Genomic DNA, 115,343 nt, shown 5'->3' with positions numbered 1-115,343 from the left:
AACGGTGTATATGACTTGGGCGAAGCATACGTTGGTTATCATGGTAAACATAAGGGTAAACATAAGGGCAAGAAGAATCTTTTTCATGGCAGCATTCCTCCTTACATTACCGGTTCTCTAAATAATCGTCGAATCCTCCGAAAAAAAAGTAATTCTTTTTATTTGTCGGTATCCTCTTCGTTATTGAATGGTTTCAAAGCGGGTTGTAAACTTAATGACCTGGAGGAGTGTGTTGCCTCAGACCGAACAAAAATACCTTCTTGCCATATCTGATAAGCGTATATTATAACGCCTAGTGCGGTGGTCATAAAAACGTCCAGCATGGCACTAACATTTTGAAATTGAATTACGCCTCTGCTGCCTAGAAAATAATATTCAAATCCTAGGGTATAGAGCAAATTTAATAAAAAATCGACACCTATATACAACCAAAATCTCCCATGAGTAAATTTGAAAAGCCACATGGTGGCTACTGGTATGGGACCATATAGATAGGGGACGCTCTGGAGAGGATAAAGCTTTACTGAATATACCCACCAGCCAAACGTGATACCTGTTTCGAAATCATTGCGCTCGTAACTGTGGCAAATAGACCAACAGGGAAGAACCGCTTGATATCCTCTTTTTTCATAAAAAGAAGCGAGAGCCATGAAAGGATGAATATGGATGACAAAATTGTTTGATTGCTCACGGAAAATCCCCCATTAATTAACTTTTTTATCGTACTGCTTGTGGTTAGTATATACTTTTACCCAGATTTTATTGAGGAGCAGAAGAAGTGGCTTTAACCACGAGAAGCGTAGTAAAAAAGCTAACGAAACTGGAGTGTAAAGGCAAATAGCAAATACCTCGTATGCTGGGCTAAACTTTTTTGGTATTTTAACGATATTATATATAGAAAGATATCCGCAGAATAACAAGATTATTTGGCGGTGACGAGGAGTACCGCCATTATGAGGAGGCGGTACTATGGTATATATCAAAAACTGGGTATACAAAGAGATGATTCGAATTGACCTGGGAGAGCTATGGCCGCTTTACAAGGTACTGCTTGTTATGATTGTATTGCTGGGAATTATCGTTGATTGTGTAGATTTTATTCCATAATTATGGGTTAAGGTACGGCAGCCACTTAGTATTAGGTGGCTGCCGTTTTTCTTTAGCATCGGTAGTAAATACTATTTCCAGATGCTAGAATAATAGTACAGGCTTACCTTAGCCGTAGAATTCCATTGATGTAGGATGTGAATCGAATGAACTGGGACAATATGCCGCTGGTCGTTATTCTTGTGTTAGCCGTTATTGGCAATAACCAATCGGTATCCTTGGCGGTTGCGGTGCTTCTGGTAATGAAATTTTTGGGGTTGACAACCTGGATTTCCAGTATTGAAAACCATGGACTGGATATTGGAATCACGATTTTAACCATGGTGGTGCTAACGCCTTTAGCGCTGGGCCGGGTATCCATAGTTGATATGATGGTTGCTTTCAAAACCCAAGCCGGTCTGGTTGCCATTATTGTGGGGATGATTGTATCTTGGGTAGCAACGCAAGGCCTGTATTTTTTGAAAGCATCGCCCGAGGCTACGACCGCTCTGATTATTGGTACCATCGGCGGTGTTTGCTTTTTGAACGGGCTGGCGATTGGGCCGCTGATTGCTGGTGGTGTAGCCGCCATGATCATTAATCTTTTGAACTCATTGAAACAGTAATAGAATAGACTGCTGGAACTGCGTGTTTCTATCAAACGTTTTTTTCCGTGAAATAATATAACAAGGCAATAACCGGCATACTTAATCCAAGAATGGAGGCCAACATCCAGCCGCCGGAAGCGTAGGCCCAGCCTCCCAGTGCCGACCCGATCGCGCCGCCGATAAAGAAGACGGCCATGAATACTCCGTTTACGCGTCCTCGTATTTCATTTCCCAGCGAATAAATCGCACGCTGACCGAGTACAAGATTGCCGGATACCGCCATATCCAGGGCAATGGCGGCAACAACCAGTAGAGCTAAAGACAGTGCGGAAGCATCTGTAGCCAGATGGGTAATCAAAAACGATAGAGCGGCAATGACAATGACCAAACCTGTTAACCGTTTGGTCCAGCCCCTGTCGGCCAAGCGGCCGGCAATGGGGGCGGCTATTGCGCCGGCCACGCCGGCGAGAGCGAATAGGGCAATTCCCTGCTGCGAAAAATGAAAGTGATGAGCGAGCCAGAGAGGACTTACCGTCCAAAACAGACTGAAAGCACCGAACAGGCAAGCCTGATAGAAAGCGCGGCGGCGTAAGATCGCCTTGGTGGTAAACAGCAACCACAGGGAACGGATCAATTCGCCATAATTCATAGTAGGCGAGGGTTTGCGTTCGGGAAGTGCGAAAGCGAGCAACCCGGCCATTATGGCCGTAATAGCCGCAGAGAGAATAAAGACGGCCTGCCAACCCCACAGGTCAGTTACAAAGCTGGCGAGCGGACGGGCCAGCATGATACCAAGCAATAACCCGCTCATTACGTTGCCGACTACCTGGCCCTGGCGTCCTTCAGCTGCCAGATGGGCGGCATAGGGCACCAGTATTTGCGCTGCCACTGAACCTAGTCCGGTAAATATCGCCGTTATAAGAAAAAAGTTTGCGCTATGCGTCAAGGAGGCGACAACCAAGGAGCAGATAACTACTGCTAATGTGGCTACAATTAACCGACGGTTCTCGATGAGATCACTAAGGGGAACAATAAACAATAGACCAGCCACATAGCCGATTTGGGTTAAGGTGACAATCAAGCCTGCCGATGCTAACGGCAGATGGGTATCGGCACTGATAGGGCCAATTAAAGGCTGTGCATAATAAAGATTGGCAACAATTACGCCGCAGGCTACGGCTAACAGAGTGATTATCCAATTTGGAGTTTGCCTGGTTTTTACTTGTAAGTTGTTCATACGAAATCCCTTCCTTATCTGTTTTTGCGTTGGAGTATTTTTTTTGGCCAAATAAATACTGAACGTACAGTTTAGTTTATGTTTTAATTATAAACTGAACGTTTAGTATTTGTAAAGAGATAATTTCATTTTCTTATAAAAAAATATTTAGTATAATGTACGTATAGTTTTAGTAGGGAAAAAGCAACAGGAGGTATTCCATTGGAAAAGAAGAAAGGGCGTCCCCGTAATGTCGCAACAGAACAGGCCATTCTGGCCGCTTCCTATGATTTATTGCTGGAAATTGGCTTCGGAGCCGTAACGGTGGACAAGATTGCTGAACGGGCCAAAGTTAGCAAAGCCACCATTTATAAATGGTGGCCAAACAAAGCAGCGGTTGTGATGGATGGCTTTCTCTCCGCGGCTATGTCCAGGCTTCCCGTACCGGATACCGGTTCGGTGCTCAAAGACATCGTTATTCAGGTAACCAATTTAGCCCGGTTTTTAACCAGCAGAGAAGGTAAAGTGATTAACGAATTCATTGCGGAAGGCCAATTTGATGCCAAATTGGCGGAAGAATACCGAACCAGATATTTTAATCCCCGGCGGCTTGATGCCCGGCGCATTCTGGAGCGGGGCGTACAGAGAGGCGAGTTAAAGAAGGAATTAGACCTGGAAATAGGTATTGATTTGATTTTTGGTCCGCTGTTTTATCGCTTACTGGTAACCGGGGAGCCAATCGATGAAGCCTTTATTGAGACATTGGTAAACTATGCGTTTAAAGGGATTGAGTAAAGGCAAAAAACTGCCGCCTTGTGGGAAGGCGGCAGTTTTTTGCACTACGGGTTTCTATTCGGCGGATAAGGGCAAACCACATCGATGATCAGCAACTAGTAGCATACAATTATGCTGGTTAGGGTGCAATGCATAATATTATAGCGTCTTTGGTAAATAATAAAAGACAAGAGTGGCTCGAATCATCGTTAGTATCATGAATAAATCGAGCTGAAAAGACAAGTAAGGGGCGAGTAGTATGAAGGCGAAGCATCATGGTAAGACTAAGTGGCATTTTAAGAAGATTGCCGCCGCTATCGGCAGTGCTGTCGTTATTGCTGCCGCAACGATTCCGGGTGTGGCGTCAGTTGTCACAGTTCCTGATACCAATAAACCACCAGCCACACCAACGGCGGCTGCGCCGGAAACGCCTCCTCCGCCCACTGAGCAGACGGCACAAAATGTTCCGCCGGAAGAAGCGAGGGCAGAAAAGGTTTTGAATATTACAGCCACAGCCTATGCACCTGGACCGCATGACAATGATCAATGGGGTAATAAGACTCGTTTGGGAACACAAATCCGGCCAGGGGTAATCGCGGTGGATCCTAGAGTAATTCCCCTTGGATCACAGGTTATGATAAAGTATCCTGATGGAACGAAAGAGTATGCAGTTGCCGAAGATACAGGCGGAGCCATCAAGGGCCACCGTATCGATGTGGCAAAGTGGACGGTCAAGGAAGCCTATGGATTTGGCATTAAGCCGGTCAAGGTGTATGTATTACATACACCTGAGAAGACAAACGAGGCCAGGGCATAGTGAACTCTATAGGTGTGCTGCAATAGCAATAACCGGGTTACCGCCAACGATACGTTGGTGGTAACCCGGTTTACTATTTAGGCGTGGCCCCAGTCACCTGGCGCTATTTGCATAGATGTTTTTTGCGGCCGTTCAATTCGGCGAGTTTGGCAGAGTTAAAGCGGTCTACCGTGCTCAGATAGCCGGTGATCCGGCGTACCCGGCGCACCGTATTGGTGTTGCAGCTAGGACAATTGTCTTCTGGGATAACGCCGGTATAGCCGCAATGAGCGCAATAATCCAGTGGGAAATTGATGCCGACGTACCCCATATCCGCATCAGCCATGGCTTTTATCAGGCTTTCGGTTACAGCAACATTCTGGCTCGGGGGAGAGGGTAATTCCACATAACTGATATGGCCGGCATTGCAATATTTATGGAACAGGCCTTCTGTCTGGATTTTATCGAAGGCGGAGATATCGGCGTAGACAGGAACGTGGAAAGAGTTGGTGTAGTATTCTTTATCGGTGATGCCGGGAATGCTGCCGTATTTTTTTTGATCGATGGCGGTGAAACGGCCGGAAAGTCCTTCGGCCGGAGTTGCCAGCAGCGTATAGTTCAGATTGTAGGTTTCCGCTGCTTCATCGATGAGTTGTCGCATTCTCTTAATAATCTTTTCTCCCAGAGCCAGCACTGCCGGGTCTTCTCCGTGGTGTTTTCCGGTCAGGGCCACCAGGGTTTCCGCCAAACCGATAAAGCCTACCGACAAACTTCCGTGGACGATAGCCGGTTCAATACGGTCGCCGGGCTGCAGCTGTTCCGAATCCAGATACAGGCCCTGGCCCATTAGGAAGGGCATATCATTGACCTTAAGGTTGGCCTGAACCTGGTAGCGCTCATATAATTGTTCCACAGTCAGCGTGACCAGGGTTTCCAGGTTGGACCAGAACTTGTCCAGGTTATTGCCTGCTTCCAAGGCCGCGCGGGGCAAGTTTATGGTGGTAAAGCTCAGATTGCCCCGGCCATCGGTTACCTCCGGCCCCCGACAATTAGCCATGACTCTGGTACGGCAACCCATATAGGCCACTTCTTCTTTATAGTCTTTATTAAAACTGGAATCCATGAAACTAAAGGTCGGGAAAAGTCTGACACTGGCAACTTCCAAGGCCAGCCGGAACAGGTCATAGTTAGGGTCCCCCGGGTTACGATTGATACCGTTTTTTATTTTGAAGATAATATTGGGGAATATGGGAGCTTCGCCGTGTCCTAATCCCTTGCGGTACGCCAGCAGTAAGTTTTTGGTCACCTTGCGGCCGCCGGCGCTGGTATCTGTGCCAATGTTTATACTGGAAAAGGGAACTTGTGCTCCCGCCCGCGAGTGCATGCTGTTCAGGTTATAAATGACTGCTTCCATCGATTGATAAGCTTCTTCTTCGCTGGCAGTTTCAAAATAAGGAGCCAGGTCCCGGTCAAAGAAGGCATAAGACTGACCGCCGTGCATGTCATTTTGATTGCTCTGCAGGATGATGCAGGCCAAAGCGGCTGCGGAGGAGGCGCGGCGTGGCGGACGGATAAACCCGTGACCCGAGTTGAAGCCGTTTTGCAGTAACTTGCCCAGTGGTATTTGCAGGCAAGTAAGAGTTTTGCTATAGAAGTCCAGGTCATGGATATGAATGGCGCCGGATTTATGGGCTTGGGCGAATTTTTCCGAAATCACTTTGCTAAGATAATAGGATTTGCTGGCGGCACTGCCGATTTGCAGCATTTTGGCGGAAGGAGAATTGCCGACATTGGCATTTTCCCGGTGCGTTTCTTTTAGGATTTCCGCGACTGCGTCATCCAGTGTATTTTTAGCTTCCCGGATGGCAGTCCGGTTGGCGCGATATTGTATGTAGGCTTTGGCGGTTTTCTTAAAGCCGCTGTCGAAGATGGCATCTTCGACATAGTTCTGCACATCCTCCACGCTATAGCCGTCTTTCTTTTGGTCCATAGCCAGCCGGTTGATCACCATTTTTGTGATGCTGAGAGCCAGGTTTTTCGACCAGGTTTCGGCGGTATGGTGTTCAGGCGTACGAAATTCTTTTACCGCTATCAGGGATCTATAAACGGCAGTAGCAATTTTTACCGGTTGAAAAGGGACCGTCTCACCGGTACGCTTTATTATGCTAGTTAAATTTCCTTGGAGTAATTTTTCAATCCATTGATGAATTTGCTGTTTTTCAGTTTCTGTAAAGGTTTCTACGAATAAATCCTTCGACATCATATTCCTCCCCCGTATTGCACTAGGTTTTTCAGGTAGCAGCGTAGCAACTACCGTTGCATTTTGGTTCCCATACTTTTCCTTACCATCATACTTTATGCATATTGTGTTGTCAATCCGTAAAATAGATATTTAAACACAATATGTTGTGTTTGCGATAGTAGGGAAGTGCGTTAAACTGGTGATATCTCACTGTAACAAGTCCTATGGTAATTTGACGTAATATTTTTGTAGATATTTTCCATTAATTGGTGTATTATTTGAAGGGGGAAGGAGGGGCGACTGGTGGCTACTGCACATGACAAGCTGAGAAATTCCTTAAATTTGAATATCATCAAACATATTTTTAATACGTTGGATGAAGGAATATTGGTCGTTGACAGTAACTGTAAGGTACTGTTTTATAATCAGACTCTTTCCAAGTATGAAGGACTGGAACCGCAGAATGTGGTAGGAAAGCTGCTGTTTGATGTTTTTCCATCTCTTACTCCTGAAGAAAGCACCCTTTATCAAGTGGTTATGACTGGCGAACCTATTACCGGGCGATTTCAGCGGTATATCAATTACAACGGCAGACAACTGCAAACGGTGAATACAACTATACCGATTATAGAGGAGGGCGAAATCGTAGGCGCTCTGGAAGTTTCCCGTGATATGTCAGTGATAATCGACCTGACGGATAAGGTAGCCGAACTACAGCAGCAAAAGGCGGCTAGGCCAAAGTTCCCAGGCAGTAATGGATTCAGATTCTCTTTTGCCGATATTATCGGGAGTAACAGAAAAATCCGGGAAATCATTGAGGGACTGAAAAAAGTTGCCCGGACGTCATCGAGTGTTTTACTCTACGGTGAAACTGGCACCGGTAAAGAGTTGTTTGCTCAAAGCATACATTACGAAAGTCCGAGGAAGAACCACGCGTTTATTGCCCAAAATTGTGCAGCGTTACCGGAGAGCTTGCTGGAAAGCCTGCTTTTTGGTACCACCAGGGGAAGCTTTACGGGGGCGCTGGACAAGCCGGGTCTATTTGAGCAAGCCCACGGCGGGACAATCCTCCTTGACGAAATTAATAGCATGGGATTTTTTCTACAGGCCAAAATCCTCCGGGTGCTCCAGGAGGGATTGGTCAGGAGGCTGGGGGGCGCAGAGGATATCCCGGTAAATGTCAGAATCATTGCTACTACTAACGAAAAGCCCAGTGTGTTGTTAAAAGCAGGCAAGCTGAGGAAAGATTTATTTTACCGGTTGAGTGTGATCTATGTAGAAATCCCGGCTTTGCGCGAGCGAATCGAAGATGTCGAGGAGCTTGCTCGTTACTTTGTCGCAAAGTACAATAGTAAGTTCAACAAAAGCATTACACACATCGATGACCGGCTATTGAAAAGATTGCAGGATTATCGCTGGCCTGGGAATGTTCGGGAGCTTGAACATGTTATCGAAGCGATGATGAATTTTGCCGACGACGGACGGCTAACTATGCAGTACCTGGATTATCTGGGATGCAGCGCTTTTAAAGATTATCTGGAAAGTGAGTATTGCGTTAGGAACGGCATCAGAGATGACATCGGTTTGGTTGAGAAAAACATGATTATAAACATGCTTGACGAATATGACGGGAATATATCCCATGCGGCTAAAGCCATGGGCCTAAAGCGGCAGGCGCTACAATACAGGCTAAAAAAATATAATATTTTTCTAAAGGATCAAAAAGCGTAAACCCCCTTGGGAAAACTCACAAATCAAAAGTGAACTTTCCCAAGGGGGTTTAGTTCGCCTGAATAAAAGCAACAGCCCGCTTCCGCTAAGGCCCGGCGCAAGCTATGTGTTCTTTATGTGCGAAAGGTAACAACCGATTAGCTGCTAGCCGAGTTATTGGTGTTTTGATTCAGCTTACTGCTTTGCATACCGTAGCACAAGTAGATAACGATGCCGAGGCCAGTCCAGACCACAAAACGGATCCAGGTGATGGCCGGCAGTTGCAGGGAGAGATACCCGCACATCAGAATTGCCAAAGGAGCGATAATATAAACCGCCGGGCATTTAAACGGGCGGTGCAGATTCGGATTGGTGCGGCGCAGAACAAGAACTCCGCAAGAGGTGGTGATAAAGGCAAAGAAGGTTCCGATATTGGCCATTTCCGCGACTTCATCGATAGGAAAGAGACTGCCTGTGGCGGCGACCAGGACGCCTGTTATCCAGGTTATTATGTAGGGAGTGCCGTAACGGGAGTGGATTTTGCAAACCTTGTTGGGAATTAAGCCATCCCGGGACATGGCGAAAAAGATTCGGGACTGGCCATACAAGGTGGTCAGCAGTACGGAAGTAATGCCGGTAATGGCTCCGACGGCGACAAGGGCGGAACCGATTTTATATCCCAGGGCCTTTAGGGCATACGCCACAGGTTCGGCGGTTCTCAGATCGGTATAAGGGATAGCACCGGTCAAAACGGCTGATACCAGGATGTAGAGCAGCGTGCAGCCCAAAAGGGAACCGATCAGGCCAATGGGCAAGTCTCTTTGCGGATTTTTGCATTCCTCGGCCGAGGTTGAAACGGCGTCAAAGCCTAAATAAGCAAAGAATACCAGGGCTGCGGCCGCCGTGACTCCCGAAAAACCCATAGGCATGAAAGGTGTCCAGTTAGCGGTATTGACATGGGGGAGAGCAAGTAGCAAAAAGAGAATTACCGCACCCACCTTGATGTACACGAGAATATTATTCAATTTGGCGCTTTCTTTAATACCACGGACAAGCAAATAGGTCAAAAGGAGGACTATCAGGGCTGCAGGCACATCTATAATCCCGCCTAAAGCGGGGCAGGCGGTGAAAGCTTTAGGGAGCTCGATACCGAAAGCAGTATTCAGTAAGCCAACGGCATAGGCCGACCAACCGGCGGCAACGCTCGCAACGCTGACGGCGTATTCAAGAATGAGATTCCAGCCGACCAACCAGGCCAAACCTTCACCCAGTGTGGCATAGGAATAGGTATACGCACTGCCCGCAATGGGTACAGTGGATGCCAGTTCTGCATAGGTGAGACCGGCAAAAATGCAGGCTACACCTGATAATATGAAAGAAAGAACTATCCCTGGACCGGCGTGTTCCGCGGCCGCTATGCCGGTTAATACAAATATGCCTGTTCCAATAGTAGCCCCTAAGCCTAACAATACAAGATCCCAAGCGCTAAGCGTTTTGCGCAGGCCGGTGGTTTGGTCCGCTTCCTGCAAAATGCGACCAATGTCTTTTGTCCGAATGAATTTTTCAAACAACTAAAACCCTCCTCCTCATTACATGGCATTACGGTTGGCGTATACCGCCTATTGCCGCAGAAAAACAGTCTTGACTAAAAGAGAGGAGAGGGGAAGTGCTTTTTAAAACATGAGCACTTCCGCCTGCAAAGAGCGGGAGGTACACACTAGCCGTTGTTCGGTATCCTTACGGGATTTCTGAATGATTTAAATAAACTTTGCGAGTACATCTTTTACGGTCGGTTTGCCGATCTCTTGGAGATCATAATTCACACGTACGACCGGTTTGTCAATAGTAAGTACCCGGGTCAAGTCGATGGGGGTCCCTGAGACTATGGCATCACAGTCGGCGCGTCGGATGGTTTCTTCCATGTCCTTGATTTGTTGTTCTCCGTAGCCCATGGCTGGCAAAATAACGGAAAGATGGGTGTATTTATCGTAAGTCTCTTTGATGGTACCGACGGCAAATGGCTTGGCTTCCACGATTTCCCCGGCGCCGAATTTTTTAGCAGCCACTATTCCGGCACCAAACGTCATATAGCCATGGGTGAGGGTGGGACCATCCTCGATAACGAGGACACGCTTGCCGCGGATTTTTTCTGGTTCGGTGACAGAAACCGGCGACGCAGCCTCGATGATTACTGCAGCAGGATTGAGTTTTTCAATATTACTGCGGATGATATTTACGTTTTCGGGATCGGCTGTGTCCATTTTATTGATGACGATAACGTCGGCCATTCGAAGATTGGTCTCACCAGGATGGAAAGCTATTTCATGACCGGGGCGATGAGGATCGACTACGACTATATGGAGGTCGCTGTTGTAGAACGAAAAATCGTTGTTGCCACCATCCCATAGGACTACATCAGCCTCACTTTCTGCTTGGCGGATGATGGTTTCATAATCAACGCCGGCGTAAACGATAATGCCGTTATCGATATGCGGTTCATACTCTTCACGCTCTTCGATAGTACACTTATGCAGGTCCAGATCGGCGTAGCTGGCGAAACGCTGGCATATTTGCTCCGATAAGTCTCCATAAGGCATCGGATGCCGAATGACTACGACTTTCTTCCCCATTTCCTGGAGGGCTTTGCCTACGGCTCTTGTAGTTTGGCTCTTGCCGCACCCGGTTCTTACCGCGCAAACGGATATCAGGGGTTTGGCACACTTGATCATCGAGTTATTAGGGCCTATTAGTCGATAGTCGGCGCCTGCGGCAAGCACGCTGGATGCCTTATGCATAACATCCTCATGGGAAATATCGCTATAAGCCAGGACGACTTGATTAACATTATGTTTTTGAATCAGGTCTACGAGGTGGTCTTCGCTTTCGATAGGAATTCCTTGTGGATAGAGATCGCCTGCAAGGGTAGCTGGATATTTACGGCCATCGATATCAGGAATTTGCGTTGCAGTAAATGCTACAACTTCATAATTAGGATTGTTGCGGAAGTAGGTGTTGAATACATGAAAGTCACGGCCTGCTGCTCCCATAATCATTACTCTTGATTTGTTCATTTTGGATGAAGCCTCCTTTGATTGTTTGATTATTGAATATTGCAAAAAGTATGCCAACCCTGAAACCGGCGAAAAATGCACCTGAGTGCAAAGGATGTTTGCAGCTAGGTGCAAAAGTGCAAGGAAATGGTTGGAGCTCTGACAGGTTAACTGGTGAATGGAGTAATAATAAGAGAAAAATCCTGCCGAATTGTATTAATGGCAGGATTTCAACATAGCTCCATTACAATATATAGTAGACATAACATTTTTAAAAATATAACTTGACGGCTTTACACTGTATCACTATAATATAACTATCGCATTGAGAATAGAATATACTGGATGATAAGAAGATAAGCTGATCAGAAAACTGAAGGCCGATTTCTCAAATAAAAGAGAAATTGGTCTTTTTATTTTGTCCAACTATTCGCTTAAAAAAATTCTTTAGGTAAAGGGGAAAAATGTATGACAGTTATTAGTGTAAAAAAATACCGGAGTTTATTGTTATCAGTTTTATTAATTATGGGATTAGCGATTAGTGCGGGCTGTGGCTTGAGCGAGAGCACAACAAAGGACGTAAAACAAGGCGCAAAAGATAGTAAAGTTTATCAGGTAGCAACGCGTGGTACGTTTAAACCGTTTACTTATATGGATGAGAAGGACCATTTAACTGGCTACGACATTGAAATTCTACGTGAAATTGAAAAAAGAAATCCTACTATAAAATTTGAATTTAAAACAATGAGTGTAGATGCCGGTTTTTTAGCTTTGGAATCTGGTCAAATTGATCTTATTGCCAATCAAATTGTCAAAAATCCGCAAAGAGAAGATAAGAGTATTTTCACAAAAGAAGTTAACAATTATACGAGTCGTAAATTAGCGGTAAAAGGGGATAGAGAAGATATACATGGTATTGATGATTTGCGCGGCAAAAAAGTTGCTGTTACCAGTAGTAGTGAAGTAACTCGGCAACTTCAAAAATACAATGAAACAGCAGAACCTAAAATTGAACTGGTATATACCGACAAGGGAACAACGGAAACTTTGAATTTAGTAGCTACCGGACGTGTTGATGCAACCCCGGTTTATGATGTGGCGATTGCAGAAGCGAAAAAGACGCTGGGCATTAATGTAAAGGCGGTTGGCCCTACCATTGCCAGTGATGCTACCTGCTATGCCTTACGTAAAGATGAAAAATCTCAGCAGTTGGCCGACCTAATCGATGCTACGATAAAAGAAATGAGAGCAGAGGGCACACTGAAAAAACTATCTGAGCAATTTTTAGGTAAAGATTATACTGTTCCACAAATGTAAGGACACGCGTGGCATTGTTACAAGATAATAACGCTGGAAAGAAGGTGGTATCTTGGGAAGTTATTTCAGTATTGACTATATGGTAAAATCATTTCCAATTTTATTATCCTATGTTGATGTTACTATAGTCGTCACGATAGTTGCTGAGGTAGTTGGCATTTTGCTTGGCTCTATAGTCGCTTTAATCCGGATTAATAAAATAAAAGCGCTAAATCAGCTATGTCTTTTATATATTTCCTTTATCAGAGGTACTCCCTTCCTGGTACAGCTATATTTAGTCTGTTTTGGGTTACCTCAATTGTTACAGAGTTTTGGTTACCAAGATATTCGCTCCCTACCTGGGTTACTATTTGTATTTTTTATCATGGCAGTCCATACGGGTGCTTATGTTGCGGAAATTATGCGCAGTAGTATTTTAGCAGTAGATAAAGGGCAGCTGGAAGCGGCTCATTCGATCGGTATGAATAGTTATCAGGCTTATATTCGAATTATTTTTCCCCAAGCCTTCAGTATGGCCATTCCCGCTTTGGGTAATAATGTCATTTCAACATTAAAGGGGACATCCTTAATCTTTAATGTCGGTGTTGTCGATATGCTGAGAAAAGCTGATTTGATGGGATCGTATAGTTATCGGCATTTAGAGTTATATGTGGATATTGCGATTATCTATGTTCTCTTATGTTTTGCCATACAGGCAGTGACTCGATTCCTGGAGCGCCGTACAACGTTAGGCAAGGAGTTAGCTTCGTAATTTATGGATTAAGAAGGAAAGTAGATAACTATGAATAATATTATCGATCCTAATTTTTTGGTGGAAATCTTTTTTAAATTAGTCGGGTATATCCCCATGACATTGGGGTTGGCAATCACTAGCATGATTCTAGCCAGTATGTTGGGGATTTTCGTTACCATTATTCGCATAAATAAAATTCCTGTTTTGAGTCGTTTGGCTGATTTATATGTATTATTAGGCAGAGCTTTACCCACGATGATCGTGCTGTATATTGTGTTTTTCGCCTTGCCCATCCTTTTTATGCTTTTTGCTGATACAACAGGTAAGAAGATAGACTTTAATCAAATTCCGGCTATGGGGTTTGCTATTATTGGTCTGACGATTACCACCGGCGCATATTTAGCGGAAATATTCCGGGCTGCCGTGCAGTCAGTGGAAAAAGGGCAAATGGAGGCGGCCTTGTCCATTGGGATGACCTGGTGGCAAGGGTTTTATCGTATTATTCTTAGGCAAGCTGCCGTATTTGCCATGCCTTTGATGGCCAATCAATTTCTTAATTTGATAAAAAATACTTCCATCGCTTTTATGATCACCGTGCTGGAGCTATTTGGCGCTGCCACTGTTATTAGTGCTAATAATAACCGCTATTTAGAAGTGTATATAGTCGTAGCGCTGATGTACTGGGGAATGAGCATTCTTTTTGAAAAAATATTTTTGGCAGTGGAAGATAAACTTGCTTTTTTCAAGAAAGGAAGTACCCAATGATTACATTTAAAAACATCCATAAAGCCTTCGGTGACAATGAAGTATTAAAGGGAATTAATTGCACAATACCCACCGGTTCTGTAACCGTTATTTTAGGGCCCAGCGGTTCAGGCAAAACAACGCTGTTGCGCTCAATAAACTTTCTGGAAAGAGCGGATCGTGGAGAAATTATCTTAGATGATCTCCATATTGATGTGGAAACGGCATCAAAAGCGGATATTCATAACATCCGTCAACATACGGCGATGGTGTTTCAGATGTACAATTTGTTTAAAAACAAAACCGCGTTAGAGAATGTTACGGAAGGCTTGACTGTTGTAAAAAAGATACCTAAAGCCGAGGCGAAAGACAAAGCCTTATATTTTTTAAATAAGGTTGGATTGGCTCATAAAGCGGATGCCTATCCGCATGAATTATCCGGTGGTCAGCAGCAACGAATTGGGATCGCGCGTGCCCTGGCCCTTAATCCTGACGTTATCTTATTTGATGAACCAACATCGGCGCTTGACCCGGAATTAGTGGGTGAAGTACTGGAAGTAATGAAAAAGGTAGCCCAGGAAGTGAACGCAACGCTGGTAGTGGTTACCCATGAAATTAATTTTGCCCGTGAAGTCGCCGATAATATTATTTTCATGGATCAAGGTGTTATCATTGAACAAGGGCCACCACAAGAACTATTAAGTAATCCGAAAGAAATGCGTACAAAACAGTTTTTGTCACGTTATATTTCATTTACGGAATATAACATCTAAAATAGAAGTATAGAATGAAGTATAGAGGGAGGAATTATCAGTATGAGCGATAAAAAAAATACAGAAAGCCTAAGTTGTACAAATTGCAGTATTTATAATTGCAGAACAAAAAGTACGCAGTTCCCGGCTTTTTGTCTGACAACCAAAGATAATGACGGGCATCCGATTGCGGAAGATATCGAGGAAATTAAGCAACTGCTGCAAGGCGACAATCAAGACGCGATGATTGCCAGGGCATCGGCGCAGGTGGAAGGGCTGTTTTATGGGAAACTGACCCGGGTAGGAGAGATTATTGAATTTGCCACGCGGATTGGCGCTAAGAAAATAGGGATTGCCACCTGTGCCGGCTTGATTGAAGAGGCGAAAATTTTTGCCGATATTCTAGCGGCCCAGGGATTCGAGTATTATAGTGCTATTTGCAAAGTGGGAGCAGTCGACAAAACGGAAATCGGGATATTGGAAGAAGAAAAAATCCGGCCGGGAAATCATGAATCTATGTGTAACCCAATTCTGCAGGCCCGGGTGTTGAATTACCACAAAACAGATTTAAATGTCGTCATTGGTTTGTGCGTAGGACATGATTCGCTATTTATTAAATACTCAAAAGCGCCTGTTACGACCCTTGTTACAAAAGACAGAGTCACTGGCCACAATCCGGTAGCGGCTTTGTATACAGCCCATTCCTATTACAAAAAGTTATTGCAAAAAAAAGAGTAAACTTTGTAGGTTGATTTTTCGACCAGAGTGAATTTAGGTAAGCGAGGAGAGTTAATTATGGGAAACAGCAGTACGGAGTTGGATTTTGACAAAATTATTACTCGTCAGGGAACAGGCAGCCGCAAATGGGATGATATCGGCAGCGTATTTGGTAGTGAAGAGGTGTTGCCGTTGTGGATCGCCGATATGGATTTTGCCTCTCCCGGGGCGGTAGCGGCGAAGATTGCTGCGCGGGCTGAACATCCTCTTTATGCGTATAACGCTCAGAATGAGACGTTTAACCAGGCTATTGTCGACTGGGTACGGCGCCGGCATCATTGGAATATTGAAAAAGATTGGATTGTCCAGGCACCGGGTGTTGTACCATCCATCATTCTATCTATTATAGCGCTATCGGAACCGGGCGACGGCATTATCATTCAACCGCCGGTTTATCCACCGTTTTTTGCTTCGATAAAAGATAATAACCGGATTATCGTTGAGAATCCACTGCTATCGAAAAACGGCTATTATGAAATTGATTTTGAGGATTTGGAGCAAAAACTTGCTGACACCAAAAATAAACTGCTCTTGTTGTGTAACCCGCATAATCCGGTAGGCCGTGTGTGGAGCCGGGAAGAACTGACAAAGGTGTATACTCTTTGTCAGAAATATAAGGTAGATGTCTTATCTGACGAAATTCACAGTGACTTAGTGTATCGCGGGCATAAGCATACCGTGTTTGCTTCACTGGGGACACCGGTGTGCAAACAGAGCGTAACATTCATGGCAGCCAGTAAAACCTTTAATATCGCTGGATTAAATACGTCCTTTATGATTATACCCTGCCAGCGCAGGCGCGGCTTGATTGAGACAGAAGTGAACCGTTTGCACCTTAGACGGAATAATCTTTTTGGTGTACTGGCGACCGAAACGGCTTATCAGGAAGGCGAGGCGTGGCTGGATAATCTGCTGGTCTATTTGGAAAAAAATGCGGATGTACTTGTGCAGTTTGTGGAAACGAAATTACCTGGCGTTAAAGTAGTTAAGCCGGAAGGAACATTTCTGGCCTGGTTAGATTTTCGTGCCTACTTTAAAGAGGCCGAAAAACTGGATAGGTTTTTGGTGGAAGAGGCAAAAGTTGGTTTGAACTCCGGTAAATCTTTCGGCAGCCAGGGCGAAGGGTTTGCGCGTATTAATTTTGCGACGCAACGGAGTGTTTTGGTAGAAGCCTTAACGAGGATCGAGCGAGCACTTAAGAAGATAACAGGATAAAGTTCTACTAAAAATGTAGCTGCCCTTTTGTGGCGATAAAACACCGTTCGTGCGAAATGAACCATAAAAAACGACAATGACAAAGTGCCCCCATTTGTAGGAAATAAAACTACAAATGGGGGCATTACTTATGAAACGGCGGGACTATACACCAAGAGACTATCCCACCATAAATGATGAATTTTGTCATAAGAGCGGAATTTTTGATTGACAAATTTTTACATATTCTGTTACGCTATAACAAACCTCATATATGCTGATTCAGGTGCCCTACGGGGCTTAATAGGGAAGACCGGTGCAAAGCCGGCGCGGTCCCGCCACTGTAACGGGGAGCAAACCCAAAATTATACCACTGGAATACATATTCTGGGAAGGTTTGGGCAAGTGAAGATCCGGAGCCAGGAGAACTGCCTGTTTGACAATCACCGCTTTAACCTACGAGCGATAGGGAGGGGATTATTATGCTCATTTTTCCTTCCCGGCTATTTCGATAGCCGGGATTTTTTGTCCTGAAAGTATAACTTTCGCCTGGATAAGGGTAACATCGGCTTCCGCTTTCGCCAAAGGCTAGGCGCAAGCCGTGTTTTCTTATGACCGGAAATTATGATTGTGTTCCTTAGAGGTTTAGGCATTAGTGGAAGGTATAGCACTATGGGGCTGACCGGGCAAATATGTTAGATGAGAAGCAGGGCAGGGGCCGGTGGCCTTTTCCCTGTTTTTTTCATGTATATGGACGGTTGGGACGAATTAGCCTGAGGATATCCGGAATTGGAAGTTGCTGAAAAAATGTTAACTTATTTTCGAAAATATTGAAACATTTAGTATCCCAACTTGTACGTATAAGAATAGGGGGGATAGTATGAATCATTACTACAAAGCGGAACAAGCGAGAAGTGATGAGTATACGATTGAGCAAATCACAAGCATCATCAAGCATTATGACGAGTTATACAGCGTTGTGCAAGTTACTGCTGTCAGTTACGATAAAGTCCGCGCGGTTTCCACTAATCATACCAAAGAAGATATATTATGCTCATTGATTGATGTAGAGCAAAGTATTGCAATATTATCACCGCTGCAACAAAAAATTTTCAATAAATTAAAAGCAGGTCATACCTATTCAGAAATTTCTTTTGATCTGCAACTGAGTACAAGCAGCCTAAGATACAATTTGAAACAGGCATTGGCAGCTATAACTGACTATCTTAATTCAAATAAGGCAGTTTAAGTAAGAAAAACCGGGAGGTAATATGATGAGATATTACACACTGTCTGTAATTGAAGACGCCTTCCGCCGCCAAGATCCAGAATTAACAGAAACAGAAATCAAAGAAAAAGCGAAAAAGATCCACTCGCAGTTAAATACCCTTGATATTAGCTGGCGGCGAAGCAATAAGAAATTTTATCGAATGAACGAATTCCGTAATATTGGTTCCTAGACTTTCCCATATGACACAAGTATGGTGACAGTTTTTTTATAATCGATAGTGTTAAGCGGAACTGATTGTCATAGGCAACTGCAGTATGTGAGGTTTGAATTGAAAAATTCAGTATTAAATAAAAAATACGTACAATGCAGAAGTTTTTTTATCTTAAATGACCTCGAATTGTACGGATAAAGAATAGGGGGAGATAGTATGAAATAAAACAGTCTAGAAAGTTCTCTAAATGACCAAAGTAACTAAAGTTAGAGCCTACGGGCTCTTTTTTTATGGAGGTAGGGTAATTGGGCGATATAGCAGACAACGTATGCAAAGCGGCGAAAGGAGCTGCCCACTCACTGATGGATGTAGCACTGGCCAAGATTTCTTTGGCCGGTACCCTGTCTTTTTTCTTCGGCAACCACGGTACGGCCCTGTTGGCCTTTATCGTGCTGATCCTGATCGATTTATTTACCAAATGGCTGGCGTTAGCCTATAAGTACCTGCTGGACCAGGGGATATGCCGGGAACAGGCCGGCCTGTGGCAATGTGTCCGTAGTATGAAGAAGGCATTTGCCAACAGATATATTACGTCGGAAATGATGAAAACAAAGTTTGCCGGAAAAATCATTTTATATATGGTTTTGGTGGCAGCCGTTGTCCAGGTTGATCATATGGCCGGAGGCGAAGGCGTGTTTTTAAGAACAGCGTGGTATTATCTGGCAGCCACCGAAGCGCTCAGCATTGTGGAGAACCTGCGCGATGCCGGTGTGCAGAGCCTTACTCCCCTGTTGACCTTTATCCGAGCAAAAATGGGAGGGATCAAGTAATGACGCCGGAGAAATTTATTGACTGGCTTGCCCCGGTTGCCCAGCGTATTTGCCCGAGGTACAAGCTCTATACCAGTGTGTGCATTGCCCAGGCCGCTATGGAAAGCGGCTGGGGCCGGCATACGATCGGTGACTACAATATTTTTGGCCGCAAAGCTGCGGCTGGCGATTTATTTACCGAAGTAAGAACCCAGGAGTATTACGACGGCGAATTGGTCAGTGTTGTCGATAAATTCAAGTTGTACGGCTCGCTGGAAGAAGCCGTTGAAGACTGGTGCCTGTTATTGACCCAGGAGCCGGTATATGTGGAGCATGTGGACAACACCTCCCTGGAAACTTTCGTACAAACCATGGCCTCAATCTATGCCACTAATCCGGACTATGCCTATGATATCCTGGCAACCATTGCCGCCAGTCAATTGACTCAATATGATGAGTAACCGGCAGGGGTTTATTATCCGCTTATGCTACAAGGTTATATATAGGGCAGTTGAAGAAAAGATACAATTTTGTATAGTATCATCACTTTTTTACCAATTGTGGACGGATAAAGGATAGGAGGTGAGAGAATGTATTGTCCTTTACTTTGTATTAAACCTGAGAATAGTAAAGTTTCCTTTTGTCAATGTATGGAGGAGGCCTGCGCCTGGTGGATTGTTACCGGTACCACAGGTAAATGTGCAATTTACCAAATGGGAGTATCTGCTGCAAAAACTGAAAAAACGGCATAACCACAAGTGAAGAAAGGGGGTAATCATATGATTCCCACACTGAAATTAAGTGACATAATCAACAAATGGCGAGATGCCTTGCAAGCCAGCCAGCCGATAAAAGATTTCTGCACAACCCATTATAAAAAAGTCCCAAACATCTTCGTCGGCATTAACGGCAAAACGCCGCCAACAACAGAGAACTGCCCACTGATTATTCTTTATCCGGGTGCTAAATCTGAAGGCTTGGAATTACAAGAATATGAGTACAAACTTACGGTGGGCTGGACGATAGTGCAGAATGCAGTGACTGTAACCAATAATGTGACAGAGTATAATGGCATAGCGGAATGTGACAGCCTTGGACAGCTAATCTACCTGGAACTTGCACAACTAAGCACTGACAATCCAATTAGTGTATCAAATTACAACATCGAGCCGGTTGCCTACTTCCCACGGTTTCCTGGACGTATGGAAATTACGGTAAAAATTACACCTGTTAATGGTTATAGTATTAACTTCTAGGAGGTTTTAAGATGGCAAGAGCAAAAGGAGTTAATTCTCAGCTTGCACTGGCTTATGAGAAGGCGTATGGACTGACACCGGCGGCTCCCCAAGGCTATAATATGCCTTTTAATCAGTCGAAACTGGTAATTAATCAAAATCTGATAAATTCCGCAACCATCCGCGACTGTCGTGATCAAATCCAGCCGGCAATCGGCAATACTGATGTATTTGGCAGTATTGTCGTACCCATTGATCAGGTCGGTATCGGATTTTGGCTGCAGGCCATGCTTGGCACCCCGACGACTACCGGCTCCTGGGCTCCTTACACCCACGTATTCAAAGGCCCTAAGCGTCAGCTATCAATGGTACTGGAGCAGCAGTATCCGGATATTCCGGCCTATGAAATGTTTAACGGCTGCAAAGTAAACAATTTTGCCTTCTACTATGGCGGTGATAATGAATTAACGGCTAATATTTACATTGCCGGTGCAAAACGTACCGTTGGCGCTAGGCCCTTTGCATCCTCCCTGAGCCCACTTCCATTTCTGAAATTCAGCAACTTTCAAGGGGCGGTGGAAGAAGGCGGGGCGCAACTGGCTATTGTAATCGAAGCCAGCCTGAATGTTTATTTTGGCCTGGATGGCAATACCTATACCATTGACGGCAACGGCTGCCGCACTGACTTGCCTGAAGGCATTCTCCAGGTGTCTGGCAGTATCAAGGCGTTTTTTGCTGATACAATACTACTGCATAAGGCGGTTAATAACACGAAATCCTCGTTAACATTCAAGTTTACCAGTGGCACTCATAGCCTGCAATTTTTTATGGAAGAAGTCATTTTTCAACAAACATCACCCGGCATTGAGAGTGACAAAGGTATCTATATCAACTTGCCATTTAAAGCATTTTATGAAAGCGGCAGCGTCGGCAGCGCCATAGTAGCCACTTTGGTCAATGGGCATGCCTCCTATGCTGCAGTATAGGAAGTATTCCCCTAAAGCTTAAAGGTTTATGAATACCAATCCCCATCAAAGTCCTGTAAATTGGTTTAGCGGAACCGTATTTACAGGACTTTGGTTACCAGGAGGCTTGTGTCGGAAGGAGTTGAAGTTATGAGTGATAAAGTTAGTACAAATCAGAAGTTTAACGCTCAATTACTACCCGAGTTTACCTTGCCAGCGGTAGTAGTCACAGCGCCCAGATTAAGATGGTATGATTGGTATGGTATATGGAAAAACATATTTGCGGCAATAGATCCACAGAGTCCTGTATTTATTAACCCAACACTTAGTCATCAAAACATTCTAGATGGTTATCGGTTAAGAGAAAATCCACTTAAAATTGGACTATCATGGAGGGTAACCGCTTCCGGCAGGGTGCATCCTGATGATGTAAAACAATATATTAAACAGGAAAAAACCCTTTATTCGCATATGTTGCCTGCTGTCGAGGATGCAGCAACCAAGCTGAGTCAGGAGTCGAGTAATGCTGAGTCGAAAAATACTGAATTCAATTCTGATGCGATTTATTGGTCATATGATCTAAGTCCGATTCCACCATCTGAGGTTGGTGGCAAAATGGAGATGAGCAAGAGTACTGTAGATGGTCTAAAGGCCGCAGGTTCAGTAGCTTTAGATGCTTCAGGGGAATTTGCACTCGATAGAGGGAGTAAAGGGGGGACAATCATCCTACCTAACGGCAAGGTGATTACTTCTGAGACCTTAAAAACTTTTGGCGAAGCAACTAAGGGTATAGGCGTATTGCTGGACGCTAAGGACGTCAAGGAATATGGGGAGCAAGTTTTTCAGGAAGCTAAAAACCGAGGCTTTTCTGATGAAGATGCGGATGGTATAGCCCACAGGGCCGCCTATAATTATTTGGGATGGTTCAAGCTGCCGGAACGAGGGGGACAGGCTCTTTTAGCGTCACGCGTTTCAGGTGGTGGTTATGCGGGTACAGTTTTAGGAGAATTCTTAGAGTCGAATTTTCAGGATGATCTCAAGGATTATTTTATGAACAGGGTAATTAAGGAATATATGGCAGATAAAGAAAACTGGCAAAACTTTAAAGCCCCAGATCCGAGCGCCTATTATAACAGAACCCGCTAGCGCTATAGCAAGTGATAAATAGTAGAGTCCATTCTTTCTATAGTAAAATACAAATAAAGGGAAAAGAGGGATTATGAAGAAATAAATCTAAAAAGCAAACTCCAACGGAGGCATTATGAGAAGATCACCATTTCGAGGGTCGTTCACCCGGACATCGCCATGGCTGATTGGTACTATCTTAGCACTTCCGATCAAACTTTTCGACAAAGCTACGCTGCGTTATTTTAACATACCACCCGAACTATTTTGGGGCTTTGTTCTAATAGTTGGCCTGATAATTTGGGATCGGCTTGATGAAAAGATTGGGAAGGCTGATGCGGTAACTGTTGCCAATAACGGACTCGTGCAGGATGATGCCGAAGTGGACTTCACGGATATTAGCAAAATTATACATAAATTGGACTATTCCTACAAATGCAACAGGCTATGGTGCTACGTCTGCCATCCAAGTGATGAGTTTGAAGATGAGCGGGATGGAGTATATATTGACGTAGCGGATGTCGTCAGGCGGCTCACCCGTTCGCCATTGAATCAATGGTGCATTTCCCGCTTGAATGTCACTATGTCACAGGGAATGAGCGGCAAAGGCTTGAATATTTCCTATAGACCACTGGGGAAATATTCCTGGTGGGAAAACACTTTTTTTAGATTTTGCTTATTCTTCTTTCTGGAATTGCTGATCATGGGATTTTGGAAGCCTCTTCTTGGCCTTATCGGGTTGGTTGCCTTGCTAATCATAGTGTTACATATCTATGAACAGGTCAAGGTAACGCTTACTAACGAAGGCGTTACCTTGGTGGAGAGGGTAAATCCAATATGGCTTTGTCTTTGGTCTAAGATGGATCCGAAAGAACACTTCGTGAAGTATAGCGATATTGCCAAGGTAGAGAAAGGAATATTTCGTACTAAGTTAACAACAAAAAATGGTGAAATAATATATTTCCCACAGGCTTGCTTCTTGCTGCCGGAACTGATAACAGAGTTTTCTGATCTAGGAAATGCTAATGTCGCTTACGATCCAGGTAGACAAACGGAACGGCTTGAAAAAAATTGAACACACTGAAAAACTCTGACCAAGCTCACTGTATAACGGTAAAAAAAGGCTGCTACTACTCTGAATGCATATTCCTCGTGATATTTCGGCACATATAGGACAACGAAACTGATCGCAGAACTCAAATTCTGCAGTCAGTTACCCTTGGCGAATCGTCAGTGCCGTCCAGAGCGCAGTGTCACATCTGTCGTTTCTCTAGGACAACAACACAAAAGATCAACATGGTGGCAGCATCTTTCACGGATGCTGCCATTACTGTTCAATCGCCTTATTTGGGGCAAATCCCCAGTAAAATAGGTAAGGGAGGTAAAAAAGTAATGGCACAGTTTCCTACTATTCAACAACCGGTATACCCTTTTACAACCAAAATCAAAGACCCTTCATTGCAGTCTGAAATGGAAAACGGACTGGTGGTTTCCCGGGTCAAATTTACCCGCATGCCGCTGACCTTTATTCTGAAATGGACGGCGCTGCCTGCCGCCGATTATGCGGCTTTACGCGATTTTTACCGCAAGACAGTTTATGGCGGCAGTTTGGTCTTTGACTGGTATTATCCAACCGTCCCCAATGATCCATATTCCGGGAAACTATTTTCTGTCCGGTTCACCGGCGGGGATATTAGTTTCAACTTGTCGGCGCCGGGATACTATTCCGGCGCCTTGGCAATCCAGGAGGTGTAACATGCTTAACCTTTCAGTTGCCGGCATGCTTGAAAAAAGCTTGCTTGCCAGTGACGGCGTGTGGCTGTTGCTGGTGGAAGTCGCTATTCCCGATTCCGGGGAACCCTTGCGGCTGGTACGCAATAGTGAAGACATCGTATGGAATGGCTGTAGCTGGACCGCCTTTAACTTTAAGCTTGGCGAAGTCATAGAAGACATTGAAGGCAAACCAGAGGCTGTTCCGCTGCAGATTTCCAACATTACGCAAATTGTGCAGGCCTATGTGGAAAAACACAACGGACTGACCGGTACTACCGTAACGCTCAGAGTGGTACATTCCCAGCATCTTGACAATACGTTGCCCGAGTTGGAGGAAATCTTTACCGTGCAATCAACCACCTGTGACAGCAAGTGGGTAACTTTTTACCTTGGCTCCGATATATCCACCCAGCTCCGGTTTCCTTTTCGGCGGGTGCTGAAAAACTTCTGCGCCTGGCGCGATCAGTATAAGGGGCTTGAGTGTGGGTATGCCGGGGCATTGCCTGCGTGTGACGGCACTTTGCAGTCCTGCCGCGCCCGGGGCAACGCGATGCGATACGGCGGCGAGCCAAGCATTCCGGAAGGCGGGCTGTATGCATAATCGCCGAACTGTATGGACAAGGGAGAATGAAAGTCTCATAAGCAAAATCGCCGCTGGGCGATTTTTTATTTGGGGGGAGTATGAATAAACAACTTGATGATCTAATTGGCCTGCCTTTTATTGACGGCGGACGTAATCCGGCGGTCGGACTCGACTGTTGGGGACTATCCACGGAAGTATTCAGTCGATATGGGATTACACTGCCTGACTACAAAATATCTTGTGAAGATGCCAGCCGCATTCACAGTGAAGTAAATGAGCAGCGGCCCTGCTGGCGCAGGTGTGAGGGAGACATCCCCGTGCCTGCACTTGTTGTTATCCGGTTTACCGTTTACTGTGACCACACGGGGGTATATATCGGCCAGGGCCGGTTTATACATACCCGCAAGGGTATTGGCGTAAACATTGACCGCGTCGACAGTCCCGCCTGGGAAAAACGTATCGAAGGCTTCTATGTACCGGAGGTGATACAATGATCACAATAACTGTGCTAAAAAACCCGTTTGACCAGACTGATAAGGAAATTCATACTTGCCGGCATATTCCCGGTAAAACGGCCTATGAATATGTTCAGCCCTACATTATGGGTCTTGAGGAATACATTGTCAGCATTGGCGGGAATGTTGCTGAGAATGCCAAAGAACAGCTTGTCAATCAAGATGACTGGTTAGCCGTCTGCCCGGTTGTCGGCAAAAGCGGCAAGGACTGGTTCAGAGCCATTGGTATGATTGCATTGGGATTCTACGCGAATAAGTGGGCGGGAGGTTGGTTTCCGGCAAACAATGGGAATAATTTCTGGGCCCACATGGCTGCCGGGGCTGTTACCGCAATTGGTGGCACGCTCATCAATCACTGGTTCCCGCCGGCGAAGGCTGACAGGAAAACCTATGAAACAAATCCGTCCTACAACTGGAACAATTCGCCACCATTGACCGACCAGGGCAACGCCCTGGCCGTAACGTATGGCACCATGCGGACGGCCGGGCAGGTACTGGCCCAGCACGTGTCAAGCGACGGTGACAACCAATACCTGAATATCCTGCTGTGCGGCGGTGAAGGGCCGATTGACAGTATCAGCGACATACGGATAAATGACAATCCGATATCTTACTACAAAGGCGTTGGTGCCGAAACCCGGTTAGGAACAAATGACCAAACGGTAGTTTTCAATTTTAACGACAGCTATGTCGATCAGGCTTTAGCTTATGAATTAAACCTCGACAATACCTGGACCACGCAGCAAACCGAAGGGAGTGCAGTGGAAGGCCTGGAAATAACACTGGAGCTCCCCTATGGCTTGTATTATGCCCAGGATGACGGTGGTTTGGGCAATGCTTCAGTCACGCTTAAAGCCCAGTACCATAAGGTTGGGGACCCCAATTGGAGTAACTTTACCTACGGAACAGATACTAACTTGGTTATTTCGGCAGCCAAAAACACTACTTTCTTCCGCACCTACCGCGTAGATCATCTTCCTGCCGCCAAGTATGAGGTGCGCGTTCAATGTGTAGCCAAAAGCGGTACAAGCAACCGGTATTCCACCCGCGTCTTCTGGACGCAATTATCGAGCATTATGTATGACGATTTTGCCCGTCCCGGCAAAGTGCTTGTCGGCATCAAAGCGCTAGCAACCAGTCAGTTGAGCGGGGGGATGCCAAGCATAACCTGGTTGCAGACCAAAAATAGGGTTTGGGTATGGAATGCCGATACCGGTCAGTATGAGCAAAAACCGGCTACCAATCCGGCTTGGGCTGCCTATGATATGATTCATCGCTGCCGGCAAATTAAAAACATCCATACCGGCAAGCTTGAGTTCGTTATCCAGGGCACTCCGGCCGCGCGGGCGGTGTATCGGGATTTCGCCGGTTGGGCGGCATTTTGCGATAGCCGTAACCTAACATTCAATTATATCTTCAATACGGCAACCGACCTTTGGACTGCGCTGCAGAAACCGGAAGGTGTCGGCCGGGGCAAGGTCATAATGCGGGGCACCCGGTACGGGTGTGTCTGTGATGCACCCGGACAGCCGGTGCAGCTATTTACAGTCGGCAATATTCTTACCGACAAATTCCAAGAAACCTTTGTCGGCCTGAAAGACCGGGCCAATGCAATAGAAATCACCTTTGCCAACAAGGACAAAGCGTATCAGAAGGAAATTATCACGGTTTACGCCGACAATTATGACCGGATGACTGAGCCAAATATCACTCAGATTACCTTAGATGGTATTACCACTGTAGACCAGGCTTACCGGGAAGGAAAATACCGGCTGCGACTCAATCAATATCTGCAGCGGACAGTAGAGCACAGCGCAGACATTGATGCGATTGCCTGTCAGATTAACGATGTGGTCCTGTTGGCGCATGATGTGCCGCAGTGGGGATATTCCGGCCGGCTGCTGGCCGCAACCGCTACCACGCTGCAGCTTGATCGCGAGGTAACATTAGAACCGGGCAAATCCTATGCGGTCGCGGTGCAGATTACCAATCCGGCGGCAACGACCGCCCAGGACGTTCAAAGCATTGTCACCGTCAGCGTGCAGAGTGTATCGGAGGAAATTAGTACCGATACTGTGACGCTCACCAGTTCACTTTCCCATATACCGCAGAAATGGGACCTATACAGTTTTGGTGAAACCAACAAAGTTGTTAAGCCCTTTAGAGTGCTCAGCATCAGCCGGGATCAGGATTTACGGCGCAAAATCGCCTGTATTGAATATATTGAAGCAGTCTATATGGAAGCGACCAATATACCCAAAATCAACTATAGCGAACTGGAGACAACCACTGAAGTCAGCAAGCTGAGCGTAGCGGAAGAAACCTACCGGCAAAAAGACGGTACAATGGTTTCAAATCTGAATGTAGCCTGGAGTATTCCACGGGACAAGCTGGTCAGCAGCTATAAAGTTTTGTACAGCAGCGACAATGGGCAGACCTGGAGCGAATGGGCGACCGGCATCACCGCGCTCAGTACTACAATTATCGGCGTCAAAACCCAGACGACCTACTTAGTCAAGGTCTGCACTATTAATTATGCCGGCGTGGCCTCAACCGGGGTTGTATCTTTTGCGGTAGAAGTTACCGGCAAAGACGTTTCACCCTCCGATGTTGCCAGTCTGGCAGCATCGCTTGATGGCACAGATTTAACAAAAGTTAAGCTGTCGTGGCCGGCGGTAAACGATGTAGATTTAGCGGGGTACCGAATCCGGGAAGGAGCGACGACCATTGAAAATCTGGCCCAAATTACCACCTATACCTATAGCGCAACTGCAAGCCGAATGCACTCCTTCCGGGTTACGGCTGTCGACAATTCCGGCAACGAGTCAACAAACCCGGCAACGGTCAATATCACTCCAAGCGTGTATCCGGCTAGCCCAACCGGATTTATGGCGGTACAAAATGGTGATTACGCGTATCTTTACTGGAATAAAAACAACGCGACAGATGTAACGGGATACGAAATCCGGCAGGGCACAAATTTCAATAATGGTGCGCTTATCCAAACAGGCATAACCGGCACCGAGCTATCTGTCCCGGTCAGCACGGAAATGACATATCGTTACCATATTAAGGCGATAAACAACGCCGGTAATTACAGCGAGGATGCGGCAACCGCCGAGGTAGCCATTTATGGTTTAACGCCGAAAAATGTGATTTTACGTTTCGACGAATTGACATTGAAAAGCGGGACTCACACTAATACGGAATTTGGATCATCGCATTATACCTGCCTCACGTTTCCGGGGCGGTGCAACGAGTATCCATCAACACAATGCAGCCAGGTTGGCGGTTCAGTGGTTTTAAAACTACAGGACGGCCAAACAGCAGGCGAATATTTGGCGGCAAGAAAAAACCTTGGGAAATTAAGCAAGGTCAATCTGGCTGCCGATTTTATTTCAACAGCTTTGCTTAGTGCCGGAAATTCGGCAGCATTATGGTTCCGCCAAAGCCGGGATGGAACAAACTTCGATGATTGGAAGATCTTTACCCCGATTACGTTGACGACGCAATATATCGATTTTAAGGCGGTTCTGACTTCGGCTGACCAGAAAAATTTCCCCATAGAGGTGGGCACATTTACTGTATCCGCTGATGTAGACGATGTAGAAAAGACCGGGAGTGCAACCATTGCGGTCGGAGGTACAACGGTAAGCTTCGGCTGCACCTTCTTAGGCGGATCGGGTCCGAACAACACGCCGATATTTACGCCGACAGCGATCGGCGCAGGACTACGGGCCGAGGTACTATCTGTGGGATTGTCGAGCGCTGTTGTTAAAGTGGTCAACGCGGTTACCGGCGCAGACATAGGCGGGACAATAACTTATCGAGTAAAAGGATATGGAGGTTGAAAAATTATGGCATATACAACAACACCGGCAGACAATGAGGTAATTGCTAATTTACCAGGCGATATTCGGGCGGTAACTACATCTTTAACATCCCATACCGGCGCAGCCAGTGCGGCACACGCAGCCAGTGCGGTTAGTTATGGCACCGGAACCGTAAAGACAGCCCTGGACACAGCGGCAGGGCATCAAGCCAACCAAAATAATCCCCATGGCGTAACGGCGGCACAAGTTGGAGCGGTAGCACTTGCCGATGCGGTGGCGACAGTAACCGCGGGAAAAGTTGTCCAACGCGATGCTAACGGAAAAATAGCTGGTGATATAACCGGCAATGCAGCGACGGCGACCCGTGCAACTTCTGCTGACTCTGCAACGACAGCAACTACGGCTACTTTAGCTACTACAGCCACAACCGCCAATAACATCCCAATAGGTGATGTTGGAGGGAATATTTGGATAGCGTAAGAATGTAAAAAACTTTGCGGGACAGGTATTGTGCCAGACCAGAAGCCACAGTACCTGTCCTTTGCTTTGTCGTTTAAAATAACTACATGGAGTGATGAAAAAATGGCTCTATATAGCAAGAAGCTACATATCCGGAAAGCGGGAGTTGTTGCAGATATCTATCTATACACGACTACTACTGAAGTGGGCTCACCATGCCTAACTCTGAAAGATGGAACTACTTCTGTGTATGCTAAATTGGGAATTACTACAGATGGTAATGCAAGCTCATTAAAAGTAAGAAAAAATGGAACGACGTATGCTGTATTAAAACAATCTGTTTCAACAGGAAGTTTTAGTGGTAAAAGCCCATCATCAAATGGTATATATCCAATAAAATATATAAATTTTACTGTTCCACAGAATGTAACTAAGGTATCTATAACAGGAGAATTATATAGTTTTGATTGTGGCGATGAAATGGATGACATATATGGTCGTGTATTTGTAGGTGACGTATGTTGGTCATCAAAATATTATGATTATAGAGGTGGGCTTCAAGATAATAATGCAAATAATGTAATAAGTGTCACTTCTGGAAAAACATATATACTTGAAGTGGAAAATTATGAATTTACAATTAGTTGGTCAGCAGAAATTGAAAAAATGACACCAACGGTTATTTGTTTATAATGAAAATAATTGTGTTAAAAAAGTGCATTAAGTATGACATGGGGACGGTCCTATTTGTCAACTTGCCCGAGAGCCAGTCTATGTGAATCCTTTGAAAGGACAGAACACAACAGGACGGTTCATGAAGGGTTCAATCGGAAGTTTTGCGCGCAAACAGGCTCAACTAGCAGCTGCTAACTGCAAGTTGAGCCACAAAACTATCTACGCGCAAAATTTTTGGTTGCCAACGAAGAAGGAAATCGCGGGCTGGTGGACTGGCTATGGGTTTTCAATCCCCCGTCTTCGCAGTTTTTTTATCTTTTCTGGAGAAAGTTGCTCGTTTAGGCTGCTGTTTGGGTATTGTCAGGGGGACGGGGTTGTCGACATAAAAGTGTTTTAGTATGGTTGCCGAAGGGTGGTATGCAAAAAAATACGAAATGTCAGTAACCCCGTCCCGTGGACCCCTGCGAAATTCTGGGGTGTAGCGGGTAATAGGGTACATGTATTTGATTCGTTGCCAACAGGCAATGCAAGTCCTGTTAAAACTTTTGATACTGGGATTATTAGGTCTTTTGTGCAAATTATTTGAAACGAAAGAAGCGGTTAGCCGAATTTTATAAAATGCAAAGACTATGACGAATACCAAGGGGGGAATCTACCATGCTGGGTATTATCAACCAAGGTCATGCACCGAAGGGAAATCCTGATCCCGGAGCGATAAATCCAATTATCGGTCTGCGCGAAAGTGACATTACTTATCTGCTTGGTGAGGAAATGGCCGGGTTTTTAAGAGCGGCCGGTCATGAGATTATTGTCATTCAAAGTGATTCATTAACAGAGATTGTAGCTGCCGCGAACGATAACGAGGCCGATTATTTTATTTCCATCCATTGCAATAGTGCAGAAGATCCAGCGGCAGAGGGGGTTGAAGTATACACTACACTCGGTCAAACCGCAGCCGATCCGCTTGCCACGGCGATCATCAATCAGACCAAAGCTGCTTTTCCCGAGACCAAATTCAGAGAGGATTGGGGAGACTGCGACCCGGACAAAGAAGCTAACTACTATGTGCTTAGAAACACCGTCTGCCCGGCAGTGCTGATTGAATGCGGATTTAGCTCCAATAGGAAAGAGCAAACAAATATGCAAGATCCGGTGTGGCGGGCAAAAATGACAGCGGCCTGGGCGCGTGGGGTGACTGACTGGCAGGTGGCATTATGAGGATTGATGAAGTTACATACCATAGAGTAAAACCTATATTTCAAGTGATTGATTCTGTTACGCAAACTGCCTTGGGGGTAATACTCCAAGGCAGTTTGTTTTCTATACCTAGTGTGGCACCATTCAAAACAAAAATATAATGGAGTGATGGAAAAAGTGACTCTACATAGCAAGAAGTTACACATACGGAAAACGGGAGTGGTAACCGATATTAATCTTTACACTACTATTGGCGAAGCAGGAAATTCGGCATTGGCGGTCAAAGACGGGAGAACAACTGTGTATGCGAAATTGGGATTACCGACCGACTCGCTGGCTTCTCCTTTGCGAGTGCGCAAAAGTGGAAATACATACGCAGTGCTGACTGCCACCGCAGAGCCTGTAAGTACCCCTTTATTTGCTTACACACTATCAAATGAGTACCTCAACCATGGAGTGGTGGGCGCCATCTATGGGGATAGGTATGCGTCACCAACAACTTTTACAGTTCAGGCTAATAAAATAATTTATTTAAATGGAGAGGCGGCTGTTTTTGGTTTTTTACAGGGAACAAACAGCCGCTTGGTGCTAAGCCAGTATACGGGCAGCAGTATTAATTTGCGGCCTAATAAGATAATCGATCCCTTTGCCGCCAATTGGAGTCCTCCGCTTACGGAACAGACCTGGAATGATGTAGCCAATCTACATGCGATAACTGCCAAGGACCCATGGTTATGCGCTACTAGTTATGACCTAAGCAGAATTGCGGTTGTGAATATGAACAATAATTACCAGGAAGTAAGAAGCTATCAATTTCCCACCGCATGGCCTGCTATCTCCCTGCCAGCAACCGCCAGGAGCCATGGGGAAAGATTGACTATTGTTGGTAACTATCTGTATGCACTGTTCACTGTGAATACGGAAGGACAAACTACTCCTTACTCTAATAGTTTTGTAGTCAAACTTTTGTTTGATAGAGCTGCTGGCATGTTAATGTATATGAAGCATTTAGAAGTAGGGAAAAATGCCCTTACATTGGAACATTTCAATAATAAGTTATATATCTGCTGTATTGGCGGTAGTCAGAAAGAAGGCAACTCTAATCCGGAAACTTGTTTAGATATTATCGATCTGGCAACCTTCACTAAAACGACAGTTTTGAAATCGGCCGGTATGAACGGCAATATTAGCAGCATTACGATTGCCGATAAAGAGCATGCCTATATTTTTATGGGAAACTATGATGCAGACTATACCAATATGATAGGAGGTGTATATCACACTACAATCGCTAACATTATTGAGCCTGTTTTTTGGTCAAAAGTGCTGGATGTTAATAATTCCGGACGTTTTTGGGGTGTTTATAATGATTCTAATCATCTTTGGTTTGCAAGAGGCAAATCAATTGAAATTTTCCCATCCTTGCCTGTTGGTCCCGCCAGCTCTGTTAAATCTTTTAATTTGACTAACTTGGGTATGTCCGAAGGAGATATCAAATCGGTTAGCCGAATTTTATAAAGTGCAATAATCTATGACGGAGGCAAGGGGGGAATCTAACATGCTAGGTATTATCAACCAAGGTCATGCCCCGAAGGGAAATCCTGATCCAGGAGCAATAAATCCAATTACCGGTTTGCGCGAAAGTGACATTACTTATCTGCTTGGTGAGGAAATGGCCGGTTTTTTACGAGCGGCCGGTCATGAGATTATTGTCATTCAAAGTGATTCATTAACAGAGATTGTAGCTGCCGCGAACGATAACGATGCCGATTATTTTATTTCCATCCATTGCAATAGTGCAGAAGATCCAGCGGCAGAGGGATTTGAAGTATATACCACACCCGGTCAAACCGCAGCCGATCCGCTTGCCACGGCGATCATCAATCAGACCAAAGCTGCTTTTCCCGAGACCAAATTCAGAGAGGACTGGGGAGACAACGACCCGGACAAAGAAGCCAACTACTATGTGCTTAGAAACACCGTCTGCCCGGCAGTTCTGATTGAATGCGGATTTATCTCCAATAGGAAAGAGCAAACAAATATGCAAGATCCGGCGTGGCGGACAAAAATGACGGCTGCCTGGGCACGGGGGGTGACTGACTGGCAGGTGGCATTATGAGGATTGATGCAGTTAAGCAACGTGTCATTCTATTCCTGAAAGCCAACTGGAAATATTTAATAGGGCTAGCCGCAGTGCTGGCCCTATTGTTTTGGGGAACACAAGAATACCAGCAGTGGAAGCAGCACCTACTTAATCAGGCACAAAAAGCTAGGATTCCAGAAGCCCAGATCATCACGCTGCCGCCGCAAGTCATTCATACGAATAGAGAGACAGTCCGGGAGGTAACCGTTCAGGTTCCTAGCAATCAGGGTGCGGTGCTGCAATTTGTAGAGCGACAGGGAAAGATAATTGCGATTGTTAACGGGCAGGAAACCGAAGTTCCCAACCTTACCGGCAAGCCGGAAGTTAAATTAGGTGAAAATGGCGAGCTTAGATTTTCCACAACGTCTACTACTAAAATTGACGTTACCGACATGGTTAACGCCCAGGCGCGATTAATTGTTAATCAGGAATTGGAAAAACAGGCCAAGTTACATAAGCAAGAACTGGACAAAGAAAAATCCGCTCGCAAGAAAGAGCGGCTGGGTTGGATTATTGGTACTGTTGCCGGTGGATATTTATTGTCACGGTAATTTTTTTTGCAATCCTCGGCAGGCATCAATTTAAGGAGGGGGATTTTCGTTATAGGTACCATCCAGTAAAACTTCACTAATTTCATGCGCAATCCGCGTTAGAGAAGACACTAACATGTTTATTTTGTCCTCATCAATACGGGTACTGGGCACGATAGCAGACGTAGCGGCGATCAGCCTATTGTTTCCGTCAAATATCGGTGCTCCTATGGCAGTTACCATATCGTCAAATTCATTGCTTTCAATGGAGTATCCTTGTTGGCGGATGGTCTGTAATTCGAGCAGCAATTTTTCTAGTACAGAAACGGAAATTTGTTTCAGGCTGTTGCTGCGCAGCAAATCCATAGCTTCTTTTTCCTCCATGTATGCCAAGAAAATCTTGCCTGCAGCAGTGGCGTTTAAGGGGATACGCCGGCCGATTTGCAAAAAAGCTTTTAAGGTTTGGGGGGATTCTACCCCGGCAATGCAAATAGCCTCATTGCCTTGGCGGATAAAAATGTTTGTTGTTTCACCTGTTAGGGCGACGTTTTTATCCAAAAGCGGCAAGGCACGGTGAAAGAATTTTTCTGGTTGGTTCGCTGTTAAATAGGAAAACAGTAGCTCCGGCCCGGGAGCATATTTCTTGGAGACTCGGTTTTGGCTGACAAAGCCCTCCAGTATAAGCGTTTTTAGTATATGATGAATGGTGCTTGCATTGTAACCCAGCTTTTTCTCTAACTCCAGCAAACTTACTTCGTCCGGTGAATTTAGAATATGACGCAGTATAATAACACTTTTCTGGACCGAGCGGATAATACCGGTGTTTGATGTTTTTTCCACGTAGTTCCTCCTATGGACACTAGGCGCGATTTCAACTTTTTCATATCAGGGAATAGGGTGCCCATGATTATTGTAATGAATTTATTTGACAGGCACAACACTTTAGGAAAATGGTGCGAAAATTTTGTCATTAACTTTTAAGACTGGCAGGAGTTTTGCAAAAAACGACGTATTGATTCAATATAGTGAAATATTAATTTCATAATACGAAAGGAGAAAACAAATGGATCTAATAATACGTAATGCAAAACTCCGGGGAAGCGACAGGCTTATGGCGATCGGGATGGAAGGCGAAAAAATCCAGACAATAAGTCATGATCTTCCCGTCACAGGGATTCAGGAAATTGATGCCCAAGGCCAGCTTTGTGTTCCTGCCTTCGTAGATCCGCATATTCACCTGGACAAAGTCAATATTGTTGATGTCGTACGGCCCAATGTCTCGGGGACTTTAAAAGAAGCTATCGAGATTATTTGGGAGAAAAAGCCCCAGTATACTATTGATGATGTTGTGGCGCGAGCCGGTGAGGTCATCCGGATGGCCGTTGTCAACGGAACAACTGTGCTGCGTTCCCATGTTGATATTGATACTATCGGGGGATTAAAGCCTTTGGAAGGGGTACTGGCGGCCAAGGAAAAGTTTGCTCATTTAGCTGATTTGCAAATCGTCGCTTTTCCGCAGGAAGGGATATTGAAGAATCCGGGCTGTAAGGAGTTGATGTGGGAGGCCATGCGGCAGGGAGCCAATGTTGTTGGCGGTATGCCGGCCAATGAAGCGACTCCTGACGATAGTAGAGAACATATTAATATTGCATTTGATATTGCCGAGCATTTTAATGCGCCAATTGATATGCATGTGGATGAAACGGATGATCCATTCTATCGAACCCTGGAAATGCTGGCCGACGAGACTGTCCGCAGGGGATATCAGGGACGTGTGACCGCCGGACATACTTGCGCGTTAGCTGCTTATGACGACCACTATGCCAGCTATGTTATGGAAAAGGTCAAGAAGGCCGGTATTCATATGATTACCAACCCGGTTACCAACCTTCTCTTGCAGGGCCGCAATGACCAGCAGCCTGTACGCAGGGGCATTACCCGTGTAAAAGAGCTCCTGGCTTTGGGGGTAAATGTAAGCTGTGGACAAGATTGTATCAAGGATACATTCTATCCGTTCGGCAGTGCCGATATGCTGCAGGTGGCAATGATTACGGCTCATGCGGCTCATTTGAGTCTGCCCCATGAGCGGGAGCAGGTTTTTGATATGATTACAGGTAATGCCGCCAAAATACTGGGACTGGAAGATTACGGCCTGGCCGAAGGGAAGAGGGCCGATCTGGTAATTATTGAAGCCGGTAATGTGACAGATGCCATCCGTCTTCAGCCGTCCCGGCGCTTTGTGATCCGGAAAGGGCGGATTATTGCCAAAACCGAATGCAAAAAAGAACTTCTGGGATAAAGATATAGTGGAATTGATGTTAGTATTATCTGTAAATTTTATGTCTTTTTTCAGTGGTTCGAATCGTCCAATTGACTCTCAGACAGTTTGATAGAGTATTTTTAAGAAAGAAGGAATGTCTCAACAGGCTCCTGTTCAAGTAGATAGTGATTTAGTCAAAATGATTAATAACGCAATAAATAATTGTAATAATGAAATGGAGAAGATGAATTTCGGAATATACTTACATAGAAGCAGCCTTGAACTTAAGCCGGATTGCCGGGTAGTGAGTTCAAGGCTGCTTTTGTTCTTTTTTTAGAAAAATGTACTCAGTGTAGAACGGACCAATTTATGGTAAAATATAAGCACAAGGAGAAAATCATGAGCCGCAATGAGATAAACAATGATAGAATTTATATAAAATTAAAAAATGAAATTACCGATTGCCAGAGTACGTATATTCTGGTGGAAAAGTTTCTTGCTGCTGCGGAAGACGTTAATTGCGATATGCCCGTTTTTTTGCAAAGCCCGGCAGGACAGGCTGCTTTTCGTAATGTTGTCGAGAAGCTTGTCTTCGAGCAATTAATAGCGCCCGTAGGCAATAAACCTAATACTATTAGTGGGTTATATCAAAAATACCGTGTAAACAAAAAGCTAAAGCAGAAAAATAGCGAACTTGTCGCGCAAATCATCAAAAGTATTCTGCCGCCGGCAACGCTGGATTATTATATTAAAAACCCGCAGGATTTCATAAATGACCAGGCAATCATTGAAGCTATTTCTAACTTTCTTAGCCAGAAGCATAAAGATATTATAACGGTAAATGAACGGGCCTATGAGCTTTTTGGCGATGAAAAATTCTTTAAGGGAACGGGTCAAAGCAGAAGCCGGGGAGAAATTGTTCTAAAAAGACTGGGGCTTAGTTGGTTGAGTATCGGTTGTCAGGAAACGATTGAACCCTTTTTTAGTTTTCATAAAAAGAATTTTCATCTACGGACAGCAAGAAAAATTTATATAATCGAAAACAAAGATACCTTCTGGTCTTTTAAACAAAATATTATGGATTGTTTGTCAAGCATCACGGTGGATATGCTGGTTTACGGCGAAGGCAGGAAAATCATCAGCAGTTTCAGGTTTATGGAGGAATACGACCTTAATCCGCAAATAGATAAGTTTTTCTATTTCGGTGATCTTGATCCGGAGGGCATAAATATCTACTGTGAACTAGTGGACGAATATCCTCAGTATAAGATAGTTCCGTTTGTCGTGGGATATCAGGCTGTATTAGCGATTGGACAGTCAAAACCATCTTTAAAAACTCCTAAGCAGCAAAAAATCAAGTTGGAAAACATTAAAAGATTTATTGAAAATTTTGATCAACCCCAGGCTGTGAAACTGAAAAGTCATCTAGAAGGGGGATTCTATATACCACAGGAAGCTCTTTCGGCTACGCAAATGAAAGAAAGGTTTGGAAGTATAACAAATGCTTAATTTAAGACGCAGTAATCCCATTATCGACGGAGACGATATATTAGCCCGTGAAATCATTCAGGAAAACACCGGGGGAAAAGACCCGGAGTATTCCCTGGCCGATGAATTTCTGGAAGAACTCGATATAAGGCTGGAACAAGTAAAAGTATACTATCCCATTATGGATATGCTGCGGAAGCGGAAATTGGATGACGAGGTCTTACGGTTGGTTCCTGAGCTTTGTTTTTTGCTGCTTTCCTATCTGATTTATGAAGGGAAACTCAAACATAAGGGAATTACATTTCAAAATATGGAAGCCTTTTTGGCCAAAGTTTTGCCGAAAATTCTTGTACAATGTCCGAATCAGGAAGTCTTACGGGAGTTGACGGCAGAAATACTTGACGGGCTGCAAAACGGTGGCCGGAATTTCACTTTATATACCTATGGATTTAAAACAGGAAATTTGAGGGAAAAATATATAAAGTTCTTGGAAATTAAGCAATCTGAGGATAATGTGCTCGAATACCGCATCACTGAGCCGGGGGTGGACTTTTATCTTAGGACTAAAGAATTTCCTGAAGAAACTAAAATAACTATTAACCTGCTCCTTTTCCAAAAGCAAATGGAAAAGGGGGCTTTCGGGTTTGCTTATGAAACGGTACGAAGACTGAATATGGAAGTACAGAAGAAAAAAGACCGGAAGTATTCTCTGCTGGAAGCTTTGATGTATGGGCAGTTAGATTCAGGCGAGGCTTACAACCGTTATCATAAAAGTATTGTTCTGCAGTTTGAAGAAGAAGCGGAGTTGTTTAATACTGCTGTCAAGAATGTCGGCAGCGCTTTTAACGAATATGCCGAAAGAATAAATAACGGAGAAGCTGACGCTAAAGCAGAACGTACCTTTACCTTGGTTAAAATTATTGAAAAGGAAATTGGTCGTGCCCAGACACTGCATACCGAACTCTTAAAAGAAGCCGTGGGATTTACCAAGGAGTATGATAAAGCCCTGGGCATCAGAAGAAAAGCTATTTTTACCGAACGCTTTAGTTTTCAGGGCGAATTTGAAAAACTTATTACCCAAAATGAAAATCCGGCGGTTTTGAAATATTTATTTGAGCCCCTGATGAACCCAAATATCAAAAAAAGCTTCAATCTTTTGCGGGCCTTTGAGCCGCAACGAGTAGCAAAAATCCGGAAAGAAGAAATAGAAAATCAGATAAGTGAAGTCGAGGTTGATAGGATAACAATTGATAGGCTGACAAGCAGCCGGGTGAAAAAGAATTTCGTATTCTACGCGGCCAAGCTGCTAGAGTCGCTGGATACATCTAAGCAGCAGGTGTATCTGCAGGATTTTTGCCGCAATCTGGCCGAGCACTATTCGGAGGACAGCGTTTATAACGGAGATTTTATTAGTTTTATAATTGAGATGAACCGAGACAAGCCGATTGGCAACCACTCCAGAATTATCAGTTTTGCCGACGGCAGGCTGCCTGTAGATGAAGAGCTTAAAACGATAGAAGCCGTTTTTATTAAAGCAGCTCGGCTTGTATGCAGCAAAACAAATGTAAACAACGTCATTGTTAAAAGTTTCCCTGAAACTGAAGTTGAACTTTTGCCCGGATTAAAAATAACCAATATGCTGTTTATAGGAGAAAGCAAATAATGAATGCAGGAACAATGGAAGTGTTGGACGATGCTCTAGCTGTACTGAAAGCGCTGCTGCAGGGCGAAGAGGTAAGTAAAAACAAAAATCCGCTGTTATATGAAAAATACCGATATAGTACCGAGGTAGGGGAAATGCTCGGGCACATTGTCGGTAAACTGGAGTTAAGAGTTTATTCCGGTAATGACCGGGTGTTTATTTGCCCGGAGGCCGGCAGCCGGCTTTTTGGCTGGACAAATGAGGAATTGCGGGACAAAATCAGCTATATTTCCACTAACAGCGAATTGTTTACAGGTTACTTTATAATGATGACGCTAATTACTATGTTCTACCGGGAAGCGTATCCTGATACCCCTGTGGCTTATGTAAAAATAAGCGATCTTGTCAAGAGTGTTTCCAAACGCCTGGATTCCTTAATGAAGAGGGAAGATTTGGAAAAAGTAAGCCAGGACAATCAGTTTGATTTTGCGGAAATCTGTAAGGTTTGGCAGAGACTGCCTGATGCCAGAGAAGGCGTAGCAGGCGGCAAAAATGACAAGGTTGCGTTTATTGAAAACATCTGCAGATTTTTACACAATGAAAAACTGATTGCGTTAGATATGAATCAGAGGATAATTTACCCGACAGAGCGGTTTAAAATTATTATCTGGAACTATTATGAGGACAGGGATAACCGGAAAGATCTGCTGTCATTTGTTCAGAGCCTGGAGGTAAACGGCTGATGCCACATATAAAGAGTGTAAGGATAGTTAATGTCCATTTTAATAATGCTACTCAGTTTTATGATGATTTTAAACTGGAGCCGGCGGGAAAGAACACTACTTACGATCTGGAAAATGGCGGCGGAAAATCCTTGTTATTGCTGCTAATATTGCAGACAATCCTGCCGAAAGCATATTTAAGGAAAGAAAAACCAGTTAGCCTGTTGTTTCATGGTGGGAAGGACAGAACTTCCCATGTGGCTGTAGAGTGGATTTTGGAAGCAGGCAGCGGCTACAAGTATTTGCTGACCGGATTCTGCGCCAGAAAAAGAAGGGGTTCTTCCGGTGAACCGTCAGCAGCAACCGACGCGTCCGGTGACGAGGAAAACCTGCAAGCAGCCGATATTGAGCACCTGAATTGGTGCGTTTTTTATAATGATAATAAAATAACCAGCATAAAATCAGTGCCTTTTGTTACAGGAGAAACCGGCAGAAAAGCTTATGCCGGTTTTGAGGATATTAGAAAATATGTACAGCAGCTCAGGCAAAAGGGGTTACCGGCAGAAGTGTTTGATAAAATTGAACACTATCAGCGCTATATTTCCGCCCATAGTCTTATTACCTCTGAATGGAATATCATTAGGGGAATAAATAGCGGCGAAACTAATATCGAGTCGTACTTCAGGCAAAACGCCACCTCCCGCAAGCTGATTGAAAATCAATTCGTGAAAATTGTGGAGGATATGGAGGCGTTGAACAAGGGCGACAAGCATAACGATGAAAGTCGTTTGCTGGCAGACACGCTCATTGAGATCAGAAGCAGGCTGAATGAGTACCTCAAGCTCAAGGGACATATGGCCGAATATGAAAAAATCAAGGAATATTACACAGAATTCAGCCGTAAAAATGATGATTTGCTTCAGGCATTTCAGGAATACGAAACCTATAAAGCTCAAGCTGCCGCAATCCGGAACCTGATTGGCAACGAATTGAGTCTGCTGGAACAGCAGGGAGCGGCAGCCTTAAACAGCAGGAACTACAATACTACCAGCAGCAATGAGGGAAAAAGCTTGAAAAAGCTGCTGGAAGCAGGATGGGTTACTCATGAAAAAGGCGGACTGCTGACGGTAAGCCGGGAACTGCAGACTGATTGGAAGCACTTATCCGGCAGGCAAGCCGAGTTGGAAAAGCATCTTAACCACCTACTGACCTTGGAGGGCTATGGCGAGTACCGTACCGATAAGGAAAAATTCAAGGAATGTGATAAGCGTCTGCAGCTGATGGCAGTAGACAGCGGCGGTTTACAGGCTGAGTATCAAGCAGCGGGCGGCAGGCTGCGGTTTCTGACGAACAGGCAGTTAGCCGGATGTGAGAGTTTGCTAAGTAACTCTAGGGCAGCCAAGGATGAGCTTACTGAAGAAAGAAAGAAAAAGCAACAGGCGCTAATTGAGACTGCCCAACAAGAAGCTGTAATAAAAACGGCCATTAATGGTTTAGTTAAAAGCGAGAAGTCATTAGCGGAAAAGCACCGTGAACTGAGTGATTTCTTTCTGGACCGCGGCGAGACAGAAGCGATATTATTCGCCAAGCAATTTTTACAGCAAATAGCAACTGAATTAGATGCATACTTGCAGGAAAATACCGAGGTATCTGACAAGATAAAGTTGTCAGATACTAAGCTTTGGAATTTAGAACTTGAAATTGTCAAAACAACAAGCGAAATCCAAAAATGGGTTGAAACTAAGCAACAGTATGATAACAGGCTGAAAGCCTACCAAGATCAACTGACCGGATTGGAGCAGCAAGCCGCTAAATTTGGTAAAGGCACGCGTCTAGAGTATCATCAAAGCTTGGAACTGCTGCTTGACCAAGAAAGACTGAACAAGCTGGAAAAAGAAATTGAAGCAGGCAGAATTCGCCAGAAACAACAGCTGTCTGAGGCGCGCGGCTATTATGTGCCTAATGAAGAAATCCTGGTATTGGCTGCCAAGTTAGATGACAAATGCGAATTTGTGCAGGCGGGAATTGATTGGATTGCTAAGGCTAATCCTGAAGAGAAAGCGTTGATCTTGCGGATGATGCCCTATTTGCCATTTGCCGTCATCGTGGACAGACAGTCATTTGAAAAGTTAAAAACCGGCAGGTTGAAGCCGGACTTTGTTTCCGACTATCCGGTGCCTGTGGTAAATATTGAGACAGTGCGCCGGATTGAAACCAATGAGCAGGATAATGTCTTTTATATTTGCAGCTTTGCCGATATGGTACTTGACGGTAATCGCTATGAACAATATGCAGAAAGTATCGAAACCGCGCTAAAAAACAGTGACAGCGAAATCTCGGCTATAAAAACAAGAATTGTAGAGTTAAGTGCCGTGCTGGAAAAAGTCAATGGTTTTTATGCGCAATATCCTGCAGAGCAGATGGAAGCCGCTGAAAAAAATTCTCAAACCCTTGCCAAACAAATAACGGCGCTTAATAAAAGGCTGCAAGATATTAATGCCGAAAATAGCAAAATCGTCCAAGAAAAGAACAGCTTACAGGACAGAGAAGAACAATTGGTAAAGCTGACAACTGAATGCCGAGAAAAGCAGGACAAGCTGCTAGCAGCCATTCAGACAGAATCAGAACTAACAGAGATGAGGGAGCAATTGACCGCCAAACGGCGGGAACTGGAAGCTGTCAGCAAAAATGCAGCAATAATTAGTGCTGCTATTAATGCGCTTGACAAGCAATATGATTTGCTGGAAGAGCAAATAAAACATGTAAGCATTGAACTGCATGAACTGAAAAAGGACCACTTTCAGTTAGCCAGTTTTGCCGAACTTGAAACAGACCTGCTCTTCACACAAGTGCGGGCAGAGTATACCGCATTACACGAGGCTGTAAGCGGCAGAAAAACTGAGGAAAGCGACTTGCGAAGCCGGATTAATGATTACCGGGAGAGGCTTGAGGTGCTTAGCGTCCGGATTAAGCGTGATTATGGCGGGGACTTAGCCGCACTTGAAAAAAGTGAGGAAAGCGGAGTTCGGATTAGTATTCCTTCACAATCAATGATTGAACAGACAAAGCAATCTATGACCGAAAATGCTGCCAGATTAAAAACAGTAGACAAAGAACTGCAGGTGATAAGCCTAAAAATAGAAAATGCCGATGGCAGACTGAAAGAGATTTTAAAGGATTTTCCGGAAACCGCTGAGCGCGATTTGCCAATGTATGACAGCGAAATCCGGTATAAACAGGAAATTGAAACTGTTGAACTGCTTATAGAAAGTTATGAGCAAGCCATCTGCAAGGCCAATGAAGAGTTGGAAGCAATCAAAGAAAAAACCGGCAGGCTGCATAATCAGATGGAAAGCTATAACGACTTTATAGAGCGTGAACAAGTTGCCAATGCTGGAATGATAGCGCTGGAAATCAAGGAGTTTAGACTGTTTGAAAAAGAATATTACAAATTAAAAGACGTTATCCAACGCCAGTATGATAAATGGGATAACAGGATAAAAACAATAAGCGGGGAGACCGCTGAATTTATCATCCGTGAGCCTTTGGACGAACTGGAAAAAATAAGCCGGCCGTCAACTACCCGGCAATGTCTTGACAAACAACAGGCTTTTGCTGAGTATATCATGAGCCTTGAAGAACAGATGCAGAAAATTAGCAGCGATATAGTACAGCTGGAAAGCTACCAGCAGGATTTTACTCGCAGGTGCGTGCAGCGAGCGGAACTGGTATTGGGGCATTTAAGAAAACTTGAATCGTTTTCCAGGATAGAAGTTTACGGCAGGCGGACAAATATGATTGAACTAAAACTGCAGGAATTTGAAGAAAAAGAAAAGTATCTGCGGATGAAATCTCATATTGAAGGAATTGTCCGGGAGATTGGTGAAGAAGCCAATATTGACAGAAAGCGTATTACCGACAAGCTGTCGATAAAAGAGTTATTGGCGCAAATTGTCGATCTGGAGAAAGCGGCGGTTAGACTTTACAAGATTGAAAGCATTCCGGAAAACTCTAGATTCTACCGGTGGGAGAATGCCATTGGGTCAGAGGGGCAAAATAATTCGCTGTATTTTATTTTTGCTGTCTGCCTACTATCATTTATCAGGATGCTTTCTATAACGACTTCAACGGTAAGAACCAAGAAGGTTATTATTGCCGATAATCCTTTTGGCGCTACTTCGGCGGTTTATCTGTGGGATCCCATGTTCCAAATAATGAAACAGAATGATGTCCAACTGATTGCGCCCGGTCATAGAATTCCACGGGAAATTACATCAAGGTTCGGAGTTAGTTATCTTTTGAATCAGGATATTCTTGAAGATGGCCGGATGAGGGTGGTAGTTAAAGATGTGCGGGTTGAAGAGGACGAAGATGTTCTCAGGTATATTGAACCGGAACAATTATCGTTTTTCTGACATGACGATAAGCAACGTGTCATTAGATTTTTATTGCCACGGTAATACGTACATATAAATGATTAATTATAGCATTGAAGAGAGTCTTATCACTAATTATGGTGGTAAGACTCTCTTTTTTTTATAGAATTAAAAAAATGGTTGAGACTAAAGTAAAGCGTACTTATAAATTAGAGAGGTGAGGCAAAGGATTACCTTCTGAAGAAGGCGGTTGACAGTTATGACGCTCGCACTTATTATTAGTGTTGCAGTTGGTATTAAGACGTATCTATTTGGGTATTATTACCTGGCTGAAGTTATAGCGGGTACGGGCAAGTTCCTTGTGGATGGCATTTTGTATATCGCTGTTAATTTTGTCGGAGAAGTACGAGAAAAATAATTCATATAGAGTATTGCTTAAGGATGATGGAGGGAAATATGGCTCACAAAAATAAATCCTTACTTTGGATTGTGTTAGGTATTACAGCGTTTGTTATCTTTTTTCATCTCGGAAGTTCTCCTTTGCTCGACCCAGATGAACCGGTTTATGCGGAAACACCTAAGGAAATGATTTTATTTGGGGATTATATATCACCACGGATTTATGGTGAATATTGGTATGATAAGCCGCCGATGTATTACTGGCTGGTAGCGGCAGCTTTTAAAGTCTTTGGCGTGAATGAATTTGCGGCCCGGTTCCCATCCGCATTATTAGGTGTATTGTGTGTGTTATTAGTATATCGTGCGGGAACCAGATTTTTTGGTCAGACGGCGGGGGTTGTCGGAGCGCTTGTGCTGACCACAAGTATCGAGTATTTTTATGTAGCTAAAGCAGCAGTAACTGATATTACGTTAACACTATGTCTTACGGCAGCTTTGCTTTCGTTTTTGGAGAAAAAGTACTATCTGATGTATTTATTTGCCGCGCTGGCAACTGTCACTAAAGGCCCAATAGGACTAGTGTTCCCTGGAGCCATACTCTTTCTTTATTTTCTTGCCACAAAAAACTGGCAGGAAATAAAGAATATGAAGATACCGGCAGGAATTATAATTTATGCAGTGGTAGCACTACCCTGGTATATCGCCATGTACCAATTTCATGGTAATGCTTTTTTAGATACGTTTATTGGCTTTCATAATGTTGCCCGGTTTACTACGGCAGAGCATACTGAGACTTCCGGTTGGTATTTCTTTATACCTGTATTAATGCTGGGCTTTTTCCCCTGGACAGCTCTATTGGTTCAATCCGTCCGCGCTTCTTTGCTGGAAGGAAGAAAACAGAAACCGGCTCTGCTATTTTTAAATATTTGGGTTCTCTTTATTTTTATCTTCTTTACCATTTCAAGCACCAAGCTCGTTACCTATATATTGCCGATGTATCCGCCACTAGCATTACTTGTGGGGTGGTATCTCGGGCGCTGGATTGAAGGATACCAGCCAAAAGGCTGGCGCTATAGCTGGCCGGTTGTATTATCGGGACTTGTCCTCCTTTTAGTTGCCGGTATGTATTTGGGCGTTAAGATGATGCCTGAACTGACAACAGGACTAATTTTATTGTCTGTTGTAATGATAATGATGGCCGGTACAGTTTGGTATGCAGTAAAAAGAGGTAATCCCTCGGTAGGTTTTTGGGGACAAGTTGTAGCAATGAGCATTGCTGCAACTATATTTATAGCAGTTTTACTGCCTGCAGCTGCCCCTCAATTTACAACTCGTGGCATTGCAAGTCAATTTAGTGCCGTGTATGATGGAAAGTCACCTGTCTACGTTGTGAAGTTTTTACACCCAGGTTTTACATTTTACACGAATGTATATGGTACTGAAGTCTTAACCAGTGCTGATATTTCGAAGGCAGTGGCGAAAAACTCTAGTGCCTACTATGTCATGCGGCAGTTGGAGTACAAGGCGCTAGGTGCCAGGGAACGTGCAGACCTGACGATCGTGGCACAGTCCAATGAAATGTTACTGCTCAAGCAGTAGATAAGAGAACGATTTTATTATGCTGTTCATTAATACTTTAGCTATGGCCTTAGCTGGTTTTTTCTGATACTATGGAATTAAAATTAACTGTGATCTTACATATATGCTTGAAGAAGCTCACTAAGAAAGAAGGGACGATATAATATTGCTACGCAGATTGGTATGTATTTCATTAATTTGTCTAATGCTCTTTTCCCTTGTCGGTTGTTCCCCGACGGCTTTATTTTCTCCTAAGCCCTATAAAGACACTCAATTCCTAATGGATACCATCATCGAAATTACCGCATATGGTTCCAATAAAGAAGCAGCAGTTAAGAGTGCCTTCGACGAATTCCAACGGATTCAGTCCATCAGTGACCGTTTTAATCCCGAAAGCCAGTTATCAAAAATTAATCAAATGGCAGGAATCGCTCCTGTTCAAGTAGATAGTGATTTGGTCAAAATGATTAACGACGCAATAACCATTTCGGAAAAAACAGACGGAGCCTTCGATATAACGATCGGTCCACTCACCGAATTATGGGGAATTGGCCATAAAGGAGAGTTTGTGCCTTCCCAAGCAGAAATTAATAAGGTTTTACCGCTTGTCAATTACAGAAAAATTCAAGTGGATTCAAATAATAACACGGTATATCTGCCCGAGAAGGGTATGTCATTGGATTTGGGTGGCGTAGCTAAAGATTACGCACTAACCAGAGCGGCAGCCATCTTAAAATCACTGGGTATTAAGTCGGCCTTAATTAACGCCGGCGGGGATATTCAGGTTATTGGGACAAGACCGGACGGCAAACCTTGGCGAATCGGTGTACAGGACCCACGTAATTCAGAAGGAGTTATTGCCAAAGTAACATTAACGAACTGGAACATGATGCAGACATCTGGTGACTACCAACGCTATTTCATTAAAGATGGAGTGCGTTATGCTCACATATTAAATCCTAAAACGGGTAGACAACCGACCGAAATAGCCAGTACAACTTTGGTTTATAACGATGTGGACGTTCCTAACGATATTGCTAGTTCGGGATTTATAGTTTTGGGATTAGAACGCGGTATGGAGGCATTAAAGCAATTCCCCGGCGTAGAGGCAATAATTGTAACTACCGATGGAAAAGTCATTACTACTCCCGGTCTCAAGGATAATGTGGAATTATAGAACTTGTAAAGTGTAAACAATAAAGAAGGAATGTCTCTGCAACAGGGACATTCCTTCTTTGACATTTTAATGATATACTCTAAATACATCTAGTAGAAGGGGTAGGCAAAGTCTTGCTTTAGAGGTGGTTTGTTTTATGGTGAATTCGTGGAAAAGTTTTGCAGTAGGCGCTATGGCTATGTTTGTTTTTGTAGCGGTTTATATGTTTTTTACAGGGACGGATAAGAGCTCGGTTGTTCCTGTTACTCCTGAAATAGGCGTAACGGAAGCCGAAGACTTGTCTAGTAAAGTTACAATTACGCCATTGCCGTCATTGCGGATTGTCCGCGGAACAGAAGTACCGTTTAAGGGGAAAATAGAGTTGCGGCAGGCGATTGCCGGGCGCGCGGCCAAAGATATAGCGATAGTCAACTTCCAGGCAACCGGTGAACATGCCGATAAATCAGTAATTAAGATTGTATGGGACAATGGTGAGGTTGAAAAGGTTGTTCCCGGTACAAATAATAAACGATTTGCTCCGGAAAAGCGGGCTGTCGAAATAGTAGTAACAGGCTACAGCATGCATGAACGGCGGCTTTTTAAGGACAGCAGCCGGGACGGTATGCTGACATGGGAAATTCGTTACGAACCGGTGGATTAGTTTATTCCATATTTTTCTTTACATTTTGGAATTTTTGAGGCTATAATTAACCGTTATGAGATATTATAATCAAACTGCGATCAGACCGGCTGGTTATCTTGCGGGGTTAATTGTACTGGGAATTATATATGTGCATGAGTTCGGCGTTGAGCGGTTTAGACCGGAGACAATCCGGGATACGATTCTGTCATTCGGTTGCTGGGGACCGCTATTGTATGTGCTAGGTAATGCCGTTCGTCCGTTTTTCTTCTTTCCTGCTATTATTATGGGCGTTGCCGGCGGTTTGGCATTTGGTCCGCTGTGGGGAACAATATATCTCATCTTTGGTACATTGTTTGGTGCCGCTTTGTGTTTTGGGGCAGCCAGGCTGCTGGGACGCGAAAGACTCAAACGGTTTTGGCCTAAGTGGACACTGCTGGAACAACTGGATAGCCAGACTGAGCTACACGGGTTCAGGACGTTGTTAGTGCTGCGTCTAGCTCCTATCTTCCCGTGGGATGCGGTAAGTTTTCTTGCCGGGTTATCCAAGGTGAGTTTTTGGCCGTATTTTGCGGCGACCGTGATCGGTAGTATCCCTGGCGCGATTGCATTTTGTTATTTTGGCAATGCCTTGACGCAGTCTTTGGCAACGGCGGTGACAGTTGCCGCCATCATTATTATTTTGACTGTTGGATTGCAGGTGCTGAGCCGGAGCGTTGGACAGAAGAATTTATAAATAACTTCCCATGATTTAAAAAGTATAGAAAGCATGGTTAAATAGAAACAGCCTTGAACGTAAGCCAGATCGCCGGCAGGGAGTTCAAGGCTGTTTTTTTACTAAGCAAAAATTGGTTAGGCGAGAGAGATTATTAAGTACAGTTTTTTGACTTTCAGGTAACTAGTAAAAGGCTTTTATAACACAGATATGTAAAATTTATCTAACTTTTTGATTGACAGTTTCCATATCCTCCAAGTAAAATATAGGTAAAATAACTAAATGATGGTGGCATACCTGTCGAAAGGCAGGGACGCAAAGCCGTGGGTCTAACGGAAAATTTACCTATGACTGCCTGGTTGCTCTTACAATAATTTTGTGAGTGTAACCGGCTTTTTTTGTTTTATCAAACTGGTATGGTAACTATATTAAGTTAATATAGTTTAGAGAATTTAGCTATTTGGCAGTTCCAACAATGAGATTCGTGAAACGGGCAGTGGCCTGTCTTTTTGTTTATAAAGCTTACATAATACTTCTTCTTTTCATGAATTTCCAGAAAATAAATTTCCCAAGGATATATACAAGAAGTACCAATGTAGGTATAATTATGATCTGCAGCTAATTTTTATTTTTTAGTTTTTATTCTTAATGAAAGTTGAGAAAGGAGATAAATGCAATGAAAAAAAGGTCATTGTTTTTTGTATGTATGATTGTACTGGCAGTTATAGTACAATTCAGGTTTTTTAATGAACCTACGAATAATAAATTAACGGAGGCAAAAGTGAATCCGGATTCAACCTTAGTTAATAACCCTAAGCCCGAGGAAATACAAGGCTTTCAGTTCCTCCAAACAAAAATGCGGAGTTCGAAAGGTATAATAAGATATTTGGTTGAGTCCAAGTCGCCTGCCACATATGGTGTAAGTGAATCCATGGGTCAAGCTATGGAGTACACTGCTTTGCTTGGTGACGCCAAACTGTTTAACGAGTATGCTGCTACAACTGACAAATATTTTAGAGATCCTTCCGGTTACTATTATTGGAAGATTGATGTCATTAGCAAAAAGGGTGAAACTACCTCCGCTTTAGTTGATGATTTAAGAATCGCTAAGGCTTATTTTATTGCAAACGAAAAGAAACTTGGCAATTATGACAAGCAAATAGAAAAGCTGGCGGAAGACATCTACAAGTTCGATGTGGATACCCAAGGCTACCCTTGTGACTTTTATGATGGAACTGCTAAAAGTAGGGCAAATGAGGTTTCCTTGTTTTATCTGGATGTAGAAACTATGGAAAAATTAAGTAAAGTTAATGCGAATTGGTCTGTACCACATAAAAATGCCGTCAGCATTTTAAGTAATATGCCGGAAAATCAGCACGGTTTCTACCCGCAAACTTTTAAAATCGATACTAAACAATATATTTGGCCTTCTTCCATTAATATGGTTGAAAATTTATATACCGCAATCGATGTATATAAAGCTGGGAAAAGTACTAGTTCCTTTATAAGCTTTTTAAAAACACAAATAAAGCAAGGAAAGATATATAATCACTATAATTCTGACGGAACACCCGCCGATCAGGATGAGTCTACTGCTATATATGCATTAGCAGCACGGTTTTTGGTATTAAATAATGAATTTGAGGCAGGCGAATGGTGTTACCGCCAGACACTGGATCTTCAAATTAGTGACAAAAACGCCTTTGCGGGTGGTTTTGGCGAGCCGGAGACCGGGCTTGTTTATGCTTTTGATCAGTTAGAAGCACTTTTAATGTTGAGGACGGTGGAAATCAAGAATGATAGCCAATGATATGTTCATACGAAAGGATATTCTTTTCTTTAATATCATGCTGGTATTTATTTTGGCTGTTACTGCGATTATGTTGCTTTATGCGCCAAGTATGGGGTCTTTTAACTTGTTTATCCCCTTTGCCTGTATGCTGTTCAACATGAATCTTAGTTATACATTAGGCTTACAACGAGGTTTGATGGCAGCTATTGTCCTTACCTTTGCTTTCGGTAGTTATATTATCTATGAAACATCCATTGTTAACCGGATTGTTGAGGTTAATTTTGCTTATATATCCTGGCTGTTCTTTTTTCCACTCAGCAGCATATTGGCAGGCCAGCTATCGCTGGTTGTTTCTAGATATAGACAAGAGTTGGAGAATAAGAAGAATCTAGAGCAATTGGTAACGCTTGATGCTTCGACCGGTCTATATAATAGTCAGGGATTTTTCCGGAAACTGGATGAGGAATTTGTCCGTGCCAAGCGGTATAAAACCTGTTTCTCTATTTTGTTGATCAGAATATCGAATTTTGATGAACTGCGGCTAATATACGGGGAACTGGACTCTATAAAAATTTTACAATCGGTGGCTGAGAAGGTAGAAGCTCAGACGCGTTTCTCTGATATTAAAGCATTGATTAGTTCTGACATGCTCAGCATTGTACTTACTGAAACCAACGAAGACGGAGCTAGAGTTGTTATAGAAAAATTACATCAGGCGTTAGATCGTATCACAACAGAGATTAGGGGTACCAAGAAAGTTATTCGTATAAAACCGAGCATTGGGATCTCTAGTATTAGAGAGGGCGATGCGGATGTCCTGGAAGCCTATGAACGAGCTAAGGAAGAACTTAATTATGACAGGGGTTAATAAGAGAGCAATTATATTTTTTCTGCTTGCTGTATTCATCCTTGCTCTTTGTTCGCCAACAAGCAGTTATGGCAGTGCTCCAAGGGTAAAGACATATATTCTCTATGATAGCCCCAACCGCTTTGGTGACAGTTTTCCGCTGGTTAACGCCTTAATTGAACATTTGGGGCATTTCGACTTAGACTGTCAGCCGATGGCGCTGGAAGAATGGAAAGCAGGCGCACTGCAAGACGCAGAATTGGTTGTATATGTGGGGTTAAGAGATGTAATATTACCGCAGGGTTTATTGCAAGAAATAGCACATGCCCCGAAGATAATCTGGTTTGAAAAGAATATTGAGCAATTGGCAGCCTATTTACAGTGGCAAGATTTTAAATTAGAGGGAGTTTCCAACGGATGGTCGGTTATTAACTATAAGAAAGACATGTTCCTTAGTGATTGGATGAACGTGGTTATTACACAGCCAGGGCAATCCGCTCAGGTTTTTGCTACCGTAAAGGATGTAGTGAACAGTAAGCCGCTGGCATGGCAGCGCGGCAAGGTGTTTTATTCCGGATTTTTAGAGGTACATCCGAGTCATATGCTTACCTTGAGTGGATTGCTTCATCAATTTATCTCAAATCAGAACGATAGCCATTCACAGTCACACAAAGCGCTGTTACGCATCGAAGACGTCAGCCCGCTGGTTAACCCTGAAGCAGTTAGTGCGGTTATTGCGACTATTAAAAAATATAATATTCCATTTTCCATTGGAGTTATTCCGGTGGGAGTTACAGCAAATGACAATCGTAAATATTTACATGAATCTCCGAAATTGGTGAAAGTGCTTAAAGAAGCGCAGGACAATGGAGCCAGTATTATTATGCATGGCTATACACATCAAAATAAGTATTCACCCAAAACTGGGGAAGGTTATGAGTTTTGGAATGCACGTGATGATAAACCAATGGAGAACGATGAGGCCTTTACTCAAGAGCGGATGGAAGCCGGCATTGAAGAACTTGTTCGATGTGGGTTAATTCCTGTTGCCTTTGAGCCGCCGCATTATGCGATGAGTCATACTGGCTACCAAGTGTTATCCCGGTATTTCAATATTTTTTCCGGTCAAATTCAGATTTCCGATAAGAGTGACCAACTATCCTTGGCGCTTCCCTATTTGTCGACATCCACCTATTTAAATGGCATGATGGTCATACCGGAAAATATGGGTTACTACGATGGTAAGACGTTTTTAGTTGAACACATGTTGAAAAGTTCAGAGCAAATACTGGATATTCAGGATGGGTTTGCCTGCTTTTTTTATCATGGTTATCTGCCACCAGATAAACTGCCGTCCATTATTGAGGGTTTGAAAAAGCAAGGATATGAATTCTTTGATTTACGTCAGCTTCCGATCCAGGTTCAATCGCAGAATATAAAAATAACCGGACAGGATGGGCAATTAAAGGTTGAGGTAGATGCTAAACTGCAATCTTCCTGGGGGAATTCTGCTATATCTGACGGTTTTTTTGAAAAAGTGGGTTCTGTTCATATAATGCTGCTATTACTCATTTTGGCTGTATTTGGCGGTATCATTATTCACCTGAGGGCGAATGCCAATAAACATTACGAGGGATGACAAAACAATAGTCATGGGATATTGCGGAAATAGGGAGTGACGGCTGTTTGCAATTTGTAGATAACTTATTTATTGCCTCTCTTATTGCTACCTGGTTGATTCTTTTTTATCACGTAGCTTTAACCATCGGCGGTTACCGGCATTTTGTTAAGACTTTGACCTCAGCGGAGCCCGCTGTCGAACTTACAGAGTACCCTATGGTAACTGTACTGATTCCGGCGCATAACGAAGCCATGGTAATCGGCAGGACGGTGGATGCTATGGCACGGTTAATATATCCGAAAGACCGATTAGAAATTATTGTTGTTAATGATTGTTCCACAGACCGGACAGGAAAAATTTTGGCAGAGAAGTGTCAAAAATATTCTCAGTTAAAAGTAGTAACTCTCGCTCCCCCTCTCGGGGCTAAAGGTAAGTCTAATGCCCTAAATAACGGCCTTGCGGCGAGTAAGGGAGAATATATCGTAGTATATGACGCAGATAATACGCCGGAACGTCGCGCGGTTCTATACCTCGTGCATGCTATCTTGCAGGATGAGAAGCTTGGCGCTGTTGTCGGCAAATTTCGCACTCGTAATAAAGAGGCTAGCTTATTAACCCGGTTCATTAATGTAGAAACCCTGAGCTTCCAATGGTTATTGCAAGCCGGCCGGTGCCACTTCTTTGGATTGACTACGATTCCAGGTACAAACTTTATTATTCGCCGGTCTCTGCTGGATAGTATGGGTGGTTGGAATATCAATGCGTTAACGGAAGATACGGAACTTACCATCCGGATATATGACAGTGGGTATCGAATTTTTTGGTTACCGCACGCGGTCACCTGGGAACAAGAACCCGAAACCTTACGGGTTTGGTTAAAGCAGAGAACTCGCTGGGCACAGGGGAATATGTGGATTATCGGGCAATATATTTTAAAATTGTTTACGTTAAAAGATCTAAGAATTAGTGCCGATATCATTTATTTTACTTTTACGTACTTTGTATTTTTTGTTGCCATCATTGTATCAGATTTGATTTTTATTTTAGGCTCACTGGGGCTTACTCAACTGACGGTTACAGGCCCTTTCAATATTTTATGGTTGTTGGCGTATGCTCTTTTTATTGCGGAAACCTATATATCTCTTTCTCTGGAAAGAGGAGAAGGAAATGCAAAAAATCTGGCTCTAACCATGCTGATGTATTTTACTTATAGTCAACTTTGGATCATCCTGGTTTTCCGGGCGAGTTATCTTCTGCTCAAACGAAAGCTAACAAAGGATTCTAGTTTCCATTGGTATAAAACAGAGAGGAGTGCATTATAATGAGCAGAAGTGTGAAACAAAAGGCGGGTTCAGTGGTATTGCTGCTGTTAGTCCTGATTGTTTTTTCGTTTGTGCAAATTGGGCAGGCGGCGCCGTTACTGGCGTCTCCAGCAGATAGTTATACTCTGCGGTTATTTGATGAAAATACAGTTTTACGTAACCCTAATGATGGTGTTTCCGGTTATTTTGATATTTATTCAGGGAGTACCATTACGGAACCTGCCATGTTAGATCTTTGGTATTCGTATTCTCCGACTACCAAAGCGGAGCTTTCTTTTATTACCGTTTCAATAAACGGAGTTCCAGTTTCCAGCCGGCCCTTAGAACCAACAAACGCACCTATGATTAACTGGCAGGTGGCTCTGCCGGCCAATCAAATTAAAAGCGGGTTTAATGAAGTAAACGTTTCGGTTGTTCACCGTTCTATTGATGGATTGTGCCGGGATATTGATAATGAAGCCAACTGGTTTATTATTAGACCTGAAACCAGGATTAGTTTAAAAATAAACCGCAGCCCTTATCGCTTAGCTAATTATCCAAGTCCTTTTTTAGATGAATATCTTGCTTCGAAAGTAAATACTGCCTTTTATCTTCCCAGTGATTTCGACCCGGTAATGGTAGAATCTATCTTTAACGTAGCGACAGATTGGGGAACACGTGGCTTAGCCGGTATTCCGCAGCGACTGGAAGTGCGATTGGGAGAGCCCGGTCAGGTGCCTGCGAACGAGGTTGTGTTAGGATTGACTGGTAAATGGCAAGCCAATCAGAATTTCCCACCGAAGACGGCAGTGTTAACTCTGGATACTCTTCCTACCGGCTTTCACCGTCTTTTAATCACAGGCGATGATTCTACTAGTTTGGCAAAAGCGATGGATGCGCTAAGCAGACCTCAATTAGTAAAGTCATTCTATGGGCAGCAAATGGTCTTATCCACGAATTTGCCTATAGACAAGCAAGGCGCACGCAAAAAGGAAAACGGTGTATATACATTAACTGATTTAGGGTATCAGGACGATATCACCGCAGCAGGTGCGTTTCATCAAGAAGCAATTATTAATGTCCCCAGACCGTCTAACTACAAAGCAGGGGAAGGTTCTTATGTTGAATTACATTTTCGGCATGCCAAGATACTAGACCCTAAAAAGTCGGCTGTTACGGTTTATATTAATAATACTCCTGTTCGATCTGCTGCTTTACTGCCGGAGAACGCCGAAAACGGAGTGTTAAAAGTGCCTATTCCGCTCTCAGAACTGAACAAACCTTCTTGGCGGGTACGGTTTAGCTTCTACCATGACCTGGGTATTATTGATTGTTCAAAACGTTATGATGACGTCGCCTGGTCTGTCGTGGAAAAAGACACGAAGATTGTACTGGAGCAGGGAAGTATTGAACGTATTCCGAATTTAGAGGATTTTCCTAATAACTTTTATACCAGCGCAAATGGAATCATCGATCTTACCATGTTGCTGCCGGATAACCCTTCCCCGGAAGAACTTAGTGCAGCATTCAAGCTAGCGTATTTTATCGGGCAGCAAAACAAAAGCAAAATTGTCTGGCATGTCCAAACCGCTTCTGCGTTTGATGAAAGAAAAGCACCCGGTACAATTATCGCATTAGGCAGAAATAATGATGCCAAGCAATGGAGTGCTTTGAAAAAGTATTTACCGGTTTCGCCGGATCAAAATGGTGGATATCAGGTTGCCGACTGGTTAGAAGTAATGCCTGCTTCATTAAACAGCTATGACGTATATCAAATTGGCAAGATAGATAATGACAAATTGCTGTATGCCTTTATGTATAATAGTCCGGAGCGCTTGACGAGCTTTTTGAACTTTAGTTTGTTAAATGGTAATATTTTAAGCGGTCAGTTAGCGCTAGTGGATGCGCAGGGAAATCATACGGCATTTGTGCAAAAAACACTTCCGTCAGGAAGCAGCATTTTGGCTTGGCTGAAGAACTTATGGACCGGTACCAGTGGCATCAGCCAGACTTATCTTGCAGTTTTTGTAGCAGTGCTTGCCGCTACAGGTGCTTTGTTATTGTTTATGCGTAAACGTTCGTAAGATGTTGGACTTGATAATGGGAGTGGTATTATGCGTCGGCGGTTATCCTATTTAGGTGTAGTATGTTACTTGGCGGTCCTGTCGCAGCCTTCGACGGCTTTGGCTGGTTCGGCAGTCAGTGTTCCGCCGGAGGCCCGGGAGACGGCAGCCGGGGCTGTTGCCGCCGCTCAGGATATCCTTGATAGAGAGCAAGCAGCACGCGAACGGGCGGAAGCTATTATGTACGCCCAGAAAGCAGAACAGGAAGAAGTGGAAGCCAACCAACAAGCTGCTGAAGCTAAGAAAGTTCTAGCTCAGTCCGCCGTAGAGGCTGAGGAGGCCGCCAAGCTTGCGCTGGCTGCCGACGAGGAAGCAAAAGTGGCAGTCGCCAAGGCGGAAGAACTAAACAAAAAATCTCAAAAAGCTATTACTGCGGCAAGAGAAGCTGCGGCGGCGGCAGAAGCGATTGAGGCATCGCTTATGGCGGAAGAGGCGGCTATAGCGGCAAGGCAGAGCGCACCAGCACAGCAGGAGCTTGTAACGACAAGTATACCTGTGGAAAGTTCACAGACGAATTCTTTGGAAGAGTCTGATGAATTACTAAGAATGGAAAGAGAAATAAAACGTCTGGAAAAAATGCAAAAAGAAGGGTCCTTGGCTCAAAAGCGGAGAACACCGGTGGTTGAGGTTTGGGAAGAGCCGTCTGTTGATTGGTCTAAAGCCACAGTAGCTTACGCGCAGGCGGAACAATTAGACCAGATCGCGACTGCCGCCGATAAGGCGGCAGAGCAAGCGGGAGATATAGCCGATCAGAAAATGGCTGTGGCTGAAGCCGCTAAAAGCAGGGAGGAAGAAGCCAAGCAAGCGGTAGGTGAAGCGGAACAAGCGGTAAAAGACGCGAACGAAGCTGCGGAACTCGCAAAGAAGGAAGCTATACTGACAAAAACACAACTAGAGCAACTAATTTATTTGCAGGATCATCCGAAAGGAGTACATACCTTCACCGGTGAGCGCAACTATTACAGGGGCAATAGTGCATACCAATTCACACAACCTATCACTTTCAGTTATTGGCATAAGGATTTCTCCTATAGTTTAAATACAAAATATATAGTCTCGAAGAATAATACACCAGGGGCAAGCGGCCGGGTAAGTACGTTATCAGATACGACGCTATCGTTAACAAAACATACAGAAAAGCCCAGGTTTAATGTTGATTATAGTCTGGATATCAATATTCCTACGGGTAAGGCAGCCTTGTCCTGGTCTGAGCGCAATGCCAGAATGAATGAGGATTTATTCGAGGTCAGTCAGTTTGGTAAGGGATGGCAATTTACACCCGGAATTGCGGTTAGTTGGAAAATTGGTAAGGAAGATATGTGGACACTGGGTACGAGTTACGCTTTCAGTGGTTCCTATGATCCGACAACCGACATAGTCAATGATGATATTTCTCCCGGTAATGAGTGGCGTAAGTTTCTCCGCTGGCAGCATGCGGGGCAGGACTGGCAGTTTGTCGGTGAGCTAAGTAATACCAGTACCGGGGTTACTAAAATCGCCAATGGGGAAGAGTATTCTACCGGAGACGAGTGGGATTATCGGCTAACCTACAACAAGAAATTACCTGACAATCAAAATATTATGTTTTACTATTGGCGCGAACGGCAAAACTTAAATAGTATTGTGCCGTCCGATACCGGGAATTCGCTTGCTCATTATCTAGGGACGATGTGGAGCAGGAAATTAAACGATAAGAAACTGGTTCGCGTTACTTTTGATGTTATGAAGGCTGACGGCAAACGGTATGATCGAATCAAGAATTCTATTGATACTGATAACGGAACACCTCAATATTCCTCCATTGATGTCGATGGGCGAACTAAATATACCCTCGGTGTTGGTTATGATATCCGACTGGATAAACAAAGCGTTTTTTCTATTGATTTGCAAAAATTTATTATGAAAGACGGGGAGTCAAATTTACCCCAACCATCGACTACTTATCATGGTTTTAATGTCTTGATGAAATATAATAGAAGTATTTAATACAACGAGCAGTAGATAGACCTCCTGCTATGGTTTATATGCCTTTTGCCAGGCATATCGCCATAGCAAGGAGGTTTATTTTTTATGTCGATATTGACAACACTAGTCACATAGTGTACTATTTGACTAGTACACTACAACGGAGGCGCTCAAATGGATACTAAACTTGAAAGAATTGAGTTTGATACCAGAATCCCAATCTATATTCAAATTATGGATTATATTAAACGACAGATTGTAACGGGTGAACTCAGTTGTGGTGCCAAATTGCCCTCGGTGCGGGAGATGGCTGCTGTTTTTAAAGTCAATCCCAATACCTTGCAGCGCGTATATCAGGAGCTAGAAAGAGAAGGTATTACTTTTACACAGCGGGGGCTGGGCACCTTTGTAAGCGAGCGCCCGGACATAGTTTTGGAACTGCAAAAAGATATGGCGAATGGACTTATCCGTCAATTTATTTCGGGTATGAAAACCATTGGCTATTCGAATGAAAGAATTATCAAAGAAGTCGCCGACTACTTGTACAAGGAGGATATGAAATGAATAATATCTTAGAAGCGCAAATGCTTTCTAAATCTTTTTTCTCAAAAACTGTACTTCGCAATTTAAACCTTCAGGTTCGTGAGGGCAGCATCCTTGGTCTTCTAGGCCCAAACGGAAGCGGGAAAACTACTTTCTTGAAAATTGCGGCCGGGCTCTTACAGCCTACATCCGGAAAACTGCTCATCGGCGGACATACGCCTGGTGTTGTTACCAAGTCGATGGTAGCTTACATGCCGGATAAAAACTATCTTTTCAATTGGATGAAAATCAGCGATGCCATCCAATTTTATGCCGATTTTTATACTGATTTTGATAAAGAAAAAATGGGAGAACTGCTGGATTTTATGAATTTAAATCCTGACCTGAAAGTAGCTGCCCTTTCCAAAGGTATGACTGAGAAACTAAACCTGGCTTTGATTTTAGCAAGAAAAGCACGGCTTATGATACTGGATGAACCGTTGGGAGGAGTAGATCCCAGCGCCAGACAAAAGATTCTTGATGCTATTGTTAATAATTTTAGTGAGGACCGGACCATTATCATTACGACTCATTTGGTTCGAGATATAGAAAGCCTGTTTGATGATGTTGCCTTTATCGCCGACGGTCAAATTCTCTTACAGGGCAATGCAGAGGAGTTACGTTACGAAAAAGGTAAATCCATTGAGGAGATTTTCTGTGAACTATATCGATAAATGACAATTGGGAGGAATATAAATGTTAAAACTTATAAAATATAACTTTAGAAACGATACGAAAGAGCTTTTGATTGTTTTCAGCATATTTTTTATTACCGCTGCAGTAGTTGCATTAAAATTTGACAAATGGCCTGATGAATTGCTCGGCTTTTTAATCGTCAGTGCCTTTATCTTTGCGTTAATTGGCACATTTATAGCCAACCTCCGACGATTTAGCAGCTATGTGTATGGAGACAAAAGTCCGCTTATCCTTACCTTACCCCAAACCGGCTTTTCTCTGGTTGGATCATTGCTGCTGACATCATTATTAGAGTTACTGTTGGTTGGTGTCGTAGGTGTCATTTGTATCTCGATAGCCGGAGCGAGCTGGATGTCACTGCGAGGAGTCATGCTTGGGACTGCTATTCCTGCCATCCTGCCAATACTTATTGTGGTCTGTGCAAGCATTATCGGCGGTTGGATACTTTCATTGCTCACCTTCTATTTCTCGTTAGTTCTTGGCCGGGGTCTGGTTCGTAATAAATTTTTTGGTTGGCCGCTAGTAGTTATAAGCTTTGTTGGCGTTTCCTTCTTCTCTTCACTGCCTGATCGTCTCATGGCAATTTGGTCGTATACTGTTTCTCTACCCATTTCTTTCCCGATATTCGTTACCGATGCCACCCAATCAGCGGCGCAGGTTTCAGTACAAATGGGTGAGATATTCACTATCGCTCCATTGGTATTAGCAGCAAAAGCTCTAGTAGCTTTCGTATTGTTCTGGGCCACTTCCTATCTGGTTGAAAACAAGGTTGAGGTTTGTGAATAATAATAACTCCTAAATAAAAAAAATGAGGTGTCATATGTTAATTACCACTACACATATTTTAAGTGACTACAAAATTACCGAATACCTAGGAATAGTAAGCGGTGAGGTAGTAATGGGAACAAACGCTTTGAAAGATATAAAAGCAGCCTTATCCGATGTTTTTGGCGGCCGCAGTGCATCTTATGAAAGCTCGTTATCGAAAAGTATAGATAATGTGTTGGAGGAAATGAAAGAACGGGCAAAAGCCATGGGAGCTGACGCCGTATTAGGCGTACAGCACAGCATATCCACGGTAGGCAATGGATTGCTAATGGTAGTTATTATGGGAACGGCAGTAAAAGTGGAACATATGTAGTGTTCTGCCTCTAGGACTCAAAGAAGCCCCATCTTGATCAAGGTGGGGCTTCTTTTATGTAAATATCTTTGCGTATTGATAGTGTGACACAGTCCCAGCTTATGATAGAATATTATTGGTTAATAGCTTGTTTCTACACTTTTAATTAATTATTCGCAATAATCTTTGACAACAAAGGATGATTGGCAAAAATGGATCAAATCATAGACGTTACCGGTGGACGGGGCGGAAAGGCCTTCTTGTTGGTTGGAACAGACAAGACAGCGCTGATAGACTGCGGAATGGCCTATTGTGCGTTTACTCTTATCAATAATTGTAAAGAAAGACTTAAATCAAGAGCTCTGGATTATATTCTTATCAGCCATTCCCATTATGACCATATTGGTGCCATTCCCTATTTGCGGCAAGAATGGCCTGCCCTTAGCGTGCTTGGTGCGGAATATGCCCAAAGAGTACTTACTAAGCCCAGTGCCTTACAAACGATTCGCAAGCTTAGCGAACAAGCCGCCGAACTTTACGGCGGGGGCGAACTCCCCCGCTATGATGATGAGCTGCTCAGAGTCGATGAAGTCGTTAACGACCGGGATGTCCTGGAGCTCGGTGACATGCGGATTGAGGTCATCAAAACTATCGGACATACCCAATGCTCCTTGTCTTTCCTTGTTAACGGCCACATACTATTTGCCAGTGAAACAACAGGCTACATGAGTAAATCCGGCCTGGTTTATCCGGCATTTATAACGAGCTGTTCGGACGCAATAGAGTCAATCTATATCTGCCAGAAGCTTAATCCGCGCTTAATAATATCGCCGCATTACGGGCTGGTTAGCAAAACTAATACGGCCGATTACTGGGAAAAATGCCTCAGGGCGATTCAAGATACGAAAGAATTTATTCTTCATTTAGTGGAACAAGGTTATGACGAGCAGCAGATTTTGGACAAATATGAGCGAGAATTTCGTGATGAGCACAGCAGGCTGGAGCAGCCGGTAAATGCATTCCGTTTAAATACGCAGAGTATGATTAAAACGCTGCTGCGGGAAGAATAAATAATCACTCCTAAAGATGACATCAGAAGTCAACATTTTCTATCTATTCTTAATTTTTGCAGGATTATGGCTAGCCAGCTAGAATACAAAGTATGTAAAAAAAATAACGTACTCCTGAAGGAGGCTTGCTCATGTCCAAACAAATCTGTGAATTGGCCTATCAGGGAGCGTCAACTGCAGTAGGTCTTGCGGAAAAGCTCCTTAATGAAGCCATTGAAAAACACGGTGCTGAAGCATCGGTAAAGTATCCTGACACGGCATATAAATTGCCGCTGGTTACTGCGTTAAGTGGAGAAGAAATAACTAGGTTAGGCGATATTGTTCCTGTTTTGAAGAGGATTAAAGAAAATAATCTTAAGCCTGAACCGGAGTTAGGAAACGCACTGTTGTCCGGTGAGGCAACTCTGTATGCCGGTGAAATTATTGAAGCGCTGCGTTATGTAGGCGGTGCTAAACCGGATGAGCCTCCCTATACCGGTTTTTTACCTGATCCCATTTTGCGTAAGTTTGGAGTACCGTTGGTTGACGGCACTATTCCCGGTGTTGCCGTTATTACCGGGAAAGCCAAAGACGCTAAAGCGGCTGCTGCGTTAGTTAAGGATCTGCAATCCAAAGGCATCCTTATTGCGCTTGTTAATGACATTATCGAGCAATGCATTGGAGAAAACATCAAGGTTGGTGTAGATTACCTGACTTTCCCGCTGGGTAAGTTTACTCAGATTATTCATGCTTGTAACTTTGCTGCCCGTGCCGGTTTAGCATTTGGCGGTGTGCCCAAGGGGGCACGTGAGCAAATGCTTGCGTATACTAAGCGTCGTGTTCCCGCTTTTGTTATCGCTTTGGGAGAACTGGACGCTGTTACTGTCGCTATTGGCGCCGGTGCGTTATTTATGGGATTCCCGATTGTTACTGATCAGGCGCTGCCGCCGGAGCTGCAAATTCCCGGACTTTTGGAAGCGCAGCCTGACTATGATAAAATTGTTCAATTAGCTTTAGAGCTTCGCGAAATAAAACTCAAAATAGTGGACATTCCTGTACCGATTACCATTGGTCCGGCTTTCGAAGGTGAGACCATCCGCAAAAAAGACGCCTGGGTAGAGTTCGGTGGCGGCCGGGCTCCTGGTTTTGAGCTTGTACGCATGTGCGGTGCCGATCAGGTGGAAGACGGAAAAATTGAAGTTATCGGACCGGAAATTGACGAAATGCCGGCAGGCAGCGTGTTCCCGCTGGGCATTATGGTGGATATCTATGGCCGTAAAATGCAGGGAGACTTTGAAGGCGTGCTTGAGCGCCGTATCCATTACTTTATCAACTATGGCGAAGGCTTGTGGCATGTGGCTCAGCGCGATTTGTGCTGGCTCAGAATCAGTAAAGCAGCCAAAGAGGCTGGGTTCAAAATCCGCCACTACGGCGAATTGCTGCTGGCCAAGTTTAAGTCAGATTACCCGGCTATTGTTGACAGAGTACAAGTAACTTTGATAACCGACGCCAAAGTTATCGAAGAGAAAATTGCTATTGCCCGTGAGAAATATCAGGCGCGTGATGCCAGACTGAAAGGTCTTACCGACGAGTCGGTTGATACTTTCTATTCCTGCACCCTGTGCCAGTCGTTTGCGCCGAATCATGTCTGCATTGTTTCACCGGAACGTGTTGGCTTATGCGGAGCAGTAAGCTGGCTTGACGCTAAGGCATCTAATGAGATTACGCCGACAGGTCCTAACCAGCCTATAGCAAAAGGCCAATGCCTGGATGCTGAAAAGGGCATGTGGCAGAACCTGAATGATTTCCTCCACAGCGCTTCCAACCGTACGTTGGAGGAAGTTAACTTGTACACCCTAATGGATAGGCCGATGACATCCTGCGGCTGTTTCGAGGCCATCATTGCCATTCTGCCGATGACCAACGGGGTTATGATTACTACCCGTGAACACTCTGGTGACACTCCCTGCGGCATGACCTTCTCATCACTTGCCGGCACTTGCGGCGGCGGGGTACAGACACCCGGCTTCATGGGTATTGGCCGCCGTTATATCGTCAGCTCCAAGTTTATTGTCGCCGACGGTGGTCTGGGGCGGATTGTCTGGATGCCGAAAGAACTAAAAGACTTCTTGAAGACAGAACTTACCGAGCGAGCGGTTGCTCTCGGACTTGGTGACGACTTCATCGATAAAATTGCTGATGAAACCGTTGGCACAACCGAGGAAGAAATCCTCCCGTTCCTCGAAGAAAAACAACACCCTGCTCTCAAAATGGCACCATTAATGTAATAGGTTGTTGTACAAACCGGCACCGTCCATACGGTGCCGGTTTTTTATCTTGCTGGAAAGTGCCTGAGCCATTGCTCACGGGCCAGGGAAGAAGTGAATATATTGTAGAGAATTAGGTGTTTTCGAAAAGAGCCGTGAAAATTTTTTTTGAGGGTACTTAAAGACTTCAGATAGTAAGAGGTGATATGGGTGAAGATCGCTCTTTTGTGTACGCAAGATAATGGCGGGGCAGGCAGAGCTGCTTTACGTCTGCATAAAGGTCTTAATCAAATTGGGGAAGACAGCACGTTCTACGTTAAAAGGAAAACAACCGATAGTTATAATGTTGTAGAAATGAGACCAGCTGAGTATTTTGAACAAACTCTCAAGTATTTACAGAAGTGTTTCTCAAATACATACGAAGGAAATACAATCTGTTCTGCCATGTATCCAGGCCTGGGGGTAAGGAATTTGGAAAGACTGCAGAATTTTGATGTTATAAATCTTCATTGGATACCAGGACTTGTCTCGCTGGAGGATATACCCACAATGCACGCTATGGGGAAACCGGTGGTCTGGACACTGCATGACCAGAATCCAATGACGGGCGCGTGCCATTATACGCATGGCTGTGAAAAGTATAAGTTCGATTGTTCGGATTGCCCGCAGTTGAAAGACAATTTACTGGACGTACCAAAGGCAATAATAAAGGCCAAGATAAGGGATTGGCCTAAAGATATTGTTGTTGTTACGCCCAGCCGGTGGCTCGCCAATTGTGCAAAAGAAAGTGCAGTTTTTAAAAAACATCGTATTGAAGTAATCCCTTACTCACTAGAGACAGATATTTTTAAACCGGTTACCAATAATGAGGTAAAAACAAGTTTGGAAATACCTGAGAATGCCAAAGTCATTTTGTTTGGGGCGAATAGTTTTGCCGAAAAACGCAAAGGCTTGCCGGAATTAATAGAAGCAGTTAAGCATCTGCAGACAGATAGCAGGGTGCAGCAACTGCTCGCGGCTAACCAGTTATACATTGTATCTTTTGGTTATCCAGCACCGCCTCTTGATAGTATCGGTATACCTTATAAAACAGTGGGATATACGATACAGGAGGAGATGCTTGTCCGGTTATATTCAACTGCTGATGTTGTGGCGCTGCCGTCCTTAGAAGATAATTTACCCAACATTATGTTGGAAAGTATGGCCTGCGGGACTCCGGTTGTTGCTTTTGCGACAGGTGGTATGAAAGATACGATAAAAAGAGGCAAGAATGGGTTCTTAGTTCCATTGCGGAATACCAAGACTTTTGCTAAACGTCTTATCGATGGAATTAATGGAGGGCACCTGAGGGAATATTGTCGTAAGTTTATTGAAGAAAAATATCGATTAGATATTCAAGCCAAAAAGTATCGGGAACTATTCCAGGATTTGGTTAAAGCTAAAGACGCATAACCCTACTACTTACCTCAGTCACCGCGAATATCGGATTATGCCGCAAACGTTGGAAGAGACGGTTCAATGAGGTGTGTTTATGGGAAACGATATCGAGCTTTGTGGCAGGTATATTTCCTGGGTAATACTTCAGCCAGATGTTACAGATTAAAGTATCTTATTCATATATCTTCAGCTTTGTGAAACAGCAGTGACATCTTTTCTTGTTCAAATGCCATCATTGCTTCTTCGAAAATTCAACTGTTAGTTGAATTTCTTTGCTAAATATTCAACTACTATTTGATAGACTTAGCGTGTAATCAAAGCTACAATTATAGTGTCAGTACTGATAGTTTGCAAAAGGAGATTATCTATGGCTAATGATAACAGGTTTGGGCACCGGGTTGCCTTATTGCGAAAAGATAAAGGATATACACAGGAACAAATCAGTCTGATTTTGAATGTTACTCCCCAAGCGGTTTCGAAATGGGAGAAAGGCAGTGCGTTGCCTGATATCGGTTTGTTGCCACTGTTAGCAACGACCCTTGGGGTGTCTGTTGATCATCTGTTGACGGGAGACCGTCTAACGGACAAAATAAGTCCTTATGATGGGGAATATAAGAAAGAGGACTATTATTGGGGATTACAGCCTTCCTGGCTTGCGGAACAGATTGTGGAAATTCTAGAGGGGAGCCAAGTCGGCAAACGGCTGTTGGATATCGGCAGCGGGGAAGGGCGGGATGCCATATACTTTGCCAATTGCGGTTTTGAGGTTACTGCGTTGGAACGATCCATGCCCGGAACAGAAAAGATTAGGCAGTATAGCAATAGGGCAGGCTGTACGGTCAATATTGTTCATGCCAATATGATCGGTTATGAACTCACCGACTTATATGATGTAATCTATTCGATGGGTTCCTTGCAATTCTTGCCGCTGGAGCTAAGACACAGCCATTTTGAAAAATACAAACGGCAAACGAAACCCGGCGGACTTAATGCTCACCTGATTTTTGTTGAAAAGCCATTTATTCGGACGGCTCCAGATTGGGATAAGGATGAGTTTTTCTATCTGTCTGGTGACTTGGCACGGTATTACTACGACTGGGAAATACTTCTTTGTGGAGAGCAGATTATCGACTGTAATTCGTCAGGCATTCCTCATCAGCATGCAGTGAATTATATTATTGCTAAAAAAATTGGTGTAGAAGGTTAAGCCGGAGGAAATAGAAAAAAGCCAGCATGTGCTGGCTTTTTTTCTATTTCCTCCGTAACGCGTTATACAGTTTTGCGGACTCCTTAGCGATGAAATCGCTGGAATAAGTGTGGTCGCTGGTGCGGGTGTAAAAACTAATTAAAATGGGATCATGGCCGTCTTGAACTACTCCTACGTCACAAAGCACGTCATCCAGTTCGCCGACCTTATGAAAAACGGGTACTTCCATAAAGCGGGGAATTTCATCCTGGAAGATGGTATTGGACAAATTATCTTTTAATCTTACGAGTTGCTTCTTTTCAAGATATTTTTCGTTGTAGATGGTTTCCATGACTTTGGCCATTTCATAGGGGGTGGTGACGCTGTGATAGTCATATGTTTTGTAGGCTTGTTCATCGTGGATTTTGGTCTTTCTTAAGCGTAAATCCTGCTGAACTTTGCCTAAGTAATTTCCCGGGGTTGCGTCAAATTCGTTAAGTAATGACTGAAATGAATCGTTGTCACTCACCCGAATCATACTGTCTATGTAATCATCGTACTCGGATCTTTTATCAACCGCGGCTTTGGGATAAAGATATTTGTAAGTAGCCAATGCCACAATTAATTTGCTGGTAGAGGCGGTAGGAAAGACGTTGTCTTGGTTAAATTGAATGGTTTGTCCGGTTTTTACGTTTTTGGCATAAACGCCAACTTGCCCGTTAAAGTTTCGGAGGTCGCCGGCTATTTCTTTTTCTAGTGCGGGCGCAGCGTTGACTGTTAGGTTTGCTGCGAGGATAATAATAAGTGTACATAGAGTAATTAGCTTTTTAAACATCGAATTCCTCATTTCTTAAAGATAAAGTAGATTTAGCTTCAGGCGGTATTTTTAAGTCCGTCTGAAGGTTAGTCGTCCTTATCCAGGGACTTTCCTGCTCCTTAACCTACTCCGAAGGGTGCAGGAAGACGCTCTGAGTCTTAAAGCGGGTTCGTCACGGATAATTTCTATTTTAGCATAAATTTAGTAATTAGGAGTAGGTGTATTTTTCCATGGAAAAAGGTTGAAAACACCGTCAGCGTTGCTCCTGACGGTGTTTTGACTAACTTTGGGATAATTTTTTAGCTTTGCTCAATCTCCGCAAACCTTGTCTGCCCCGCAATTTTTCCGTTCCTGCAGCTGCGTTGTCTTTCTCCGCTTTTTTTTGCTGATAAAGCTGCTTTAACATGACCAAAACACTCTCCCTTCTAATTTCCAAAACATGTATATAATGTATTCTGCTGGAAACGGGAATAACCCTTTTGTGTTTTACAAAAAATTGAATTTAGTTAAAATAGGGGGTACGATTCATGGAAACGATGGCTGCAAGTTGTAAAGTAAAAATTGTAACAGCGGCGATATTGATGAAAAATGGAAAAATTTTGTTGTGCCAGCGGGGGCAGGATGATCCGCAGGCCTTTAAGTGGGAGTTTCCCGGCGGAAAGCTGGAAGAGGGGGAGACGCCGGAGTCTTGCCTGGTGCGGGAGATCAGAGAGGAATTGTGTTTGGATATTGCCATAGACCGGCATTTCTGCGATAGCTGTTACAATTATTCATCCGGGCAAATTTTGCTTAAGGCTTATTTAGCCCGGATTATTGGCGGTGAATTAAAGACCGTTGTGCATAATGCGGTCGAATGGGTAATGCCGGAAAATGTAATGGCCTATAATTTGCTTCCTGCCGATGTCGTGATAGCTGAAAAAATTATGCGGGAACCATTGTAATTTTAGTCGCATATATTAAATTGTAACAACAGCTTTGCCGTTAATGAAGTGATCTAGGGACTATAAAAAAGGAACTCTAGTCAGGCCGCAACCGGCTTGGGCTAGAGTTTTCACTATTTCACAGCTTATTTTTCGGGGCTTTTGAAAACACCATTAAGTTCATGGTCCGATGGAAGAGCTGTGTCAGGAATTTTGTCTTTTTTAGCAAAATAAGTCTCAATGATGAGTTCGGCCATTTTTTTCGATAAACTGGCTTGCGAGACAAGCAGGAGGACACTTAGGAAAAGCTGGGCGTCGTTAACGTTATTCTCACCCTCCAGATGGGCTGTTTTGTCGGTAATGAAGGATAGCTTCTGGACAAAGTTTTCATTAAATTCGGCGAGGTGCTTTTCGGTAAGCTCAAGATAAGTGGTGTAGATATCTTCTAATGGGAGTAAATCATCGTCAGGGGTATCCATATCCCGCAAAATAGGTTCAAACAAGCGTTTGATATCGCTGATGGACAAAATTCCCTTGAGATTATAAATCAATATTAACAAAAGGATATGTTGCTTGGTATATTTTTTATTTTTGGGTGGAATTAGTAGTCCGTCTTTGGTGTAGTTGTTTACCATTGTTTTCGTAAAGACAGGAACATCGGGTTTGGCGACGATGGCTTTCAAGTGTTGGTTGAGAAATGTCAGCAGCTGTTCCATGTATAATTCGATATCGGGAATTGTATCTAATGGTATTTCTTCAGACTCCCGTATTTCTTTGGTCATCTTGGCGAGAATTGATTTTTTCATTATGACTCCTCAGAGCGATATATATAATAACGCAAATATACTATAAAAGTATCATAAAATATTCAGTTTGTGAACTATTTTGGCGAAATAACCGAAATATGGGAGGAGACTAGGTTTAGAATTCCTAGTGCTGTCTAACAGAAAGTAGTATAATAGAATAAGTTTTCCTATTGTTTAAAGAGGTGGCAGTATGATTGGGCAACGCAATTTATGGGTATTATGTCTGGGGGTAGCTTTATCGGGAGCAAGCTATACCATGGTTATTCCCTTTTTACCACTATATTTATTTGAGTTAGGCGTAAGCCAAAGTGAAGTTACAGTCTGGTCAGGGCTTATATTTTCCTCAACGTTTCTGGTTGCAGCCGTGCTTGCACCTTATTGGGGCAGACAGGCCGACAGGCTGGGCAAGAAGAAGATGCTAATGCGGGCTGGGTTTTGTTTGGCGGTAGTTTACTTTCTGGGTTCACTGGCAAGAAATCCCTATGAATTGTTAGGTATGCGTATTCTGCAGGGTGTAGCCAACGGCTTTGTACCGGCGTCTTTTGCCATTGTCTCCTCAAGTGTACCCGAGAATAAGATGGGATCCAGCCTGGGATTCATGCAAACAGGCTTGTTGACTGGCGGCATATTAGGGCCGTTACTGGGCGGCGTATTATCGCATGTGTATGGAATGCGGCAGTCTTTTGTTATTGCGGCATTCATTATCTTTTTGGCGACGGTGGCAATTCTCGTGTTGGTGAAAGAGCCGGTAAATACAGCTCCGGCCAAAGCCGGCAGCATTAGAGAAGATTTAAAGGCGGCATGGGCTAACCGGAAGCTTGTTAAGCTGTTGTCGCTCCTATTGCTTGTTCAGATGACGGCCATGGTATTACAGCCATTGATTACGTTATATATCACTGAACTGCAGGGGAATTTGCAGGGCGCAGAATTAACTTCCGGTTTTATCCTGGGATTAGCCGGTATTGCCGGCGCTGTAGCGGCGCCGATATGGGGGCGGATTGGTCAAAGATTGGGGTTTGCCACAACCCTGATTATCGGGCTTGGTGGCGCCGGGGTGATTAATTCGTTGCAGTTTGCCGTTACTAATATTATTCAATTTAGTATTATTCAGTTTGCTTTCGGGTTATTTATTGCCGGTGTTCTGCCTGCGATTAATGCTATGGTTGTAGCCAATACCAATTTGGATTTTCGTGGCCGCGCCTTTGGCTTGACAACGACCGCCACCATGCTCGGAGCAATGTTTGGACCTATTTTCGGCGGTGTTATTAGTTCGCTGGCGGGAATAAAAGCTGTATTTGTGCTGACAGGGCTGTTGCTGTTAGGCGCTGCTCTGGTAGTTTGGCACAGTGTTAAGGCCGGTAAGGCGGCAGCCTGCCTGGAATCGGGAGAGGTCTAGCCGAATTAAGTCATGGGAGTATTCGTTTTGATTATGAGATAAAATAGCATATCAAAGTAGATTAAGTAGAAAAACTAGGTGGTGTAAACATGACCCAGGCATACTTTGCCGATATGGTACTAAAAAACGGGGTAATTTATACGGCTGATTCAGCGGATACCGTATGCCGGGCCATAGCTGTCCGGGACGGAAAAATTGTGGCTGTGGGCAGCGAGGACCAAATCGCAGAAAATATTGGTGACCGTACGGAACTAATTGATTTGCAGGGCAAAATGGTTATCCCCGGAATGATTGACAGTCATATTCACCCGCCGGGAATTGCCCTGTCCGAACTATATGAGGTGCAATTATTCGGAATTAACACGATAGAAGGTTATCAACAAGCTGTGAAAAGCTTTATCAGCCGGAATCCGGATACAAAAGTGTTATACGGCCAGGGCTGGCTGTGGAGTGCTTTTACGGGGCTTGAGGCGAGTAAAGGTCCACGCAAAGAACACCTTGACGAAGTGGCGACGGATATCCCGGTAATACTCAGAGCTATGGACGGACATAGCTGGTGGATTAATTCCAAAGCCTTTGAAATCAGCGGCATTACCTGTGAAACTGAGTCGCCTGAAGGCGGCAGTATTGAAAAAGACGATGGTACCGGCGAACTGTGGGGTACAGTAAAAGAAACGGCTATCCCGCTGGTGAGACAGCCCAGCTATACTTTAGAACAAACTGTACAGGGCATGAAGGCCTTCCAGCGGAGAATGCACAGCTACGGCATTACCGGTATACTCTCCATTATGGGCCGGAGCAACCAACTGATGCTTACGGCTTGGGACGACCTTAGAAAACGAGACGAACTGGCGCTCAATGTCCGCTGTGCCATAACGGTAAATCCTCAGGAAGATGTGCCGAGTCAGTTGGCGGCTATTGACCAATGGCGGAAAGAGTATCATTCGCCCTATTTTCAAATAACGACAGCTAAGTTTTTTGCTGATGGTGTCGTGGAAGGTGGAACCAGCTATCTATTAGAGCCCTATGCCCCGGAGGCAGGCAAGGCGGCGGGGTATTGCGGCAGTTTGCTATGGGAATGGGACCGGCTTAAGGATGCATTTTGCCTGACAAATGAGTATGGCTTGCAAATTCACGTCCACTCAACAGGCGATGCGGCGACAAGAGAAGTGTTGGATGCGTTTGAAGCTGCACAAAGTAAGGTTGGTTCAGCTAATATGCGTAATGCGATAACCCATTTGCAGCTTGTGCATCCGGATGATATTCCCCGGTTTAAAAGTCTGAATGTTATTGCCAGTGTTCAGCCTTACTGGCATCTTAAGGGACCTAACTGGTGGCAGAATGTCGATTACCGGATAATTGGCGAGCGGGCAAAACAGGAATATCCGCTCAGATCGTTTGTCGACCAGGGGGTTGTTATTGCCTCCTCCTCGGATTACTCTATTACCCCTGTACCCTATCCAATGTATGCGATTGATACAGGGGTTACCCGCAATCTTTATAGCGGCCGTAATTTTGGGGTAGAAGATATAACCGATATGGATGATGACAGATATCTGTTAAATAAGAAAGAGCGCGTTTCGGTGGCTGATATGCTTAAGAGCTTTACTAGTAACGGCGCCTACGCTCTATGTATGGATCGTCAGACAGGATCGCTTGCCGTGGGGAAACAGGCTGATCTTGTTGTTCTTGACCAGGATTTATTTGCAATAAACCCCATCGATATTGATAAAGTCAAGGTTACTATGACCTTCTTTGCCGGAAAACTGGTGTATAGCAGCGACATGAAATAGCAGGAGCATGATTAACGGCCGCAATCTGACAGGATTGCGGCCATTAGTGTATCCCTGACGATTTTAAACAAAATTCTGCAATATTGGAGTGAAATAGGCGTTTTAGTGAAGGAATTAGTAATTTAATAATAGAATAGGATTCTAGCTGCACCTGTGCGTCGGATGTCGATAATCTTAGGCGGTGAAGGGGTTAGGTATTGTGGCTTCCGTTAACTTAACAGACACATTAATACTGTCCCCGGATGCAGGCCAAATGGATAATGGCGAGGCCTTGGCAGTGCAGAACGTGCGTTTTGTTGAACGGCCGCCAGGGACCGATAAGGCCATAGCGATGGCCGAGCTTAGTTACCAGCAGGCCCAACGCGGTTATAAAACTTTGGTTATATCCGAAGCGGCGCAGGTAATAGAAAAGGTATCGGGGCATTTGGTAAGAAACTGCCAACTCAGAGCTTTGCGTTTGGGGAGTACCGGTAATGCGGAAGAGAACGCATTGACTTTTTCCCAAGATAAAGTGGTAGACGCTTGGCTTAGTCAGGTAGCAGAACAGTGCCGGCAAGATTTGCTGGTTATGCGCGATAGTAAGGACCAAGCCGACAGCGTGCGTCTGGAACTGGACAAGCTCACCAAACGCCAAAGTGAAATCGGCGAAGAATACGTTAATACTGCGGCCAAACTTGCTGCAAGTGAGGAACAGTGGCGGGAATTAGCCGAACTGGTTGAGCAGGAACAGCAAAATTATCGTCAATTGCGTGAACGGCAGGAAGGTGTACAAGCTGAGCAGGAAGCTATCGTGATGAGCCAGCCGGAAAGCAGTAAGACAATTGCCATGCTTAAGCAAAAAATAGATAGTTTGCAGGCGGCCAAGCAGCAAACGGAAACAGTAATTGCCCAAAACAGGGCGGCGAAAAACGATTTAACGATTAAGCTGGCCCGTTTATCTCAGGCCGTTGCTTTGGGCGAACAGAGCGGCCGGCTGGAAGAGGCTATTGCTGACCGGCGTTATGCGCTCAGGCGGTTGGAAGGAGACAAGAAGAAGCTGGTCAAATGTCTTGAAATGCTTACTGCACAACAACCGGATGAAATTAATTTGTCCGGCAAAAGCCAGGAAGAGCAGATAATGACGTTATGGCAATACCAGCATTATTTAAATGAACTTGCGGCAGTTGCGCTGGAAGTTTATCAGCAACAGCAGGCGCCGGTGAACCCTATTTTGAATCAGGACATTGCTCTGTTAGAAAACAAGATACATAGTATTAAAGAACGGCAGTCTGACCTTATTTCCATAGGGAAAACTACAATAAATGAATTTCATGAGATCGTAAAGGTCATAGTGGAAACGGCAGAAGAATATGGCTGGACGACAAGCTTGTTTAAATCAGATATCCGGGACGTATCTGCCAGTTATCAAAGTTTTAGCCGGCTTCATGAAGCGACGGTTGAACTGTTGTGGTCATCGCCGCCAAAAGTATTGACTAAGCTAGGGTTTTGTACAGAGTGGAAGGAAAAATTATTTGAGTTAGTGGTAAGGGCTAAGGCGATGGAACAACTGGTAGACTCGCCGAACACTATTTATGAACATACAGTGGCCGAAATTGAGGCTGTTTTAATGGAGTGCCGGTATCTGTCTCAGCGTGTCTATGAGGCTTGTTATAAGCATCTTTTGGCCTGCGGGCAGACGGTAGAGCAAACCTATAATCAAATTCAGGCCGATTTGGCAGCGATGTCACGGCAATTGCAAGACTTCGGCAATCCCCAAACCTTGGCAGCCCAGATCGTGGAGAAGGCGGCCGCCGAGAAGCTCAATTTTAAACAATGCCTAGAACAAGCGGAGGCTGTTCTAGGCCAGGCGCAAGCCGAACTAAAGCAGCAGGAAAGTGAATTGGCTATAGAGCAACAGGCTCTTATGGCAATAAGTACAGCAGAACACACAGAATATCAACAGGCTTTGGATACGGCAGCCGTCCAGCTTGCGGCAATCGAACAGCAGTTACAGCTGCAGGACAGCACCCTGTCGAACAGCAGTCGGCGTTTGGATGAATTGCAGGATGAAATTGAAATGTCGAAGACTCAATTGGAAGTTTTGACTTGTGATCAGAGAACTATTGACGAGCCCATTGCCGTCCTTACCGTGAAGTTAGAAGAAACTTTACAGGGATTTAATGAAACAAAACTTTCTTTAACGGCAGAATGGCTAAACCGGTTGAGCCAAGCATCAAATGCCGAAAAGAGGAGCATAACTCCGTTATATATTACTCATGCTAACGTAATGGGGATGACCTTTGCTGATGTTGATACCCTGGCGTTTACGCAAATTTCTTATGAATATGATGTGATAATTACCGATAACGTAAATGCTAGTAATCCATCGCAACGGCTGTTGGCAATGTACTACGGGAAAAAGGTTCTGGTAGTAGAATAAATTTGTTGGGCAGGAGGGTAACTGTGGGCTGGGTTGTTGAACAAAAATCCTTGGAACTTGATAGCATCGCCCAGGATGTAGTTTCTGCGCAACCAGGCCTAGTCCTTCAGGAAGCCCGGGAATGGACACTGCCTGCTGCCATTTTCACCATTGCGGTTAAGGTGAGCGGATACCGGCGCTGCCATCTTGTTGAGGAATTTATTATTAAATGCATTGGCAGCGGATTACCGGAGCTTAAAACTCTGCTGGGTATCGCCGGATTGCTAAAGCTGGACGAAGTTTTGGTTAAAGAGTGTCTTAGTTTACTAGTGCGGCAGGGGTTAGTAACCGCAAGCCCTGCCGGCGGGGATGTCATCTATGATTTACCGGAAGGTAAGCAAAAGTGTCAAACGACACAAATCCCGCTGGCCTTTTGGACCGAACTTCGAGTAAGTGTAAATGCTCAGTATGGGATCGTGGAGCCCTGCCGGCAGAATGCGGACAAAATTTGCCTGGAAGGCGAGCCGCCTGTTTTTCGCTATTGCCGCCATCGGGAAGAGCAGACAAAGCGTGAGCATTTTCAGCTAAGTCGGGAACAGGCCGATTATATATTCGCAAAACAAGGTCAGGGAGTAGACCTTGAGGAAGCGAACTTATCCATTACTGAAATGGGCGACCGGCAATTTGTGCAGGAACAGCAGCGGACGTATGGAGAAATTTGGGTTTATGATCCTAGTGCCAGGCGGGTGTTTTGCCGGGTTTGGGATTTTGAGAATAACACTTTCTCCGAAAAACTGGCTGGTGTGCTTATAGAACTGGAGAGTGAGCAGCGGCAGCAACAGGCGCAAGCTGCTACCCAAAATGACGCTGTTGTACAAGCGCTAAAGCAATTAGAGGCACAACTGCTGGCAGGCGATATTGCCGATGAAACTAAATGTATCGCTTGGTTCGAGGCTCTGCTCGGCCTGAGTGAGCATAACGATATACGGGAGATACTGGCGGAAGAAGCCTTAGAACAGGTAGTTGCCGGTCATTCTCTCTCAACGATGCTGAAGCTGCTTGGGGTCTACGTTGCCGCTGAAGAATACCAGATTGGGTTTAACCGCCTATTAGAGTTTGTTATGCGACAGGAAGATCATAGCGAATTAATTCAGTGGCTGGAGCAACTGTATGCTGAACATTTTGCAGCCTACGCTAGCATAACATCTGTCTATAGGAGGCTCGCGGGCTACGAATAATAGCTAAATTATTATCATTTTTAATAAAGGAGATTGTAGTTATGCCTATCTATGAATACTCTTGTAAAGAGTGCGGAAAAGTAGTCGAATTACTGCAAAAATCAGGGACAGCCAATGCCGGTATTACCTGCCCTGAGTGCGGGCAGGATACCTTGGCCAAAGTGCTTTCCGTAACTGCCCCGGCTCAGATGGCCAAGAATGCCCCGGCCGGCTGCGATATTGGCAAAGGAAGCTGTGGTGGCTGCTGCGGAGGTTGTCATTAGGGAAAACTAACCTGATGGCAAAAAAACAAAAGTCTGTGAGAAACGTATGGCTGGTTTCTCGCAGACTTTTTTGTTTGCAGCGGTTTAGGGTTTAGGATGCTTGTTAACAGATTGGTTTGCCGAAGAAGCCCGGCAACCCTTTGTTTGAACGCAGTATGTCGGTAAAGATGGATGTTGCTTTTGTTTTAAAGCGGGTATCCGGTGTTATCAGTGAAAATTTTCGGTAAAACGGTGTGCCGTCTACATTTATTATCTTTAAGATACCGAGGGATATTTCTTTTTGGATGGCGCAGTGCGACAAAAGGGTAATCCCTAGATCGGCCTGGACGGATTCTTTAATAATCTGAATGCTGCCAAACTCCATCAAGTTTTCGGGGTGAAAATCTAGTTCGGAAAACATTTTTTCGGTGGCCTCGCGGGTTCCCGATGCGGGTTCACGCACGATCCAGGTTTGGTTCTTTAAATCAGATATATCCTTAGGGTCTCGGATAACGCAGGGATTACCAGGTGAAGCCACTATATACAGCAAATCATCGGCAAACGGTTCGATGACCAAACTATGCTGCTGAACATTACCCTCCACGATGCCGATATCCAACTGACGCCCGGCTACCCACTCGGAAATTCTTTTGGTATTAGCGATAGTAATTTTGGGCTTTATCAGAGGATAATGTGCCTGCAAGTAGGCGATAACATAGGGTAGTACATATTCGCCGAAGGTATAACTCGCACCAATGGTCAGATCACCACTGGCTTTGTTCATAAGATCGTCTACTAAATTTTTCATCTGTGTATAAAGACCAATAATTTCGCAGGCATGATGGTAAACAATTTCACCTGCTTTGGTTAATTGAACATATTTATTGCTGCGGTCCAATAATTTTGCACCGGTGTTCCTTTCCAGTGTTTGAATGTACTGGCTAACGGCAGGCTGCGTCATGTGCAAGGCTTCGGCGGCTCGGGTAAAGCTTTGTTTTTCTACGACAGTGACAAAGATGAACAAGGACTGATCCAAAAAATTCCCCTCCCCCAAAAACAGAAAACAATTCATATAAGTAATGAGTTATCGTAAATATCAGGATAATTTATTTTTCTTATTTTTAATTATAATCTATACTTGTTTTTAGATAAAGCAGGCATAGCTTCCCCGGGGTTAATTCCAGCGGGGGATGCTATTTGGAACTTGGCTTCAGAGTGGATGAAGTTACAGGATAAAGCCAGTTTAAATAAGGGGGAAATGAAAATGAATCTTTCACAATTTCCACGCCGCCGGTATACCGAAGGACAAACGCCGTTAGAATTTTTGCCTCGTCTGACCCAGGAACTGGGCGGACCAAACATCTGGATTAAACGCGATGATCTGCTTGGCTTGGCGGGTGGCGGCAACAAGACCCGGAAGCTTGAGTTCTTGGTCGCTGATGCATTGGCGCAGGGGGCAGACACCCTCATCACCTGCGGTGCCGTTCAATCCAATCACTGCCGCTTAACTTTAGCTGCTGCTTGTAAAGAAGGGCTGCGTTGTTACCTGGTATTGGAGGAACGGGTTCCCGGCAGTTATAATGCCAAAGCGTCAGGCAACAACTTTTTGTTTCAGCTAATGGGAGTAGCCGGAATTACAGTTGTGCCAGGCGGTTCTGATCTAATGGAGGCTATGGAAAAAGTAGCTGCGGACGTCCGTAATCAAGGCGGCAACCCTTATATTATTCCCGGCGGCGGTTCTAATGCCGTAGGAACTATGGGTTATGTGGCTTGCGCCGAAGAAATCCTTGCTCAGGCCTTCGATAAAGAGCTAACTATTGACTGTGTAGTTTGCACAAGCGGCAGCGGCGGCACCCATGCGGGACTGGCAGTTGGCTTCTGGGGCAATAACACCGGCATTCCTGTAGTCGGCATTAATATCAGCAGGCCAAATGCGACTCAGCGTCCGTTAATCTATAAGGATGCTAAAGCAACGGCGGAGCGGTTAGGTTTGGATTTCCCTGAAGAATTTGTGGAATGTGTTGAAGGCTATGTTGGACCAGGCTATTCCCTGCCTACTAAGGAAATGGTGGAAGCTGTGGAATTGATGGCAAGAACGGAAGCGATTTTGCTAGACCCTGTATATACCGGTAAAACGTTTTCCGGACTGATTGGGCTCATTCGCCAAGGGCAATTTAAGAAAGGCCAAAATGTGGTGTTTGTCCACACCGGCGGCTCGCCGGCGCTATATCACTACAAAGACTATTTTGAGCAATAAAACGTAACTATAAACATAAGGGCTGTGAAAACTTAGCAATAAGTTTTTACAGCCCTTATAGTTTAGCAACTGGTTATTTTAACGCCATCGTTAGTCCGATGAATAATGAGAGAGAGACTGTTACGGCTTTAATGTCCATTTGAGTTTTTGAGCTGCTCTTTCATTCCCTTTTTCCTTTATGTCTGCATATTATGTAGAAACACCATTGCGATTAATCAGACAAAAAGGGGGATGTATATGGATGACATTGATTCCCGCATAAACTTTGCATGCCTGGACCCAACACTGAAAGGCATTATTACCTGTTTGAAAAAAATTAACAGGATAACAGACGAAGTTATTGAGTCTTTAGATAAGTGCAGTGAAAACACGAAAAAGAACATTCTGTTTTGCATCTTGCTAAACGAACTGGAAAACATTCAAAACCGCGCGCTGTCCTGCGCGACCGACAGTGTGCTTACGTGTGGGCAGGACCCTATTGGAGTAATCCGCACCATTCGGACCGATGAGAACAATGTACTTGCTACTTCGCCCAGCGCCAGCACCCAATCACAGATAGGCCGGCTGTTTTCGTCTGAAACTGGATTCAGCACGGCGGTTGATGCAACTTTTTTTGTAGTAATTACTAACCCGCCGGGAACAGGAAGAATTATGTATGTAGATTCGGTTTTGGGCGGCAGTCGCCTTATTCCCGCCAGTCCGAATGTAAGCGACGCGGCTATAGATATAACAGTACATCGTGACGCTGTGCCTGGTTCTCCTGGGATGATTATAAACAATCTTAACTACGGCTTCCCCGACAACAGCGCCATGATCGTTACCAGTGCTTCTGGCGGTGGGGGTGGCGCAATTATCAGCGCAACAACTCATGCTTTAGGCTATTTTTCCCTTGACTTTGCAGGAAAAATAATTGTTCCGCCTGGTCATAGCTTCTCGGTAGAGATTTCGCCTGTAGGGCTTCCAGCGCAAATCGCGAATGGACTTAGTATTTCCCTGACGGTGATATGGTACGAACTTGACCAACCCACTTAATCAAGGTTTATTAATCAAAAATGGTCTCAATTCTTAGTGATATAGGATTTGAGACCATTTGCCTTTACTTAGCTCAGATTCTTTACAACCGGCCCGGTTCTTTTATGCCGCTAATCAGCAACACTAAATGCGAACAAAGCCAATAATAAAATAAGAATTATTTAAAATATTTAAATTACATAAAGGGAAAATCCAATAGTTGGTAGAAAATATATAGAATTTTAGACGATAGGATAAAGAAAACACGGCTTGCGCCGAGCCTTTGGCGAAGGTGGAAGCCGATGTTGCTCTTATCCAGGCGAAAGTTATACTTTCTAACAGGACAAAATATTAGTAAACTGGAGGAGGAAGCAGATATGAACCAACTGGAAGCCGCAATTAATTCGGCTCCGCTTTATCAAAAATTAAATGCCATGGATTGCAGTATTATGATTGCAGATGCCCAGGGAACTATCGTGTATTTTCTTAATGCGGAAAAATTTAAGCTGAATACCGCCGTCGGCGGCAAGGTCGCAAGCGGCGGTGCTGTTGATGAATGCTTAAAAACAAAACGGAGCATTCACAAGCTGCTGCCGCCTGAGCTGTATGGTTTTCACGCTAAAGCGAGCTGCACGCCGATTATACAAAATGGGGAATTATTGGGGGCAATTTCTAGCGCCGTTAGTATAGAAACTCAGCACGCGCTGCATGAAGCTTCTCAGACGATAGCAGCTACCACGGAACAATTGTCAGCTACTTCGGGCGAGTTAGCGGAAACAGCAACACGACTGGCCGGCGGCTTAAGCGATATTAAGAGCAGCGGTGAGCGGGTGCTATCCGACATTCAAAAAACTGACGATATTTTGCGCTTTGTAAGCGATGTTGCAGCAAATTCCAACCTGCTTGGTCTTAACGCTGCCATTGAGGCGGCCCGGGCAGGAGAACATGGTAAAGGCTTTGCTGTGGTGGCCGAGGAAATTCGCAAAATGGCGGTAAATAGTGCTGAAGCGGTGAAAAATATCAAAGATATTCTCCAAAACATCCAAAGGGAAACCAATACACTTGTCAGTACTGTTATTGATACTACCGGACTTGGCGAACGGCAGGCGGCGGCAACTGAGGAAATATCGGCTTCTTTGCAGCAATTGGCAACAACCGCTAATGATGTTGAGCGAGTTGCCAAATTATAGTCGAAACCTATTTTTTAAAAATAATTGACGAATTTATTTTTATAATTTATAATAGACTTAAAGTTCAAAAAATTTCAAAAGTAATCTCTTTCAAGCCTATAGCTATTAGATATTAGGGGGCAGGACTCTAGTTGAGTTTTGCCCTTTTTTATTTGGCCAAAATACTATGGAACGTTTTATTTAGGCCAAGGTTCAAAAAATAAAATAAGAAAGGGGGAACACCAGGCCCCAGCTTGCTCTATTTTTCACAGCAATAGTTACGAAATCAGATGAACTCCGTTATACGTTGGGCAAAAAAAGCAATAAAGAAATTGGTAAACCCATTAGTAAAAAGTCTGCAAAAGTTTGGGGGAAAGTATGATGTCAACACCAACAGTAGACCTTGAACAAATGTGTCCGGAGAAGTCCGGACTAAAACGTGACATGAAGTCGCGTCACCTCATGATGATTTCTATCGGGGGAACCATTGGCACCGGATTATTTATGGGTTCGGGCCAGGTAATCAGCCAAGCTGGGCCTGTCGGCGCTATTTTAGCCTATATATTTGGCGGTTTTGTCATGTATTTAGCGCTGTTATGCTTAGGTGAACTGGCGGTAGCCATGCCTGTAGCCGGATCTTTTCAGAGCTATGCTTCCCGCTTTATTTCCCCAGGAGTTGGCTTTACAGTAGGCTGGCTGTACTGGATTAACTGGTCGGTTTGTATTGCTGCCGATTTTACGGCTGCCGGTATCATCATGTATAGCTGGTTTCCCCAGGTGCCTGTATGGATCTGGTGTGCTATCTTTTCTGTAGCGTTAGCGCTGCTCAACTTGATTTCAGTTAAGGTGTATGCTGAAACAGAATTTTGGTTTGCCGGTATAAAGGTTGTTGCTATTGTTAGTTTTATTATTGCTGGCGCCGGATTAATGTTTGGTTTTGCCGGGAATGAGGGCGCCATCGGATTTTCTAATTTTGCTACAGGTGAAGGCGGCTTGTTTCCCAAGGGAGGCTGGGCAGTATTTTTAACTATGATTGCTGTAGTTTACTCGTTCCAGGGTTCGGAACTGGTGGGTATTGCGGCGGCAGAGTGTGAAGACCCGGGGAAAAATGTGCCGAAGGTTATAAAAGGTATTACTCTGCGGATTGTTCTCTTCTATGTGTTTGCCATGATTGTACTTGCTGCTACGATTCCCTTTGAAGAAGCCGGTTTGCTAGAAAGCCCGTTTGCTCATGTATTTGGCCGGATTGGAATTCCGGTAGCCCAGACTATTATGAGCTTTGTTGTACTTACTTCCGCTTTGTCGGCGGGCAACTCTGCTCTCTATGTTTGTTCCCGCTTGCTGTGGTCGATGGCTAAAGACAAGCAGGCTCCGGGCTTCCTTGAAAAATTAAGTGCAAGTGGGGTTCCTTATTACGGTGTATTAGTAACTTTGGTCTTGTCCGGACTGTCATTGCTTACTAGCGAATACGCCGCAGATACCGTGTATTTGTGGCTGATGTCCAGTGTTGGTTTGACTGGCTGTTTAATCTGGATTGTCATTGCTTGGTGTCAGCTCAATTTCCGTAAGAGTTTTGTGGCTCTGGGCGGCAAACTGGAGCAGCTTGTGTTCAGGACTCCGGCTTATCCTTTGCTGCCTGTTTTGGCAATCTTACTGAATATTGGTATCATTCTAAGCCTGTATTTTGATGAATCACAACAAATCGTTTTATATACCGGTATCCCGGTTATAATTTTCATCTATGTGTACTATCTCTTGGTTCATAGCAAACGGACCGACAAATCAACTGAAGTTCCGCAGTAGATAAGTCAATAGTTTTGCTTGACTTTTCCCAGTGTCTGACTTATGATGCAAGTAGAACCTTCCATAGTTGCGAGTTGTGAGAGCGGAAGGTAAGTTAGAACTAGCATATGGAAGAAAAGTGATGGTTAGAGCTGCTGGGATGTAATTCCCGTTATGGATAATTGAATTTGATTTTTTACCCAGAGTCAGGAGATGTGAGGGGGTAAACTCAGTAAATGAGTTTGCCCTCTTTTTAATTAACCGAGGAGGTAATTAATATGAACAAGCAGATTGCCAATGCTATGACCATTAAACTGGATGCCGAGCTGCCTAAGATGCCGGAATTTATTCCTGGAATTCGCCGGGCGCCAAACCGGGGCTTCCGTCTTACTAAAAGTCAGACGGAAACTGCGTTAAAAAATGCTCTGCGCTATGTTCCTGAGGAACTGCATGAACAGTTAGCAGAAGAATTTTTACAGGAACTTGTAGAATATGGACGTATTTATGCCTACCGCTATCGTCCGGAAGGCCGAATTTACGGCCGTCCTATTGACGAGTACCGTGGCAATTGTATAGAGGGCAAGGCTTTCCAGGTAATGATCGATAACAATCTGGATTTTGAAATTGCGTTATATCCCTACGAGCTTGTTACCTACGGCGAGACCGGTCAGGTGTGCCAAAACTGGCTGCAGTACCGTTTGATAAAAAAATACTTAGAAGTTTTAACTTGTGATCAAACGTTAGTTATTCAATCAGGCCATCCTTTGGGACTGTTTCCATCCAAGCCCGAGGCACCGCGCGTAATCATCACTAATGCGCTTATGGTGGGAATGTTTGATAACCAGGCAGACTGGGAAATTGCCGAGCAAATGGGTGTTGCCAACTACGGCCAGATGACCGCAGGCGGCTGGATGTATATCGGCCCACAAGGAATTGTTCATGGCACATTTAATACCTTACTGACTGCCGGGCGCTTAAAACTTGGGGTAGCCGACGATGGTGACCTGCGCGGCAAGCTGTTCATCAGCTCCGGATTAGGCGGCATGAGCGGCGCTCAGCCGAAAGCTGTTGAGATTGCTAATGGTGTAGGCATTGTTGCCGAGGTTGATGACTCGCGTATTGAGACCCGGCATAAGCAAGGCTGGGTACAGAAGGTTTCTGCTAACTTGGGCGAAGTTTTCCGGTGGGCGGCTGAGGCTGTAGCTAAAAAAGAAACCACTTCGATTGCTTATCATGGCAATATTGTCGATTTGCTGGAGTATGCTGTTGCTCATCATATCCGGGTCGACTTATTATCTGACCAGACCTCCTGCCATGTAGCTTACGATGGCGGCTATTGTCCGCAGGGTGTGACTTTTGACGAGCGTACGCAACTGCTCGCAGCGGATCGGGAAAAATTCAAACAGCTGGTAGATAAGTCACTCAGACGGCATTTTGAACTTATTAAAACTTTGGTAGACCGGGGAACCTACTTCTTTGACTACGGCAACGCCTTTATGAAAGCCGTATATGATGCCGGCGTTGAGGAAATCTCGCGCAACGGTATCGACGAAAAAGACGGTTTTATCTTCCCGTCTTATGTGGAAGATATTATGGGGCCGGAATTATTTGATTATGGCTATGGCCCATTCCGCTGGGTGTGCTTGAGCGGCAGTGACGAGGACCTTGCGAAAACGGATAAAGCGGCCATGGACTGCATTGATCCTAATCGCCGTGGTCAGGACCGTGATAACTATATCTGGATCCGGGATGCTGAGAAGAACAAGCTTGTTGTTGGTACTAAGGCGCGTATTCTGTATCAGGATGCCGAAGGCCGTACGGCAATTGCCCTTAAGTTTAACGAAATGGTTCGCAATGGTGAAGTTGGGCCGATTATGCTGGGACGTGACCACCATGATGTCAGCGGCACGGATTCACCGTTCCGTGAAACAGCTAATATTAAAGACGGCAGTAATGTTATGGCCGATATGGCCACCCACTGTTTTGCCGGTAATGCAGCCCGCGGTATGAGTCTCATTGCTCTTCACAATGGCGGCGGCGTAGGAATCGGCAAATCAATCAATGGCGGTTTTGGCATGGTGTTAGACGGCAGCCAACGGGTAGATACTATTATCAAATCAGCCATGATGTGGGACGTAATGGGTGGAGTGGCCCGCCGTTCCTGGGCGCGTAACCAAAACTCCATTACAACCTGCATGGAATACAACCAAAATTACTATGGTAAGGGACATATTACTCTGCCCTATATTCCAGAAGAAAAGCTAGTAAAGAATTTAGTCGATAAAGCATTTGCCAAATTGAATTAATAAAGCGGGAGGGCTAACTGACATGATATTATTAGACGGAAATTCATTGACCCTGGAAGATGTAGTAAAAGTTGCGCGGGGTTATGAGGAAGTCGGATTAAGTGATGAGGGCCGTAACCAAATTATAAAAAGCCGGGAAATTGTTGATAAGATTCTGGAACAGGAAACTCCGGTCTATGGTATTTCTACCGGATTCGGCGACTTCAGTACAATATTTATCTCTAAAGAGAAAAGAGAAAAGCTGCAACGCAATCTCATTTTAAGCCATGCTACCGGCGTTGGAGAGTGTTTGCCCGAAGATGTTGTGCGGTCGGCTATGCTCTTAAGAGCCAACTCCTTGTCCAAAGGCTACTCGGGAATTAAACTCTCCTCAGTCGAAATGCTGATTAATATGCTAAACAAGCGGGTTTGCCCGGCAGTTCCGGCTAAAGGCTCGGTAGGTGCCAGTGGTGACTTAGCGCCGCTCTCTCACATGGTATTAGTTATGCTGGGAGAAGGAAAGGCATTTGTCAACGGCAAGCTTATGACCGGGGCCGAAGCATTAGCTGAGGTTGGCTTAAAACCGGTAGTGCTTAGTGGTAAAGAAGGCCTAGCTCTTATCAATGGTACGCAGATTATGACAGCGGTAGGCTGTATGGTTTGGCAGGATGCCGTCGATCTTATGAAAACCGCCGATGTGGCTGCCGCTCTTTGCGTGGAAGCTCTGAAGGGAACCCGTACCGCTTTTGATTCCCGCATTAGCCTTGTTCGGGCCCATCTTGGCCAATTGGCCACCACCGAAAATCTGCTGCGGCTAACCCAGGACAGCCCGATTATTGCATCACATGTTAACTGTTCCAAGGTACAGGATGCCTACTCCCTGCGGTGTGTGCCACAGGTTCACGGCGCGTCTAAGGATGCTCTCCGGCGGGCAGAAGAAACCTTGACTATCGAAATTAACGCTGCAACGGATAATCCGCTCATTATGCCTGATACCGGTGAAGCCATTTCCGGCGGCAACTTCCACGGTCAGCCTATTGCCCTGGTTATGGATTACCTGAAGCTGGCTTTGGCCGAACTCGGCAATATTTCCGAGCGGCGTACCAATCGCCTGCTTGACGCTCATTTGAGCGAACTGCCGCCGTTTTTGACTGCCTATCCCGGAGAAGACTCCGGACTTATGATTACCCAGTACACGGCAGCATCCCTGGTATCTGAGAATAAAGTGCTTGTTCATCCGGCCAGTGCCGACTCTATTCCTACCTCGGCTAACCAGGAAGACCATGTAAGTATGGGAACAATTGCTGCCCGTCAGGCGAGGGAAATTCTGGAGAATGTCCGCTACATCCTAGCGATTGAATGCTTAGCGGCTGCACAAGGCATTGACTTCCTGGCGCCACTGGCCCCAGGGGTTGGCACAGGTGCTGCGCACAAAGCCATCCGTGAAGCGGTACCTCATTTGGATGAAGATAGAATTCCTTCTCCTGATATTAAAGCAATCTATGATTTGATTGCCAACAGAACAATGATAGAGAAAGTGGAAACAGCAGTAGGCACATTAAAAATAAGCTAGTAACAAGTCCGTAAGGCAAATGGTGTTAGGAACAAGGGAAGTAACTGCCCTTGTTCCTAACTTATTATGTTATAATAAGAGCGTATCGAGAGTTCCAAAGGGGGAAACACTACAATGAAGAGACTGGTCATTACCCATGCGGCTGAATTAATTACATGTCAGGGTTGCGCACCCAAGACCGGTTTAGCCATGAGTCAGTTAGATATTATTGAAGATGGCGCTGTTGTAATTGAAGATGGAATCATAGAGCGGACAGGCTCTACCGAGCAAATAGTAGCTGCTTTAAAAGGCACAGAATATGTAACACTTGATGCCGGCGGAAAATGTGTACTTCCCGGCTTTATTGATTCTCATAATCATTTTGTGTTTGGCGGTTACCGGGCGGAGGAATTTTCCTGGCGCCTGAAAGGCGATAGTTACATGGCCATTATGGAACGCGGCGGCGGCATCGCCAATACTGTACGGGCTACCCGGCAGGCTTCCAGGGAAGAATTGACAGAGCTTGCTAAAACGCGGCTTGATGATATGTTGGCGATGGGCATAACCACCGTAGAAGGAAAGAGTGGTTATGGTCTGGATCTGGACACTGAAATTAAGCAATTGGAAGTGCTTAATGATTTAGCCGGACAGCATCCGGTTGAAGTTATTCCGACTTTCCTTGGCGCTCATGCTGTTCCTTCCGAATATCAAGGCCACAGTGGTGAGTTTATTGATTTTCTGATTGAGAAAGTGTTGCCGGTAGTAGCCGAGCGCAATTTAGCTAAGTTCTGTGATGTTTTCTGCGAAAAAGGTGTATTTTCAGTAGATGAATCCCGCAAGCTGCTGCTGGCTGCCCAAAAGCTGGGCTTAAAAAGCAAGCTGCACGCCGATGAAATTGTTCAACTGGGTGGAAGTGAATTAGCTGCCGAGATTGGTGCGGTATCGGCTGATCATTTGCTGCATATCTCCGATATGGGTATCGCGCAAATGGCTGAAAAAAATGTTGTGGCTACCTTGCTCCCTGCTACTGCCTTTAGCTTACGGGAACCCTATGCCAGGGGGCGTGAAATGATTGACCGGGGTGTACCTGTCGCTTTGGCTTCCGATTTTAACCCAGGCAGTTGTTTTACGCAGTCGATTCCTTTAATTATTGCTCTTGCAGCGCTAAATATGAAAATGTCGCCGGCAGAAATTATTACAGCACTTACCATTAATGCGGCGGCTGCCATTGACAGTGCCGACCGGTTGGGCAGCATTGAAGCAGGGAAGCAAGCAGATATCTTGATTCTGGAATATCCGTCCCACCTGTATCTTCCCTATCACATCGGTATGAATATTGTCGAAACTGTTGTGAAAAAGGGCAAGGTTGTGTGGACGAAGAAGAAAGGTACATGATATGATAAATGTTGATAAGAATATTACGTTAGGCAAATTGGCAGTGTTGTCGGTAATGTACTCCGGCGAGGACGAGTCTGCTCTGCAAAAAAAGGGGCGGGAATTGGGGTACAGGCTTTACAAAGGCAAAGTAGGGTCGATGGATTCATCTAAAATTTTTGCCGCAGTGGAAACCGCCGCAAAAAAGGAAGGTCTTATCGATCAACGGTACCGGGAAGAACACGCGCTGTATCATTCGGTTTTAGAAGCTTATAGCGGTATGTGCAGGGGACAGGGCGGACTGGGCAGCATACTGCGCAGCGCCGGGCTGTTATTTTGCATTGTACGGGGATCTAAAATTCCGGGTGGTGACGGTGACGGTGAATGGATTGCGGTAGCCTTGTACGGCAACATGGGGGCGCCGATAAAGGGCTACGAGCATGAAGTCTTAGGCATGGGTATGAATCCAATATAAGTACGATTGGCTTCAGCTAGGTTATAGCCAGCTGAAGCCAAGTTACATAATAAAGTAGACTTAGCTTCAGATGGGGTTTTAACCCCACCTGAAGGTTAGTCGCCCTTATCCAGGGACTTAGCCGCTCGCCTGTGCCCGCAGGGGTATAACTCCCACTTGGATAAGCGGGAGTCTTAGAGCGGATTAGTCATCGGATGAAAATTATTTAGAAGGTGATCGTATCGCAGCATTTCGTAAGGTTGGTTGTTTGTTTTTGCTAGTTATCTTTGTTTTTACCGTATCTGTTGCATCAGCTCAATATAATAATGGAATACCTGTGCTGCTGTATCATCACGTTAGTCAGGACAAGACCGATTTGCCGGGTCTGACAGTGACACCGGACGAGTTTTCCCGGCAGATGACAATGCTAAAACAGGCCGGATTCGAGACAATATCACCGAAAACGTTAATCGCTTATATGCGGCAGGAACCGGTTACCCTACCGCCCAAACCGATTATGATTACTTTTGATGATGGTTATGAAGACAACTACACTGAGGCATTTCCTATACTAAAGCAGGTTGGTTTCAGTGCTGTAGTGTTTATGACTGGTGTCAATGTTGACCGGGAGATGCGGTTATCACAAAAGCAAATCAAAGAAATGTCAGACAACGGTATTTATTTTGGCGGTCATTCGTTTACCCACCGGGACTTAACGACTCTTAAAGGCAAAGATTTGTACCGGGAAATGGAAGACGTTAAAAAACTGATTCAATGGGTTACTAAGAAAGACGTTGATGTTTTTGCTTATCCTTTTGGCTATTTTACTCTTGATGCTTGGGAAGCTACCGAGGCTGCAGGCTATCAAGCGGCCTTTACCGTGTTGCCGGGATTGAATAAACCCGAGCAAGACAACGAATTCTTACTGCGGCGCATACCAATCTACAACAATACTGATTTTGCGGTGCTGTTTAAATTATTGGATGCCAATCGTCCGAAAACCAAATTATTGGAATACACCCCATACTACCGCAATGAACAAACTGCTGAATAATAAAATAGAATCGTTTCCAGTCAGGAAGTTGTCGCCAATGTCCGGAGCATTGAGCAAATTACCCGATAAAAGAGATAACCCCCGGTCTTACTAAAGACCAAAGGGTTATCTCTTTTTTTCTTATACTATTGTTACTTTTATTCTTCGGCAAAATAACCGTCTAGTTTTTTGATGTATTCTTCCTTAGTCATTACTGGCTGAAAGGCTTTTAAGATGGAGTTGGCGTGTGCGGCATTATCCGCCAGCAGGTCAATCACTGTCATGGCCATGAGTTTGGCGGGAAGTACGCAGGCGGCATTATAATCTGCTACCTTGAAATCCCGGGTATGGAGGGCACCGATGACACCGCCGATATAAGGGTGGATTGTCGGTATAATATGGGATACGTCTCCCATATCGGTCGAACCGCCGAAATGGCCGGCATGCTTAATGTTTTCCGGGGTTACGAATTGGGACGCATTGGCTAAGAACAAATCGTTAAAGGCTTTCGGGCAGTCAAGTGGGAGGTAGCCGGGGAGGGTTTTAATTATGGTCTTAGCACCGACCGCATCGCCGCCTGCCCGTAAAGCACGGTCTACTTTTATGTGGGTGGCATCAATCGCGTTCATGGTTTTGGCCCGGACATAGGTTTCCATGCGGACATCGGCAGGGACGCTGTTAACTAAGTCGCCGCCCTTGGTAATAATGGGGTGGACACGGACAATATCGTTGTCACGGAAGGTTTCCCGCAGGGCATGAACTCCCATGAGACCAAGCATCGCGGCATTGAGGGCGTTAATTCCTTCAGAGGGAGCTTCGGCGGCATGGGCTTCTTTGCCCAGGTACTGAATGGTTTTACCGATGAAGCCGTTGCTGGAATCTCCCATAATTACGGCAGGTTCAGGTGATTCTTTCTGAGAGTGAATCATCATGGCCATATCGATGTCATCAAAAACACCGCGATAGATGAGCTCTTGTTTGCCGCCAAGGTAATGGATTTTTCCTTCTTCGCGGAGTTTCATGCGATAGGCAATTTCCACGTATTCTTCGGCAGGTACGGCCATAAAGGTAACATTTCCTGCAAGCTGGTCGCCGATACCGCTCAGTTTGAGACCGAGAGCGGCGCCTAACATGGCCCCTAGCTGGAGATGATGCCCGCAGGCATGGGCAGCACCTGTTGCTGGATCGGCAAAGGGGCTGTCAGGACAGAGAACCGCATCCAGTTCACCTAAAACGGCGACGTTGGGACCGCTGCTTGCCTCTTTTAATTTCGCTTTAACACCGGTAATAGCCAGATTGTCCTGATACTTAAGCTCGATTTCTTTGAAGAAATCTTTAACAGCCCGGGAGGTTTTCTGCTCTTTGTAACCCATCTCCGGATGCTGAGCAACTTGTTTTGCCAATCCAATGATCTTTTCGCTATTTTTGTCAATTTCTTGACAAACTTTGCGCTTAAGCTCCAAAATATTCATACAAAGGCTCCTTATAATTACATTTTTTTTACTATATTGTAACATAATTATGTATTCTATGGTATAATGTTTGCTATAGACGATTGCCCAGTATGGGAAGACATTAAAGGAGGAAGTTGTTTTGGCAATCTTAAAAAGCTGGAAAATACACGCTTTAGCTCTCGTAATTGTAATGATTTGTGAGTGGATCGGTACAAAAAAAGTGCCGTTAGGACCAGGAGTGTTGCTTTTTCTGCCAATGCTTTATGCTATGCTAATTGGCGGGGTTATAAGCGTGCCTCGCTTAAAGTTAATTAAGCTTGAGGAAATGAATTTAGCTTCGACTATGCTTGGGATTACTGCCCTGATGCTTGTTACTAAACTTGGAACGGTAATTGGCCCGCAAATTGCAAAAGTGGCTCAATCCGGACTGGCATTATCTTTACAGGAATTAGGTCATTTCTTGGGAACAGTGGTTCTGGGTTTGCCGATTGCTATAGCTCTTGGCTTAGGCCGGGAATCCATTGGTGCCACTTTTTCTATCGACAGGGAACCGAATATTGCTATTATCAGTGAGAAATATGGCTTAAGTTCACCAGAAGGCCGCGGCGTTATGTCTATTTACATTTGCGGTACCTTATTTGGCGCGGTATGGCTTGGTCTGTTAGCCGGATATCTGGCAGCTTTAAAAATCTTTCATCCGTATGCGTTGGCCATGGGCGCCGGTGTTGGATCAGGCAGTATGATGGCAGCCGCATCGGGAGCCATCAAATCGGTATTTCCGGATCAGGCTAACGAAATTTTGTTGTATGCCGGTGCTTCAAACCTGTTGACGACAATTATCGGTATCTACTTCGCTTTGTTTGTCTCATTACCGCTTACCGAGAAACTTTATAGTCTGCTTAAACCGATCCTCGGTCGCAAAGATGACTCGAAGGAGGTAGGCGCATAATGAAAATTCGTGACATGTTTATTGCCTTTGTCCTAATGGGAGTTATGGCAGTAGCCGGTAACACCATTGGTTACAAAATGCCTGTAATGGATGCTATCATTGGCTACGCAATTATGCTTGTCATCACTCTGGTTGGTGCCGGGTTTAGCAAGATAATCCCTATCAAGCTGCCAATGGTGTTTTGGATATCGATAATTGCATTGGCAGTAACGTCTCCATTTTCGCCATTTGCCACTACCATTACCGCCTACACTAACAAAGTTGATTTTATGGCACTTTGTACACCGATTCTGGCTTATGCCGGTTTAGCGGTAGGCAAAGATTTAGACGCTTTCAAAAAGATGTCCTGGCGTATTGTTATTGTAGCTCTGGCCGTATACACAGGTACTTTCCTGTTTGCTACTATGGTTGCCGAGGTTATGCTCCGGTTTGAAGGTGTAATTTAAACGGTTTGAATTTACGAAAAAACAGCCATTTCCTTCAGGGAGATGGCTGCTTTAATTAAAGATTGATTCTGTAGGTGGTTAATTTGATTCAAGCATTCCAGTCGCTAAATCATCTGATCAACAAACAAACCATAATTTGTGGAATTGAAGCCATTATATAAGAAACTGGTACCGCTGCGGAGCCAGCCGTAGTTAATCGAATCAAGCAGATTTGGCTCCCTTAAATACAGGCTGACCGGATTAGACAGCGCATTTGTAGAAATGGCTTTTGCCATTGTTCCCAACCCGGTCTTGCCACTAAGCAGTGTTGCCACTGTATCAGTATTTTGCTGTAATGCTTTGTTTAGTTTTTCGTCATCAATAGTTAAATGATTATCACTTTTATTCAATGTTAGGCCGATCTCGCGAAAATCTTTTTCTCTAATTCCCGTTAGTATGGCATCTATACCTGCTAACGTTTTTTTGCTGCGCCGGGTTACATTGCTTGCATCAGCCAATTGGTCGCTGAATTTATTGTAAGTGTCGACAAACATATCGATACCCTTACTCATTTTATCGGTATCCATTCCTACACTTATCTTGGTAGAACCGTTAGATACGGTATGGATGTCAAGTATTACATTTCCATCATTTAAGGTAATTTTATTCTGATCACTCGTCATATTCTTGCCGTTAACAGCATAAAGAGCATCCTGTGCATTCGCAACCTTATTATTAATGTTTAATGTCTGTGCCGCATTGCCAACAATATCATGTATAGAAAACGGATTAGCCTGTCCGGTTTGTTCCGAATCTAAACTTAGATAAGATTGGCTGCCGGAAGTTTTTACTTCTGCCTTAACACCAATTTGCGCCTCGTTAATTGCCTTGGCAAATCTGCCGAGGATTCCTGTATTGTTGTCAGTTTTGCTTAGGCTAACTGTCACTGTTTTTTTTGTACCAGTACCAAAGGTGAAGCCTAGTGCATATATGCCTGATGACAAAGCATCCGATGCCGAACTGACTACAGTGGTACTGTCGTTGGTTTGCGCCGTCGCTACTTGGGTTACATTAACATAATACTGTGTGGTCTTAGCAGTAGGTTTAGCATAGCCTGTAAGTGCCGAGTTGGCGGAAGTTACACTCTTTTGATCAAAAAAGTTATTGGCAGTCAGCTGATTTGCAGCCGTATTTAATTCTTTAGCCTTTGCATTAAAGTCTACTACTTGTTTACGGTAAAGCTCTTGCTGGGCTTTCAGCGAGCGGATGGACAGATTAGATAAAACGGGTACTGTTTCAAGAGCGCTGGTCGAAAAGTTAAGTTCGGGTGCTGTGATGGAATTAATGATCCGTTTGGGCTGATAGATCTTAAAAAATTTATCATATGCGACAGATGGAATTCGAAACATCGTGAGCTCCTCCCTTCTCGGCCTGTTACAATTTATACCATCAGTATAACTGCTATCTCTTTTTATGTCGAGAAAATAAATGAAAATTCAGCCAGAAGAAGGGGGCAGAAAAGATAATTCCCCGGGTAAGTCGAGGTAGTAACATAGCGCGTTCAAACCTCAGACCCCCGGGGAAAAAATTCATTTGGTAGTAGTATTAGTAGTTCCAAAACATCTCTTGGATTTCCTTGGGGTTTTTCGTTTTGGTAAGTGCCAGCATCAGGAGAATCCTGGCTTTTTGCGGGCTGAGTGTATCCGTGACTACGAAGTTATTTGCATCGTCATCAATGGCGCCGTTGCGGGTAACCACACCGCTGCCAACCCGGCTGCCGCGAACAATAATAACACCTTGTTGGGCTATTTGTTGAAAAACAGTTTGCATAGTTTGTGACATGTTACCATTGCCAAGTCCGGCATAAACAATTCCTTTAGCTCCAGCAGTTACGGCAGCCTGAGCAAGGAATCCGGTATCATTCACATGACCGTAGAGTACCTCAACCGGAGGTAATTCAATGAGACCGTCAATAGTAAACTCAGTCATATGAGTGTGCTTGCGTGTCGGCATACGGTAAAAATGAGGATGGCCATCAATGATGTAACCTAAATAACCAAGTTCCGGGGCTTTAAAGGTATCTTGCAGAGCTGTATTAGTTTTGGTTACATCCCGGCTGCAGTTAATCGTATCGTTTAATGTGACAAGCACACCTTTTCCCTGGGTACCAGGATATGCAGCGAGTATGATCGCATTGTATAAATTCATTGGGCCGTCAGGACTAATGGCTGTCGAAGGACGCATAGCCCCGACCAGTACAACGGGCTTTTCGCTCTTTATTACTAAATTTAAGAAGTAAGCTGTTTCTTCCAAAGTATCTGTGCCGTGAGTTACCACAATCCCATCAATATCCGGCTGTGCTAACAAGGTATTAATCCTTTTCGCTAGTGACAGCCAGATAGCATGACTCATATCGGCGCTGTCAATTTGGGTAACTTGTTCACAAATAATATTGGCGATGTTTTTTAATGATCCGATTTCTTTTAAGATGTCTTCAATTGGTACTACCCCTGAATGGTAGCTGACAGTATCGGTAGGAATATGGGAGGCACCGGCAATGGTGCCTCCTGTTGCAAGTATAGCAATATTTTTCATAAACTTAACCCCTCCCAAGTGCTTTGCTTTAAGCCGGCAAGGCTTGGCGGCTTAAACGATTGGCTCCTAGGATTTATTGTAGCCTTTTTCGCCGTAAGGCTGAAGTGTATTTAACCATTTTTCTTCTAATTTTTTTACCGCTGCCCGCCAATCTTCCTGTGGTATTTCTTCTGCTTTAATAGTTTCCAGAACCTCGAAGCTGAAGTCTTCGGGACTGTTTTTATTCCAGTCTGCCTGTAAGGCAGCATTTCGATGAACTTTATAGTTTAATTGAAACTTGTCACTATTACATTTGGCAGGCACGTTCATGCTGCTGCCGACGAGAATTTTACCGTTAGTACAGTTTTTTATCTGATAGACACCCATAGGGCGAGGGGTTTCCTTATATACCATCTTTAATTCTCTTCTTTTATCCAAGATTTTCAAGCCTCCTTATAATTTAATCCAATAGGAACTGCCGTCCTGAGTACGATCCATAAAGCCGTATTCGATTAACTGCCGGCGTAATAGCACATAGTCTTCATAGAGTTCTTTTAAGATAGCATTTACTTCTTTCTCGGTATAGGCTTTAGCCGAATCGAAATTTTTTACGATATGGCGCAAAATTGCTACCCGCTTTTTTTCCTTTAGCGGATAGGTGGCTAACTGCCCATGCAGCTCCTGCGGAAAAGCGGCAGCTAATATCTTTTCATTTTCCTGTTCCGTAATCGCAAACCTGTCATCAATATTCTTAGAATTACGGGGGACGTTGATAAAAGCGTTCTTTTTGGGAACTCTTGCGCCAAGCAGCTCCATGATTGCTAAAAATATCTTAGCCTGCTTTTGCTTTTCACGCAGGCTGAAGCGATGGTTACGGATGGTAGAAGTACTGCCGGTATCGAGTGCTTTGGCCACTTCATTGTCGCTGTGTCCATCATAGAAGAGTTCAAGAATTGTCTTTTGATGGTCGGTCAGCCCGGTCAGTTTTTTATCAAGATCAAGCAAGTAATGGAAAGTTGAGCCATGCTGCCGGAGGATATGAACTTCTATATATTTTCTGGCCTCATACAGTTGATTGTCCTGAGAATATATCAGGCCGTCGGTAAATGCTTTGCCGCAAAGAAGACAAATGTACTCGCCGGTATTGTTGTCGAATACGAAGCCTTGTTTGATTTCCTCAAGTGAAGCCTGCCAAAATAGTTCCGACATATCTTTCATATAAACACCTCGTTAAAATGTCTATTGAGTACGTAGATAGTATAGGCGAACATTATACTATTGTCAAGATGTATAGGTTAAAAGTTTACATAATGAATAGATGTATTGCTAGTTTGTCTAAAAGCAAGAAAAAGCATCACACTCGTTTACGAATACCAAGAAAAATACCCCAGACTTACTTGACAGTAGTCTAGGGTAATGAATGTATAATTAAGTAATTAAAATATTTCCAAGCCGACAGGACAATGATCGCTGCCCATAATGTCAGCATGAATGACGGCGTCTGTGACAAAATCGGTTAATCTGTTGGAAATGATAAAATAGTCAATGCGCCAACCGATATTACGCGCTCTGGCGTTCATCATGTACGACCACCAAGTATAGGCGTCTGTTTTATCCGGATATAATAAACGGAAGCTATCGGTAAAGCCGGCCTCGAGGAGGGTGGTCATTTTACCACGCTCTTCATCGGTAAAACCGGCATTATTCCGGTTGGATTTCGGGTTCTTAATATCAATTTCCTGATGGGCTACGTTGAGGTCGCCGCAGAGGATAATTGGTTTTATGGCATCAAGTTTAGTTAAATAATCTCTAAAATCATTTTCCCATTTACTGCGGTACTCCAGGCGCATAAGACCGCGTTGGGAATTGGGGGTATAAACATTAACTAGATAAAATTGTTCAAATTCCAGTGTAATTATACGCCCTTCCTGATCATGCTCTTCCATGTTCATACCATAGGTAACGGTTAAAGGTTTAATCCGGGTGAAAATAGCAGTGCCGGAGTAGCCTTTTTTTACGGCATCATTCCAGTATTGATAATACCCGTCAAGGGTTAACTCGGATTGGCTTTGCTGCATTTTAGTTTCCTGCACACAGAAAATATCTGCTGCCATACTCTGAAAGAAATCTTCAAAGCCTTTAGCCAGGCAGGCTCTAAGACCGTTTACGTTCCAGGATATTAGTCTCATAACAACTCTCTTTCTTATTGATTACTTACTATCACAATTAAAAATTCTCTTTAAAGATCTGTTTTCCTGCTGGGATAATAGCTGGGCAGGAGAATAGACTATGGTAAGTTAATTTTTTAATGATAAATAGCAGGTAATTTGCCTATTTGCGTCGAAAAATATCATTTCTTAACATGTATGGCGTTTTATTGAGAACGTTTGTTTTTGTTAGGAAAACATGAAGATAGATAATCAGGAGGAAATGTATGAATCAGAAAATACGAATTGGCATCGTTGGTTACGGCAATTTAGGAAAAGGGGCGGAACTGGCGGTAGGAAAAAATCATGACATGGAACTGGTGGCCGTTTTTTCCCGTCGCTCCCTTAGCGGTACCCTGAGTGGTGTACCGGCTGTGCCGATAAGCCAAGTTGGAAAATACCGCGATAAAATTGATGTTATGCTGTTGTGCGGCGGCTCAGCTACCGATCTTGCTGAACAAGGGCCGCAAATTTCGGCTTTATTCCATACAGTTGACAGTTTTGATACCCATGCTAAAATTCCTGAGTATTTTGCTGCTATGGATAAGAGTGCTAAGGCAGCCGGGAAAGCGGCGGCTATTTCAGTTGGCTGGGATCCTGGTTTGTTTTCGCTCAATCGCTTATTAGCCGGTGCTGTTATGCCGCAAGGAACGGATTATACTTTTTGGGGAAAAGGTGTAAGCCAAGGGCACTCGGATGCTATTCGCCGTATTGCCGGGGTTAAGAACGCGAAGCAGTATACTATTCCTAAACAAGAAGCTGTTGAAGCTGTTCGCTTAGGGAAAAATCCGGCGATCAACTCTAATGAAGTGCATATTCGTGACTGCTATGTAGTAGCAGAATCCGGTGCAGATCTTGCCGCCATCGAAACCGCTATCAAAACAATGCCGCATTACTTTGTCGGTTATGAGACCCATGTTACTTTTGTTTCAGAAGAAGAATTTAAGGCCAAACATTCCGGTATTCCACATGGCGGCTTTGTTTTCCGCGCCGGACAAACCAGTCCTGGCGTGAATCATATCTTTGAGTTTGGCCTCAAGCTTGACAGTAATCCTGAGTTCACTGCCAGTGTACTTGCCGCTTACGCCCGGGCCACTTTCCGCCTGGCTAAGCATGGCTTTACCGGGGCCTGTACCGTTTTCGACATTCCTTTCGCCTGGCTGTCGCCTAAATCGGCCGATGAACTCAGGCGCGAGCTGCTATAATAGATAGGCAGAAAAAGCGTGAATCCGTAAGCGGGTCCACGCTTTATCTACCTTAACATAAGTGCGACTTTATTAAAAAACAAGCTGCGGAAAATATTGTCTTAGTCTGACGGCTAAAATCGGTTTAAGCTGCAGTTTTGTTATATCGTCAATGTCCATTCCTGGGAGAATGATTGTCGGTGCTGGTAAACATAATTTTTTTCGATATAGGAAAATATGATTTTTATTTAGATTTGCGCAATATTTCTGTAAACTTGATCCGAGGCTTGCTACAAGGCGCATCTTCGTAATATTTCCTAACAGGAAAATCTCGATAGTTAAAGGAATTTCCCATTCTTGCGCGAATACATTATAATAACAAAGCACCAACTCATTTTAAATATGTCTAGTGTGGGGATACAATGTTTGCTGAAAATACTATCTATATTGTAGGCAATGCTAAATCACAACAGCATAATCCGATTACTCACCAATATGGACAGTTTTTTATTGGTTTTGTTGTGGAACGGGAAACCGGAAGAATTGTAAATTGCGGCTGCTCTGCAACGATACCCGTAACTGCAGATTTTATCTGTAGTATATTTAATGGAAGAAACCTGCGGGACGATTTTGACGCTATTAGACAGCAGGTGGAAAACCGTTATTTCGGTTCGTCGCAGAAAGCAATTTTGGTAGCGTATAAAGACGCCCAGAAAAAGTTTTCCCGAATAACTAATGGCTTACCTGTTGATCTGAACGAGTAATTACATATAAGGCTGCTTTGTTTATCGTGGGCTTGCTTAGTTTTACGCAAGTATACGGCATAAATAAAATCCAGCAACAAAGTCTTCCCGCTGAAGACTATTGTTCTGCTGGAATTTTTTATGTCATAAAAGGAATACCTTGCAAGATATCGAACATAAGGAGGAGATTGCCTGTGAAAATTGCAGCAATTAAGATTGGCAAAGTCAGTATACCGCTAAAAAAACCGTTTAAGACTGCTCTCCGGCAGGTTAATTCGGCAGAAGACATTATCATCAAGGTTATTGCCGATACCGGCGAGATTGGTTTCGGTAATGCTCCGCCCACGGCAGTTATTACTGGGGATAGCCAAGACTCCATTATTGCCGCCATTCGCGATACCATTGGCCCAAAGTTGATTGGCATGGATGTTGACAATCTGGAAGAGATTATGAGTGCAATTGACACCTCAATGCTGCATAACAGCTCAGCCAAAGCAGCGCTGGATATTGCTGTTTATGATTTGTTTGGCAAACTGCATGGCATTCCGCTCTACAAATTGTTTGGCGGGTACCGTAATGCTATGGAGACAGATTTGACGATTAGTGTCAATGCGCCGGAAGAAATGGTTCGGGATTCGCTGGAAGCTGTTGCCGAAGGCTATAAGGCGCTCAAGCTCAAAGTAGGTACAGATGCGGCGCTGGACATTAAGCGGGTGCAAGCCATTCGCGAAGCTGTCGGTTATGATGTCAAAATCCGCCTCGATGCCAATCAGGGCTGGAAACCTAAAGAAGCTGTCAGAACTATCCGAAAGTTTGAGGATATGGGGCTCGACATTGAATTGATTGAGCAGCCGGTAAAAGCCCACGATTTCAAAGGGCTCAAATATGTCACCGATAATGTACAGACAGATATTATGGCAGATGAAGCCGCTTTTGGTACATATGAAGTATTTCAACTGCTGGCAATGGAAGCTTGTGACCTAATCAATATTAAATTGATGAAAGCAGGCGGTTTGCACAACGCAATCAAAATTGCTCATTTTGCTGAAACAATGGGTGTTGAATGTATGATGGGCTGTATGCTGGAAAGCAAAGTTGGAATTACAGCCGCCGCCAGCATTGCGGCCAGTAAAAAGATTATTACCAGGGCTGATTTGGATGCCGCCGTGTTATTAGCTGAAGATCCTGTTGTGGGCGGCGTAAGCTTTAGCAAAAACCAGCTTATTATTCCCGACGCTCCGGGATTAGGAATTACCGACGTAAAAGGCTGGCAGGAAATCTGCTGAGAGGAGGGGACTAACAAAACTGGAAGAAGCCGGTACTAAGAAGGTGTATAAAATAAAATAGGAGGTAAGTTTTGTGGGTATTGTTCTTTCATTAATTGTTACGTTTTGGGTAGGGTATCTTATTGTAAAAAAATACAAACCGCAACCTGTTTTATTCATGGCTGGACTAATCCTAATGTTTGCTGCAGTAGCGCTTGGTCTTGGTGAGATTTTGCCGGCTAAGTCCAGCACTGGCTCAGTATTTGTCGATGCTTTTGAATTTATAAAACAAACCATGAGTTCACGGGCGGCCGGTCTTGGCCTTAACATCATGGCCGTAGGCGGTTTTGCCCGCTATATGGATCATATTGGCGCAAGTAAGTCTCTGGTAAAACTGACCATTAAGCCGCTGTTGGCTTTCCGTTCGCCCTATTTGGTAATGGCTGGCACTTGGGTCTTGGGTATGTTTTTAGGTTTGTGCATTAATAGTGCTTCCGGGTTGGCCATGCTGCTTATGGTTACCGTATTCCCGGTACTTATCAGCCTTGGCGTAAGCCGCCTGTCTGCTACCGCAGTTATCGCCACAACTCTTTGTCTTGACTGGAGCCCAAGCGATACCGGTACAATCCTTTCGGCCAACACTGCGGGTATTGACCCCGTACTTTACTGGACTAACTACCAAATTCCTATTGCCGCAGTTGTAATTCCTGTCGTAGCCGTACTTCATTTTGCCGTACAAAAGTGGATGGATAAACGCGATGGACATGTTGTTCAAGCTAGCGAATTAGCTGCTTCCGATTCAGATGAAACCGTTCCTCCGATGATTTACGCAATTCTTCCCGCGGTGCCGCTGGCTTTAATATTGATTTTCAGCAGCCTGTGGATTACCTGGATTAAGATGGATATTATTAAAGCCATGTTTATTGGTGTTGCGGTTGGTATGGTCTTTGAATATATCCGTCACAGAGATGGTAAAAAAGTTCTCAATGACATCCAATCCTTCTTTGATGGTCTGGGAATGCAAATGGCTAATGTTATCACCCTGATTGTAGCTGGTGAAACTTTTGCCAAAGGTCTTACTACTATTGGAACAATTGATACCATCATTGCTTCCGCGCAAACTTCCGGCTTCGGTGCCGCTGGTATGATCCTGGTTATGATCGGCATAATTGCTGTTTCTTCGGTTGTCATGGGTTCAGGCAATGCTCCGTTCTTTGCTTTTGCCGCACTGACACCGACAGTAGCAGCTAAAATGTCGGTTGCGCCTGTTGTAATGCTGCTGCCGATGCACTTTGCGGCCAGTGCCGCCCGGGCTATCTCGCCGATAACCGCAGTTATTGTTGTTGCTTCTAGTATGGGTGGTGTTTCCCCGTTTGATGTAGTTAAACGGACGGCCATTCCGATGATTGGTGCGTTACTCTGCATTATCATTGCTAACTTTGTATTTTTCTACTAATAAATTGAGACTCCAAAAAGCCCTAGTATAAGCTAGGGCTTTTTTTGTCCTGATAGAAATATAACTTTCGCCTGGATAAGGGCAACATCGACTTCCGCTTTCGCCAAAGGCTCGGCGCAAGTCGTGTTTTCTTTATAATATTGTAATTAATAGATTATGGGAATAACGCCATTTAAAGGTATTCTCAATTTGGCCGTGGTAAAATGAAGAAAGAAGTAGCAACGATGAGGTAAGCTATGATTTCCTGTGATACCTGCTTTATTTGTAGGATAGCCATTTGCCGTTAGCCGCTATTGTTCTAATTGCAGCTTTTCTTTTAGCAGTTCCGGGAGTATAGTATTTATAACAGCATAAGGCCGAGTTCCAGTATGGAAGCGGAGGAACCACTTTTTGGGGTTAATTCTGTTAATGCAGAAGGGATGTCTTATCTCTTGCCATCCTACCCGTCAGCTAACTTCGTAGGCTAAAGCAAGGGGTCGCTAGACCTTTTAGGGTCTTCTTTTTGTTTTTCCGGACTTCTACAAGAAGGAATCCGGACAGTTGGAGGTACGATAAAGTAATGGCCCCAAAAAAAGCCGTATTGGAAGCGGCTATAAGTGATTCTTTTATTAAATTGCAGCGCAGCCAGGTTGGGCGCGGACCTGTCGAAACCCGGACATATATTATTGAAGATATGGTCCTCGTACGGTTTAAAGGAGTGCTCACTGTCGAGGAGACTCATTTAGCCAAAACCGATAAGGGGCGGCAGGTAGTAAAGGAAATGCGCCAGATACTCAGGGAAACTTTTAGTAACCAAGCTGAGGAGCTGGTCGCAAGGCTTACCGAGTGTAAGGTCATTAGTAGTCACAGTGATATAAGTACAAAAACCGGCGAACGAGTCGAAATATATATATTGGAAAACAACTTAGAGAAAAAACTTAGATGTCTGGAGAAGAGTGGCGTATAACACTAAAAAGTGTTTGGATACCAGCCTTCAGATACGAGCGGAAACATGACCAACGGGCTGGTGGACAGGGCACGAGGCAAAAGCTTGGTGTTGGGTAGGCCGGTACGAAGGTATGAGGCAAAGAGGTTTTTCTTATGCCTGGTATTTTTGTACCGGTCTATTATTTTGCCTTGATTAGGCGTAGTTAGGGCAGTTTCGACTGTCTTGATGTGATATTATTATTTTTATTATTGATGAATAAGAGGGGATCAGAATGATTGGTGAGAAGCTGCGGTCATTACGTGAACGCTGCGGCATGACTCAGGAAGAAATGGCAGAATCGTTAGGTGTGTCGATTGTGGCAATTGAACACTATGAAGCCGATCGTTGGAAGCCGGGAAATAGTCTTGTTACTAAAATTGCGGAGCTGCTAAAAGTAACGGTGCCGGAACTGGTAGGCGACTGCATGGCCGTGAAAAATGAGGACGGTAGTACTGTTTATATCAAAAATCTAGGCTGCGGCCGTTTTTGTGCGGTAGGCAGAACAAAATAGGAAATACTGGCGGGTAAAGCATAGGTAGTATTATGGATGCTGCGCAGGCCGGTATGGAGAAATTAGGCATAAACTATGCTCAATTTCTCCATACCGGCCATTTTCTTTTTTATTTAACTGCCGCCCAAAAAGTTCAAGAAAAATGGCAGCAATGGAATCCTGATGTTGAATTAGTAACCATTTATTCCCCTTATCGGTTGGTTATAGGTCCGCTTGTTAATTATGTGGAACGGTTGGAGCGTAAAAAAGAACCGGACGATTTTATTACCGTAGTGATTCCGGAGTTTGAGACCAGGAAATGGTGGCATCGTCTGCTGCATAATCAAACCGGATTTATTCTCAGAACGTTACTAATTCTTAATAAGAATGTAATAGTTACTACTATTCCGTTTCATTTGCACAAATAAAACACAATATTGAGAAAATTAATGCAATATGTAACATAATGCAGGAAAATGCTGCTATGCATAGAATTTATCAAAGTAATTCAGGTCTTTATTAGAATATTGATAGTAGCTTTGATTTCAAGCCAATATTAACTAACTTACATACTAATTAGTGCAAAACAATGGCATTAAAAAATATATAAGTGAGGCGACACTATGCAACGGCATTCCGGAGAAGAAATCTTGCGGTTATTTACTGAATTAGCCCCTTACATTAATGATTTTATTATTGAGGATGTAGGGGTATCGGTAATTAAAGACGGACTTTATACTGCGTATGTGCCTGGTAAGTCTTTCGACCTCGGAGTTAAAGCAGGCCAGCCTATGCAAGGGCAGGTCAGTGAGCAATGTATTAAAACAGGCAGTAAGGTTATTCGTTTGATAACCAAGGAGCAATCGGCTTTTGGGATTCCTTATATTGCGTGCGCGCATCCCATAAAAGAGAGGGCAGCTACCATTGGCTGTGTTATTACAACCCAAGCTATTGTCAATCAGGAGAAAATCCGGTCTATTTCCAGTGAACTTGCGGCTTCGTCTGAGGAATTTAGTGCCAGTATGGAGGAAATCGCGGCAGGTGCACAAGAGTTGGCGAATATTTGCAGCGAACTTGGAGAACTGAGTGGCGACCTGGCTGCTACCATTAAGCATACTGACGAAATTGTTGCTTTTATTAGAAACGTGTCCAACCAGACCAATCTGCTGGGATTGAATGCCGCTATAGAATCTGCCCGTGTCGGTGAAGCTGGCAGAGGGTTCAGTGTTGTGGCTGAAGAAGTTAGGAAGCTGGCTGCCGTAAGCGCCGAGTCAGTTAAAAACATCAATGCGTCCTTACACCAAATCCAAGAGTCTATCGTGCAAATGAATCAAAAGGTAGTAAGTATTGATAAAACTGTGCAAATCCAGGAACAGTCTATTCAGGAAATGGCGAAAGCCAGCCAAGGGTTTGCATCCATGGCTACAGAGTTATCCAGTGTTTCTGAAGATATGATGCATAGTAAATAACCCGTAAAAAATGTGCCATACCTACGGTCTCTCAAACATATGGTAGTAGAGATAAATTATGTTGGAGGGGAAAAGGTATGGTCGAATTTTTTGTAGGGTTAGGTATGCTGCTTGGCGGCATTTTTATCATGCGTTATGGCTTGAAAAAAGCCTTATGGTATAAATTGCATAAGGTGCTTGTCAATTTGACTAAGACACCGTGGCGCGGCCTGCTGTTGGGTGCAGTAGCGGCCGCATTATTTCAGAGCAGTACAACGGTATGTTTGATTACAATCGGTATCGTCAGCGCCGACTACCTGTCTTTCCGTCAGGCCCTGGGAATTATATTGGGGGCAAATATCGGCACTTGCTCCACAGTACAGTTGGTCACTGTCGCTGTTCCTTTAGAGTGCATATTGCCGCTCATTGCTTTTGTTCTATTGTCGACCATGGTAAAGAAATTCCGGTATCTGGGATTAGCTGCCGCCGGACTTTTGAGTATGCTGGCCGGAGTTGAGTTGCTCGTTCAGGGTATCTCCAGTATGTCTCAGTTCCAGGAGATGGCGGCGTACTTGGTCCAAGCGAAAGAGCAGCCGCTGTATGGCATTTGGGGCGGAATTGTTGCCACTATTATTTTTCAATCAAGCAGTGCAGCCACTGCGTTACTTATGCTGTTGGCCGATTTGGGATATGTCGATATTATGACAGCTGCCTATGTAGTATATGGAAATAACATTGGTTCTTGTGTATCTTCTGTTGTTTTCAGCGCAGCGGCACCAAGAGCCGCCAGACAGGTTGCCTTATCGCACATTCTGCTGAACGTGCTTGGTGTCGCCATCTTTTTTCCGCTAACAAAACTGCTGGTAATTGCTGCCGGTTGGTTTAGCGTAGATTTTAGCACGCAGGTGGCTATTATCCATACACTGTTTAATGTGCTATCCTCGCTGATGATACTGCCTGTTTACAATCAGTTTGTTGGGCTAATTTGCCTATTAATACCTGAGAAATATTAAAAGTAAACTTTCAAAAAAAATTATACCAATTTACCCTAAGATATGATAATATGTTAGCGGAGTGAAAGAAGCCGTCATGACAGCTGGTATTCTTAGAAACCGGACTGACGGTATCTGTAAAGCTCCTTAATAAACGACTTATATCCCAAAGGGGAATAAGAACGGAGGTAATAAAAAATGGAAAAGACGGAATCTTTACGTTCAGCGGGTAAATTCGGAGTACGGCAAATTGCCATCATCGGTATGCTGTCAGCTATTTCCATAATGTTAGGCTTATCGGGATTTGGATTTATTCCACTGCCGACAGCGAAAGCCACCATTATGCAAATTCCGGTTATTATTGGCGCTATTTTAGAAGGACCGCTGGTTGGCGCCATGATTGGTCTGCTTTTCGGGATATTTAGCATTATCCAGAGTTTAACCACCCCAAATATTCTTTCTTTTGCTTTTATAAATCCGCTTGTCTCGGTATTGCCACGGGTACTGATTGGCATTACCGCCTATTATGCTTATAAATGGACTTGGAGTAAGAATGAAGGTGTGCGCATTGGCGTAGGAGCCATTGTCGGTTCGCTTACTAATACCCTTGGCGTACTGACAATGATCTATCTGTTATATGCCGTTCAGTTCGCGCAAACAAGAGGTATTGACGTTAGTGCGGCAACCAAAGTTATCTATGGCATAGCTCTGGTAAACGGAGTTCCTGAAGCTATTATTGCAATGGCTATTAGCGTTCCGGTCATAATGGCTATTAAAAAGCGTTATAAAAACTAAAAAACAAATAAAAAAAATGGCCACTTAGGCCATTTTTTTTTATTTGTTTTTTAGAACAGTGTTATCACAATGGAAGCGGATTACGCAAGAAGATCTTTAATAAGTAAGGTTACAAATGATTCCTGATATCCCTGCCTGCCTTTTGGCACGTAGTGCTTTAGCTAATTTAAACTGGCCTGCGCGACAGGGTACGAATCCTCTTCTCATGTTCACCGGCAATTTCCGCCACGGATTTTATATCTTCACAAATAGTTTCAAGTTTTTGGTTGGACAGTTTCAATAAATGGTAAATATCCTGCTGTTGCACTTGACCGTACTTTTCGATCTTGGCATCAAGAGCCGCAAAACCATCTCGTAGTTCAGTCCTGGTATCGGCTAATTCAGTTTTGGTGGCCATAGTAGATTTGATTTCAATAATTTCATTTTTGACTTCTTCAATATCGGCGCCGATATTACCGACAGTACGAACTAGCTGTTCCATTAATGTCTCAAGGCGGTCCAGGTTTTTTTCGTTCATAGGTAACCTCGCACTCCTCATAAATCTAAATGTCAATGTATCACATTCATTATAGCATTATTACATGGACTAACAATAGAAATCTTAAAAAAGATAACTATTGCCCCAGCATTATTTGATGCAATAGTTATTAGCGGCTTGGGTAAACTATCGGGTAGAATATGGAGGTGATATCCATGCTTTTGAGCTGGATGATGATGAAGATGCTCGATCCCATGGCTGATGAGGCTATGGCTAAGATGTTTACCGAAGACTACCCGGATAATCCGTTCCTAATGGTAACGGTTATGGAAAAATTGTCGCCCCGTGCTATGTTCGAGGCGGCTATGCGGGCCGAAGTGGGCAAGGAATTGACAAGACCTTTGGGAAGTCCGATAGTATTGTCTCCCTGGGATAAGATTTTACTTAACCCCAGGCAGTTATTTCAATTGCCAAACCCTGACTATACCCAGGTCGATACTAAAACCATCATTGGGCCTACAGCCAAAAAACCGCTGCAGTTAGATATACCAATCATGATTACAGGTATGTCCTATGGCGGATCGTTGAGTTTACTTATCAAAATGGCGCTGGCCAAAGGCGCAGCCATGGTCGGCACCTCTACCAATACCGGCGAGTCTGCCGTTACTAATGAGGAACGCGATGCCGCCAAGTATCTGATAGGTCAATACCACCGGGGCGGTCAGCTAAGTGGTCAGGAACAACTCAGCCGGCTGGATGCCATCGAGATTCAATTAGGGCAGGGAGCCTGGGGTGGGGCAGTTGATGAACCCATGCCTGCAACGATGATTGGCCGCCATCTGCGTCAGGCCTGGCATTTGGAGGAAGGACAGGGAAATACAATTTATGCCCGGATGCCTGGCAAACAGACGCCGCAGGATTATATAAAAATGGTTAATTCTATGAAAGAACAGTACGATGTGCCGGTAGGAGTAAAAATTGCCGGAACTGATTATATCGAGTATGAATTGGCGGTAATTGCCCAAACCAAAGCAGATTACATAGTTGTCGATGGCTCTGAAGGCGGTACGGCAGCCGCGAACCCTACCCTGCAGGATAGCGTTGGCTTGCCAACCTTCCATACGCTTATTAGAACCATTGACTGGCTCCAAGATAATAACCTAAGAGATCGGTTCAGTGTTATTGTTACCGGCGGCATGACAACGCCCGGACATTTCCTTAAGGCTATGGCGCTAGGGGCTGACGCTGTATATATTGGCACCATCGCCTTGATGGCGGCAATGCATGTACAGGCGCTAAAAACTCTGCCACAAGCGCCGCCCAGTCAGTTAGCCCTGTATACCGGTAAAATGACTGACAAATTAGATGTAGATATTGCCGCAAACCATCTGGCCAATTTCCTGAAATCGTGCACGGTAGAAATGCAGCTTGCCGCACAGGCGGTCGGCAAACAGGCGCTGAAAGATTTGGATCGCAGTGACCTGGTGGCTGTAGAAAATGATCTGGCTGAGTTTGCCGGTATTCGTTATGCCGGCAGTCACAGACAGCCGCAAAGACAAGAGTCGATCGAAAAATCGACGTATAATCAGCCACATAATTTGCAATTGCAATAGGATAAAAAATGAGGCGGTCTTGCCTGGTAAGCATACCGCCTTATTTTTGTTGATGGTACTATTTATCGGACAAGCAGGAAAATACTTACCGCATAACGAATAATCAGAGCCATAATTCTCAAACAGGAGAACTATGGCTCTGATTATTCGTTACAAAGTTTTGTTAGGATTGGGGCGGTAATATATGCAAGAAATCGAAATGCAAGAATTAACAAAGGATAAGCTGGAAGAAGCGATCGAAGTTTTTCGGCTAGGCGGCTGGGATGATACCAGTTTGCTGTACGTTAAAGCAGAAATGACTGCTTTTTTAAATGGTGATATCTCCGGGTATATTCGAGCTAAATTTATAACAGCTGTAGTAGATGGGCGTATTATCGGGGTAGCTGCCTGGGCGCCGTCAATGTGCGCTTTTGCGGTTTACGAACTATCCTGGGCAACTGTGTTGCCTGAATGGCGACGACGCGGTGTTAATACCCGGATGCTGCAGGACCGTCTGAAGCGGATACGGCAGTCTCATGGCCCCGAACCGTTTGTAGTTATAGTATATACTTGGGATAATCCCATGTATGCTAAAACAGGTTTTTCTTGCCTTAAGCCTCCAATCAGGAGGGAAGATCCGTATACCGGTAAGTGTCTGCTTGTAGCTCACTTCTGAATGCAATCCTGTTATAGGAATTGCACTTTGCCGTTGGAAAAAGCTTTTATCCGGGCCAGTGATTCAACCCGGTAACCTGCCTCGGTTAATTTGCGAGCTCCTGGCTGGAAGGACTTTTCAATGACAATTCCGATGCCTACAACTTTGGCGTTGGCTTGCTCAACAATTTTGGTTAATCCGGCGGCGGCTTCGCCGTTGGCCAGGAAGTCATCAATGATAAGGACATGGTCTTCCGGGGACAAAAACTTTTTGGATATAGTAATTATATTACTTTCGCCTTTGGTATACGAATAGACCTTTGTGGTATATACGTCGTCGGTGGTTGTGGTGGGCTTTTTCTTGCGGGCGAAAACTACGGGAACTTTAAGAATGAGTCCGGTCATTACCGACACAGCGATACCTGATGATTCAATAGTTAAGATTTTAGTTATTTTTTCATTGCTGAACCGGTTGGCAAACTCTTCCCCGATTTTCATCATAAGTTCCGGGTCAATTTGCTGGTTCAGGAAAGAGTCGACTTTAAGTAAAGAATCATTTAGAATCAGGCCATCGGTCTGAATTCTTTGTTTTAATAAATCCATTATATCCTCCTGTTTTAAGGGGAGTGGCCAGAAAATACAAAAAAGCCTCAGTTGGAAACTCCGCTTGCTAGATGAGAGCGAAACTTCCCGATAGGCTTAATTCCTACGGGTATTAACGTAGACAGGCAATTTACGGTTGCCGGTAGAGACTTCTGGGCCATATTCCCAAAATTATACGGTTAGTATTTATTTAGATATAATTGTAGAAGTTTTTCAGGGGGTTGTCAATAAATATAAGGAGCCGATGGTATGAAGTATAACGTAATTTTATTTGATTTAGACGGAACACTGACTGATCCAAAAATTGGGATAACTAAATCGGTACAGTATGCATTAGTTAAATTTGGTATTGAAGAATCTGATTTAGATAAACTTATCCCTTTTATCGGTCCGCCGCTGGTGGAATCCTTTCAGGAATTTTATTCGTTAAATCAAGAGCAAGCGCAAGCGGCAGTGCGCTATTACCGGGAATACTTTGCCAAAACCGGGATGTATGAGAATGCCGTTTATCCTGGGATTAAAGAACTGCTTGCCGAATTAAAAAGCACCGGGAAAGAGCTAATTGTGGCTACCTCCAAACCAACGGTATTTTCCGAACAGATTATCGAGCATTTTGGGTTGACACAGTTTTTTAAGGCCATTGTCGGCAGTAATCTTGACGGTTCCCGGATTCATAAAGATGAGGTCATTGCCTTTGCCTTGCAGGAATTGACCGGCATTGCTTATGACAGAGTGATAATGGTTGGCGACAGAAAACATGATATCATTGGCGCTCAAAAGAACGGTATTGCATCTATTGGGGTAACTTATGGTTATGGTACGCAGGAGGAGCTTATGCAGGCTAAGCCTGTTTATTCAGCAGCAACAGTTGAAGAACTTGGAAAATTGCTGCTTTTGTAGCTGCAAATTTTTTCGTTACCCTGTTTGTAAAAAAATACTTTGGATTGAAACTGCTGTTTGGCCAAAACTATAAATAATAGTTTTGGAAGGAGGCGAATTGATAGTGAAACACAAGTCGCACCGCAGGCATACCAAATCGCTTAAACGAAAAATTAAACGCATGGCGGCGGCAGCGGCAGTTGCCGGTGTTGCCTTTGTTTCGTCCGCATTCCTCCCAGGGTTGCCCGCAACCGCTCACGCTTCGGCTCTTCCTGATGCCGGCGTTCAGCCGGATGCGAGTATTCAACAAACAGTAAATAGTGCGAAAGGGCAGTTTAACTTACAGACAGAAAGCAAAGTTCCGTTAAAGAAGGCCATCAGAATTCAAGCCAAGGCGGCTGAAAAGCAAGCCGCGGAACAGGCCGCCAATAAAGCCGCAGAACAGGCCGCCAATAAAGCCGCAGAGCAGGCCGCCGATAAAGCCGCAGAAAAGGCTGCCGATAAAGCTGCAGAAAAAAAGGCCGCTGATAAAACTGCCGCTGATAAAACTGCGGATAAGGCTGGCGATGGTGATAAGACTGCAGAAAAAGCTGCCGATCAGGCTGGCGCTGAAAAAACACCGAATAAACAAGTGCAAGCCAAGCCGGCAACAGATAAGGCTTCACCCAATGCTCCGGAAAATTTCCAGGAAGTTTTAAATATTAAAGCCACTGCTTATGCCCCTGGTCCTCACGATAATGATCAATGGGGCGATAAAACGTATATGGGTACAACCGTAAGACCGGGAATTATTGCTGTAGATCCTAATATTATTCCGCTGGGTTCGAAGGTTTATATTGAATATCCGGATGGTACAGGGCAGTATGCCGTTGCCGAAGATACCGGCGGAGCAATCAAAGGTAACCGGATTGATGTCGCTGTGAATTCGGTTGATAAGGCGTATGACTTTGGCATTAAAAATGTAAAGGTTTATGTAGTTGATAAAAAGGCATAAAAATATAAACGGCAAGGCACTCAAAGCTCCACCAGTTAACTGGTGGAGCTTTCTATTTAAAACAATATTTTCCATTATACTGCAAAATAGAAGGAATTTATTGTGATATAGAGAATAGAAACAAAAGAAATATTTGCCAATTTTATCAATATATACAAAATATTGTATAAGTAAGTCGCTTAATATTTTACCAAGAAAGACTGATGAGGAAAGCATGAGACAATTCAATCTGACCACGAGATTAAATATCAAGGCAATATGTATAATCTCTATTTTTATGATTTTTTTTACAATGCATAATCAATGGATATCCTATCAAGCAAGAATTGCGGTACTTAGCCGCAATATGGATCGGTTTACTGCTTATCTCCAGACAGTTATCCCACCCGAGTTCCTAATAATAAATGAAGAATCGGTAGCTGGCCCAATTAGCTTGGAAGAGCAAGTGCTTGCTATTAATAACAAAGTTCAGCCAATCTTAAATAATATTTTTATGCCCTCCTCTGTGGTTAAATACGGTGTTTACTCCAGTAAACATAAGCGGATAGTTGCGATTGGACCGGAGCTAGAAAAGCCTATGTTAAGTGTAGAGACAACTTGGTGTGATATTGGGGATGCATCCTGTTCCGGGGAAAAAAGTAACTCAGTTGTTTGGTATGGTGCGCAAATCATGTATTTTGTCAAACCGCTAACGTTCAATAATGAGGTTGTCGGTTATACGTTTGCCTGTATTAATTTAGATAGAGTCAGGCAAGAAATTTTTTGGGCTAATACGCAAAAGCTGCTGTTAGGAGGCATTATTGCACTGCTCATTGCCATCATGCTTTTTCAGGAGATATTTATTAGGCTAAAGAAAGATCTTGCCTTGTTTGCTGAAGCTACAGTAGCGGGGCAGAGCAAAGGGTTCGAGAGTAAAATCCCGGAATTGACACCGGTTTTGCAGTATTTAAGTGAGCAAACGGATCGAATGGCTAGGTTGGACAGGCTAAATATTATTGGCGAGATGGCTGCCAGCATTGGCCATGAAGTCCGTAATCCAATGACAACGGTGCGGGGCTTTTTGCAATATATGGGGAGTAAACCGAATTTTTCCGAATATAAATCACAGTTGGACCTTATGATTAGCGAAATTGACCGGGCCAACAGCATAATAACCGAGTTTTTGTCATTGGCAAAAAATAAGGCGATGCACTTTAAAGATTCCGATTTAAATGCAATGATTTGTGAAGTTATTCCGTTATTAGACGCAGATGCTTTGCGCTATAACTGCCATATAAAACTGGATTTAAACGAAATTCCGCCTGTTTGTGTGGATCACAACAGCATGCGTCAACTTATATTAAATTTAGTCAGGAATGGGATAGAGGCTATGCCGGATGGAGGGGAAATCACTATAAGTACCGCTTATAAGCAAGGCAAAGTATTGTTATCTGTAGCCGATCAAGGGGTGGGCATTTCCCCTGAGGATAAAGAAAAACTGGGAACGCCATTTTTTACAACCAAGGAAAACGGTGTCGGTCTGGGGCTGGCGGTTTGCTACCGCATTGTTCAGCGCCATAATGCCACAATTACAGTAGAGAGTGAGCCTGGCAAAGGGACTAGCTTTTTGATTAAGTTTGCCGCCGCTGCGATGCCGCAAACCAATTAATGAGGTGTTAAAATGGCAGAAAAAACCTTATCCTTTGTCTTCTTGCTTGTTAGTATTGGTTATGTATGGGCTGCTTGTGATTTATCTTTCGGCAGGATGAATGCGCCTAAGGCTGGTTTTTTACCGGTAATTTCGGGTAGTATCGCTATTTTTTTAGCGGCTATCATTATTGGTAGACTAATGCTTAAGCAGCAAATTAAAGCTGCCAGCCAGGTTAATTGGAGAAAGTTAACGGTTGTGGTTTTTGGTTTGCTGTGTTATGTAGCTTTATTTGTTTACATTGGCTACACCGCAACTACATTTGTTATTTTGTTTTACTTGCTAAAAGTCACTGAAATGCCAGGCTGGGTTAAACCTTGTTTGCTTTCCGCGGGGGTTGCGGGGAGTTTCTACTTTATCTTTGCGGTTCTATTAGGATGTAATTTGCCGTAGTTGGAGTGAATTTAAATGGACATTTTGAGTATGCTGATTGAGGGGTTCTACGTTAGTATTCAGCCGGTAAATCTGCTGGCTTGTACCTGCGGTGTCCTAATCGGAACCTTGGTGGGTGTTTTACCGGGGATAGGACCGTTAGGGGCAATTACTTTATTACTGCCTGTAAGTCTGGTAATGGACGCTACCTCTTCGATTATTATGTTTGCCGGGATTTATTACGGTTCTATGTTTGGCGGCTCTACGACATCAATACTTTTAAATGTTCCAGGCGAATCCGCTTCTCTGGTGACTTGTATAGATGGTTATGCAATGGCCAAAAAAGGCAGAGCAGGCGCTGCCCTGGCCATTGCGGCTATTGGCTCGTTAATTGCGGGCACTTTGGGACTGTTGGGTTTGACTTTCTTTGCACCCGTTATGGCTGAGCTTGCTTTGAAGTTCGGACCACCGGAGTATTTTGCGATAGCGGCCATAGGGCTGCTAATCCTTATGCGATTGACTGGTAAATCCATGCTGAAGTCAGGTTTTATGGTCGCGTTAGGAATTATGCTTGGTACTATTGGATTGGACAGCTTGACAGGTATTAGCCGGTTTGCTTTTGGCATTGATACATTACAACGCGGGATTGAATTTGCAATCATGGCAATGGGCGTATTTGGTGTAGGCGAAATACTTGACACCATGGTACAAACGCAGGAAAAAAGGAAGGTGCTGCCCTTTAAGTTCAGAGAGCTCTACCCCAATAAGGAAGAGTGGCGGCGTTCGGTAACTCCTATTTTCCGCGGTGGGCTAATTGGTTTTTTGATTGGGTTGATTCCAGGGCCGTCGGCTACCATGTCGACCTTTGTTTCTTATGCGGTGGAAAAAAAGCATAGTAAATGGCCGGAAGAGTTTGGCAATGGAGCAATTGAGGGAGTGGCAGGACCCGAGTCAGCCAATAATGCGGCGGCTTCGGCAACTATGATTCCGCTACTATCTTTAGGCTTGCCCTTTTCTGCCAGTGCGGCTGTAATGTTAAGCGGATTTTTGCTTCATGGCGTTGTGCCCGGGCCTATGCTGATTTCTCAAAATCCCGATCTGTTTTGGGGACTTATCGCTAGCATGTATATCGGGAATGTCATGTTGCTTATTATTAATCTGCCACTTGTTGGTATATTTACCTACTTGCTAAAAACGCCAATCAATATTCTTATGCCGGTTGTTTTAATGATAACCATAACCGGGGCCTATTCCATCAATAATAGCGTGTTTGATGTGATGTTGTTGGTTATTTTCGGAATACTCGGCTTTTTTATGAAGCAGACAGGCTATGAACCAGCACCACTGGCACTGGGGCTGATTC

The 115,343-nt window shown here is 44.2% G+C and carries 106 protein-coding genes, 1 pseudogene and 4 riboswitches (2 of these 111 running past the window's edge); of the genes and pseudogenes, 88 read left to right on the top strand and 19 right to left on the bottom strand.

Going from position 1 to position 115,343, the window contains the following annotated elements; translation table 11 throughout:
* The 3 genes from SRRS_RS22545 to SRRS_RS22535 form a co-directional block, all read right to left on the bottom strand.
* Positions 1-87, bottom strand: partial view of a hypothetical protein gene (locus SRRS_RS22545; RefSeq protein ID WP_371363655.1) — the 5' portion only. 420 nt of this gene lie to the left of the window's left edge; only the first 87 of its 507 coding nucleotides appear in the window; it begins with the start codon at positions 85-87; its stop codon lies off the left edge, out of view.
* A gap of 71 nt (positions 88-158) precedes the next feature.
* The gene (locus tag SRRS_RS22540) at positions 159-428 is read right to left on the bottom strand and encodes a hypothetical protein (RefSeq protein ID WP_371363654.1); all 270 of its coding nucleotides are present in this window, start codon (positions 426-428) and stop codon (positions 159-161) included.
* Positions 429-520: 92 nt separating this feature from the next.
* Entirely contained in the window at positions 521-691 is a 171-nt protein-coding gene (locus SRRS_RS22535; protein WP_371363653.1) for a hypothetical protein, read from the bottom strand.
* A 278-nt stretch (positions 692-969) separates the two neighbouring features.
* Here SRRS_RS22535 and SRRS_RS22530 point away from each other — a divergent pair, with 278 nt between their 5' ends.
* Positions 970-1,107: a hypothetical protein gene (locus SRRS_RS22530; protein ID WP_371363651.1), complete on the top strand. Its 138-nt coding sequence runs from the start codon at positions 970-972 to the stop codon at positions 1,105-1,107.
* A 146-nt stretch (positions 1,108-1,253) separates the two neighbouring features.
* On the top strand, positions 1,254-1,712 hold the full coding sequence (locus tag SRRS_RS22525) for a DUF441 domain-containing protein (protein WP_371363650.1): 459 nt from the start codon (positions 1,254-1,256) through the stop codon (positions 1,710-1,712).
* 31 nt (positions 1,713-1,743) lie between these two features.
* On the opposite strand, the gene SRRS_RS22520 is transcribed toward SRRS_RS22525, so the two are convergent.
* Positions 1,744-2,931, bottom strand: a complete 1,188-nt coding sequence (locus SRRS_RS22520) for an MFS transporter (protein WP_371363649.1) — start codon at positions 2,929-2,931, stop codon at positions 1,744-1,746.
* A 201-nt stretch (positions 2,932-3,132) separates the two neighbouring features.
* Here SRRS_RS22520 and SRRS_RS22515 point away from each other — a divergent pair, with 201 nt between their 5' ends.
* On the top strand, positions 3,133-3,705 hold the full coding sequence (locus SRRS_RS22515) for a TetR/AcrR family transcriptional regulator (RefSeq protein WP_371363648.1): 573 nt from the start codon (positions 3,133-3,135) through the stop codon (positions 3,703-3,705).
* Positions 3,706-3,943: 238 nt separating this feature from the next.
* On the top strand, positions 3,944-4,501 hold the full coding sequence (locus SRRS_RS22510; protein ID WP_371363647.1) for a 3D domain-containing protein: 558 nt from the start codon (positions 3,944-3,946) through the stop codon (positions 4,499-4,501).
* Between the two features lie 103 nt (positions 4,502-4,604).
* On the opposite strand, the gene nrdD is transcribed toward SRRS_RS22510, so the two are convergent.
* Positions 4,605-6,743, bottom strand: coding sequence for an anaerobic ribonucleoside-triphosphate reductase (nrdD, locus tag SRRS_RS22505; protein WP_371363646.1), 2,139 nt, complete (start codon positions 6,741-6,743; stop codon positions 4,605-4,607).
* A gap of 282 nt (positions 6,744-7,025) precedes the next feature.
* Here nrdD and SRRS_RS22500 point away from each other — a divergent pair, with 282 nt between their 5' ends.
* Positions 7,026-8,453 carry a sigma-54 interaction domain-containing protein gene (locus SRRS_RS22500; RefSeq protein WP_371363645.1) on the top strand — a complete coding sequence of 476 codons (1,428 nt, stop codon included), beginning with the start codon at positions 7,026-7,028 and terminating at the stop codon, positions 8,451-8,453.
* A gap of 137 nt (positions 8,454-8,590) precedes the next feature.
* Here SRRS_RS22500 and SRRS_RS22495 read toward each other — a convergent pair whose 3' ends face one another.
* Positions 8,591-10,003, bottom strand: a complete 1,413-nt coding sequence (locus SRRS_RS22495; RefSeq protein ID WP_371363644.1) for an amino acid permease — start codon at positions 10,001-10,003, stop codon at positions 8,591-8,593.
* A 186-nt stretch (positions 10,004-10,189) separates the two neighbouring features.
* Positions 10,190-11,503, bottom strand: coding sequence for a cyclic 2,3-diphosphoglycerate synthase (locus tag SRRS_RS22490; protein WP_371363643.1), 1,314 nt, complete (start codon positions 11,501-11,503; stop codon positions 10,190-10,192).
* A gap of 447 nt (positions 11,504-11,950) precedes the next feature.
* On the opposite strand from SRRS_RS22490, the gene SRRS_RS22485 reads away from it, so the two are divergent.
* From SRRS_RS22485 to SRRS_RS22365, 25 genes are all read left to right on the top strand, one after another.
* The gene (locus tag SRRS_RS22485) at positions 11,951-12,799 is read left to right on the top strand and encodes a transporter substrate-binding domain-containing protein (protein WP_371363642.1); all 849 of its coding nucleotides are present in this window, start codon (positions 11,951-11,953) and stop codon (positions 12,797-12,799) included.
* 52 nt (positions 12,800-12,851) lie between these two features.
* Positions 12,852-13,550, top strand: coding sequence for an amino acid ABC transporter permease (locus SRRS_RS22480; protein ID WP_371363641.1), 699 nt, complete (start codon positions 12,852-12,854; stop codon positions 13,548-13,550).
* Between the two features lie 30 nt (positions 13,551-13,580).
* Complete coding sequence (locus SRRS_RS22475) at positions 13,581-14,297, top strand: amino acid ABC transporter permease (protein WP_371363640.1); 717 nt, start codon at positions 13,581-13,583, stop codon at positions 14,295-14,297.
* Positions 14,294-15,049 (top strand): amino acid ABC transporter ATP-binding protein, encoded by a 756-nt coding sequence (locus SRRS_RS22470; protein WP_371363639.1) that lies wholly within the window; start codon positions 14,294-14,296, stop codon positions 15,047-15,049. The genes SRRS_RS22475 and SRRS_RS22470 overlap by 4 nt, the downstream gene beginning before the upstream one ends.
* Before the next feature lie 42 nt (positions 15,050-15,091).
* Positions 15,092-15,766 carry a DUF1847 domain-containing protein gene (locus tag SRRS_RS22465; protein ID WP_371363638.1) on the top strand — a complete coding sequence of 225 codons (675 nt, stop codon included), beginning with the start codon at positions 15,092-15,094 and terminating at the stop codon, positions 15,764-15,766.
* A gap of 57 nt (positions 15,767-15,823) precedes the next feature.
* The gene (locus SRRS_RS22460; RefSeq protein ID WP_371363637.1) at positions 15,824-17,020 is read left to right on the top strand and encodes a MalY/PatB family protein; all 1,197 of its coding nucleotides are present in this window, start codon (positions 15,824-15,826) and stop codon (positions 17,018-17,020) included.
* A gap of 246 nt (positions 17,021-17,266) precedes the next feature.
* Positions 17,267-17,450, top strand: a riboswitch (cobalamin riboswitch).
* 429 nt (positions 17,451-17,879) lie between these two features.
* Positions 17,880-18,248, top strand: a complete 369-nt coding sequence (locus SRRS_RS22455) for a hypothetical protein (protein ID WP_371363635.1) — start codon at positions 17,880-17,882, stop codon at positions 18,246-18,248.
* Positions 18,249-18,270: 22 nt separating this feature from the next.
* The gene (locus SRRS_RS22450) at positions 18,271-18,459 is read left to right on the top strand and encodes a hypothetical protein (RefSeq protein ID WP_371363634.1); all 189 of its coding nucleotides are present in this window, start codon (positions 18,271-18,273) and stop codon (positions 18,457-18,459) included.
* A 287-nt stretch (positions 18,460-18,746) separates the two neighbouring features.
* On the top strand, positions 18,747-19,271 hold the full coding sequence (locus SRRS_RS22445; protein WP_371363633.1) for a phage holin family protein: 525 nt from the start codon (positions 18,747-18,749) through the stop codon (positions 19,269-19,271).
* Positions 19,271-19,711: a glycoside hydrolase family 73 protein gene (locus SRRS_RS22440; RefSeq protein ID WP_371363632.1), complete on the top strand. Its 441-nt coding sequence runs from the start codon at positions 19,271-19,273 to the stop codon at positions 19,709-19,711. The genes SRRS_RS22445 and SRRS_RS22440 overlap by 1 nt, the downstream gene beginning before the upstream one ends.
* 129 nt (positions 19,712-19,840) lie before the next feature.
* Positions 19,841-20,002: a hypothetical protein gene (locus SRRS_RS22435; protein WP_371363631.1), complete on the top strand. Its 162-nt coding sequence runs from the start codon at positions 19,841-19,843 to the stop codon at positions 20,000-20,002.
* A 27-nt stretch (positions 20,003-20,029) separates the two neighbouring features.
* Positions 20,030-20,506: a hypothetical protein gene (locus tag SRRS_RS22430; RefSeq protein ID WP_371363630.1), complete on the top strand. Its 477-nt coding sequence runs from the start codon at positions 20,030-20,032 to the stop codon at positions 20,504-20,506.
* A gap of 11 nt (positions 20,507-20,517) precedes the next feature.
* Positions 20,518-21,471 (top strand): phage tail tube protein, encoded by a 954-nt coding sequence (locus SRRS_RS22425; RefSeq protein ID WP_371363629.1) that lies wholly within the window; start codon positions 20,518-20,520, stop codon positions 21,469-21,471.
* Positions 21,472-21,600: 129 nt separating this feature from the next.
* On the top strand, positions 21,601-22,596 hold the full coding sequence (locus tag SRRS_RS22420; RefSeq protein ID WP_371363628.1) for a hypothetical protein: 996 nt from the start codon (positions 21,601-21,603) through the stop codon (positions 22,594-22,596).
* A gap of 115 nt (positions 22,597-22,711) precedes the next feature.
* Positions 22,712-23,650 (top strand): hypothetical protein, encoded by a 939-nt coding sequence (locus SRRS_RS22415; RefSeq protein WP_371363627.1) that lies wholly within the window; start codon positions 22,712-22,714, stop codon positions 23,648-23,650.
* 317 nt (positions 23,651-23,967) lie between these two features.
* On the top strand, positions 23,968-24,330 hold the full coding sequence (locus SRRS_RS22410; protein ID WP_371363626.1) for a hypothetical protein: 363 nt from the start codon (positions 23,968-23,970) through the stop codon (positions 24,328-24,330).
* 1 nt (position 24,331) lies between these two features.
* Positions 24,332-24,949, top strand: a complete 618-nt coding sequence (locus tag SRRS_RS22405) for a hypothetical protein (RefSeq protein WP_371363625.1) — start codon at positions 24,332-24,334, stop codon at positions 24,947-24,949.
* A gap of 80 nt (positions 24,950-25,029) precedes the next feature.
* Entirely contained in the window at positions 25,030-25,425 is a 396-nt protein-coding gene (locus SRRS_RS22400; RefSeq protein WP_371363624.1) for an NlpC/P60 family protein, read from the top strand.
* Positions 25,422-29,297, top strand: a complete 3,876-nt coding sequence (locus SRRS_RS22395) for a host specificity factor TipJ family phage tail protein (RefSeq protein ID WP_371363623.1) — start codon at positions 25,422-25,424, stop codon at positions 29,295-29,297. The genes SRRS_RS22400 and SRRS_RS22395 overlap by 4 nt, the downstream gene beginning before the upstream one ends.
* A 6-nt stretch (positions 29,298-29,303) precedes the next feature.
* The gene (locus SRRS_RS22390; protein ID WP_371363622.1) at positions 29,304-29,759 is read left to right on the top strand and encodes a hypothetical protein; all 456 of its coding nucleotides are present in this window, start codon (positions 29,304-29,306) and stop codon (positions 29,757-29,759) included.
* A 102-nt stretch (positions 29,760-29,861) separates the two neighbouring features.
* Positions 29,862-30,431 (top strand): hypothetical protein, encoded by a 570-nt coding sequence (locus SRRS_RS22385; RefSeq protein ID WP_371363621.1) that lies wholly within the window; start codon positions 29,862-29,864, stop codon positions 30,429-30,431.
* A 639-nt stretch (positions 30,432-31,070) separates the two neighbouring features.
* Positions 31,071-31,631: an N-acetylmuramoyl-L-alanine amidase gene (locus tag SRRS_RS22380; protein ID WP_371363620.1), complete on the top strand. Its 561-nt coding sequence runs from the start codon at positions 31,071-31,073 to the stop codon at positions 31,629-31,631.
* A 147-nt stretch (positions 31,632-31,778) separates the two neighbouring features.
* Positions 31,779-33,128: a hypothetical protein gene (locus SRRS_RS22375; protein WP_371363619.1), complete on the top strand. Its 1,350-nt coding sequence runs from the start codon at positions 31,779-31,781 to the stop codon at positions 33,126-33,128.
* A 40-nt stretch (positions 33,129-33,168) separates the two neighbouring features.
* The gene (locus SRRS_RS22370; protein WP_371363618.1) at positions 33,169-33,729 is read left to right on the top strand and encodes an N-acetylmuramoyl-L-alanine amidase; all 561 of its coding nucleotides are present in this window, start codon (positions 33,169-33,171) and stop codon (positions 33,727-33,729) included.
* Positions 33,726-34,304, top strand: a complete 579-nt coding sequence (locus tag SRRS_RS22365; protein ID WP_371363617.1) for a hypothetical protein — start codon at positions 33,726-33,728, stop codon at positions 34,302-34,304. Before SRRS_RS22370 ends, SRRS_RS22365 begins: the two co-directional genes overlap by 4 nt.
* Before the next feature lie 30 nt (positions 34,305-34,334).
* Here SRRS_RS22365 and SRRS_RS22360 read toward each other — a convergent pair whose 3' ends face one another.
* On the bottom strand, positions 34,335-35,123 hold the full coding sequence (locus tag SRRS_RS22360) for an IclR family transcriptional regulator (RefSeq protein ID WP_371363616.1): 789 nt from the start codon (positions 35,121-35,123) through the stop codon (positions 34,335-34,337).
* A 223-nt stretch (positions 35,124-35,346) separates the two neighbouring features.
* Here SRRS_RS22360 and SRRS_RS22355 point away from each other — a divergent pair, with 223 nt between their 5' ends.
* From SRRS_RS22355 to SRRS_RS22240, 24 genes are all read left to right on the top strand, one after another.
* Positions 35,347-36,582, top strand: coding sequence for an amidohydrolase family protein (locus tag SRRS_RS22355; RefSeq protein WP_371363615.1), 1,236 nt, complete (start codon positions 35,347-35,349; stop codon positions 36,580-36,582).
* 360 nt (positions 36,583-36,942) lie between these two features.
* The gene (locus SRRS_RS22350) at positions 36,943-38,052 is read left to right on the top strand and encodes a Wadjet anti-phage system protein JetD domain-containing protein (RefSeq protein ID WP_371363614.1); all 1,110 of its coding nucleotides are present in this window, start codon (positions 36,943-36,945) and stop codon (positions 38,050-38,052) included.
* Complete coding sequence (locus SRRS_RS22345) at positions 38,045-39,694, top strand: hypothetical protein (RefSeq protein ID WP_371363613.1); 1,650 nt, start codon at positions 38,045-38,047, stop codon at positions 39,692-39,694. Before SRRS_RS22350 ends, SRRS_RS22345 begins: the two co-directional genes overlap by 8 nt.
* Complete coding sequence (locus SRRS_RS22340; protein WP_371363612.1) at positions 39,694-40,416, top strand: DUF6063 family protein; 723 nt, start codon at positions 39,694-39,696, stop codon at positions 40,414-40,416. The genes SRRS_RS22345 and SRRS_RS22340 overlap by 1 nt, the downstream gene beginning before the upstream one ends.
* Entirely contained in the window at positions 40,416-44,810 is a 4,395-nt protein-coding gene (locus tag SRRS_RS22335; RefSeq protein ID WP_371363611.1) for a hypothetical protein, read from the top strand. The genes SRRS_RS22340 and SRRS_RS22335 overlap by 1 nt, the downstream gene beginning before the upstream one ends.
* 220 nt (positions 44,811-45,030) lie before the next feature.
* Positions 45,031-45,189, top strand: a complete 159-nt coding sequence (locus SRRS_RS22330; RefSeq protein ID WP_371363610.1) for a hypothetical protein — start codon at positions 45,031-45,033, stop codon at positions 45,187-45,189.
* Between the two features lie 38 nt (positions 45,190-45,227).
* Positions 45,228-46,769, top strand: coding sequence for an ArnT family glycosyltransferase (locus tag SRRS_RS22325; protein ID WP_371363609.1), 1,542 nt, complete (start codon positions 45,228-45,230; stop codon positions 46,767-46,769).
* A 145-nt stretch (positions 46,770-46,914) separates the two neighbouring features.
* Complete coding sequence (locus SRRS_RS22320) at positions 46,915-47,925, top strand: FAD:protein FMN transferase (RefSeq protein ID WP_371363608.1); 1,011 nt, start codon at positions 46,915-46,917, stop codon at positions 47,923-47,925.
* A 136-nt stretch (positions 47,926-48,061) separates the two neighbouring features.
* Positions 48,062-48,565, top strand: coding sequence for a hypothetical protein (locus SRRS_RS22315; RefSeq protein WP_371363607.1), 504 nt, complete (start codon positions 48,062-48,064; stop codon positions 48,563-48,565).
* 55 nt (positions 48,566-48,620) lie between these two features.
* Positions 48,621-49,280 (top strand): TVP38/TMEM64 family protein, encoded by a 660-nt coding sequence (locus tag SRRS_RS22310; protein WP_371363606.1) that lies wholly within the window; start codon positions 48,621-48,623, stop codon positions 49,278-49,280.
* Positions 49,281-49,539: 259 nt separating this feature from the next.
* Positions 49,540-49,626: riboswitch (cyclic di-GMP riboswitch) on the top strand.
* A gap of 309 nt (positions 49,627-49,935) precedes the next feature.
* Positions 49,936-51,069 carry a hypothetical protein gene (locus SRRS_RS22305; protein ID WP_371363605.1) on the top strand — a complete coding sequence of 378 codons (1,134 nt, stop codon included), beginning with the start codon at positions 49,936-49,938 and terminating at the stop codon, positions 51,067-51,069.
* A complete protein-coding gene (locus SRRS_RS22300; protein WP_371363604.1) occupies positions 51,056-51,919 on the top strand; it encodes a GGDEF domain-containing protein in 864 nt (287 codons plus the stop codon). Before SRRS_RS22305 ends, SRRS_RS22300 begins: the two co-directional genes overlap by 14 nt.
* Entirely contained in the window at positions 51,906-53,537 is a 1,632-nt protein-coding gene (locus SRRS_RS22295; RefSeq protein WP_371363603.1) for a DUF2334 domain-containing protein, read from the top strand. The genes SRRS_RS22300 and SRRS_RS22295 overlap by 14 nt, the downstream gene beginning before the upstream one ends.
* A gap of 47 nt (positions 53,538-53,584) precedes the next feature.
* The gene (locus SRRS_RS22290) at positions 53,585-54,841 is read left to right on the top strand and encodes a glycosyltransferase (RefSeq protein WP_371363602.1); all 1,257 of its coding nucleotides are present in this window, start codon (positions 53,585-53,587) and stop codon (positions 54,839-54,841) included.
* On the top strand, positions 54,841-56,904 hold the full coding sequence (locus tag SRRS_RS22285; RefSeq protein ID WP_371363601.1) for a cellulose biosynthesis cyclic di-GMP-binding regulatory protein BcsB: 2,064 nt from the start codon (positions 54,841-54,843) through the stop codon (positions 56,902-56,904). Before SRRS_RS22290 ends, SRRS_RS22285 begins: the two co-directional genes overlap by 1 nt.
* Before the next feature lie 30 nt (positions 56,905-56,934).
* Positions 56,935-58,929: a hypothetical protein gene (locus SRRS_RS22280; RefSeq protein ID WP_371363599.1), complete on the top strand. Its 1,995-nt coding sequence runs from the start codon at positions 56,935-56,937 to the stop codon at positions 58,927-58,929.
* Between the two features lie 153 nt (positions 58,930-59,082).
* On the top strand, positions 59,083-59,472 hold the full coding sequence (locus SRRS_RS22275; protein WP_371363598.1) for a GntR family transcriptional regulator: 390 nt from the start codon (positions 59,083-59,085) through the stop codon (positions 59,470-59,472).
* Positions 59,469-60,164 (top strand): ABC transporter ATP-binding protein, encoded by a 696-nt coding sequence (locus SRRS_RS22270; RefSeq protein WP_371363596.1) that lies wholly within the window; start codon positions 59,469-59,471, stop codon positions 60,162-60,164. Before SRRS_RS22275 ends, SRRS_RS22270 begins: the two co-directional genes overlap by 4 nt.
* A 22-nt stretch (positions 60,165-60,186) precedes the next feature.
* Complete coding sequence (locus tag SRRS_RS22265; protein WP_371363595.1) at positions 60,187-60,972, top strand: hypothetical protein; 786 nt, start codon at positions 60,187-60,189, stop codon at positions 60,970-60,972.
* 34 nt (positions 60,973-61,006) lie between these two features.
* Entirely contained in the window at positions 61,007-61,327 is a 321-nt protein-coding gene (locus tag SRRS_RS22260; RefSeq protein WP_371363594.1) for a YbjQ family protein, read from the top strand.
* A gap of 191 nt (positions 61,328-61,518) precedes the next feature.
* On the top strand, positions 61,519-62,376 hold the full coding sequence (locus tag SRRS_RS22255; protein ID WP_371363593.1) for an MBL fold metallo-hydrolase: 858 nt from the start codon (positions 61,519-61,521) through the stop codon (positions 62,374-62,376).
* Between the two features lie 131 nt (positions 62,377-62,507).
* Positions 62,508-64,643 carry an acetyl-CoA decarbonylase/synthase complex subunit alpha/beta gene (gene acsB, locus SRRS_RS22250; RefSeq protein WP_371363592.1) on the top strand — a complete coding sequence of 712 codons (2,136 nt, stop codon included), beginning with the start codon at positions 62,508-62,510 and terminating at the stop codon, positions 64,641-64,643.
* Positions 64,644-64,832: 189 nt separating this feature from the next.
* Positions 64,833-66,074, top strand: a complete 1,242-nt coding sequence (locus SRRS_RS22245) for a glycosyltransferase (protein ID WP_371363591.1) — start codon at positions 64,833-64,835, stop codon at positions 66,072-66,074.
* A 352-nt stretch (positions 66,075-66,426) separates the two neighbouring features.
* Positions 66,427-67,266: a helix-turn-helix domain-containing protein gene (locus SRRS_RS22240; protein WP_371363590.1), complete on the top strand. Its 840-nt coding sequence runs from the start codon at positions 66,427-66,429 to the stop codon at positions 67,264-67,266.
* A 43-nt stretch (positions 67,267-67,309) separates the two neighbouring features.
* Here SRRS_RS22240 and SRRS_RS22235 read toward each other — a convergent pair whose 3' ends face one another.
* Positions 67,310-68,080 carry a serine hydrolase gene (locus SRRS_RS22235; RefSeq protein ID WP_371363589.1) on the bottom strand — a complete coding sequence of 257 codons (771 nt, stop codon included), beginning with the start codon at positions 68,078-68,080 and terminating at the stop codon, positions 67,310-67,312.
* Between the two features lie 509 nt (positions 68,081-68,589).
* Between SRRS_RS22235 and SRRS_RS22230 the strand changes: the two genes are divergently transcribed.
* Complete coding sequence (locus SRRS_RS22230; protein WP_371363588.1) at positions 68,590-69,003, top strand: (deoxy)nucleoside triphosphate pyrophosphohydrolase; 414 nt, start codon at positions 68,590-68,592, stop codon at positions 69,001-69,003.
* 125 nt (positions 69,004-69,128) lie between these two features.
* On the opposite strand, the gene SRRS_RS22225 is transcribed toward SRRS_RS22230, so the two are convergent.
* Complete coding sequence (locus SRRS_RS22225) at positions 69,129-69,788, bottom strand: DUF1836 domain-containing protein (protein WP_371363587.1); 660 nt, start codon at positions 69,786-69,788, stop codon at positions 69,129-69,131.
* Positions 69,789-69,978: 190 nt separating this feature from the next.
* Here SRRS_RS22225 and SRRS_RS22220 point away from each other — a divergent pair, with 190 nt between their 5' ends.
* From SRRS_RS22220 to SRRS_RS22200, 5 genes are all read left to right on the top strand, one after another.
* A complete protein-coding gene (locus tag SRRS_RS22220; RefSeq protein ID WP_371363586.1) occupies positions 69,979-71,184 on the top strand; it encodes an MFS transporter in 1,206 nt (401 codons plus the stop codon).
* 89 nt (positions 71,185-71,273) lie between these two features.
* Positions 71,274-72,977, top strand: a complete 1,704-nt coding sequence (locus SRRS_RS22215) for an amidohydrolase (protein WP_371363585.1) — start codon at positions 71,274-71,276, stop codon at positions 72,975-72,977.
* Between the two features lie 199 nt (positions 72,978-73,176).
* A complete protein-coding gene (locus SRRS_RS22210) occupies positions 73,177-75,396 on the top strand; it encodes a hypothetical protein (protein WP_371363584.1) in 2,220 nt (739 codons plus the stop codon).
* A gap of 23 nt (positions 75,397-75,419) precedes the next feature.
* The gene (locus SRRS_RS22205) at positions 75,420-76,613 is read left to right on the top strand and encodes a hypothetical protein (protein WP_371363583.1); all 1,194 of its coding nucleotides are present in this window, start codon (positions 75,420-75,422) and stop codon (positions 76,611-76,613) included.
* Between the two features lie 41 nt (positions 76,614-76,654).
* On the top strand, positions 76,655-76,876 hold the full coding sequence (locus SRRS_RS22200; protein WP_371363581.1) for a zinc ribbon domain-containing protein: 222 nt from the start codon (positions 76,655-76,657) through the stop codon (positions 76,874-76,876).
* A 103-nt stretch (positions 76,877-76,979) separates the two neighbouring features.
* Here SRRS_RS22200 and SRRS_RS22195 read toward each other — a convergent pair whose 3' ends face one another.
* Positions 76,980-77,891, bottom strand: coding sequence for a LysR family transcriptional regulator (locus SRRS_RS22195; RefSeq protein ID WP_371363580.1), 912 nt, complete (start codon positions 77,889-77,891; stop codon positions 76,980-76,982).
* A 228-nt stretch (positions 77,892-78,119) separates the two neighbouring features.
* Between SRRS_RS22195 and SRRS_RS22190 the strand changes: the two genes are divergently transcribed.
* The 9 genes from SRRS_RS22190 (at position 78,120) to SRRS_RS22150 (ending at position 89,793) form a co-directional block, all read left to right on the top strand.
* Complete coding sequence (locus SRRS_RS22190) at positions 78,120-79,112, top strand: D-cysteine desulfhydrase (protein WP_371363579.1); 993 nt, start codon at positions 78,120-78,122, stop codon at positions 79,110-79,112.
* Positions 79,113-79,349: 237 nt separating this feature from the next.
* Entirely contained in the window at positions 79,350-80,144 is a 795-nt protein-coding gene (locus SRRS_RS22185; RefSeq protein ID WP_371363578.1) for a hypothetical protein, read from the top strand.
* A gap of 356 nt (positions 80,145-80,500) precedes the next feature.
* Positions 80,501-81,313, top strand: coding sequence for a methyl-accepting chemotaxis protein (locus tag SRRS_RS22180; protein ID WP_371363577.1), 813 nt, complete (start codon positions 80,501-80,503; stop codon positions 81,311-81,313).
* A 360-nt stretch (positions 81,314-81,673) separates the two neighbouring features.
* Positions 81,674-83,095 carry an amino acid permease gene (locus SRRS_RS22175; RefSeq protein ID WP_371369912.1) on the top strand — a complete coding sequence of 474 codons (1,422 nt, stop codon included), beginning with the start codon at positions 81,674-81,676 and terminating at the stop codon, positions 83,093-83,095.
* Positions 83,096-83,352: 257 nt separating this feature from the next.
* Positions 83,353-85,380: a urocanate hydratase gene (locus SRRS_RS22170; protein ID WP_371363576.1), complete on the top strand. Its 2,028-nt coding sequence runs from the start codon at positions 83,353-83,355 to the stop codon at positions 85,378-85,380.
* A gap of 22 nt (positions 85,381-85,402) precedes the next feature.
* A complete protein-coding gene (gene hutH / locus SRRS_RS22165; protein WP_371363575.1) occupies positions 85,403-86,932 on the top strand; it encodes a histidine ammonia-lyase in 1,530 nt (509 codons plus the stop codon).
* A 114-nt stretch (positions 86,933-87,046) separates the two neighbouring features.
* On the top strand, positions 87,047-88,306 hold the full coding sequence (gene hutI, locus SRRS_RS22160) for an imidazolonepropionase (protein WP_371363574.1): 1,260 nt from the start codon (positions 87,047-87,049) through the stop codon (positions 88,304-88,306).
* 1 nt (position 88,307) lies between these two features.
* A complete protein-coding gene (locus SRRS_RS22155) occupies positions 88,308-88,760 on the top strand; it encodes a HutP family protein (protein WP_371363573.1) in 453 nt (150 codons plus the stop codon).
* 253 nt (positions 88,761-89,013) lie between these two features.
* Positions 89,014-89,793: a polysaccharide deacetylase family protein gene (locus SRRS_RS22150; protein WP_371363572.1), complete on the top strand. Its 780-nt coding sequence runs from the start codon at positions 89,014-89,016 to the stop codon at positions 89,791-89,793.
* Between the two features lie 137 nt (positions 89,794-89,930).
* Here the strand turns inward: SRRS_RS22150 and SRRS_RS22145 are convergent, their stop codons facing one another.
* Positions 89,931-91,244 (bottom strand): amidohydrolase, encoded by a 1,314-nt coding sequence (locus SRRS_RS22145; RefSeq protein ID WP_371363571.1) that lies wholly within the window; start codon positions 91,242-91,244, stop codon positions 89,931-89,933.
* A gap of 121 nt (positions 91,245-91,365) precedes the next feature.
* Here SRRS_RS22145 and SRRS_RS22140 point away from each other — a divergent pair, with 121 nt between their 5' ends.
* On the top strand, positions 91,366-92,175 hold the full coding sequence (locus tag SRRS_RS22140; RefSeq protein WP_371363570.1) for a DUF3100 domain-containing protein: 810 nt from the start codon (positions 91,366-91,368) through the stop codon (positions 92,173-92,175).
* Complete coding sequence (locus SRRS_RS22135) at positions 92,175-92,621, top strand: hypothetical protein (RefSeq protein ID WP_371363569.1); 447 nt, start codon at positions 92,175-92,177, stop codon at positions 92,619-92,621. Before SRRS_RS22140 ends, SRRS_RS22135 begins: the two co-directional genes overlap by 1 nt.
* Before the next feature lie 104 nt (positions 92,622-92,725).
* Here SRRS_RS22135 and fliD read toward each other — a convergent pair whose 3' ends face one another.
* The 5 genes from fliD to SRRS_RS22110 all read right to left on the bottom strand — a co-directional run bounded on the left by fliD (position 92,726) and on the right by SRRS_RS22110 (position 97,363).
* Positions 92,726-94,009: a flagellar filament capping protein FliD gene (fliD, locus tag SRRS_RS22130; RefSeq protein ID WP_371363568.1), complete on the bottom strand. Its 1,284-nt coding sequence runs from the start codon at positions 94,007-94,009 to the stop codon at positions 92,726-92,728.
* Positions 94,010-94,205: 196 nt separating this feature from the next.
* Positions 94,206-95,195 (bottom strand): type II asparaginase, encoded by a 990-nt coding sequence (locus SRRS_RS22125; RefSeq protein WP_371363567.1) that lies wholly within the window; start codon positions 95,193-95,195, stop codon positions 94,206-94,208.
* A 66-nt stretch (positions 95,196-95,261) separates the two neighbouring features.
* A complete protein-coding gene (locus tag SRRS_RS22120; protein WP_371363566.1) occupies positions 95,262-95,612 on the bottom strand; it encodes a GIY-YIG nuclease family protein in 351 nt (116 codons plus the stop codon).
* Positions 95,613-95,627: 15 nt separating this feature from the next.
* The gene (locus SRRS_RS22115) at positions 95,628-96,392 is read right to left on the bottom strand and encodes a DUF2087 domain-containing protein (RefSeq protein WP_371363565.1); all 765 of its coding nucleotides are present in this window, start codon (positions 96,390-96,392) and stop codon (positions 95,628-95,630) included.
* Positions 96,393-96,610: 218 nt separating this feature from the next.
* Positions 96,611-97,363 carry an exodeoxyribonuclease III gene (locus SRRS_RS22110; RefSeq protein WP_371363564.1) on the bottom strand — a complete coding sequence of 251 codons (753 nt, stop codon included), beginning with the start codon at positions 97,361-97,363 and terminating at the stop codon, positions 96,611-96,613.
* 245 nt (positions 97,364-97,608) lie between these two features.
* On the opposite strand from SRRS_RS22110, the gene SRRS_RS22105 reads away from it, so the two are divergent.
* From SRRS_RS22105 to SRRS_RS22060, 10 genes and pseudogenes are all read left to right on the top strand, one after another.
* Positions 97,609-98,586 (top strand): diaminopimelate dehydrogenase, encoded by a 978-nt coding sequence (locus SRRS_RS22105; RefSeq protein WP_371363563.1) that lies wholly within the window; start codon positions 97,609-97,611, stop codon positions 98,584-98,586.
* Between the two features lie 401 nt (positions 98,587-98,987).
* Positions 98,988-99,329 carry a DUF3870 domain-containing protein gene (locus SRRS_RS22100; RefSeq protein ID WP_371363562.1) on the top strand — a complete coding sequence of 114 codons (342 nt, stop codon included), beginning with the start codon at positions 98,988-98,990 and terminating at the stop codon, positions 99,327-99,329.
* A 173-nt stretch (positions 99,330-99,502) separates the two neighbouring features.
* Entirely contained in the window at positions 99,503-100,594 is a 1,092-nt protein-coding gene (locus tag SRRS_RS22095) for a dipeptide epimerase (protein WP_371363561.1), read from the top strand.
* 73 nt (positions 100,595-100,667) lie between these two features.
* Entirely contained in the window at positions 100,668-102,029 is a 1,362-nt protein-coding gene (gene dcuC / locus SRRS_RS22090; RefSeq protein ID WP_371363560.1) for a C4-dicarboxylate transporter DcuC, read from the top strand.
* Between the two features lie 344 nt (positions 102,030-102,373).
* Positions 102,374-102,509: riboswitch (cyclic di-AMP (ydaO/yuaA leader) on the top strand.
* Between the two features lie 79 nt (positions 102,510-102,588).
* Entirely contained in the window at positions 102,589-102,975 is a 387-nt protein-coding gene (locus tag SRRS_RS22085) for a DUF2294 domain-containing protein (protein WP_371363559.1), read from the top strand.
* 253 nt (positions 102,976-103,228) lie between these two features.
* The gene (locus tag SRRS_RS22080; RefSeq protein WP_371363558.1) at positions 103,229-103,507 is read left to right on the top strand and encodes a helix-turn-helix domain-containing protein; all 279 of its coding nucleotides are present in this window, start codon (positions 103,229-103,231) and stop codon (positions 103,505-103,507) included.
* 125 nt (positions 103,508-103,632) lie between these two features.
* Positions 103,633-103,914: pseudogene (locus SRRS_RS22075) on the top strand (APC family permease); the annotation flags it as partial.
* Between the two features lie 195 nt (positions 103,915-104,109).
* Positions 104,110-104,955, top strand: a complete 846-nt coding sequence (locus SRRS_RS22070) for a methyl-accepting chemotaxis protein (RefSeq protein WP_371363557.1) — start codon at positions 104,110-104,112, stop codon at positions 104,953-104,955.
* Between the two features lie 77 nt (positions 104,956-105,032).
* The gene (locus SRRS_RS22065; RefSeq protein WP_371363555.1) at positions 105,033-105,947 is read left to right on the top strand and encodes a Na/Pi cotransporter family protein; all 915 of its coding nucleotides are present in this window, start codon (positions 105,033-105,035) and stop codon (positions 105,945-105,947) included.
* Between the two features lie 177 nt (positions 105,948-106,124).
* Positions 106,125-106,721, top strand: coding sequence for an ECF transporter S component (locus tag SRRS_RS22060; protein WP_371363554.1), 597 nt, complete (start codon positions 106,125-106,127; stop codon positions 106,719-106,721).
* 166 nt (positions 106,722-106,887) lie between these two features.
* Here the strand turns inward: SRRS_RS22060 and SRRS_RS22055 are convergent, their stop codons facing one another.
* Complete coding sequence (locus SRRS_RS22055) at positions 106,888-107,238, bottom strand: hypothetical protein (protein WP_371363553.1); 351 nt, start codon at positions 107,236-107,238, stop codon at positions 106,888-106,890.
* Positions 107,239-107,414: 176 nt separating this feature from the next.
* Here SRRS_RS22055 and SRRS_RS22050 point away from each other — a divergent pair, with 176 nt between their 5' ends.
* Together SRRS_RS22050 and SRRS_RS22045 are read left to right on the top strand one after the other, a co-directional pair.
* Positions 107,415-108,812 (top strand): FMN-binding glutamate synthase family protein, encoded by a 1,398-nt coding sequence (locus SRRS_RS22050; protein WP_371363552.1) that lies wholly within the window; start codon positions 107,415-107,417, stop codon positions 108,810-108,812.
* A gap of 184 nt (positions 108,813-108,996) precedes the next feature.
* On the top strand, positions 108,997-109,467 hold the full coding sequence (locus tag SRRS_RS22045) for a GNAT family N-acetyltransferase (protein WP_371363551.1): 471 nt from the start codon (positions 108,997-108,999) through the stop codon (positions 109,465-109,467).
* A gap of 11 nt (positions 109,468-109,478) precedes the next feature.
* Here SRRS_RS22045 and SRRS_RS22040 read toward each other — a convergent pair whose 3' ends face one another.
* Positions 109,479-110,048: a xanthine phosphoribosyltransferase gene (locus SRRS_RS22040; RefSeq protein WP_371363550.1), complete on the bottom strand. Its 570-nt coding sequence runs from the start codon at positions 110,046-110,048 to the stop codon at positions 109,479-109,481.
* A 98-nt stretch (positions 110,049-110,146) separates the two neighbouring features.
* Positions 110,147-110,247, bottom strand: a riboswitch (purine riboswitch).
* A 50-nt stretch (positions 110,248-110,297) separates the two neighbouring features.
* On the opposite strand from SRRS_RS22040, the gene SRRS_RS22035 reads away from it, so the two are divergent.
* The 5 genes from SRRS_RS22035 to SRRS_RS22015 form a co-directional block, all read left to right on the top strand.
* Complete coding sequence (locus SRRS_RS22035; protein WP_371363549.1) at positions 110,298-110,948, top strand: HAD family hydrolase; 651 nt, start codon at positions 110,298-110,300, stop codon at positions 110,946-110,948.
* 103 nt (positions 110,949-111,051) lie between these two features.
* A complete protein-coding gene (locus SRRS_RS22030; RefSeq protein WP_371363548.1) occupies positions 111,052-111,921 on the top strand; it encodes a 3D domain-containing protein in 870 nt (289 codons plus the stop codon).
* Positions 111,922-112,135: 214 nt separating this feature from the next.
* Positions 112,136-113,569, top strand: a complete 1,434-nt coding sequence (locus tag SRRS_RS22025) for an ATP-binding protein (protein WP_371363547.1) — start codon at positions 112,136-112,138, stop codon at positions 113,567-113,569.
* 12 nt (positions 113,570-113,581) lie between these two features.
* Positions 113,582-114,001 carry a tripartite tricarboxylate transporter TctB family protein gene (locus SRRS_RS22020; protein WP_371363545.1) on the top strand — a complete coding sequence of 140 codons (420 nt, stop codon included), beginning with the start codon at positions 113,582-113,584 and terminating at the stop codon, positions 113,999-114,001.
* 15 nt (positions 114,002-114,016) lie between these two features.
* A protein-coding gene (locus SRRS_RS22015; protein ID WP_371363544.1) for a tripartite tricarboxylate transporter permease crosses the window boundary here: on the top strand, positions 114,017-115,343 show its 5' portion. The gene runs 194 nt beyond the window's last position; only the first 1,327 of its 1,521 coding nucleotides appear in the window; the start codon lies at positions 114,017-114,019; its stop codon lies off the right edge, out of view.

The sequence above is a fragment of the Sporomusa rhizae genome (assembly GCF_041428845.1).
Classification (GTDB): domain Bacteria; phylum Bacillota; class Negativicutes; order Sporomusales; family Sporomusaceae; genus Sporomusa; species Sporomusa rhizae.
This window is presented reverse-complemented; position numbering and strand designations above follow the sequence as displayed.

Bases quoted from the DNA above. Each gene is read 5' to 3' on its own strand.
- SRRS_RS22230 (WP_371363588.1), top strand. From the start codon at position 68,590: ATGGAAACGATGGCTGCAAGTTGTAAAGTAAAAATTGTAACAGCGGCG.
- SRRS_RS22415 (WP_371363627.1), top strand. From the start codon at position 22,712: ATGAGAAGATCACCATTTCGAGGGTCGTTCACCCGGACATCGCCATGG.
- SRRS_RS22070 (WP_371363557.1), top strand. From the start codon at position 104,110: ATGCAACGGCATTCCGGAGAAGAAATCTTGCGGTTATTTACTGAATTA.
- SRRS_RS22135 (WP_371363569.1), top strand. From the start codon at position 92,175: ATGAAAATTCGTGACATGTTTATTGCCTTTGTCCTAATGGGAGTTATG.
- SRRS_RS22105 (WP_371363563.1), top strand. From the start codon at position 97,609: ATGAATCAGAAAATACGAATTGGCATCGTTGGTTACGGCAATTTAGGA.
- SRRS_RS22065 (WP_371363555.1), top strand. From the start codon at position 105,033: ATGGTCGAATTTTTTGTAGGGTTAGGTATGCTGCTTGGCGGCATTTTT.
- SRRS_RS22350 (WP_371363614.1), top strand. From the start codon at position 36,943: ATGAGCCGCAATGAGATAAACAATGATAGAATTTATATAAAATTAAAA.
- SRRS_RS22385 (WP_371363621.1), top strand. From the start codon at position 29,862: ATGGCTCTATATAGCAAGAAGCTACATATCCGGAAAGCGGGAGTTGTT.
- nrdD (WP_371363646.1), bottom strand. From the start codon at position 6,743: ATGATGTCGAAGGATTTATTCGTAGAAACCTTTACAGAAACTGAAAAA.
- SRRS_RS22085 (WP_371363559.1), top strand. From the start codon at position 102,589: ATGGCCCCAAAAAAAGCCGTATTGGAAGCGGCTATAAGTGATTCTTTT.
- hutH (WP_371363575.1), top strand. From the start codon at position 85,403: ATGATATTATTAGACGGAAATTCATTGACCCTGGAAGATGTAGTAAAA.
- SRRS_RS22460 (WP_371363637.1), top strand. From the start codon at position 15,824: ATGGGAAACAGCAGTACGGAGTTGGATTTTGACAAAATTATTACTCGT.
- SRRS_RS22060 (WP_371363554.1), top strand. From the start codon at position 106,125: ATGGAAAAGACGGAATCTTTACGTTCAGCGGGTAAATTCGGAGTACGG.
- SRRS_RS22110 (WP_371363564.1), bottom strand. From the start codon at position 97,363: ATGAGACTAATATCCTGGAACGTAAACGGTCTTAGAGCCTGCCTGGCT.
- acsB (WP_371363592.1), top strand. From the start codon at position 62,508: ATGTCCAAACAAATCTGTGAATTGGCCTATCAGGGAGCGTCAACTGCA.
- SRRS_RS22380 (WP_371363620.1), top strand. From the start codon at position 31,071: ATGCTGGGTATTATCAACCAAGGTCATGCACCGAAGGGAAATCCTGAT.
- SRRS_RS22450 (WP_371363634.1), top strand. From the start codon at position 18,271: ATGATGAGATATTACACACTGTCTGTAATTGAAGACGCCTTCCGCCGC.
- SRRS_RS22490 (WP_371363643.1), bottom strand. From the start codon at position 11,503: ATGAACAAATCAAGAGTAATGATTATGGGAGCAGCAGGCCGTGACTTT.
- SRRS_RS22190 (WP_371363579.1), top strand. From the start codon at position 78,120: ATGAATCTTTCACAATTTCCACGCCGCCGGTATACCGAAGGACAAACG.
- SRRS_RS22255 (WP_371363593.1), top strand. From the start codon at position 61,519: ATGGATCAAATCATAGACGTTACCGGTGGACGGGGCGGAAAGGCCTTC.
- SRRS_RS22200 (WP_371363581.1), top strand. From the start codon at position 76,655: ATGCCTATCTATGAATACTCTTGTAAAGAGTGCGGAAAAGTAGTCGAA.
- SRRS_RS22180 (WP_371363577.1), top strand. From the start codon at position 80,501: ATGAACCAACTGGAAGCCGCAATTAATTCGGCTCCGCTTTATCAAAAA.
- SRRS_RS22260 (WP_371363594.1), top strand. From the start codon at position 61,007: ATGTTAATTACCACTACACATATTTTAAGTGACTACAAAATTACCGAA.
- SRRS_RS22530 (WP_371363651.1), top strand. From the start codon at position 970: ATGGTATATATCAAAAACTGGGTATACAAAGAGATGATTCGAATTGAC.
- SRRS_RS22185 (WP_371363578.1), top strand. From the start codon at position 79,350: ATGGATGACATTGATTCCCGCATAAACTTTGCATGCCTGGACCCAACA.
- SRRS_RS22420 (WP_371363628.1), top strand. From the start codon at position 21,601: ATGAGTGATAAAGTTAGTACAAATCAGAAGTTTAACGCTCAATTACTA.
- SRRS_RS22020 (WP_371363545.1), top strand. From the start codon at position 113,582: ATGGCAGAAAAAACCTTATCCTTTGTCTTCTTGCTTGTTAGTATTGGT.
- SRRS_RS22465 (WP_371363638.1), top strand. From the start codon at position 15,092: ATGAGCGATAAAAAAAATACAGAAAGCCTAAGTTGTACAAATTGCAGT.
- SRRS_RS22405 (WP_371363625.1), top strand. From the start codon at position 24,332: ATGCTTAACCTTTCAGTTGCCGGCATGCTTGAAAAAAGCTTGCTTGCC.
- fliD (WP_371363568.1), bottom strand. From the start codon at position 94,009: ATGTTTCGAATTCCATCTGTCGCATATGATAAATTTTTTAAGATCTAT.
- SRRS_RS22325 (WP_371363609.1), top strand. From the start codon at position 45,228: ATGGCTCACAAAAATAAATCCTTACTTTGGATTGTGTTAGGTATTACA.
- SRRS_RS22220 (WP_371363586.1), top strand. From the start codon at position 69,979: ATGATTGGGCAACGCAATTTATGGGTATTATGTCTGGGGGTAGCTTTA.
- SRRS_RS22215 (WP_371363585.1), top strand. From the start codon at position 71,274: ATGACCCAGGCATACTTTGCCGATATGGTACTAAAAAACGGGGTAATT.
- SRRS_RS22375 (WP_371363619.1), top strand. From the start codon at position 31,779: ATGGAAAAAGTGACTCTACATAGCAAGAAGTTACACATACGGAAAACG.
- SRRS_RS22305 (WP_371363605.1), top strand. From the start codon at position 49,936: ATGAAAAAAAGGTCATTGTTTTTTGTATGTATGATTGTACTGGCAGTT.
- SRRS_RS22430 (WP_371363630.1), top strand. From the start codon at position 20,030: ATGATTCCCACACTGAAATTAAGTGACATAATCAACAAATGGCGAGAT.
- SRRS_RS22270 (WP_371363596.1), top strand. From the start codon at position 59,469: ATGAATAATATCTTAGAAGCGCAAATGCTTTCTAAATCTTTTTTCTCA.
- SRRS_RS22475 (WP_371363640.1), top strand. From the start codon at position 13,581: ATGAATAATATTATCGATCCTAATTTTTTGGTGGAAATCTTTTTTAAA.
- SRRS_RS22040 (WP_371363550.1), bottom strand. From the start codon at position 110,048: ATGGATTTATTAAAACAAAGAATTCAGACCGATGGCCTGATTCTAAAT.
- SRRS_RS22115 (WP_371363565.1), bottom strand. From the start codon at position 96,392: ATGAAAGATATGTCGGAACTATTTTGGCAGGCTTCACTTGAGGAAATC.
- SRRS_RS22295 (WP_371363603.1), top strand. From the start codon at position 51,906: ATGACAGGGGTTAATAAGAGAGCAATTATATTTTTTCTGCTTGCTGTA.
- SRRS_RS22335 (WP_371363611.1), top strand. From the start codon at position 40,416: ATGCCACATATAAAGAGTGTAAGGATAGTTAATGTCCATTTTAATAAT.
- SRRS_RS22390 (WP_371363622.1), top strand. From the start codon at position 29,304: ATGGCATATACAACAACACCGGCAGACAATGAGGTAATTGCTAATTTA.
- SRRS_RS22125 (WP_371363567.1), bottom strand. From the start codon at position 95,195: ATGAAAAATATTGCTATACTTGCAACAGGAGGCACCATTGCCGGTGCC.
- SRRS_RS22510 (WP_371363647.1), top strand. From the start codon at position 3,944: ATGAAGGCGAAGCATCATGGTAAGACTAAGTGGCATTTTAAGAAGATT.
- SRRS_RS22370 (WP_371363618.1), top strand. From the start codon at position 33,169: ATGCTAGGTATTATCAACCAAGGTCATGCCCCGAAGGGAAATCCTGAT.
- SRRS_RS22365 (WP_371363617.1), top strand. From the start codon at position 33,726: ATGAGGATTGATGCAGTTAAGCAACGTGTCATTCTATTCCTGAAAGCC.
- SRRS_RS22025 (WP_371363547.1), top strand. From the start codon at position 112,136: ATGAGACAATTCAATCTGACCACGAGATTAAATATCAAGGCAATATGT.
- SRRS_RS22100 (WP_371363562.1), top strand. From the start codon at position 98,988: ATGTTTGCTGAAAATACTATCTATATTGTAGGCAATGCTAAATCACAA.
- SRRS_RS22440 (WP_371363632.1), top strand. From the start codon at position 19,271: ATGACGCCGGAGAAATTTATTGACTGGCTTGCCCCGGTTGCCCAGCGT.
- SRRS_RS22275 (WP_371363598.1), top strand. From the start codon at position 59,083: ATGGATACTAAACTTGAAAGAATTGAGTTTGATACCAGAATCCCAATC.
- SRRS_RS22145 (WP_371363571.1), bottom strand. From the start codon at position 91,244: ATGAATATTTTGGAGCTTAAGCGCAAAGTTTGTCAAGAAATTGACAAA.
- SRRS_RS22525 (WP_371363650.1), top strand. From the start codon at position 1,254: ATGAACTGGGACAATATGCCGCTGGTCGTTATTCTTGTGTTAGCCGTT.
- SRRS_RS22080 (WP_371363558.1), top strand. From the start codon at position 103,229: ATGATTGGTGAGAAGCTGCGGTCATTACGTGAACGCTGCGGCATGACT.
- SRRS_RS22395 (WP_371363623.1), top strand. From the start codon at position 25,422: ATGATCACAATAACTGTGCTAAAAAACCCGTTTGACCAGACTGATAAG.
- SRRS_RS22175 (WP_371369912.1), top strand. From the start codon at position 81,674: ATGTCAACACCAACAGTAGACCTTGAACAAATGTGTCCGGAGAAGTCC.
- SRRS_RS22155 (WP_371363573.1), top strand. From the start codon at position 88,308: ATGATAAATGTTGATAAGAATATTACGTTAGGCAAATTGGCAGTGTTG.
- SRRS_RS22315 (WP_371363607.1), top strand. From the start codon at position 48,062: ATGGTGAATTCGTGGAAAAGTTTTGCAGTAGGCGCTATGGCTATGTTT.
- SRRS_RS22310 (WP_371363606.1), top strand. From the start codon at position 48,621: ATGAGATATTATAATCAAACTGCGATCAGACCGGCTGGTTATCTTGCG.
- SRRS_RS22330 (WP_371363610.1), top strand. From the start codon at position 45,031: ATGACGCTCGCACTTATTATTAGTGTTGCAGTTGGTATTAAGACGTAT.
- SRRS_RS22435 (WP_371363631.1), top strand. From the start codon at position 19,841: ATGTATTGTCCTTTACTTTGTATTAAACCTGAGAATAGTAAAGTTTCC.
- SRRS_RS22235 (WP_371363589.1), bottom strand. From the start codon at position 68,080: ATGTTTAAAAAGCTAATTACTCTATGTACACTTATTATTATCCTCGCA.
- SRRS_RS22265 (WP_371363595.1), top strand. From the start codon at position 60,187: ATGTTAAAACTTATAAAATATAACTTTAGAAACGATACGAAAGAGCTT.
- SRRS_RS22345 (WP_371363613.1), top strand. From the start codon at position 38,045: ATGCTTAATTTAAGACGCAGTAATCCCATTATCGACGGAGACGATATA.
- SRRS_RS22300 (WP_371363604.1), top strand. From the start codon at position 51,056: ATGATAGCCAATGATATGTTCATACGAAAGGATATTCTTTTCTTTAAT.
- SRRS_RS22470 (WP_371363639.1), top strand. From the start codon at position 14,294: ATGATTACATTTAAAAACATCCATAAAGCCTTCGGTGACAATGAAGTA.
- SRRS_RS22485 (WP_371363642.1), top strand. From the start codon at position 11,951: ATGACAGTTATTAGTGTAAAAAAATACCGGAGTTTATTGTTATCAGTT.
- SRRS_RS22285 (WP_371363601.1), top strand. From the start codon at position 54,841: ATGAGCAGAAGTGTGAAACAAAAGGCGGGTTCAGTGGTATTGCTGCTG.
- SRRS_RS22455 (WP_371363635.1), top strand. From the start codon at position 17,880: ATGAATCATTACTACAAAGCGGAACAAGCGAGAAGTGATGAGTATACG.
- SRRS_RS22340 (WP_371363612.1), top strand. From the start codon at position 39,694: ATGAATGCAGGAACAATGGAAGTGTTGGACGATGCTCTAGCTGTACTG.
- hutI (WP_371363574.1), top strand. From the start codon at position 87,047: ATGAAGAGACTGGTCATTACCCATGCGGCTGAATTAATTACATGTCAG.
- SRRS_RS22520 (WP_371363649.1), bottom strand. From the start codon at position 2,931: ATGAACAACTTACAAGTAAAAACCAGGCAAACTCCAAATTGGATAATC.
- SRRS_RS22225 (WP_371363587.1), bottom strand. From the start codon at position 69,788: ATGAAAAAATCAATTCTCGCCAAGATGACCAAAGAAATACGGGAGTCT.
- SRRS_RS22035 (WP_371363549.1), top strand. From the start codon at position 110,298: ATGAAGTATAACGTAATTTTATTTGATTTAGACGGAACACTGACTGAT.
- SRRS_RS22240 (WP_371363590.1), top strand. From the start codon at position 66,427: ATGGCTAATGATAACAGGTTTGGGCACCGGGTTGCCTTATTGCGAAAA.
- SRRS_RS22280 (WP_371363599.1), top strand. From the start codon at position 56,935: ATGCGTCGGCGGTTATCCTATTTAGGTGTAGTATGTTACTTGGCGGTC.
- SRRS_RS22050 (WP_371363552.1), top strand. From the start codon at position 107,415: ATGCTTTTGAGCTGGATGATGATGAAGATGCTCGATCCCATGGCTGAT.
- SRRS_RS22410 (WP_371363626.1), top strand. From the start codon at position 23,968: ATGGCACAGTTTCCTACTATTCAACAACCGGTATACCCTTTTACAACC.
- SRRS_RS22170 (WP_371363576.1), top strand. From the start codon at position 83,353: ATGAACAAGCAGATTGCCAATGCTATGACCATTAAACTGGATGCCGAG.
- SRRS_RS22400 (WP_371363624.1), top strand. From the start codon at position 25,030: ATGAATAAACAACTTGATGATCTAATTGGCCTGCCTTTTATTGACGGC.
- SRRS_RS22045 (WP_371363551.1), top strand. From the start codon at position 108,997: ATGCAAGAAATCGAAATGCAAGAATTAACAAAGGATAAGCTGGAAGAA.
- SRRS_RS22055 (WP_371363553.1), bottom strand. From the start codon at position 107,238: ATGAACGAAAAAAACCTGGACCGCCTTGAGACATTAATGGAACAGCTA.
- SRRS_RS22355 (WP_371363615.1), top strand. From the start codon at position 35,347: ATGGATCTAATAATACGTAATGCAAAACTCCGGGGAAGCGACAGGCTT.
- SRRS_RS22425 (WP_371363629.1), top strand. From the start codon at position 20,518: ATGGCAAGAGCAAAAGGAGTTAATTCTCAGCTTGCACTGGCTTATGAG.